Origin of the sequence: Gemmatimonas sp. (genome assembly GCF_044344655.1) — a bacterium.
Classification (GTDB): Bacteria; Gemmatimonadota; Gemmatimonadetes; order Gemmatimonadales; family Gemmatimonadaceae; genus Gemmatimonas.
Window position 1 is genome coordinate 55,730 of sequence record NZ_JBIJCN010000001.1, and the last position, 112,531, is coordinate 168,260.

General features: G+C 67.1%; 112 protein-coding genes, 1 tRNA gene and 1 riboswitch (2 of these 114 cut by a window edge). Of the genes, 76 read left to right on the forward strand and 37 right to left on the reverse strand.

What is annotated here, in order from left to right; genetic code table 11:
- The 33 genes from flgC to ACIQ51_RS00425 form a co-directional block, all read left to right on the forward strand.
- Window positions 1–268: the final stretch of a flagellar basal body rod protein FlgC gene (gene flgC / locus ACIQ51_RS00265; protein WP_396202986.1), read on the forward strand. It extends 287 nt beyond the left edge of the window; only the last 268 of its 555 coding nucleotides appear in the window; its start codon lies off the left edge, out of view; the stop codon is at window positions 266–268.
- Between the two features lie 52 nt (window positions 269–320).
- The gene (locus tag ACIQ51_RS00270) at window positions 321–629 is read left to right on the forward strand and encodes a hypothetical protein (RefSeq protein ID WP_396202987.1); all 309 of its coding nucleotides are present in this window, start codon (window positions 321–323) and stop codon (window positions 627–629) included.
- Window positions 630–653: 24 nt separating this feature from the next.
- Complete coding sequence (gene fliE / locus ACIQ51_RS00275) at window positions 654–977, forward strand: flagellar hook-basal body complex protein FliE (protein WP_396202988.1); 324 nt, start codon at window positions 654–656, stop codon at window positions 975–977.
- A 34-nt stretch (window positions 978–1,011) separates the two neighbouring features.
- Entirely contained in the window at window positions 1,012–2,619 is a 1,608-nt protein-coding gene (gene fliF, locus ACIQ51_RS00280; RefSeq protein ID WP_396202989.1) for a flagellar basal-body MS-ring/collar protein FliF, read from the forward strand.
- Window positions 2,620–2,634: 15 nt separating this feature from the next.
- Window positions 2,635–3,678: a flagellar motor switch protein FliG gene (fliG, locus tag ACIQ51_RS00285; protein ID WP_396202990.1), complete on the forward strand. Its 1,044-nt coding sequence runs from the start codon at window positions 2,635–2,637 to the stop codon at window positions 3,676–3,678.
- The gene (locus ACIQ51_RS00290) at window positions 3,665–4,333 is read left to right on the forward strand and encodes a FliH/SctL family protein (protein WP_396202991.1); all 669 of its coding nucleotides are present in this window, start codon (window positions 3,665–3,667) and stop codon (window positions 4,331–4,333) included. The genes fliG and ACIQ51_RS00290 overlap by 14 nt, the downstream gene beginning before the upstream one ends.
- 62 nt (window positions 4,334–4,395) lie before the next feature.
- Window positions 4,396–5,721, forward strand: a complete 1,326-nt coding sequence (locus tag ACIQ51_RS00295; RefSeq protein ID WP_396202992.1) for a FliI/YscN family ATPase — start codon at window positions 4,396–4,398, stop codon at window positions 5,719–5,721.
- Window position 5,722: 1 nt separating this feature from the next.
- On the forward strand, window positions 5,723–6,202 hold the full coding sequence (gene fliJ, locus ACIQ51_RS00300) for a flagellar export protein FliJ (RefSeq protein WP_396202993.1): 480 nt from the start codon (window positions 5,723–5,725) through the stop codon (window positions 6,200–6,202).
- A 13-nt stretch (window positions 6,203–6,215) separates the two neighbouring features.
- Window positions 6,216–6,803: a magnesium transporter MgtE N-terminal domain-containing protein gene (locus tag ACIQ51_RS00305; protein ID WP_396202994.1), complete on the forward strand. Its 588-nt coding sequence runs from the start codon at window positions 6,216–6,218 to the stop codon at window positions 6,801–6,803.
- Window positions 6,800–8,251, forward strand: coding sequence for a M15 family metallopeptidase (locus tag ACIQ51_RS00310; protein WP_396202995.1), 1,452 nt, complete (start codon window positions 6,800–6,802; stop codon window positions 8,249–8,251). Before ACIQ51_RS00305 ends, ACIQ51_RS00310 begins: the two co-directional genes overlap by 4 nt.
- Window positions 8,248–9,054 (forward strand): flagellar hook assembly protein FlgD, encoded by an 807-nt coding sequence (locus ACIQ51_RS00315; protein WP_396202996.1) that lies wholly within the window; start codon window positions 8,248–8,250, stop codon window positions 9,052–9,054. Before ACIQ51_RS00310 ends, ACIQ51_RS00315 begins: the two co-directional genes overlap by 4 nt.
- A gap of 13 nt (window positions 9,055–9,067) precedes the next feature.
- On the forward strand, window positions 9,068–10,588 hold the full coding sequence (locus tag ACIQ51_RS00320) for a flagellar hook protein FlgE (RefSeq protein ID WP_396202997.1): 1,521 nt from the start codon (window positions 9,068–9,070) through the stop codon (window positions 10,586–10,588).
- A gap of 369 nt (window positions 10,589–10,957) precedes the next feature.
- A complete protein-coding gene (gene fliL / locus ACIQ51_RS00325; protein WP_396202998.1) occupies window positions 10,958–11,410 on the forward strand; it encodes a flagellar basal body-associated protein FliL in 453 nt (150 codons plus the stop codon).
- A 27-nt stretch (window positions 11,411–11,437) separates the two neighbouring features.
- Window positions 11,438–12,388, forward strand: a complete 951-nt coding sequence (locus tag ACIQ51_RS00330; protein WP_396202999.1) for a flagellar motor switch protein FliM — start codon at window positions 11,438–11,440, stop codon at window positions 12,386–12,388.
- A gap of 89 nt (window positions 12,389–12,477) precedes the next feature.
- Window positions 12,478–12,834: a flagellar motor switch protein FliN gene (fliN, locus tag ACIQ51_RS00335; RefSeq protein ID WP_396203000.1), complete on the forward strand. Its 357-nt coding sequence runs from the start codon at window positions 12,478–12,480 to the stop codon at window positions 12,832–12,834.
- Between the two features lie 47 nt (window positions 12,835–12,881).
- On the forward strand, window positions 12,882–14,381 hold the full coding sequence (gene fliP / locus ACIQ51_RS00340) for a flagellar type III secretion system pore protein FliP (RefSeq protein WP_396203001.1): 1,500 nt from the start codon (window positions 12,882–12,884) through the stop codon (window positions 14,379–14,381).
- A gap of 232 nt (window positions 14,382–14,613) precedes the next feature.
- Entirely contained in the window at window positions 14,614–14,883 is a 270-nt protein-coding gene (gene fliQ, locus ACIQ51_RS00345) for a flagellar biosynthesis protein FliQ (RefSeq protein WP_396203002.1), read from the forward strand.
- Window positions 14,884–14,911: 28 nt separating this feature from the next.
- A complete protein-coding gene (locus ACIQ51_RS00350) occupies window positions 14,912–15,736 on the forward strand; it encodes a flagellar biosynthetic protein FliR (protein ID WP_396203003.1) in 825 nt (274 codons plus the stop codon).
- A 6-nt stretch (window positions 15,737–15,742) separates the two neighbouring features.
- The gene (locus ACIQ51_RS00355; protein WP_396203004.1) at window positions 15,743–16,840 is read left to right on the forward strand and encodes a flagellar biosynthesis protein FlhB; all 1,098 of its coding nucleotides are present in this window, start codon (window positions 15,743–15,745) and stop codon (window positions 16,838–16,840) included.
- A 10-nt stretch (window positions 16,841–16,850) separates the two neighbouring features.
- Window positions 16,851–18,947: a flagellar biosynthesis protein FlhA gene (gene flhA / locus ACIQ51_RS00360; protein WP_396203005.1), complete on the forward strand. Its 2,097-nt coding sequence runs from the start codon at window positions 16,851–16,853 to the stop codon at window positions 18,945–18,947.
- The gene (locus tag ACIQ51_RS00365; protein WP_396203006.1) at window positions 18,940–19,806 is read left to right on the forward strand and encodes a hypothetical protein; all 867 of its coding nucleotides are present in this window, start codon (window positions 18,940–18,942) and stop codon (window positions 19,804–19,806) included. Before flhA ends, ACIQ51_RS00365 begins: the two co-directional genes overlap by 8 nt.
- A 5-nt stretch (window positions 19,807–19,811) precedes the next feature.
- Complete coding sequence (locus ACIQ51_RS00370; RefSeq protein WP_396203007.1) at window positions 19,812–20,672, forward strand: MinD/ParA family protein; 861 nt, start codon at window positions 19,812–19,814, stop codon at window positions 20,670–20,672.
- A gap of 2 nt (window positions 20,673–20,674) precedes the next feature.
- Entirely contained in the window at window positions 20,675–21,466 is a 792-nt protein-coding gene (locus ACIQ51_RS00375; protein WP_396203008.1) for a sigma-70 family RNA polymerase sigma factor, read from the forward strand.
- A 5-nt stretch (window positions 21,467–21,471) separates the two neighbouring features.
- Window positions 21,472–21,774, forward strand: coding sequence for a hypothetical protein (locus ACIQ51_RS00380; RefSeq protein WP_396203009.1), 303 nt, complete (start codon window positions 21,472–21,474; stop codon window positions 21,772–21,774).
- A 214-nt stretch (window positions 21,775–21,988) separates the two neighbouring features.
- Window positions 21,989–22,693, forward strand: coding sequence for a flagellar hook-basal body protein (locus ACIQ51_RS00385; protein WP_396203010.1), 705 nt, complete (start codon window positions 21,989–21,991; stop codon window positions 22,691–22,693).
- A 19-nt stretch (window positions 22,694–22,712) separates the two neighbouring features.
- The gene (flgG, locus tag ACIQ51_RS00390; RefSeq protein ID WP_396203011.1) at window positions 22,713–23,501 is read left to right on the forward strand and encodes a flagellar basal-body rod protein FlgG; all 789 of its coding nucleotides are present in this window, start codon (window positions 22,713–22,715) and stop codon (window positions 23,499–23,501) included.
- A 10-nt stretch (window positions 23,502–23,511) separates the two neighbouring features.
- Window positions 23,512–24,000, forward strand: coding sequence for a flagellar basal body P-ring formation chaperone FlgA (flgA, locus tag ACIQ51_RS00395; RefSeq protein WP_396203012.1), 489 nt, complete (start codon window positions 23,512–23,514; stop codon window positions 23,998–24,000).
- A gap of 7 nt (window positions 24,001–24,007) precedes the next feature.
- The gene (locus tag ACIQ51_RS00400) at window positions 24,008–24,631 is read left to right on the forward strand and encodes a flagellar basal body L-ring protein FlgH (protein WP_396203013.1); all 624 of its coding nucleotides are present in this window, start codon (window positions 24,008–24,010) and stop codon (window positions 24,629–24,631) included.
- The gene (locus ACIQ51_RS00405; RefSeq protein ID WP_396203014.1) at window positions 24,628–25,674 is read left to right on the forward strand and encodes a flagellar basal body P-ring protein FlgI; all 1,047 of its coding nucleotides are present in this window, start codon (window positions 24,628–24,630) and stop codon (window positions 25,672–25,674) included. Before ACIQ51_RS00400 ends, ACIQ51_RS00405 begins: the two co-directional genes overlap by 4 nt.
- Window positions 25,671–26,030 carry a rod-binding protein gene (locus ACIQ51_RS00410; RefSeq protein ID WP_396203015.1) on the forward strand — a complete coding sequence of 120 codons (360 nt, stop codon included), beginning with the start codon at window positions 25,671–25,673 and terminating at the stop codon, window positions 26,028–26,030. Before ACIQ51_RS00405 ends, ACIQ51_RS00410 begins: the two co-directional genes overlap by 4 nt.
- The gene (flgN, locus tag ACIQ51_RS00415; protein WP_396203016.1) at window positions 26,030–26,575 is read left to right on the forward strand and encodes a flagellar export chaperone FlgN; all 546 of its coding nucleotides are present in this window, start codon (window positions 26,030–26,032) and stop codon (window positions 26,573–26,575) included. Before ACIQ51_RS00410 ends, flgN begins: the two co-directional genes overlap by 1 nt.
- A 2-nt stretch (window positions 26,576–26,577) precedes the next feature.
- Window positions 26,578–28,026 carry a flagellar hook-associated protein FlgK gene (gene flgK, locus ACIQ51_RS00420; RefSeq protein WP_396203017.1) on the forward strand — a complete coding sequence of 483 codons (1,449 nt, stop codon included), beginning with the start codon at window positions 26,578–26,580 and terminating at the stop codon, window positions 28,024–28,026.
- Window positions 28,027–28,028: 2 nt separating this feature from the next.
- The gene (locus ACIQ51_RS00425) at window positions 28,029–28,295 is read left to right on the forward strand and encodes a carbon storage regulator (RefSeq protein WP_396203018.1); all 267 of its coding nucleotides are present in this window, start codon (window positions 28,029–28,031) and stop codon (window positions 28,293–28,295) included.
- A 2-nt stretch (window positions 28,296–28,297) separates the two neighbouring features.
- Here the strand turns inward: ACIQ51_RS00425 and ACIQ51_RS00430 are convergent, their stop codons facing one another.
- Window positions 28,298–28,948, reverse strand: a complete 651-nt coding sequence (locus ACIQ51_RS00430) for a hypothetical protein (RefSeq protein WP_396203019.1) — start codon at window positions 28,946–28,948, stop codon at window positions 28,298–28,300.
- Between the two features lie 21 nt (window positions 28,949–28,969).
- Between ACIQ51_RS00430 and motA the strand changes: the two genes are divergently transcribed.
- The 6 genes from motA (at window position 28,970) to ACIQ51_RS00460 (ending at window position 35,062) form a co-directional block, all read left to right on the forward strand.
- Window positions 28,970–29,827, forward strand: a complete 858-nt coding sequence (gene motA, locus ACIQ51_RS00435; RefSeq protein ID WP_396203020.1) for a flagellar motor stator protein MotA — start codon at window positions 28,970–28,972, stop codon at window positions 29,825–29,827.
- A gap of 3 nt (window positions 29,828–29,830) precedes the next feature.
- A complete protein-coding gene (locus ACIQ51_RS00440) occupies window positions 29,831–30,700 on the forward strand; it encodes a flagellar motor protein MotB (RefSeq protein ID WP_396203021.1) in 870 nt (289 codons plus the stop codon).
- A gap of 522 nt (window positions 30,701–31,222) precedes the next feature.
- A complete protein-coding gene (locus ACIQ51_RS00445) occupies window positions 31,223–31,798 on the forward strand; it encodes a hypothetical protein (RefSeq protein WP_396203022.1) in 576 nt (191 codons plus the stop codon).
- Window positions 31,799–31,818: 20 nt separating this feature from the next.
- Window positions 31,819–32,556, forward strand: a complete 738-nt coding sequence (locus ACIQ51_RS00450; RefSeq protein ID WP_396203023.1) for an ABC transporter ATP-binding protein — start codon at window positions 31,819–31,821, stop codon at window positions 32,554–32,556.
- A 67-nt stretch (window positions 32,557–32,623) separates the two neighbouring features.
- Window positions 32,624–34,336: a putative ABC exporter domain-containing protein gene (locus ACIQ51_RS00455; RefSeq protein WP_396203024.1), complete on the forward strand. Its 1,713-nt coding sequence runs from the start codon at window positions 32,624–32,626 to the stop codon at window positions 34,334–34,336.
- Between the two features lie 102 nt (window positions 34,337–34,438).
- Entirely contained in the window at window positions 34,439–35,062 is a 624-nt protein-coding gene (locus ACIQ51_RS00460) for a hypothetical protein (RefSeq protein ID WP_396203025.1), read from the forward strand.
- A 6-nt stretch (window positions 35,063–35,068) separates the two neighbouring features.
- Here the strand turns inward: ACIQ51_RS00460 and ACIQ51_RS00465 are convergent, their stop codons facing one another.
- Genes ACIQ51_RS00465 through ACIQ51_RS00475 form a run of 3 tightly spaced genes read right to left on the reverse strand, consistent with a single transcriptional unit; the run spans window position 35,069 to window position 38,976 of the window.
- Window positions 35,069–36,250 carry a DNA recombination protein RmuC gene (locus ACIQ51_RS00465; RefSeq protein ID WP_396203026.1) on the reverse strand — a complete coding sequence of 394 codons (1,182 nt, stop codon included), beginning with the start codon at window positions 36,248–36,250 and terminating at the stop codon, window positions 35,069–35,071.
- 9 nt (window positions 36,251–36,259) lie between these two features.
- Window positions 36,260–36,862: a class I SAM-dependent DNA methyltransferase gene (locus tag ACIQ51_RS00470; protein ID WP_396203027.1), complete on the reverse strand. Its 603-nt coding sequence runs from the start codon at window positions 36,860–36,862 to the stop codon at window positions 36,260–36,262.
- Between the two features lie 11 nt (window positions 36,863–36,873).
- Window positions 36,874–38,976, reverse strand: a complete 2,103-nt coding sequence (locus ACIQ51_RS00475) for a hypothetical protein (RefSeq protein ID WP_396203028.1) — start codon at window positions 38,974–38,976, stop codon at window positions 36,874–36,876.
- 285 nt (window positions 38,977–39,261) lie between these two features.
- Between ACIQ51_RS00475 and nhaA the strand changes: the two genes are divergently transcribed.
- Window positions 39,262–40,434, forward strand: coding sequence for a Na+/H+ antiporter NhaA (nhaA, locus tag ACIQ51_RS00480; protein ID WP_396203029.1), 1,173 nt, complete (start codon window positions 39,262–39,264; stop codon window positions 40,432–40,434).
- Window positions 40,435–40,566: 132 nt separating this feature from the next.
- Here nhaA and ACIQ51_RS00485 read toward each other — a convergent pair.
- A tRNA-Cys gene (locus tag ACIQ51_RS00485) sits at window positions 40,567–40,637 on the reverse strand.
- Window positions 40,638–40,751: 114 nt separating this feature from the next.
- Here ACIQ51_RS00485 and ACIQ51_RS00490 point away from each other — a divergent pair.
- The 3 genes from ACIQ51_RS00490 to ACIQ51_RS00500 all read left to right on the forward strand — a co-directional run bounded on the left by ACIQ51_RS00490 (window position 40,752) and on the right by ACIQ51_RS00500 (window position 42,604).
- Window positions 40,752–41,222: a MarR family winged helix-turn-helix transcriptional regulator gene (locus tag ACIQ51_RS00490; protein ID WP_396203030.1), complete on the forward strand. Its 471-nt coding sequence runs from the start codon at window positions 40,752–40,754 to the stop codon at window positions 41,220–41,222.
- Between the two features lie 81 nt (window positions 41,223–41,303).
- Window positions 41,304–41,966, forward strand: a complete 663-nt coding sequence (locus tag ACIQ51_RS00495; RefSeq protein ID WP_396203031.1) for a nitroreductase family protein — start codon at window positions 41,304–41,306, stop codon at window positions 41,964–41,966.
- Window positions 41,966–42,604, forward strand: coding sequence for an LON peptidase substrate-binding domain-containing protein (locus ACIQ51_RS00500; protein WP_396203032.1), 639 nt, complete (start codon window positions 41,966–41,968; stop codon window positions 42,602–42,604). Before ACIQ51_RS00495 ends, ACIQ51_RS00500 begins: the two co-directional genes overlap by 1 nt.
- Before the next feature lie 15 nt (window positions 42,605–42,619).
- Here the strand turns inward: ACIQ51_RS00500 and ACIQ51_RS00505 are convergent, their stop codons facing one another.
- The 4 genes from ACIQ51_RS00505 to ACIQ51_RS00520 are packed head-to-tail and all read right to left on the reverse strand — an operon-like array spanning window position 42,620 to window position 46,228.
- Complete coding sequence (locus ACIQ51_RS00505; RefSeq protein ID WP_396203033.1) at window positions 42,620–43,423, reverse strand: ABC transporter permease subunit; 804 nt, start codon at window positions 43,421–43,423, stop codon at window positions 42,620–42,622.
- Window positions 43,424–43,425: 2 nt separating this feature from the next.
- Window positions 43,426–44,388: an ABC transporter ATP-binding protein gene (locus ACIQ51_RS00510; RefSeq protein ID WP_396203034.1), complete on the reverse strand. Its 963-nt coding sequence runs from the start codon at window positions 44,386–44,388 to the stop codon at window positions 43,426–43,428.
- Window positions 44,385–45,293 carry a hypothetical protein gene (locus tag ACIQ51_RS00515; RefSeq protein WP_396203035.1) on the reverse strand — a complete coding sequence of 303 codons (909 nt, stop codon included), beginning with the start codon at window positions 45,291–45,293 and terminating at the stop codon, window positions 44,385–44,387. The genes ACIQ51_RS00510 and ACIQ51_RS00515 overlap by 4 nt, the downstream gene beginning before the upstream one ends.
- Entirely contained in the window at window positions 45,290–46,228 is a 939-nt protein-coding gene (locus ACIQ51_RS00520) for an ABC transporter ATP-binding protein (RefSeq protein ID WP_396203036.1), read from the reverse strand. The genes ACIQ51_RS00515 and ACIQ51_RS00520 overlap by 4 nt, the downstream gene beginning before the upstream one ends.
- Window positions 46,229–46,354: 126 nt before the next feature.
- Window positions 46,355–46,451, forward strand: a riboswitch (TPP riboswitch).
- 53 nt (window positions 46,452–46,504) lie between these two features.
- Here ACIQ51_RS00520 and thiM point away from each other — a divergent pair.
- From thiM to ACIQ51_RS00545, 5 genes are all read left to right on the forward strand, one after another.
- A complete protein-coding gene (thiM, locus tag ACIQ51_RS00525; RefSeq protein WP_396203037.1) occupies window positions 46,505–47,305 on the forward strand; it encodes a hydroxyethylthiazole kinase in 801 nt (266 codons plus the stop codon).
- Complete coding sequence (gene thiE / locus ACIQ51_RS00530; RefSeq protein WP_396203038.1) at window positions 47,296–47,973, forward strand: thiamine phosphate synthase; 678 nt, start codon at window positions 47,296–47,298, stop codon at window positions 47,971–47,973. The genes thiM and thiE overlap by 10 nt, the downstream gene beginning before the upstream one ends.
- Entirely contained in the window at window positions 47,970–48,788 is an 819-nt protein-coding gene (thiD, locus tag ACIQ51_RS00535) for a bifunctional hydroxymethylpyrimidine kinase/phosphomethylpyrimidine kinase (RefSeq protein ID WP_396203039.1), read from the forward strand. Before thiE ends, thiD begins: the two co-directional genes overlap by 4 nt.
- 1 nt (window position 48,789) lies before the next feature.
- A complete protein-coding gene (locus ACIQ51_RS00540; RefSeq protein WP_396203040.1) occupies window positions 48,790–49,554 on the forward strand; it encodes a 3-oxoacyl-ACP reductase in 765 nt (254 codons plus the stop codon).
- A 98-nt stretch (window positions 49,555–49,652) separates the two neighbouring features.
- Complete coding sequence (locus tag ACIQ51_RS00545; protein WP_396203041.1) at window positions 49,653–51,200, forward strand: murein L,D-transpeptidase; 1,548 nt, start codon at window positions 49,653–49,655, stop codon at window positions 51,198–51,200.
- Here ACIQ51_RS00545 and ACIQ51_RS00550 read toward each other — a convergent pair.
- The gene (locus ACIQ51_RS00550; RefSeq protein ID WP_396203042.1) at window positions 51,197–51,739 is read right to left on the reverse strand and encodes a DUF4256 domain-containing protein; all 543 of its coding nucleotides are present in this window, start codon (window positions 51,737–51,739) and stop codon (window positions 51,197–51,199) included. The two genes, ACIQ51_RS00545 and ACIQ51_RS00550, sit on opposite strands and share 4 nt — an antisense overlap.
- Window positions 51,736–52,224, reverse strand: a complete 489-nt coding sequence (locus ACIQ51_RS00555; RefSeq protein ID WP_396203043.1) for a hypothetical protein — start codon at window positions 52,222–52,224, stop codon at window positions 51,736–51,738. The genes ACIQ51_RS00550 and ACIQ51_RS00555 overlap by 4 nt, the downstream gene beginning before the upstream one ends.
- A 166-nt stretch (window positions 52,225–52,390) precedes the next feature.
- On the opposite strand from ACIQ51_RS00555, the gene ACIQ51_RS00560 reads away from it, so the two are divergent.
- Window positions 52,391–53,644, forward strand: coding sequence for an EAL and HDOD domain-containing protein (locus ACIQ51_RS00560; protein ID WP_396203044.1), 1,254 nt, complete (start codon window positions 52,391–52,393; stop codon window positions 53,642–53,644).
- On the opposite strand, the gene ACIQ51_RS00565 is transcribed toward ACIQ51_RS00560, so the two are convergent.
- Both ACIQ51_RS00565 and ACIQ51_RS00570 read right to left on the reverse strand, forming a co-directional pair.
- Window positions 53,589–54,233, reverse strand: coding sequence for a hypothetical protein (locus ACIQ51_RS00565; protein ID WP_396203045.1), 645 nt, complete (start codon window positions 54,231–54,233; stop codon window positions 53,589–53,591). The two genes, ACIQ51_RS00560 and ACIQ51_RS00565, sit on opposite strands and share 56 nt — an antisense overlap.
- Window positions 54,230–54,772, reverse strand: coding sequence for a hypothetical protein (locus ACIQ51_RS00570; protein ID WP_396203046.1), 543 nt, complete (start codon window positions 54,770–54,772; stop codon window positions 54,230–54,232). Before ACIQ51_RS00570 ends, ACIQ51_RS00565 begins: the two co-directional genes overlap by 4 nt.
- 273 nt (window positions 54,773–55,045) lie before the next feature.
- On the opposite strand from ACIQ51_RS00570, the gene ACIQ51_RS00575 reads away from it, so the two are divergent.
- Window positions 55,046–57,268, forward strand: a complete 2,223-nt coding sequence (locus ACIQ51_RS00575; RefSeq protein WP_396203047.1) for a glutamine synthetase III — start codon at window positions 55,046–55,048, stop codon at window positions 57,266–57,268.
- Between the two features lie 93 nt (window positions 57,269–57,361).
- On the opposite strand, the gene ACIQ51_RS00580 is transcribed toward ACIQ51_RS00575, so the two are convergent.
- The gene (locus tag ACIQ51_RS00580) at window positions 57,362–58,027 is read right to left on the reverse strand and encodes a hypothetical protein (protein WP_396203048.1); all 666 of its coding nucleotides are present in this window, start codon (window positions 58,025–58,027) and stop codon (window positions 57,362–57,364) included.
- A gap of 55 nt (window positions 58,028–58,082) precedes the next feature.
- Here ACIQ51_RS00580 and ACIQ51_RS00585 point away from each other — a divergent pair, with 55 nt between their 5' ends.
- Window positions 58,083–59,306 (forward strand): amidohydrolase, encoded by a 1,224-nt coding sequence (locus ACIQ51_RS00585; RefSeq protein WP_396203049.1) that lies wholly within the window; start codon window positions 58,083–58,085, stop codon window positions 59,304–59,306.
- A 17-nt stretch (window positions 59,307–59,323) separates the two neighbouring features.
- Here the strand turns inward: ACIQ51_RS00585 and ACIQ51_RS00590 are convergent, their stop codons facing one another.
- From ACIQ51_RS00590 to ACIQ51_RS00630, 9 genes are all read right to left on the reverse strand, one after another.
- Window positions 59,324–59,731: a hypothetical protein gene (locus ACIQ51_RS00590; RefSeq protein WP_396203050.1), complete on the reverse strand. Its 408-nt coding sequence runs from the start codon at window positions 59,729–59,731 to the stop codon at window positions 59,324–59,326.
- 123 nt (window positions 59,732–59,854) lie between these two features.
- Window positions 59,855–60,214, reverse strand: a complete 360-nt coding sequence (locus ACIQ51_RS00595; RefSeq protein WP_396203051.1) for a hypothetical protein — start codon at window positions 60,212–60,214, stop codon at window positions 59,855–59,857.
- Between the two features lie 45 nt (window positions 60,215–60,259).
- Entirely contained in the window at window positions 60,260–61,870 is a 1,611-nt protein-coding gene (locus ACIQ51_RS00600; RefSeq protein WP_396203052.1) for an amidase, read from the reverse strand.
- Between the two features lie 16 nt (window positions 61,871–61,886).
- Window positions 61,887–63,041: a cystathionine gamma-lyase gene (locus ACIQ51_RS00605; protein ID WP_396203053.1), complete on the reverse strand. Its 1,155-nt coding sequence runs from the start codon at window positions 63,039–63,041 to the stop codon at window positions 61,887–61,889.
- A gap of 14 nt (window positions 63,042–63,055) precedes the next feature.
- Window positions 63,056–63,253: a Trm112 family protein gene (locus ACIQ51_RS00610; RefSeq protein ID WP_396203054.1), complete on the reverse strand. Its 198-nt coding sequence runs from the start codon at window positions 63,251–63,253 to the stop codon at window positions 63,056–63,058.
- A gap of 34 nt (window positions 63,254–63,287) precedes the next feature.
- Entirely contained in the window at window positions 63,288–63,815 is a 528-nt protein-coding gene (gene mog / locus ACIQ51_RS00615; RefSeq protein ID WP_396203055.1) for a molybdopterin adenylyltransferase, read from the reverse strand.
- A 9-nt stretch (window positions 63,816–63,824) separates the two neighbouring features.
- On the reverse strand, window positions 63,825–64,577 hold the full coding sequence (locus ACIQ51_RS00620; RefSeq protein ID WP_396203056.1) for a FecR family protein: 753 nt from the start codon (window positions 64,575–64,577) through the stop codon (window positions 63,825–63,827).
- Between the two features lie 10 nt (window positions 64,578–64,587).
- Window positions 64,588–65,187, reverse strand: coding sequence for a phosphoglycerate mutase family protein (locus tag ACIQ51_RS00625; protein ID WP_396203057.1), 600 nt, complete (start codon window positions 65,185–65,187; stop codon window positions 64,588–64,590).
- Window positions 65,188–65,349: 162 nt separating this feature from the next.
- Entirely contained in the window at window positions 65,350–66,231 is an 882-nt protein-coding gene (locus tag ACIQ51_RS00630; protein WP_396203058.1) for a methylated-DNA--[protein]-cysteine S-methyltransferase, read from the reverse strand.
- A gap of 159 nt (window positions 66,232–66,390) precedes the next feature.
- On the opposite strand from ACIQ51_RS00630, the gene ACIQ51_RS00635 reads away from it, so the two are divergent.
- Together ACIQ51_RS00635 and ACIQ51_RS00640 are read left to right on the forward strand one after the other, a co-directional pair.
- On the forward strand, window positions 66,391–67,500 hold the full coding sequence (locus ACIQ51_RS00635; RefSeq protein ID WP_396203059.1) for a saccharopine dehydrogenase family protein: 1,110 nt from the start codon (window positions 66,391–66,393) through the stop codon (window positions 67,498–67,500).
- A gap of 45 nt (window positions 67,501–67,545) precedes the next feature.
- A complete protein-coding gene (locus ACIQ51_RS00640; RefSeq protein WP_396203060.1) occupies window positions 67,546–69,171 on the forward strand; it encodes a serine hydrolase domain-containing protein in 1,626 nt (541 codons plus the stop codon).
- Between the two features lie 15 nt (window positions 69,172–69,186).
- On the opposite strand, the gene ACIQ51_RS00645 is transcribed toward ACIQ51_RS00640, so the two are convergent.
- From ACIQ51_RS00645 to ACIQ51_RS00675, 7 genes are all read right to left on the reverse strand, one after another.
- Window positions 69,187–69,639 carry a GyrI-like domain-containing protein gene (locus tag ACIQ51_RS00645; protein ID WP_396203061.1) on the reverse strand — a complete coding sequence of 151 codons (453 nt, stop codon included), beginning with the start codon at window positions 69,637–69,639 and terminating at the stop codon, window positions 69,187–69,189.
- Between the two features lie 47 nt (window positions 69,640–69,686).
- A complete protein-coding gene (locus tag ACIQ51_RS00650; RefSeq protein WP_396203062.1) occupies window positions 69,687–70,832 on the reverse strand; it encodes an ADP-ribosylglycohydrolase family protein in 1,146 nt (381 codons plus the stop codon).
- Window positions 70,833–70,910: 78 nt separating this feature from the next.
- Window positions 70,911–71,159 carry a DUF1289 domain-containing protein gene (locus ACIQ51_RS00655; RefSeq protein WP_396203063.1) on the reverse strand — a complete coding sequence of 83 codons (249 nt, stop codon included), beginning with the start codon at window positions 71,157–71,159 and terminating at the stop codon, window positions 70,911–70,913.
- 69 nt (window positions 71,160–71,228) lie between these two features.
- Window positions 71,229–72,134: a hypothetical protein gene (locus tag ACIQ51_RS00660; RefSeq protein WP_396203064.1), complete on the reverse strand. Its 906-nt coding sequence runs from the start codon at window positions 72,132–72,134 to the stop codon at window positions 71,229–71,231.
- A 393-nt stretch (window positions 72,135–72,527) separates the two neighbouring features.
- Window positions 72,528–74,501, reverse strand: coding sequence for an LVIVD repeat-containing protein (locus ACIQ51_RS00665; RefSeq protein ID WP_396203065.1), 1,974 nt, complete (start codon window positions 74,499–74,501; stop codon window positions 72,528–72,530).
- Between the two features lie 31 nt (window positions 74,502–74,532).
- A complete protein-coding gene (locus tag ACIQ51_RS00670) occupies window positions 74,533–75,264 on the reverse strand; it encodes a DUF305 domain-containing protein (protein WP_396203066.1) in 732 nt (243 codons plus the stop codon).
- 79 nt (window positions 75,265–75,343) lie between these two features.
- A complete protein-coding gene (locus ACIQ51_RS00675; RefSeq protein ID WP_396203067.1) occupies window positions 75,344–75,610 on the reverse strand; it encodes a hypothetical protein in 267 nt (88 codons plus the stop codon).
- Between the two features lie 66 nt (window positions 75,611–75,676).
- Here ACIQ51_RS00675 and ACIQ51_RS00680 point away from each other — a divergent pair, with 66 nt between their 5' ends.
- Genes ACIQ51_RS00680 through ACIQ51_RS00690 form a run of 3 tightly spaced genes read left to right on the forward strand, consistent with a single transcriptional unit; the run spans window position 75,677 to window position 77,758 of the window.
- Window positions 75,677–76,042: a TIGR04076 family protein gene (locus tag ACIQ51_RS00680; RefSeq protein WP_396203068.1), complete on the forward strand. Its 366-nt coding sequence runs from the start codon at window positions 75,677–75,679 to the stop codon at window positions 76,040–76,042.
- Window positions 76,039–77,130 carry an aldo/keto reductase gene (locus tag ACIQ51_RS00685; RefSeq protein WP_396203069.1) on the forward strand — a complete coding sequence of 364 codons (1,092 nt, stop codon included), beginning with the start codon at window positions 76,039–76,041 and terminating at the stop codon, window positions 77,128–77,130. Before ACIQ51_RS00680 ends, ACIQ51_RS00685 begins: the two co-directional genes overlap by 4 nt.
- Before the next feature lie 49 nt (window positions 77,131–77,179).
- The gene (locus ACIQ51_RS00690; RefSeq protein ID WP_396203070.1) at window positions 77,180–77,758 is read left to right on the forward strand and encodes a hypothetical protein; all 579 of its coding nucleotides are present in this window, start codon (window positions 77,180–77,182) and stop codon (window positions 77,756–77,758) included.
- A 26-nt stretch (window positions 77,759–77,784) separates the two neighbouring features.
- Here ACIQ51_RS00690 and ACIQ51_RS00695 read toward each other — a convergent pair whose 3' ends face one another.
- The 4 genes from ACIQ51_RS00695 to glnA all read right to left on the reverse strand — a co-directional run bounded on the left by ACIQ51_RS00695 (window position 77,785) and on the right by glnA (window position 81,930).
- Complete coding sequence (locus ACIQ51_RS00695) at window positions 77,785–78,363, reverse strand: hypothetical protein (protein ID WP_396203071.1); 579 nt, start codon at window positions 78,361–78,363, stop codon at window positions 77,785–77,787.
- Window positions 78,364–78,429: 66 nt separating this feature from the next.
- Window positions 78,430–79,701, reverse strand: a complete 1,272-nt coding sequence (locus ACIQ51_RS00700; RefSeq protein ID WP_396203072.1) for a glycosyltransferase — start codon at window positions 79,699–79,701, stop codon at window positions 78,430–78,432.
- Between the two features lie 48 nt (window positions 79,702–79,749).
- Window positions 79,750–80,406 carry a superoxide dismutase gene (locus tag ACIQ51_RS00705; protein WP_396203146.1) on the reverse strand — a complete coding sequence of 219 codons (657 nt, stop codon included), beginning with the start codon at window positions 80,404–80,406 and terminating at the stop codon, window positions 79,750–79,752.
- Between the two features lie 156 nt (window positions 80,407–80,562).
- Entirely contained in the window at window positions 80,563–81,930 is a 1,368-nt protein-coding gene (gene glnA / locus ACIQ51_RS00710; protein ID WP_396203073.1) for a type I glutamate--ammonia ligase, read from the reverse strand.
- A gap of 27 nt (window positions 81,931–81,957) precedes the next feature.
- Between glnA and ACIQ51_RS00715 the strand changes: the two genes are divergently transcribed.
- The 14 genes from ACIQ51_RS00715 (at window position 81,958) to ACIQ51_RS00780 (ending at window position 100,098) form a co-directional block, all read left to right on the forward strand.
- Window positions 81,958–82,734 carry a zinc-ribbon domain-containing protein gene (locus ACIQ51_RS00715; RefSeq protein WP_396203074.1) on the forward strand — a complete coding sequence of 259 codons (777 nt, stop codon included), beginning with the start codon at window positions 81,958–81,960 and terminating at the stop codon, window positions 82,732–82,734.
- Between the two features lie 9 nt (window positions 82,735–82,743).
- Complete coding sequence (locus tag ACIQ51_RS00720) at window positions 82,744–84,111, forward strand: ATP-binding protein (RefSeq protein ID WP_396203075.1); 1,368 nt, start codon at window positions 82,744–82,746, stop codon at window positions 84,109–84,111.
- A gap of 14 nt (window positions 84,112–84,125) precedes the next feature.
- Entirely contained in the window at window positions 84,126–85,238 is a 1,113-nt protein-coding gene (locus ACIQ51_RS00725) for an HD domain-containing phosphohydrolase (protein WP_396203076.1), read from the forward strand.
- A gap of 119 nt (window positions 85,239–85,357) precedes the next feature.
- Window positions 85,358–86,200, forward strand: a complete 843-nt coding sequence (locus tag ACIQ51_RS00730; protein WP_396203077.1) for a hypothetical protein — start codon at window positions 85,358–85,360, stop codon at window positions 86,198–86,200.
- Window positions 86,201–86,219: 19 nt separating this feature from the next.
- Window positions 86,220–87,740: an ATP-binding protein gene (locus tag ACIQ51_RS00735; RefSeq protein WP_396203078.1), complete on the forward strand. Its 1,521-nt coding sequence runs from the start codon at window positions 86,220–86,222 to the stop codon at window positions 87,738–87,740.
- Entirely contained in the window at window positions 87,740–89,071 is a 1,332-nt protein-coding gene (locus ACIQ51_RS00740; RefSeq protein ID WP_396203079.1) for a sigma-54-dependent transcriptional regulator, read from the forward strand. Before ACIQ51_RS00735 ends, ACIQ51_RS00740 begins: the two co-directional genes overlap by 1 nt.
- A gap of 233 nt (window positions 89,072–89,304) precedes the next feature.
- Window positions 89,305–89,712, forward strand: coding sequence for a response regulator (locus ACIQ51_RS00745; protein WP_396203080.1), 408 nt, complete (start codon window positions 89,305–89,307; stop codon window positions 89,710–89,712).
- Between the two features lie 352 nt (window positions 89,713–90,064).
- On the forward strand, window positions 90,065–90,595 hold the full coding sequence (locus ACIQ51_RS00750; protein WP_396203081.1) for a MerR family transcriptional regulator: 531 nt from the start codon (window positions 90,065–90,067) through the stop codon (window positions 90,593–90,595).
- A 215-nt stretch (window positions 90,596–90,810) separates the two neighbouring features.
- Window positions 90,811–92,412, forward strand: a complete 1,602-nt coding sequence (gene serA, locus ACIQ51_RS00755; RefSeq protein ID WP_396203082.1) for a phosphoglycerate dehydrogenase — start codon at window positions 90,811–90,813, stop codon at window positions 92,410–92,412.
- 51 nt (window positions 92,413–92,463) lie between these two features.
- Window positions 92,464–93,843: an FAD-binding oxidoreductase gene (locus ACIQ51_RS00760; RefSeq protein WP_396203083.1), complete on the forward strand. Its 1,380-nt coding sequence runs from the start codon at window positions 92,464–92,466 to the stop codon at window positions 93,841–93,843.
- A gap of 124 nt (window positions 93,844–93,967) precedes the next feature.
- Entirely contained in the window at window positions 93,968–94,672 is a 705-nt protein-coding gene (locus tag ACIQ51_RS00765) for an HAD family hydrolase (RefSeq protein ID WP_396203084.1), read from the forward strand.
- A gap of 56 nt (window positions 94,673–94,728) precedes the next feature.
- A complete protein-coding gene (locus ACIQ51_RS00770) occupies window positions 94,729–95,829 on the forward strand; it encodes a pyridoxal-phosphate-dependent aminotransferase family protein (protein ID WP_396203085.1) in 1,101 nt (366 codons plus the stop codon).
- A gap of 73 nt (window positions 95,830–95,902) precedes the next feature.
- Window positions 95,903–96,967, forward strand: coding sequence for an ADP-ribosylglycohydrolase family protein (locus ACIQ51_RS00775; RefSeq protein WP_396203086.1), 1,065 nt, complete (start codon window positions 95,903–95,905; stop codon window positions 96,965–96,967).
- Between the two features lie 113 nt (window positions 96,968–97,080).
- Window positions 97,081–100,098, forward strand: a complete 3,018-nt coding sequence (locus ACIQ51_RS00780) for an ATP-binding protein (RefSeq protein ID WP_396203087.1) — start codon at window positions 97,081–97,083, stop codon at window positions 100,096–100,098.
- Between the two features lie 27 nt (window positions 100,099–100,125).
- Here ACIQ51_RS00780 and ACIQ51_RS00785 read toward each other — a convergent pair whose 3' ends face one another.
- Window positions 100,126–102,063, reverse strand: coding sequence for a CocE/NonD family hydrolase (locus ACIQ51_RS00785; RefSeq protein ID WP_396203088.1), 1,938 nt, complete (start codon window positions 102,061–102,063; stop codon window positions 100,126–100,128).
- An 82-nt stretch (window positions 102,064–102,145) separates the two neighbouring features.
- Here ACIQ51_RS00785 and ACIQ51_RS00790 point away from each other — a divergent pair, with 82 nt between their 5' ends.
- A complete protein-coding gene (locus tag ACIQ51_RS00790; protein ID WP_396203089.1) occupies window positions 102,146–102,634 on the forward strand; it encodes a RidA family protein in 489 nt (162 codons plus the stop codon).
- Here the strand turns inward: ACIQ51_RS00790 and ACIQ51_RS00795 are convergent.
- Together ACIQ51_RS00795 and ACIQ51_RS00800 are read right to left on the reverse strand one after the other, a co-directional pair.
- The gene (locus tag ACIQ51_RS00795) at window positions 102,631–104,169 is read right to left on the reverse strand and encodes an amidohydrolase family protein (RefSeq protein ID WP_396203090.1); all 1,539 of its coding nucleotides are present in this window, start codon (window positions 104,167–104,169) and stop codon (window positions 102,631–102,633) included. The two genes, ACIQ51_RS00790 and ACIQ51_RS00795, sit on opposite strands and share 4 nt — an antisense overlap.
- Window positions 104,170–104,180: 11 nt before the next feature.
- Window positions 104,181–107,465 (reverse strand): WD40/YVTN/BNR-like repeat-containing protein, encoded by a 3,285-nt coding sequence (locus ACIQ51_RS00800; protein WP_396203091.1) that lies wholly within the window; start codon window positions 107,463–107,465, stop codon window positions 104,181–104,183.
- Between the two features lie 375 nt (window positions 107,466–107,840).
- Here ACIQ51_RS00800 and ACIQ51_RS00805 point away from each other — a divergent pair, with 375 nt between their 5' ends.
- The 5 genes from ACIQ51_RS00805 to ACIQ51_RS00825 form a co-directional block, all read left to right on the forward strand.
- Window positions 107,841–108,635, forward strand: coding sequence for an SEC-C metal-binding domain-containing protein (locus ACIQ51_RS00805; RefSeq protein WP_396203092.1), 795 nt, complete (start codon window positions 107,841–107,843; stop codon window positions 108,633–108,635).
- Window positions 108,622–109,449: a Type 1 glutamine amidotransferase-like domain-containing protein gene (locus tag ACIQ51_RS00810; RefSeq protein WP_396203093.1), complete on the forward strand. Its 828-nt coding sequence runs from the start codon at window positions 108,622–108,624 to the stop codon at window positions 109,447–109,449. Before ACIQ51_RS00805 ends, ACIQ51_RS00810 begins: the two co-directional genes overlap by 14 nt.
- A 47-nt stretch (window positions 109,450–109,496) precedes the next feature.
- On the forward strand, window positions 109,497–110,357 hold the full coding sequence (locus ACIQ51_RS00815) for a replication initiator protein A (protein ID WP_396203094.1): 861 nt from the start codon (window positions 109,497–109,499) through the stop codon (window positions 110,355–110,357).
- Between the two features lie 115 nt (window positions 110,358–110,472).
- Window positions 110,473–112,086, forward strand: a complete 1,614-nt coding sequence (locus tag ACIQ51_RS00820) for a S41 family peptidase (protein WP_396203095.1) — start codon at window positions 110,473–110,475, stop codon at window positions 112,084–112,086.
- A 62-nt stretch (window positions 112,087–112,148) separates the two neighbouring features.
- Window positions 112,149–112,531 carry the 5' end (the start) of a TolB family protein gene (locus ACIQ51_RS00825; protein ID WP_396203096.1) on the forward strand. 697 nt of this gene lie beyond the right edge of the window, so 383 of the gene's 1,080 nt are visible here — the first part of the coding sequence; its start codon is at window positions 112,149–112,151; the stop codon falls past the right edge of the window.

Genomic DNA, 112,531 nt, shown 5'->3' on the forward strand with positions numbered 1-112,531 from the left:
GGTGCTCCCCACTCAGCGCGGCAAAAACGGTCCGAGGGGTGGCGAGTACGGCGTGCGCGTGTCCGGCATTGCGGAAGATCAGGGTGAAGGCCGGCTTGTGTACGAGCCGGGCCACCCCGACGCAAACGCTGAGGGCTACGTGCGCTACCCCGACGTCGACACCACCCAGGAACTGGTCAAGCTGCTCGACGCGAAGCGCATATACGAAGCCAACGCTGCGGTCTTTACCGCTGCCAAGTCGATGCTGCGCGCCGCCCTCGATATCTGATGTACGCGACCACGCATTCATTCCGTCCCTCTTTTTGGCAGTCATCGATTCCATGAACATCAACGGCATTGATCGCACCGCGATTGCCACATACAACGCGCATAATGCCGACACGCCGGCCGTTACGAAGGTCCTGAAACCGCAGGCACCCATCACCCACCCCGACAGCACGCAGAGTACCGTGCCGGCTGATGCGCCGGCCGGCACCGACGCCATGCTCTGGAGCGTGCTCACAACGGAAGAGCGGAGCTTCTTCGCGAAAGGTGCTGCCCTTGGCCCGCTCACATACAGCCGCATCAAGGAGGCCAGCAAGGCTACCCCACCGGTGGCGCGTGGCGTGCGCCTCGACGTGCGCGCATAAGCCACCCCGACCGGACTTCACCGCATGCAGACCCGTCTCGATCTCTATTCGCGCAACCTGGGCACCCTCGGAGGCATCGGCCAAGATCGCACACCCGGTGCGCAGCTACCTGTCGTGGGCGCGAGCGACACCAGCTTCGGGGACGCGCTCACCAAGGCGATCAGCGAAGTCTCCGACACGCGCGACCGAGCCAGCGACCTCGTGCAACGCTTTGCCGCAGGCGAGAACGTTGAACTGCACGAAGTGATGGCGGCAAGCGAGGAGGCGGGCCTTGCACTCGACCTCATGATCGAACTGCGCAACAAGGTCGTTGAGGCGTATCGCAGCGTCATCGCGATGCAGTCCTGAGCATCCATACGCGACACGGCGCCTTCCCCTCCACATGCAATCCTTTTTCGATTCCCTAACGGGACGCCTCGGCGGTGGACGCCAGCTCGCAATCATCGCGATCGGCGTTGTCGTAACCGCCGTGGTGTTCGGCGTGTCCCGTTGGGCCACTGCGCCGACCATGGTACCGCTCTACGCCGATCTACCCGTCGAGAACGTGAAGGCAATGACCGATCAGCTCACCGAATCGGGGATCACGTATACCCTCGATCGCACTGGTACCACGATTCTGGTTCCGAGCGAGGATCTCGCACGCGCACGCGTGGATCTCGCCGCTGGGGATGTGCCCAACGCCGGCCGACCGGGACTCGAGCTGTTCGATAAGCCCACGTGGGGTATGACGGACTTTACGCAGAAGGTGAACTATCGCCGTGCGCTCGAAGGAGAGCTCGAGCGCACCATTAGCAAGATGAAGAACGTAGAAGCAGTGAAAGTCCATCTGGCCCTCGAAGACGAGAAGATCTTCAAACCGAGCGAGCGACCCAGCAAGGCCAGCGTGACGCTGACGATGCACGACGGTAACACGCCGGCCCCCGGAACGGTGCAAGGGGTCGCGCAACTGGTCGCGAGCAGCGTGGGTGGGCTCGAACCCGAGCACGTGACGGTTGTCGATGCGCGTGGCCACGCACTCACCATGCATGACGAAGGCTCGCTTGCCGGTCTTTCCAGTCGTCAGCTGCTGGTACAAAAGGAAGTGGAGTCGTACCTGGAGGAGAAAGCCAGCCGGCTACTCTCGAGTCTTGTTGGCAGCGACAATGTGCGCGTACAGGTGGCCGCGTCGATCAATTTTTCCAAGGTCGAGCGCACGGTGCAGGCCGTAGACCCTGAGCGCCAGGCACTCACCACCGAACAAAAGGCTGAAGTCACGCCGAGCACGCCGCAGCAGGGCGCCGGCTATAGCACATCGGCCACGTCGTACGAGAACACCAAGAGCGTGGAAAACTTCAGCGGCGCCATCGGCAACGTGACAAAACTCACGGTGGCGGTACTGGTGGCCGACAAAGTTGTCAGGGTGGCACCCGATACCACGGCCACCGCTCCGGCGCCGGCCAGCGCCATGCCGCGCACCGCCGAAGAGCTCGCGCGCATCGAGGCGCTGGTGCGCAACGCCCTTGGCGTGGATTCCACGCGCGGCGACATGATCAGTGTAGTGAGCGCTCCGTTTGACATCGCGCAACCCGAGGTGACTGCGAGTGATTCGATCGCCTCTCCGACAGATATCATCGCGCGCATTCAGGAGAACTCGAAGCCGATTGTGGCGATTGCCGCACTCCTTGTGCTGCTGATCGTCGCCCTATTCTCGGTGTTCGTGCTACGCCCGAGGAAGACCCAATCGCCACTGCCTGCCGCCCCGCAGAGTGGCGCTTTGCAAACGTCGGGACACGCTGAGCTGCCTGCGAGCACGCAGATGCAACTGGGGATGCAGGGCGCCCCCGCCGACCAGGGGAACGGCGTCGGGGCGACGGAGGGGCTGGAATCGCGCCGCACGCCCATCAAGCTCCCGCCGATGTCCACGACGCCGGAACGCGAGCAGGCGATTGCCACGGTTGAACAGCGTCCCGACGCGGCGCTCCGCGTAACCCGCCACTGGCTCCGCCAGTAAGCGTCGAGGCTGCCAATGATTGCTCCCCCTGCGAAGATCGGAACTGACCGCTGGGCCCCCGATCGGCTAACCGGTCGCCAGAAGGCCGCCATCGTCTGCATGGCGATGGGGTCGGAGGCGGCATCGAAGCTCACCGCCACGCTGCACCCCGAAGAGGCCGAGATCGTGGCCCTCGAAATGGCCCAGCTGGATAACGTACCGCCCACCACGATCGACTCCGTGCTCGCAGAATGGCTCGAGACCACGCTCGGCGTAGACTCGATCAGCACGGGCGGCATTGATTTCGCGACGGATGTACTGGAGAGGGCTTTCGGTCCGATCAAGGCGCAGCAGATCCTCATGCGCATCCACGAACAGCTGGCTGGTACCGATCGTTTCGGTCGCCTACGCGGGACCGATCCGCAGCAGTTGAGCAGTGCACTGAGAGGTGAACATCCACAAACGATCGCACTGATCCTCGCGCACCTCGATCCCAATCACGTCGCCGGGATCATCCGCGAGCTCGATCCCACCCTCGGAGGCGATGTGATGTTCCGCATCGCCACGATGACGAAGGTCTCCCCCGAGATGATCTCACTGGTCGAACGGGTCATCGGGACTGCGGCCGACCTGACCCTCGCGGCGCGTATGAGCACGATTGGCGGACCTAGTACGGTGGCCGCTGTCCTCAATCTCGTCAGCGCGTCCCTCGAGAAGCAGGTACTGGATCTTGTTGCCGAAAGAGATCCGCACCTCAGCGACCAGATCAGGAACCTCATGTTCGTCTTCGAGGATCTCTCGGCACTCGACGACAAGTCCTTGCAGCGCCTGCTGCGCGAGGTAGACATCAAGCAGCTCGCACTCGCCCTCAAGGCCGTAAGCCCCGACCTGAAGGCAAAGATCATGGGGACCATGTCACAGCGCGCCGTCACGGGTCTCAAGGAGGAGATGGAGTTCCTCGGTCCGGTCAAGATGCGTGATGTTGAAGCGGCGCAAACCGATATCATATCGAAGGTCCGCGCACTGGAAGAGGCGGGCGAGATCGTTCTGAGCAGTGGCGCCGACGATGTCATCGTTTGAAGATCATCGCAGGCACGCGATGCGCTGGTCCCTCGACGAATTTGCCGCGGCCGACGTGTTCTCGTCGGATGTACTGGCGCCGGTGGACGCCCCTGAGGCGCCGGCAGCTGACGATGCCACCATCGCGGCGGAGTTCGCGAGGCGGCTCAACCTGGAGCGCGCGCGCGTCGAGACTGATGCCTATGATCGTGGACGGGCCGATGGGGAACACGCCGAGCGCGCGCGCCTTGAGGCACAGCTGTCGGTAGCGCTCTCGGCCCTCCATGCAGTGTCCCAGTCGTTGGCGAGGCACGAGGCCCTTTGGGCGAGCACCGTCGAGGAGAATATGGCGGCGCTCGCGGTATCGATTGCACGACACATCGTCCAGCGAGAGATCGTAGCCGATCCGTCTCTTGTGGCTCAGTTGGTGGCCTCCGCGCTTGCACGGTACCCGGCGGATCAGGAAGTCACCATTCGCCTCGCGCCCGACGACATGGCACTGTGCCGTCCAATTCTCGAGGCAGCGCCTTATGGCGAGCGTACGCTACGCTGGATTGCGGACGCCAGCATCAATCGCGGCGGCTGCCTGACCGAAGGGCGCGAGCGAATCATCGAGGGTCGTATCGACACCGCCCTTGAGCGCATCTACCGTGCGTTGGCCGGAGTGCAGATCTGATGGGTGCCGTTCCGGCTACACCGGCATCCGGTACGCACGATCGTGGGTTGCACCTTCCGGCCATGGACATTTTCCACGAGCGCCTACGGCAGTGCCATCGTTTTGTTGAGTATGGTCGCGTCACCCGCGTCGTGGGGCTTGTGGTGGAAGCCACCGGCATCGACGTCGGGCTGGGCTCTCTCTGCCGAATCACCAGCCACTCGCGTCAGCACAGTGTGCTGACCGAAGTGGTAGGGTTCAACGAGCGTACGGTGCTGCTCATGCCGCTCGGTGACCTCGATGGCCTACATGCCGGCGCCAGCGTCCAGCCGCTCGGCCGCACCTTCGGTGTGGACGTGGGCCCTGCGCTGCTTGGCCGCGTGCTCAATGGCCTTGGCCATCCGATCGACGGGAAGGGCAAGGTGGCGACCGTCGAGCGGGTACCCCTATCGGCTGAGCCGCCTAATCCATTGGCGCGTGAGACGATCGAGCGGCCGATCGAGACGGGTGTGCGTGCGATCGATGGCGTGCTCACGATCGGCCGCGGTCAGCGCATGGGTATCTTCGCCGGCTCAGGCGTCGGCAAGTCCACGCTGCTCGGCATGATTGCACGGCATACACAAGCCGACGTGAACGTGATCGCGCTCCTCGGTGAGCGCGGACGCGAAGTCCGGGAGTTCCTGGAGAACTCGCTCGGCGAGAAGGGATTGGCGCGCAGCGTGGTGATTGTTGCGACGGGCGACCAAGCCGCGCTCGTGCGTGCCCGCGGCGCGTTGGTAGCCACCGCGATCGCCGAGTATTTCCGCGATCAGGGGAAACAGGTACTGCTGATGGTAGACTCCGTGACGCGCGTGGCGATGGCCTGGCGCGAGATCGGGTTAGCCACTGGCGAACCCCCCACCACGAAGGGATATCCGCCATCGGTCTTCGCCAACCTGCCGCGGCTCCTCGAACGAGCTGGCAATGGCGAACGTGGCGGCATCACCGGCATCTACACCGTGTTGGTCGACGGTGATGATTTTAATGAGCCGGTGGCAGACGCCACCCGTTCCATCCTCGATGGTCATGTCGTGCTGAGTCGCCGTCTCGCCGCGCAAGGTCACTTTCCGGCGATCGACGTGCTGCATTCAAAGAGTCGTGTGAAGGAGCACATCACGAGCGAAGCTCAGCGTCGTGCAGGGAACGCTATGCTCCGCCTCGAAGCCGCCTACCGCGAGAAGGAGGATCTGATCATGGTCGGCGCGTACCAGAAGGGGAGCGATCCATATCTGGACGCGGCCATAGCGTACCGCTACAGGATACTTGAGTTCCTCCAGCAGCGGCCGGAGGAGATCTCACATTTCGGCGACACGTATACCGAGTTGATGCAGATTGCGGAAGTGATCGAGACGTCGGTGCGGCACCGCTGACATGAGCTTCACATTCCACCTGCAGCAGCTCCTCGATCTGCGGGAGCAGCACACGCAAGCGAGGGCCAGAGAGCTGGCCTTGGCGCAGCAGGTTGCGACAGCCGCGGCCCGCGCGGAGGAGATGCTGGCTGCAGTGCGCGCAAACTCCTACACGGCGATGCAGTCTGTCGCCGGGACTGGGCCTCGCGTGGGCGAGCTACATCAGCGTGGCACAGTTCTGGCACTGCTTGATGAGCGATTGATCGAGGCCGGCAATGTTTGCAGGGTGGCTGACGTCGAGGTGCACAAGGCGCAGGCATTGCTCGCAGCCGCAGCACGCGATCGACGGGTGCTCGATCGACTGAGAGATCATCACGCAGGCGCGTGGCTTTTGGCCGAGGCGGCGAAAGATCGGCTGCAGATGGACGAGGCGGCACTCTTGCAGTTTGCGCGGAAACAAGAACATGAACGCGGCGGGGTTTGCCGGTTGGCTCCTCCATGACCCGAATGATGCAATGAAGGCAACGATTATCCCTATTGCGATCGGACTGTTGGCTGGCCTGGGCGGCGGGTCGGGCTATGCGTACATGCGGATAGCCTCCAAGTACACGGCCGACTCTACGCGCATGGCAGACAGTCTCGCGAGCCGCGTCACGCCTTCGCTGCCTGACAGCACGGTGCATGATCGTACGGTGCCCGACAGCACCCCGCACGACAGCATGCCGGTGGCCGCACAGGCGCTTGTGACGGCTCCAGACAGCGTTCGCGCCGTGGGGCGGGCGCAGTCCAGCGGGGTGTTGCTGGCGGCGCCGGTGAGCGAGCCGGCGGCCACGACGCGGGGAGTCACACAGAACAGCAATGGGGCGCGCGATCAGTCGAGCCAGACTGCGATTCCGGAACGGCGTCTCGCCAAGATCTTCGGCGCTATGGCCGCCAAGGATGCGACGAAAGTGCTCGATCAGATGTCGGACAGTGACATTCGTGCGATTCTCGCGATGATGGGAGACCGGCAGGCAGCCGCCATCCTCGCCGCCTTCCCGGCGGCGCGCGCTGCGGCCATCAGCAAGAATGCGGAGAAGACACCGGGAGGTCGTGCACCATGAGAGCGATGCATGTGATGAGCCCGGGCTCGAAGGCTCTACGCCGTCCACAGGGCGTTGCATTCGACGAACGTGGCATCGCCGATTCGCGTGACAGCAAGCGTTCACGAGGCACTACGGCGGAGTTCTCCGCTCTACTCGCCTTGCTCGCGGGGCAGAGCAGCGAGGGACGTGCGAGTGTGCGCGGGCAGCTCCCCGAAGAGCCTGAGCTTGTGGCTGCCCTCGACCCAACCCCACCCGATAAAGGTCTCCAGGCCGTCGCGCCAGCGCTTCGCCATCGCGTAGAGCGCGTGATCGAGCGTATGAAGACGGAGTACGGCCACGAGGTCACGATCGTGGAAACGACTCGCTCCCAGGACCGGCAGGACTGGCTATTCGAGCAGGGGCGTACCCGTGGTGGCCCAGTCGTCACATGGACGCGCGACTCAGCGCACACGCGTGGTGCGGCCGTGGATGTGATGATCGACAGCACATGGGACAACCCAGCAGGCTACGCGCGCCTGCAGCGCATTGCGCGTGAGGAGGGACTGCGCACGCTTGGCATGAGGGACCCCGGACACCTCGAGCTCGTCTCGCGGGGCACCGTGCCCGGCGTCGTCACCACCAAGGGGGGAACGTCGCAGGCGTGGGCACGCGCGGATGGTACAGGCGTGGCCCCCTCCACAGGAGTGACACGGGAGACCGGTGTGGCGCGGGTAGCCAGCGTAGCCAGCGTGGCCAGCGTGGCCAGCGTGGCCGGCGTGGCCGGCGTGGCCGGCGGCGTGGTCGGCAAGGAGACCCAGACTGACCGTCGTCAGGATCTCGGGACAGATCCGTCACCGCAGCATGCCATCCGGGATGGCGATGACCGCAGGAGCGGCGCGCTCGGTCGCGATGCACACGATGATTGGGGAAGGACCCTCGACCGCGGCGGCAAGCCGACCCACGAGCATCATGATGCGGCCCCTGCCGGTGATTCCACGGCCAACGCGTATGGCGCGGTAAACGGCGACCGCAGCGCTGCCAAGGTGACCGGTGTCGCGCAGACGGCGCCAGCGAGTGCGGCCACCGCGAGTAAGCCGGCCCAGCGCATTGCCGACATCCAGCAAAGGCGCGCCGATGCCCCGGCCACGCCCCTCAACCGCATGACACTCCGCATAGACGGCGCGGCCGGCACACCCGAACAGATTATCGTGGACCTCCGCGGCCAGGCAGTGCACACGCAAATCACCACCGATACCGCCACGGCTGACCGCATGCGCCTGCGCACCGCAGACCTGCAGGAAGCACTTGGCCGCCACGGCCTCGAAAGCGAGGGCGTGCGCATCACGGGCACCATACCGCAGAACGGGTCAACTGCCGATGGGCACGGCGACTACACCTCACGCTCACGCGACCCGCGCGACCCGCGCGATCCGCAAAGACAGCAGGAGCGTGCCCGCCGTACTCCCTTCTTCTTGGGACCCGAATGATGATCGCTACGCGTGGCATCGCGTTACCACCGTTGGCGTTCGGCCCCGCCGCCACGTCGAGCATGACCATGGACCCCAGCCGAGTTGCCGAACCGCCCGCTGGTGCCGCCGAGCCATCGGCACCGCGCACCCTGCCGCAAAACACCCGGGCGATGGGGCGCGACGAGTTCCTCAAGATGCTTGTTGCACAACTCAAACATCAGGATCCGCTCAATCCAATGGACGGCAAGGACATGGCAGCACAGCTCGCCCAGTTCTCCACCGTCGAACAGCTGATCCAGATGAACAAGACGCTCGAGGCGCAGCAGGGCCGCGAGGGCGAAATCATCGATGCCATCACAGCACTCGGAGAGACGCAGTCGTCGCGCACCGATGAACTCGCGCGGCTCATCGAAGGGCAGATGGCCGTGGGAACCGTCGGCAAGATCGGCGTCACGCTCGGCAACAGCACGTTTGTCGATCGCCACGGCAACGGCCCCGTGGTCGTGGACACCGGGAGCCGCAGCGGGGCCGGACGGTTGACCATCACCAACGCCAAGGGCGAGAGCCGCACGGTAACCGTAGGACCGGTCAAGGCGGGGCAGCAGTCGTTTGAGCTCGATGACTATTTCGAGCCGAAGCTACCCGCCGGGAAGTACACCTACACGTTCGAGGTCGCAACGGATGGCGGCCAGTACCAGGCAGTGAAGACGTACACCGCCGGTCGCATCACCGGCATCAAGTACGACAATGGCAATCCCATCCTGATCATCGGCGACGTGTTGACCGTGCCGATGTCGCAACTTACGCAACTCCGCGCCTGAGGACCAACCGCACATGCTTCGCTCTCTTTATGCCGGCGTTTCCGGCCTGCGCAACAACCAGGTGCGCATGGACGTCATCGGTAACAACATCGCCAACGTGAACACGGTCGCCTTCAAGGCTGGTCGCGTGACTTTCAAGGAAGGCTTTGCGCAGCTACTTCAGGGTGCGAGCCGTCCTCCCGGCGACCAGGGTGGTATCAACCCGGTACAGATCGGCCTCGGCATGCAGATCGGCTCCATCGACCAGATCTTCAGTCAGGGCAACCTCGAAACGACGGGCCTCAATACGGACGTCGCAATTCAGGGTGACTCGTTCTTCGTCGTGCGCAAGGGAAACCAGAGCTTCTACACGCGCGCCGGCAACTTCCAGGTGGATGCGGACGGCCAGCTGGTCAGCCCGGCCAATGGCTTCATCGTGCAGGGCCGCATGTACGACAACGGCCTGCCGCTCGATGGCATCAAGGACATCAAGCTGCCGTTCGGGCAGAAGGTCTCGGCCAAGCCGACGGCGCAGGCCACGCTCGCGGGCAACCTCAACGCCTCGGCCCCGGTGTTCCAGGGCGACTTCGACGATCCGCTCGTGCGCGCCAATCCGATCAACGCGAAGGCGTGGACCGAAACGCAGATCGGCGTGTTCGACTCGCAGGGAACGAAGCACAATGTGAAGCTGCAGATGTGGAAGACGGGCCCGAACACGTGGGACTGGAAGATCGACCCGATTGCGTCGGCGCAGACCTTCGAGATCGAGACGGACGGGGACTCACCGCCGAGTGCGGTGCCGCTGCCTGTCCCGCCATCGGGATACGAGATTCTGGCGGCCAACGTGCGCCTCTACAGCGCAGCGGGCATGGAGTACGTGTCGCCCGATGACTTCGGCTTTACGGCTGGTCCGCCACCGGAAGTCACATTCACAGCGTCCATGCCGTCGAATACGAAGATCAAGGTGAGCTACTTCATGAGCCCCACCGCGGAGACGGCAAGCGAGAACAGCGGAACGTTCACCTTCGACCAGGCCGGGCTCCTCAATACCGACGTGACGGCCTCACTGAACTTTGCGGTTCCGGGCGCCAACCCGGTGCGCATCGAGCTCGAACTCGGCGGCGGCGTGAACGGCATCACGCAGTTCGCCTCGACGGCGTCAACCGCAGTGCTGCGCGACCAGAACGGCTACACCGCCGGCACGCTGCAGAACTTCTCGATCGACCGCTTCGGCGTAATCACGGGCTTCTTCACGAACGGCACGACGAACCCGCTCGCTCGCATCGTACTGGCGGACTTCAATAACCCAAGCGGTCTGCTCCGCATCGGCGACAACATGTACCAGGAGTCGGCCAATTCTGGCTCGGGGGTGATGGGCTTCGCGCTCGAAGGCTCGCAGTCGCAGCTCACCAGTGGTGCCCTCGAAATGTCGAACGTGGACCTGGCCCAGGAATTCACGAACATGATCGTGGCCCAGCGCGGCTTTCAGGCGAACGGCAAGGTGGTCTCCACCAGCGACGAACTCCTGCAGGAGCTGATGCAGATCAAGCGGTAACGGGTAACGCCGACGCCCTGCCGCCCACAGACGTGGGCGGCAATTTCTGCCGCCAGGATCGCAGCCAGCGTGTTTTGCCGAGTGTGATCGCCCCGTCCGCACAGCCGATCACATTGGACGGTGCACCCGTAAGGCCATTCAGAACAGCGTGTTACAGATCTCGAACAAGACGCCGTAACCGTTGGCACGGACACTGCTTTCGAGGGGCTCGGCAGTTCACCCTCCGTCCGTCCCCTCCATATGGCGAATGATCCAGTTTCGGCGCCGGAAGCCGCCGCTCCCGTACTCCCAAAACGCCCGCTGCTCATCGGCTTGGCTGCCGTTGGCCTGTTGGTGGGAGGCGCCTCCGGTGCCGTCTTCGTTGGCCCCATGGTCGCGAAGAAGATGGGGAAGGCCACCCCGGTCTTGATGGCAGCGGGAGCGCACAATCCCGACGGGGAGGCGGACGGCGGAGGCGCTGCGGCCGATGCAGAGCATGCGCCGGGTGAAGGGCAGCAGCAGGAGAGTGAGCGCGCTGAATCGGCGGCTGTGCACCTCCTTGAGAATCTCGTCCTGAATCCCGCGGGAAGCGGAGGTGGCCGCTTCCTACTGCTGTCGGTCGCCATCGACGTGGGAAATGCGAAGGCCGGCGAAGCCTTCAAAAATCGCGACGCTGAACTGCGCGACATCATCCTCACGGCGCTCGGAACGAAGTCGGTCGACGAGCTCACTGAGATCTCTCGGCGCGATCAGTACAAACAGGAACTGCTGGACGCCGTCAACGCGCGCTTCGGAAAGCAAGCGGTGAAGCGTCTTTACTTCCCGCAGTTCGTCGTGCAATAGGCGGCACGCGCCCTTCACGTACTGGCAATGATCTCAGAAACCCTGCCTCCTGCACACGTGGGCGTGCCGCACGCGAGTGCGGCTCTCAACGCGCAGGCGTACGACTTCCGGCGACCGCACCGCGTGTCAACGGAGCGTCTCTGCGCGCTGGAGGCCATGTACGAACGGCTCGCGAAGGCGCTCGAAGGTTGGCTCACTTCGCGTATCCGCGGCCAGATCGATGTTCGCCTCGCGAGCGTCGAGCAGTTTGCGTTTGGGGAGTTCACACGGTCGCTCCCGATGCCCTGCGCCTCCTTCATCTTTGACGTCACGGGCACAGGGCAGAAGGGGGTGATCGACGTGAGCCCGAATCTTTGCACCTTCATCATCGACCGGCTTTTCGGTGGGGAAGGAACGGGCGCGCCCCTCACGCGCATTCTTACGCCCATCGAGCGTATGGCGGTGCGCGGCGTGGCCGACAAGGTCACCAGCCTCCTGCAGGAGATCTGGCAGGACCACCTTCCAATGGAGTGCACTATCACCGGCTTCGAGAGCACGCCCGATGTCCTTCAGGTGGCGAACCGTGAGGATCCGGTACTCGTGGCCAACGTGGAGTGCCGTAGTGGCACGACGACGAGCCCGTTGCTGATCTGCATGCCCCTCTCGGTACTCGATACCTTCTTCCGATCGAGCGGTCAGCAGCCAATGGCGCTACTCGCCGCCAACGAAGAGGAGCGCGAGCGTACCCGGCAGCGCAGCGAAGCCGCGTTGCGCAGCACACGCGTTCCGCTCACCGCCCGCCTGCCCGACTTCCAGCTGTCCCTGCGCGATCTCGCGCAGGTCACGGAGGGAAGCATCCTCCGCACCGGAATCCCCAAAGACGCTCGTGTGATCGTGCGTGCCGGCAGCCAGGAATGCTTCATCGGTCTCGCGGGACGCGTGAATGGCAATCTCGCAGTCCGTATCGTGGACGCGCTCCCCAACGTTTCGCACACCTGACCGTGGCAACCATGAACACCGCGGACCTCGATACCCCTTCAGTGAATGGCTCATCGGCAGATGCCACCGACCAATCCATTTCCTCGCCCATGGACGACACCACGACCCCGCCCATCGACACCGTGGCTGCACAGGCGCCGCAGCTCACCGATTTCGAGCAGACGACGCTTGGCAACGCCGAAGTGCCGATCGGCATGCTCCTCGATCTCACATTGCCCGTCGCCATCGAACTCGGTCGTACCAGCATGACGGTGGAGGAGATCCTGCGCCTTGGTCGCGGCTCGGTGATGCAGCTCGACCGCCTCGCCGGTGAGCCGATCGACATCTACGTGGGGGACCGGCGCTTTGCCGAGGGCGAGGTGGTGGTGCTCGGGGAGCACTTCGGAGTGCGGCTCACGCGCGTGCTGTCAAACCAGTCGGCCAGTAATGCCGCGCACGTGGCCTGAGTGACCAGGAACGGAGAGCGTGCCCCCCACTACCTGATCCACTACCGATGCTGATCGCTGGACTGGGCGTCATTGCTGCACTTGGCTGTGTACTGGGGCTCGGCGCCATATGCCTTTGGGTCCTCAAGCGCTGGGGCGCAGGGGCACTTGGGACGAAGCCGTGCGTCCCGGTCGAGGTGGTCCAGCGCGTGCCGCTGGGACCAAAGACCGGACTCGCCGTCGTGCGTGTGGGCGAGAAGGTAATGGCGCTGTCAGTTGGTGAGGGCGGTGTCTGGCCGCTATTCGAGCTCGACGACGCGGATCGGCAGCGCGTGATCGCATCGAGCATGCTCCCGGTGCCCTTCGTCCCGAGTGCCGGAGCCGACGAAGTCCCTCGCTTTCTCACCCCGCTCCTCACCACAAGCCGCGGGACGCCAGTCACATACGCGCCGGCTACTGCAGCGCCGGCTGTAGCGCCGGCTGTAGCCTCGGCGGCGGGCTCACCGACCACGTCGAACACGGTGTCGGGTGACCTCGACTTCCGCGCGATGCTCAGCATGTCGCTGAGTCAGGCCACGCGGCTGGCCGTGCTGGCCGGACTCGTCATGTTGGGCAGCGGGGCGCAGCTCCGCGCACAGGGGGCGCCACAAGCGCCACCACCGTCACCAGCGTCACCAGCGTCACTAGCGCCACCCGCGAAACTCGTCCCTGCCGTGCCGCCCGTGCCGCCCGTGCCGCGCCCCGGCAACGGAGCGCAGCTCACGAAGCAGGCCGCCGCGGCGCGCCGACCCGTAAACGACGTGATGCTGGACTCCACGCCAAATGAACCGCGGCAGGCTCAAGCGGCAACACCAGCTCCCATCGCGGCTGATGATGCCATCATGCGCATGATGCCGCAGATGGATATGCAAATCGGCGGCGACGGCGAATCAGGTGGCCTCCGCCTCAATGGCACCGTGGGCATCGTGGTGATGATGGGACTGCTCACACTCCTGCCCACGCTGCTTCTGATGATGACGGGGTTTACCCGCATCCTTATCGTCCTGCATTTCCTCAAACAGGCGATGGGCACGCAGAGCGCGCCGCCCGCACACCTACTTGGGGCAATGGCGCTACTTCTCACAGGGTTCGTGATGGGCCCCACGTTGACTGAGGTGAACCGCACCGCGATCACCCCGTGGCTAGACGGGCAAATGAGCCAGGTCGACATGATGAGGACAGGCGTGAAGCCCATGCGCGACTTCATGCTCAAGCAGACGCGGGAATCCGACCTCAAGACGTTCGTGGAGCTGAGCCGGATACCGGGGCCCGCGACGATCGATGACGTTCCGCTGCACGTACTCATGTCGGCCTTCGTGGCGAGTGAGCTGCGCACCGCGTTCCAGATTGGGTTCGCCATCTACCTGCCGTTCATCATCATCGACGCCGTGGTGGCCAGTGTGCTCATGAGCATGGGCATGTTTATGCTCCCGCCGGCGATGATCTCCTTGCCCTTCAAGTTATTGCTCTTCGTCCTCGTGGACGGCTGGAGCCTGACCATCACGAGTCTCGTACAGAGCTTCAAATAGCGCGCGGGCAGCAATTTCCGCCCCGCCCCTTCGGTGACGCGCGCCGGCAGGTTACACCCGGCAACTCCTGCCGGATCCCTCCGATTCACGGTCGCGGTTCAATCATCGACTGCCAGCCAAACCGTTGTCTGGCAACGCCATGGAGATGTTTATGCCACGATCCCCTACGTGGCATCAACCCTGCTTCTGCACGGTCTCGGCAGCTCCTCCCCCTTTCTGACGCCGACCGACCGTGTCCCATCAACTCGTCATCGATCTTTCCCGCGACGCGATCATGACTGCCCTCATGATCAGCGCGCCCCTGTTGCTGATTGCGCTGGGCGTGGGGTTGGTCATCGCGATCATCCAGTCGGTCACCCAGATCCAGGAGCAGACGCTCACTTTCGTCCCCAAGCTCGTGCTGGTAGGAGGCGCGTTCATCGTCGGCATGCCATGGCTGCTGCAGATCCTGATCAGGTTCACCACCCAGATCATCCGCGGCATTCCCGCGATGGTCGCCTGAGCCACCGGCTCCATACCGGTTCGCTCGCGTGAACGCGCCCGCCTTCGGTTTCCCCGACTTCTTGGCTCCCGGTATTCCGCAGGCCTTCGTACTGACGGCGCTCCGTGTGGGCGGACTGGTGCTCGTGGCGCCCGCGTGGTCGGCCAGAACGGTTCCCATGAAGCTCCGTACCTCGCTGCTCGTGATCTTCGCGGTCCTGCTCCTTCCCAGTGCGCTCGATACCGCTGATCCCGGCACGCTCGCGATCACCCCGGCCACTTTTCTGGCCGAAACCGTCGTCGGCTTCGCCCTGGGCTTCGCGGCCGCCCTCACCGTAGCGGGCGCGGAATTCGCCGGCGAACTCGCCACCACCACGATTGGTTTGTCGGGCGCGGCGATTTTCGATCCCGTCAACAACACGCAGGTCGCCATCCTCGCGTCCTTCATGCAGATCATGACGGTGACCCTGCTGCTTATTGCGGGTGGCCACATCGTGATGCTGCAGGCGGTCGCGCGCAGCTTCGTCGCCATGCCCCTCGGTGCACCGGTCGCAATGGACCGCGGCCTCCTGTCGCTCGTGAAGGCCAGCGCCACCATCTTCGGCAGCGGGCTGCAGTTTGCCGCCCCCGTAATTGCGGCGATCCTGCTCACGAACCTCGCGCTCGCGATCCTCGGCCGTGCTGCCCCGCAGCTCCAGATCATGAGCCTCGCCTTCCCGTTACAAATCGGGATCGGGCTGCTCGCCTTTGCCGGCGCGTTGGGCCTCGTCGTGCAGGCACTCGGTGGATGGTCGGAGCAGTACGGCACCACCATGGACGGGTTTGTGCGGGCGGCCCATGTGGCCCCGGCGCCGGCGACGGAGGCGCTGCGATAACGCCCCATGGCCGATAACGACTCCGGCGAAAAGACCGAAGACCCAACAGGCAAGAAACTCGAGGATGCCCGCGAAGAAGGACAGATCGCGAAAAGCCCCGAGTTCGTCACGGCCGCGCTTCTTCTCGGATCGCTGGCGGTCTTCTCGGTCACAGGCCCCATCCTGTGGCGCTTCCTGCTCGAGACCATGCGCGGCACCCTCGCCACGGCCTCCGATGCATCCCACGACGGCACCGGAATGATCAGCTATCTCCAAGTCATGGGCTTTCGCATGCTCATCGCGATGATCGGCATGGTGTGCGCGATGGCCGTGATTTCCATGGGAGTGCAGGCGGCGCAGACGGGCGGGTTGCTCACGAGCAAGCCGCTCATGCCCAAGTTCTCCCGCCTGAATCCGCTCAACAACGTCAAGCGCATCATCGGCGTGCAGGGGTGGATCGAGCTGGGGAAGGGACTGCTCAAGATGGGGATCGTGAGCTACGCGGTGTACGTCACGCTCGCTGATGCCTGGCCCGACATCCAGGAACTGGCACTCAATTCGTCGCCCGTCGCGCTTATGGAGCTCGTGGACCAGTATAGCTACGCGCTCCTCAAGAACACCGGCGTAATGTTCCTCGTCCTCGCTGCGGCCGACTACGGCTGGATGCGCTGGAAGACGTTCGCGGACCTCAAGATGACCAAGCAGGAAGTGAAGGAGGAGATGAAGTCGCAGGAAGGCAACGCCGAGGTGAAGGGCCGCCGACGTCAGATCAGCCGGGAGCGCATCCGCCGCGCGATGTTCGCCAACGTGAACACCGCCGATGTGGTGCTCGTCAACCCCACCCACATCGCGATTGCTATCAAGTATGACCCGGCTGTCGCCGCCGCGCCGTACATCGTTGCGCTCGGGGAACGCAAGGTGGCAGAGCGCATCAAGGCGCTCGCCTTCGCCCACGGCGTTCCTGTGATCGAGAATCGGCCCCTCGCCCGTGCCCTCATCAAGGTCGCCAAGGTGGGAACGCTGATTCCGGTCGAGATGTATCTCGCCGTCGCCGAGGTGCTCGCCTTCGTACTGCGTCAGCGTGAGAAGTACGGCAATGCCTGGCGCGGAACCGTCGCGGCGTGAGTCTCCATCCATGACGAGCGCCGCACTCTCCGTGGGGTCGGACACCGCCAAGCCACGTATCGCCGACATTGCCATCGCGCTTGTGGTGGTGGTGATCCTCGCGCTCATCATCGTGCCACTGCCGCCGGTGATGCTCGACCTCTTCCTCGCGGCCAGCATCGGCTCGTCCCTCGTGGTGCTGCTCGTCGCACTTTACACCACGAATCCGCTCGAATTCAGCAGCTTCCCAGCGCTGATCCTGCTTCTCACCCTCTTCCGTATCGGGCTCAACGTCTCCTCGACACGCCTAATCCTCACCGAAGCGCATGCAGGCGCGGTCATTGAGGCGTTTGGCCAGTTCGTCATCGGAGGCAATTACGTCGTTGGCGTGGTCATCTTCCTGATCCTGATCGGCATCAACTTCATCGTCATTACCAAGGGGGCAGGACGTATCGCGGAAGTCGCGGCGCGCTTCACACTCGATGCGATGCCCGGCAAGCAGATGGCGATCGATGCCGACCTGTCGGCAGGCCTGATCGACGAAAAGGAAGCCCGCGTGCGACGTGACGAGATTGCGCGCACCGCCGACTTCTACGGCGCCATGGACGGTGCGTCCAAGTACGTGAAGGGTGACGCAATCCTCGGCATTCTGGTGGTGGTGATCAACATCGTTGGTGGCGTCTTCATCGGCGTCATCCAGCGCGGCATGGACATCGGCAAGGCGGCGAGTACGTACACGATCCTCACCGTCGGCGACGGCATCGTGTCGCAAGTGCCGGCGCTCATCATCTCGACTGCCGCCGGCATCATGGTTACCGCGGCCACCAGCACCGACAAGATCGGCACGGTACTGAGCCGCCAGCTCGGCAGCCAGCCCCGGGTCATGTGGATTGCCTCCGGGGTACTCGGCGCATTTGCACTCGTGCCCGGCATCCCGATGTTCCCCTTCCTGACCATGGCAGTCGGCGCGGCAGCGGTCGCACGCCTTGCCGATCGCGCGGAGCGGGAACGTGAGGCGCTGGCGCTGATCATGTCGCCCGCGGCGAGCGGCAGTGTGACGGATACCCCAGCGATCGCCGATTCGATGCAGGACCTGCTGCAGATCGATCCAATCGAGCTCGAAGTTGGCTACGCGCTCATTCCGCTCATTGACGAGAGTCAAGGCGGCGACCTCCTCGAACGCATCTCGTTGCTGCGCAAGCAAGCCGCGCTCGAACTCGGCATTCTTGTGCCGCCCATCCGCATTCGCGACGATATCCGCCTCCCCGCCAACGAGTATGTCATCAAGCTGCGCGGCGCTGAAGTTGCGCACGCCGAAGTGCTGCCTCGCTTTCTCATGGCGCTCAATACCGGCGGCGTCGTGGCGGAGATCGATGGCATGGAAACGATCGACCCATCGTTTGGGATGCCTGCCAAGTGGGTGGCTGTCGCGCGCCGCTCCGAGGCCGAGGCACTCGGTTACGTGGTGGTAGAACCCACGACGGTCGTGGCGACGCACCTTCTCGAAACCCTCAAGGGCAGTGCCGCCGAACTACTCGGTCGCCAGGAAGTGCAGGAGATGGTGGAGCGACTCAAGAGGTCGCATCCGGCCCTGGTGGAGGAAATTCTCCCTGGCAAGGTGTCGCTCAGTGTGTTGCATCGCGTGCTGCAACGCCTGCTGCGCGAGCGGATTCCCATCCGGGACCTCGTCACGATCCTCGAGGCGATCGGCGATGGCGCAGAAACCACCAAGGATCCCGAAGCGCTCACCGAAGTCGTGCGCAAGTCGCTCACCAACGTGATTGCGCGACTGTTCGCCGACCAGACGGGCACAGTGCGAGGCATCACCATCGGGGCGCGTCTCGAAGGGGCACTGCTGGGCCTCTTTTCGCCGCGCAGCGCTCAGCCGAATGTCCCGATACTCTCGCCGGAGTTGCTCGCGGCGATGCTGCGCGACCTCAACACCCTGGCCACGACGTTCGCGGTGGATGGCCGGCCACTGCCGCTCATCACACCCCCGTCGCTGCGGGTGGGCGTACGCCGTTTGATCGAGCCTGTGCTGCCCAGCCTCCCGGTGGTCTCACTCGCCGAGCTCCCCGCGCAGGTCACGCTGAGCAGCGTTACGACCTGGGAGATGCCGCATGATTGACCATGGCGCCCCCGTGCGTGCCGTGCGGCTCCGCGGCGCTGATCTGTCACACGTGGCCGACCGTGCCCGTTCGACGCTTGGCGACGACGTGATGATCCTACACACGCGCGTCGTGCGCAACGGCACCGGCTCGATGGTCGAAGTACTGGCTGCCCCAAGTGACGCCATAGACAGAGCGCGGGCCCGCCTGCAACCCGAGCCACTGCCCACCCCACTGCGCCATGCCAATGGCCGGCCGTATTGCATCGCACTCGTGGGGCCCACCGGCGCTGGCAAAACGACCACCGCCGCGAAGCTGGCAGTGCGGCGCGGCATGTTTGGTGGTGCGCGCGCCGGGCTGCTGACCATCGATACGTATCGCGTGGGCGGTATGGAGCAACTGGCCACGTACGCCGAACTTGCTGATGTACCGTTCGAGGTCGTCTACGACGCTCGTGAAATCGACGGCGCCCGGAGGCGACTTGCGCAAACGTGCGACGTGATCATCGTCGACACCCCGGGACGTAGCCCCGCGAGCGCGGAGCTCGCCGATCGATGGCGTTCGCTGCTCGATGCAATCGCCCCGGACGAAGTGCACCTCGTGCTCCCGGCGTCACTTCGGGCGGATCTTGCGGTGGACGTTGGCCGCGCCTATGCGGCTTCACGCACGCACGGCGGTGCCACGCACTTGCTTGTCTCGAAGCTGGATGAGGTCCCGCGTGAACGCGGCGTCACCGATCTGGCGCTGTCGCTCGATATGCCGACCCGCTGGATCACCGACGGCCAGGATGTACCGGCCGATATCAAGCCCGGCGTGCCGCGGCTGCTCCGCACATGTGGCCTCGCCGCCGATGCCGACCCCGATTGGATGCCGGCCTGATGCCCATGCTCGCACCATCTGCGCCCAGCACACCCACGCGCTCTCAAGCCGACGCGCTACGCGTAGGACGTGACCGGTCCGGCAGTGAAAGCACGGGCCCTGCCACGCTGCTGATGGCCAGTGGCCGCGGTGGCAGCGGCACCACGCTGGTGTCCACGCTGCTTGCCGTGTCCGCCGCTGGTAACGGGGTGCGGGTACTCCTTATCGATGCCGATGATTTGGTGGGTCCACTCGCCCTCACCCTCGGGGTGACGCCGCGCGCCAGCTGGACCGATCTGCGCGGTGGGCGCACTGCACCCGCAGACGTGGTCACGCCGGTCAGCACCACGCTCACGTTCGTTGCCGGTGGCGCCCCCTTGCGGGGCGGTGAGGCGATGACGATGAATGCGCCGGAGCGGAAAGCCTGTATGCGCCGTCTCAGTGTGCTCGCCGACGATGCCGACCTAGTAGTTGTGGACTGCGGCGCGCGGTTCGACAGTCTCCTTGCCGCGATTGCGCCACACGCGAATGAACGACTCGTAGCGATCTCCTCGGGCAGCGACCCGATCGGACTCGCCGCGACCTACGCGCTGTGCAAGGCGGTGGGGCAGCGACACAGCGCCTTCCCCGTTGACGTACTCGTCAATCATCACGATGTGCGGGAGGCCACTCGCTGCTTCGACGCGATCGACGCCGGTGCCCGTCAGTTCCTCGGACGTCCACTACGCCTGGCTGGCGCTGTTCCGACCGACTCCACGCTCGACGCTGCACTTCGCGCCGGGATGCCATTCCTCGATGCAGCCGCCGGATCGCCAGCGGCGGTTGCCGCTCACGAAATCGTGATGCGCATGCTGGCGAACCGTCCCCTCCCACGTTCCGGTGTTTGACAATGTCTTCTGCAATCATTGCTGGCGAAGGATCCGTTGCCACGAATGCGAAGCTCTGGCTGTCCTATCAAGCGGGCAATCAGACCGCCCGCGATCGGCTCCTCGAGGAGCATCTCGGGTTGGTACATCATGTCGCTCGGCAGGTGTCACGCACATTGGCGGTACGCGCCGACTTCGATGAACTCGTGAGTGCGGGTACAATCGGACTCATGGCGGCGCTTGAGGGCTTCGACGCCTCGCGTGGCCTGGCCTTCAGCACGTTCGCGGCGCCACGCATCCGGGGGGCAATTCTCGACGACCTGCGCAAGCAGGATCATGTGCCCCGCTCGATCCGCCGCAAGACGCGCGAGATTTCCGCAGCCCGTGAGTCGTACCAGCGTCGACACGGATGTGCGCCGGAAGATCGCGAGCTCGCCGAGCAGCTGGGGGTAGATCTTGAGACGTTGTGGCGTTGGCAGGCCGATACGGAGGGCGCGCACCACGTGCCGCTCGATCGCGCCGCAGGCGACCAGGATCACACGACGCCAGCGCCGGCCGAGGTGCTCACGCGCGAAACCGACAATGGCGTGGAAGAGGCCCTCACGCATGAGCAGGAAGTAGCACACCTCACGCAGGCGATTCTACGCCTCAAGGAGCAGGAGCGCGTGGTGTTGTCGCTCTACTACTTCGAAGAGCTCAAACTGCACGAAATCGCCAAGGTACTCGAGCTTACCGAGAGTCGCGTCTCGCAAATTCGGAGCAAGGCGCTCAGCCGGCTGCGCGTGGTACTCGCGCCGCTCCGCGAGCAAGACTGAGTCACGTGGCGGCGAAGGTGGGATCGAAGCAGCGCAAGGAACGCCTGCATCTCGCGGCACGTGGGATCGGTGCGACGCTCCTCGGCGTGATCATGGGGGCGTTTCTCCTGTCCCCGGCTGTGTCGCTCACGCTGCGCGTGATCGCACTGGTGGCACTCGGTGGGGTCGCGGTGCTGCGCCATTGGCTCACACCACCGAAGACCGTACGAGCCCTAGCCGCCGCCGGCGCGCCGCGGACGGAGATCGCCTGGAAAACACGGCTCCCCGTGGACGCGGTGAACATGCTGCTCGACATCGGGACGCGGTAAACCGCTCCCGACACGGCAATCCCGTCCGCTGGCCCCGCGCACCGGCATGAATTGCCGCGCCACGAGCCCGAGGGGGCCACGGGGTAGCACGCCGCGAGCGCTACGCAAAGACATGCACAGCAAGGGCTTGCATTGATGCACCCGATCGGGCCGCCGTTGGCCCGACCGTTGCTATTCCCGTGGTGAATACCTGTCTCCCTTTCCCGGCCACGACATGCCTGATCCCGTTCAGACCAACGGAATGAGCAGTGCCGCCTCAGCGCTCCAGATGCTGGAGCGCAGACAGGCCGTGCTCGCGAACAACCTCGCCAACGCCTCCACCAAGGGCTTCAAGGCTGAAATGGCCTTCTCGCGAATGATGGGTAGCGCGCTCGCTGCCACCGATACCGCGATCGATCTCACCCCCGGCACGCTCACGCAGACGCACAACCCCTTCGACGTCGCCGTCGATGGACGGGGCTTCTTCGTGGTGCAGACGCCCAACGGCGAGCGGTTCGTACGTGCCGGCAGTTTCCGCCTCGACGATCAGCGTCGCCTCGTCGACGGCAAGGGAAACGCTGTGCTGGGCGACACCGGACCGATCACGATCCCGCGAGGACAGGTCGAGATCGATGCCACCGGCATGATCGCGGTCAACGGTAAGCCACTTGCACGACTTCGCCTCGAGGGCGTCACCGACGGCACTGAGTTGCAGCATGAGGGGGGTACCATGTTCGTCCCCGATGCCACGCGCACCGCCATCGCGCTCGAGCAGCGCCAGGTGCGACAAGGGTTCCTCGAGGAATCCAACGTAAACTCGCTCATCGCCATGACGGACATGCTGAGCATCCTGCACCGCTATCAGGCTGCCCAGAAGACGCTGTCCACCCTCGACGCGGTGCGGGGCATCGCGGTGACCGATCTCGCCAAGCCCGTCTAACCGATCCCAGGTACCGACCATGAATCCCGCACTCCGCGCTGCCGCCACAGGCATGATGGCGCAGCAGACCCGCACCGAAGTCATCGCCAATAACCTTGCCAACGTGAACACCGCCGGCTTCAAGCGGAGCCGTGCGCAGTTCGAGGACTTGCTCTACCAGACCATTCAGGGGACGCAGGTGGTTGGTAATGCGGAGGCGGACACCCTCCCGGCCATTCAGGTGGGGCGCGGCACTCGACTCTCCGGGGTCCAGCGCCTGCACGAGCAGGGCCCGATCGAGCAGACCGGCCGGAACCTCGATGTTGCCATCGAGGGAGACGGATTCTTTCAGGTGCAGCTACCCAACGGCGACGCGGGATACTCACGCGATGGCAGCTTCCAGATCAGCGATCAGGGTGTGCTGGTCACCAGTGCCGGCTACACCGTGCAACCGCCCATCCGCGTGCCCGTCGACAGCGCGGAACTCACCATCTCCAGCGCGGGCGTGGTCACCGTGCGTCGCGGCAACGACATCATACCGCAGGAGATCGGCCGCCTCGAATTGGCGCGCTTCGCGAACCCCAGCGGCCTGCTGAACCTTGGCCAGAACATGCTCGCGCCCACCACGGCGAGCGGACAACCGGTCCTCGGCTTCCCCAACGACGAAGGCATGGGTCGCCTGCAACAAGGAAGCCTGGAAGGCTCCAACGTGCAGATCGTGCAGGAGATGGTGGAGATGATCGCGGCGCAGCGCGCCTACGAAATCAATTCCAAGACCATCAAGACCGCCGACGAGATGGGGCAGATCGCCAACAACATCGTGACCTGAGCCCATCGCCATGTTCAGCACGGCCCTGCACTCCCTTATGGTCGGCACCATACTGGCCTACAGCCCCGCCGTGCTGTCGGCGCAAGACGAACCGACCCCGCCGCGCAGCGACCAGCGTCGCGTGTCGCTCACCGTCGCCACCCGTGCGCTCGCCAGAGGCGACGTGCTGCAGGCCGGTGATATCGCTCAGGTGGACACGGTCATCATCTGGCGCTGGAACGGGTTCGCGCCCGACACCGTGCCCGCGCTCCCCGGTTGGGTCGCGCGTCGCTCTATTGCCGCCGGCGAAGCACTGCGCGCACCGGCCGTTTCGCCGCCGCCCCTGATCAAGAGCGGTACCAGCGTCACGGCCATCTGGCAGGACGGTCCCCTTAGGCTCGTGCTCAGTGGTGTAGCCACGAATACCGCGATCGCCGGCGCCCCCGTTGGCGTACGCATCAATCGCTCCCGCCGCCTTGATGGCGTTGCCGTCGCGCCGCACACCGTTCGCCTCCGCTGAGACAAGAATGTCACGTCAGCGTCTTCCCCTTCTCGTCGCCTCGACGCTCTTTCTGGCGCCAATCATCGTTGGCGCGCAGGCCATCACCACGGCCACGCCGCCCGCGGTCGCCCCGACTACCCCCACCGCCCCGACCCGCAGTCCGTGGGTCGCTGATCGACGTCAGTTTGGCGTCGGGGACATCATCACCGTGCTGATCGACGACTACACGATCTCCACGGCGGTCAAAGAGCATGTGGCCCAGGATACGCGCAATCGAGGCTTCGGCCTGAACGCGCGGCTTCCCAACACGTCGAAGAACGTGAACATCGATGCGCGCAGCGCTGCCGACCAAACGCAGCGGGGTCAGGCGCGGCGTGAGAACCGCTTCCAGAACGAGATGAGCGTACGCGTCGTCTCGGTGGGTGCCAATGGCCTGCTCCAGGTGAAGGGCACGAAGAAGATCGACGTGGACAAGCAGATGCAGGACATCCTCTTCACCGGCTGGGTGCGCGCGCAGGACGTGTCGGCCACCAACGCCATTGAGTCGAGTCGCGTAGCCGACCTGCAGCTGGGCTACACCTCGCCGGGCAACCTCGGCAAACCCAAGCAGGGAATCGCCAGCAAGTTGCTTGGCGTGTTGTGGCCATGACCACGTTCCGAATGGCCGCCGCCAACATCGTGTGGTTGCTGCTCATGCCCGCGGTCGCGTTCGCGCAGAACGACGTGAGAATCCGCGACGTTACCTCCACCGAGGGCGCGCTCCCGGTGCGCCTCGTGGGCTACGGCCTTGCCGTAGGGCTCGACAACACGGGCGACCGCGCGATCGGCGGACAGACCGGCGGCCCCACCGTACAAAGCGTCATCAACATCCTGCGCCGTTTCAACGTGGAAGTGCCGGCGGACCTCATGCGCATGCGCAATGTGGCGGCCGTGCTGGTGACGGCCGAAGTCTCGCCGTTTCTCCGTGCCGGTGGTCGCTTCGAGGTACAGGTCTCCAGTATGGGCGACGCGCGCTCGCTTCGCGGCGGCACGCTCTTCATGACGCCGCTCGTTGCTGATCCCGCTGGCCCGCCACTTGCCTCGGCGCAGGGCTCGCTGCTCGTGAGCCAAGGCGGCGCGACCACCCGATTCCAACCCACCCACGAAACCGCGGCGCGCATTCCCACAGGCGGCGTGCTCGAGGTCGATCTACCCCGTCCCACCATCGCCGCCACGTCGCGCCTCCTGCTCCGTGAACCCGATCTTGGCACCGCCACGAAGATCGCCACTGCCATCAACGGCACGATGGGTGACAAGACGGCGACCGTCGAGGACGAGGGGTCGGTGATCGTGATGTTTGCCGACTCAGTACAGAAGCCCGTGGCGATGGCCAAGATTCGTGAGCTGCCCATCACCGCCGAGGTGCGTCCGCGCATCATCATTGACGGTCGCGATGGGACCGTGGTGGCCGGGGGTGACCTGGTTGTGGGGGCCGCCACGGTGAGTCATGGCGCCATCACGCTCGCCATTGGCAACGTCGCCCCAAACGATACGGCCACCGTGCCGGGCAGCGTGCGCCTGCCGGCCGGCATCCCGGTGCAGCGCGTGGCCTCGGCGCTGCATGCGGTCCAGACGCCGGCCGTCGAGATCGCCGCGATCTTCGCCGCCCTGCGCGACGTGGGCGCTGTCACCGCGGAGATCATCGTCCGATGATCGACCCCATCGCCGCCCGGGGCGCGCTGGTGGCCACCGGTACGGTGCCGGTGACGGGGTCGATGCCGCCCCTAGATGCGGACGCCAACCACAAGCTCCGCGATGCGGCCCGGCAGCTCGAGGGGGTGTTCGTCCAGCAGCTGTTCAAAGCCCTGCGTGACAGCGTACCACAGCAGGACGGCATTGTTTCAGCAAACGCCGGCGAAGAGATGTTCACCGGACTACTGGATCAGCACCTCGCTGCCGAGACTCCCCTCCAATGGAATGGCGGCCTCGCCGAGGCGATCTACCGGCAGATGCGAGATCGCGCTGCGACTGAGCCGCCCCAGTCGTTCGCCAGACTCACCACCCGCTGATGCCGCCCACGTCTCTCTACGCACCCGAACCGGCCCACCGCATCGGACCGCAGTCCACGGCGCTCCTCAGTGCGCTGCAAGATGCCGTGGTCAGCGAGCACCGACTGCTGGATGACCTGATCGACCAGATGCGCCGCCAACGCGAGGCCGTCAGCCGTGATGACATCCAAGGCGTCGACGACAGCACCTTTGCCACCCACCGCATCCTCGCGACGCTGAGCCAAGCGCGCCAGCGGCGCCGGCAGCTCAACGTGCTGCTCAACGGCAGCGAAGAGATGACACTCCGCGAGATCGAACACCTGCTTGGTGACCTCGTCGACCTCCGCTTCCGCGAAGCCCGCCAGGGCCTGGAACAGGCCGTCGACGTGCTCACGCGCGAGGTGGGACGAAATCGCATGATGCTACGCGAAGCACTCACCAAAACAGACCAGCACGTACGCACGCTGGCTGGCGCGTCGATGGCACCGACCACCTACGCCACCGAAGGCCACGCAACGCCCCCGCCCGACAACCTCCGCGGCGTGCTCCTGAACCGCACGGTCTGACCATGAGCTCCGGCCTGTTCAACATTGCGCGCTCGGCGCTCCTCACGCACCAGACGGCCCTCCAAACGATTTCGCAAAACGTCGCGAACGCGGAGACACCCGGCTATTCGCGTCAGGAAGCCGTCGTATTGGCCAGCACGCCGGTGCGTCTTCCCTTCGGCAGCGTCGGCACCGGCGTCAGCGTCAGCACAATCATCCGCAAACGGGACGCCCTCCTCGACGACTCGTTCCGGTCAGCCAACACCCTTTCTGGTGATGCGACCCTGCGTCGTGATCTACTCAGCCAGATCGAGGCGGTCTTCGGTGAGCCGAGCGAATTAGGGCTGGCAAACGCGCTCGATCAATTCTGGAACTCGTGGAGTGACCTGTCCGCGTCCCCCGACGGCCTTGCGGCACGGGCCGTCGTGCAGCAGCGCGGCCGGCAGCTTGGCCAGCTGTTCAACGCGTACGACACGCAACTCACGACCATCCGTAGCCAGACCCTTGAGCGCCTCGACAACACCGTCGAGCGCATCAACGCGTTGGCGCTACAGCTGGCGGAACTCAACGTGCGCATCGTGAGCGCAGAGTCGGGCGGCAACACCGCCAACGACCTACGCGACCTGCGCGACCTTAGGCTCGACGAGCTTGCAAAGGTGGCGGGTACCCGCGTCATGGCGCAGCCTGATGGCAGTGTATCAGTCCTGATCGGCAACTCAACGCTGATCCACGGCGACACCGCCACGCCGTTGTCAGTGTGGCGGGAAACGCCCAACCCGCTCCCTGCCACCCCGCTCACAGATGTGCCAGTGCGCATCCAGCTCGGTACCGCTTCGGATCGCCTCGCGCCGATCGCCGGTGAGCTGTCAGCGATGGTCGACGTGATCAACACGGAGCTCCCCGGCACACGTGGTCGCCTCGACGCGATGGCGGTGGCGGTGGTGAACGACGTGAACACGCTCCACCGCGGTGGCTTCACGTTCTCCGGGGCCACCATTCCCGGCACGACCGCGGGGAACTTCTTCGATCCCGGAACGGTCACGGCTCCGGTCCGTGCTGCGAGCATGACGCTGCAGGCGGCCATCGTGAATGACCTCTCGAAGATTGCGGCCTCCGGCAACGTGAATGGGCCGACGGACAACGCCATCGCACAACGCATATCGTCGTTGCGATCACTTGAGGATACCGTGTCGTGGACGGCGCCGAACGGCTCGACTGAGACGGGGTCATTCTCTGGATTCTTCCGCGGTCTGGTCACGCGGCTGGGCATCCAGACAGCAACCGTCTCCGACCAAGCAACGGTGGCGGAGGGGCTCGTGACGCAAGCTGACTTCAGACGGCAGTCAGCCAGCGGCGTCAATACGGACGAAGAACTCGTGCACATGCTGCGGGTGCAGCAGTCGTATCAGGCGGCCGCAAAGATCATCAAGGTCGCGGAAGACATGCTCGACACGCTGATCAGTCTGGCCTGACGATGCTCATTCTCGGGCGTCGGGAGGGCGATTCGATTCTCGTTGGCGATGGCGTACGCATCGTGGTCGTCTCGTGCGACCGCAGCGGCGTACGCATCGGGATTGAAGCGCCCAGCTCCCTGAAGATCCTGCGCGGCGAGATCGCCGAGCAGGTGGCGAAGGAGAACCAGCGAGCGGCCTCCACGCCGCTCGGCAGCGAATGGCTCGCGGCACTCGGCACACCCGCTGCGCCGGTATTTCCGCCAACGGCGCCTGGCACCTCGGCCTGATGTCATACCATGTGCCGACGCGCAGCCTGCAGCGTGAGCAGCTGGAACGCGCAGGCATCCGGATCCGGATGCACACGCCCGTTGCTCGGTGCGACCAGCCAATCGATGGCGTGCAGATCGTCGTCTACGTCGACGTTGGCCTGCCGATACTCGGGGCGCGCCTTGAGCTCCACGTGGTCACCGTCCACACGCAGCGTCACAACGATGGCGCCGTCACCGAGGCGTGCTGCGGCGAGCAGCGCCACCGTCGAGGCGTGCGCCACCGCGCTGGGTTCAGCGCGTACCGGAAGCACGTCGCCCTGGAGTTCCAGAACGATCGAGCGGCCACGCATGGCCGGATGTTCCTCGGCCAGCCGCCGTGCCTGCTCCACCGCATCAGTGAGCAGCATAGGCTCGAGCGCCGCACCGGCACGTCGGGGCAGCTGTCGGAGCAGCTGCAGCAGTCCCTCCAGCCGGTCGGTATCGCTGCGGATGCCGTCGATGAATCGGGGATTCGGCGCGACCCGCGCGTCGAGCTCCTCCGCAGCGGCCGCGAACGTCGCCATGCGATTGCTGATCGCATGAGCCAAACCGCGCAGCAGTTCGTCATGAATGGTCAGCCATCGCTCTGCCCCAATCGGGTGCAGCGGCTCGCCGGTCCCTGAAGTTCTCACTCGAACCACGGAACGCCTCGCGTGTTCGTCATTATCGGACTCGTCATCGTGTTCGGCTCGGTCATTGGTGGCTATGTCATGCATCATGGCAAGATTGCCGTGCTTTGGCAGCCGACGGAGTTCATCATTATCGGCGGTGCCGGCCTCGGCGCACTCATCATCGGCAACCCCCCAGCGGTGCTGAAGGGGTGCATGCAGCAACTGCTGGGGCTCCTGAAGCCAAATCCGTACGGGGCCAAGGCCTATGCGGAATTGCTGCAGGTACTCTACGAGGTGTTCCAGAAGGCCCGCAAGGATGGCCTCGTAGGGCTCGAGTCGCACATCGAGGAACCCGAGAAGAGCGACATCTTCCAAAAGTCCCCGTCGTTCACCGACAATCACCATGCAGTTGCGCTCCTCTGCGATACGCTCAAGGTGCTGCTTACCGGAACGGTCGAAGACCACAATCTCGCCGACATTCTCGATGTGGACCTCGAGAAGCACCACCATGAGCAGATGCTCGTGCCGCACGCCGTCACCACCGTGGGTGATGCGATGCCGGGCTTCGGCATCGTGGCCGCTGTGCTGGGTGTGATCATCACCATGGGCTCAATCGGTGGTGCGGCCTCCGAAATCGGCGAGAAGGTGGCCGCAGCCCTTGTTGGCACGTTCATCGGCATCCTGCTGGCCTACGGCGTCTTCGGCCCGATCGCCAAGGCCATGGAGTCACGTATCCACGCCGAGCACGATTACATGCTCTGCATCCGCACCGCGCTGCTGTCCTTCGCCCGCGGTGACGCGCCGATGACGGCCGTGGAGTTCTCGCGTCGCAATATCGAACCACACGAGCGCCCGAGCTTCAGCGAACTCGAAGCGCTCACGCGGAAAAAGGCCGCGTGAGCCATGGCAGTCCGCGGCGGAAAGAAGATCGTGATCGTCAAACGGAAGATCGCGCGGAGCAGTGGACACCACGGCGGCTCGTGGAAGGTCGCCTATGCCGACTTCGTGACCGCCATGATGGCCTTTTTCATGGTGATGTGGATCCTCGGCATGGACGACAGGACAAAACAGGCCATTGAGGGCTATTTCGCCAACCCTGTGGGCTACAAGAGAGGGTTCGGTGCGGGCGCGAGCCCGCTTAGCACCGGCAGTGCACCCAGTCCGATCCAGAAGACGCCGCTGCGCATGATCGTGCGCAGCACCGAACAGCGTCAGTTCGAGACACTGCGCAAGGCGATCCTTGCGAAGCTCGCAGCCAGCGATTCCCTCAGGCGCCTGAAGGCCGAAGTCGACGTGCAGGTCACGCGCGAGGGACTGCGCATCGAACTCGTCGAATCGGGACGCGGCGATGTGTACTTCCCGCTTGGATCGTCGCGCATGAACGTGGCGACCATGCTCACCCTGCAGCTCGTGGGAGCGGAGCTTGCCACGATCGACCATCCGGTCGCGCTCGAGGGGCACACCGATGGGGCCAAGTTTGGCCAGGACGCGGCCTACACCAACTGGGAGCTGTCTACTGATCGCGCCAATGCCGCGCGACGCGTGCTGCAGTCCGCTGGCGTAGCGCCTGGCCGTGTGGCCGAGGTGCGCGGCTACGCCGACACCAAGCCGCGGGTGCTCGGCAATCCGCTCGCGCCGGCCAATCGCCGCATCTCCATTCTGCTCCCGTTCTCCGACACGCCGGAGCGCGCGGGTAACGCCGAGGCGCTGGCGACCTCGAAGCGCGATTCCCTGGTTTCCAACATCGCGCAGCCGCTTCGCAAGGCGTACTGAGCTACCTTGCCCACAGGCGCAACCGATCGGAACTCGCAGTAACCTGCACCCAGGGCAGACGGGGGGCGGGAACGCGGGACCAACTCCGGCGTACAGTTCAGAGCGCGGCTCCCGTCGGCAACCATGATGAGAGGCCGCTTTCGGCGTCTCGTCCGTTCCATGAAGCAACTTGCCCGCAGGGGTGCCCTGTCCATGTACGAAACTCGCTTGCCGCCCCGTCGCCGATGGTTAGTGCTATGGCCTGCCCTCTGCCTGTCGGCGGCGGGGCTGTTGACCGGCTGCGGAGGCGCTGAGGAGCGGGGGCGTACGGACCGCGAAGCCGCACGTGCCGTCGATTCGGCGCGGTCGCGCGACCTCATGCGCGCGGCATCGGCGACGCCCCAGGTCGCGATCGGCGACACGGCCCTGACCACCCCCATGGCATCATCGCCTGAGCCACCACGCCAGGCGCCTCCACGGGCTCGGCCCATGCGTCCCCCAGTGCCGGCGCCGACAACCCAACCCGCTGCCGGCGCACCGGCGGTGACCGCGCAATCCCCCGCGCCGGCGGCTGCTCCGGTAGCAACGGGCACGCCGTCCGATGTGCGGCCGCGCGGACTCGCCGCCGGTGTACAGCTCACCGGACCCACCAATGCGCCGATCTGCAACATCGCCAACCGACCCGGTGACCGGTTCGTCGTGGCGCTCGGACAGACCGTGACCGGCGCCGACGGGGTCGCGCTCCCGGCGGGCACACCGGTGCTGGTGGAGCTCGCTCAGGCACCCGCCGAGGGGGACTTCGCCTTCCGCCTGCGGGGGGTCCAGATCGAGGGCCAATTCGTCCCAGCCGACGGCACCGTGCGCATCTCCGAGGGACCGATCACCGAACGCAGGGTGTCGAAGGGCGGCAGTGATCAGGGCAAGGTCATTGCTGGTGCGGTCATCGGCGGCCTTCTGGGGCGGGTCATCGGGGGCGGTACCCGGGGCGCCGTGATCGGGGCCGCGGGAGGCGCGGCGGCCGGCACCGTGGCCGCGGCCCGCAACACCACCACCGAGCGCTGTCTCGCCGCCGGTGCCATCTTGTCCACCCCACTGACGGCGCCACTCGTCTTTCCCTGAACCTCCCTGACCCGGTCCACGTGATCGACGTTTCCGGTTACACCAAGATGTACGGCGACATGGTCGCGGTCCGATCGCTCTCCTTTCACGTCGCACCGGGCGATGTGCTGGGGCTCGTGGGCCCAAATGGCGCGGGCAAGACCACCACGCTGCGCGCGCTCGCCGGAATCCTCCAGCCCACGTCGGGCAGTATCCGCATTGCCGGTGTGGACCTGCAACAGGATCCGGTGGCGGCCAAGGCACGCCTCGCCTTCATCCCCGACGAACCACAGCTGTTCGACTACCTCACGGTCACCGAGCATCTCCGGTTCGTGGCGCGCCTGTATGGGGTACCCGATGCCGCTCCGCGCATTCCGGCGCTCCTCGACGAACTCGAACTCACCGCCAAGAAGGACGCGCTCCCCACAGAGCTGTCGCGTGGCATGAAGCAGAAGCTGGCGATCGCCTGCGGGCTGCTGCATCGGCCGGCAGCCGTCCTGCTCGACGAGCCCCTGACCGGACTCGATCCGGTGGGCATCCGGCGCATGAAGGAGACGATTGCCGCCCGCGCCCGGGAAGGCACGGCGGTGATCCTCAGCTCGCACCTGCTGCATCTGGTCGAAGAGCTGTGCACACGCCTGCTGGTGATCCGTCGTGGAGAAATGATGGCGTTCGGCACGATCGAGGAGATCGTATCGTCACGACCGGCACTGGCCGGCCGTACCCTTGAGGAAGTATTCATCGCACTGACCGGCGACGATGTCCTCGATGGCGCCTGAGCTGTCGCCCGGGGCGCTATCGGTCCCAGAACCGGGGAACGCACGCCGCCCAGCCCCTGCGCGCGCCATGCTGTACCTGTATTGGCACGCCTTCATCAACCGGCTGCGCTCGCAGGCGCTGCGCGCGCGTAGCCCGCGCTACATCGTCGCCGTGCTCCTCGGCGCGTTGTACCTCTGGTGGGCGCTCTTCCGCAATACGCGGGGGGGAAGCGCGCCTCTCAATTCGCTGCTCCTTTCCGATGTCACGCGAATTGTCGGGAGCGCGGTGCTCCTGCTCTTGTCAGCGCGCTGGTGGATTTTCGGTGCGGACCGCAGTGCACTCGCCTTCACGCCGGCCGAGGTGCAGTTCCTGTTCAGCGCCCCCATCACGCGGCGCGGCCTGGTGCACACCAAGCTGTTGCGCATGCAGCTCGCGATCTTCGTGAATACGATCGTGTTCAGCGTCATCTTCCGCGGTGACGCCACAGAGCTCTCCACGTGGGAGCGCGCGGTGGGATGGTGGATGCTCTTCTCCACCCTGTCCATGCACCGGGTGGGCGCGTCGATCGTGCGCTCCAGTGCGATCGAGCACGGGACCGCCGGACGGCGCCGCGCGATCATCCCCGTCGCCGTCTTCTGTGCGCTCGTTGCCGCGGTGGCGTACGGTGTCGCCGCGGACTGGACAGCGCTCCGCATCGCCAGCGTGAGTGGCATCAAGACGCTTGTTACGGCCGTTGCCGCCGCGCTGCAGGCCCCCGTGCCGGCGGCCGCGTTGCGACCGGTGCAGATGATCCTCGATCCCATCGTGACCGCCGGCACCCCGGCCTGGGCGATGAGCCTTGCCTGGGCGCTCGCAGTGGTCCTCGTCCACTATCTGTGGATCATCCGGCTCGATCACGCCTTCGAGGAAGCCGCCGTCGAGGCGACTGCCTACCGCGCCGAGGTGCTGCAGCGCTTCCGCGCCTCGCAAATGGGACAGGCGCGCTCGAAGAAAGGCACGCTGGTGAAGGTGCCGTCGCTCTCGCTGCAGGGACGTCCGGAAGTGGCCATCGCCTGGAAGAACGTGGTGGCCGCGCTGCGTGGGGGATCGTGGAAGACGCAGGTGATCTCGTTTGTGGTAGGCCTCGCCGTACTCGCCTTCGCGACACGGGCAGCGTCGACGAAGGCCGCCGATGCGTTCGTGGGCGTGACCGTCGGTTGGGGCGCGATGCTGTTGTTTATCGGTCCGCTGTGGATGCGCTTCGACCTGCGACTGGATCTGCCGCGCCTCACGGTACTCAAGACCTATCCGCTCTCGGGTTGGCGGATCGTGACCGCCGAGATCGCTGCCGTCACGCTGCTGCACTCCATTACGGTGTGGTCGCTCATGACGGTGCCCATCGCGATGTTCGTACAGGACCCGCAAGCGTATCTGGAGACGGGCGTGACGATCCCCATACTGGCCTCAGTGGTGGTGGGGGTTCCCGCGTTCAATGCGCTCATGTTCACCATCCAGAACGGCACGGCTCTGCTCTTCCCCGCGTGGGTGCGGCTGGGCACCGAGACCCGTGGTTTCGAGACGATGGGGCAGAATCTGCTGACCACTGGCGCCACCACGCTCGTGGCCGCGGTGGCGCTGGTCTTTCCCGTTGGGGTTGGAGGGTTGGTGCTCTGGTTGACCAATGACTGGGGCGGGTGGTCGGTGCTGCTGGCCACGGTCCTCGCGAGTACCATCATCGTGCTGGAACTCTGGCCGGTCCTGCATTGGCTGGGGACGGTCTTTGAGCAAACCGACGTGACCGAGGTAGGAAGTCCGTCCTGAGCGGGCTCCGATCCGAGCCGCCCGTCCCCTTCCGGGGCGACGCTCCGGTGCCTAACCTGCCAAGGTCACCGCTGTCCTGATCGCCTCCAGTGAGCCCTGCCGATGTCCGCCGACGAATTCGATCCCACTGACGACGACGCCTCTCAGGACGACGGCGACCAAGCCCGCCCGGCGATCTTCGTCACCACACGGGAACCCGTAGCGGTGCGTATCGCCCATCTGGATGAACCGCGTGCGCCGGACTCCTCAGCGCTCGCGGCCTACATCGATGGGCGCATGGTCGCGCGCAGTGCCATGCCCGCCGAGGCGATCGCTCGTCTCATGGATCTGCATCTCTTCGATGAACCCGTGCCGCTTGGGCTCTTTGCCTACGAAGAGGATCCGGGGCTGCAGTGCCGTCTGTTTGCGCTCGTACCGCGCGCGCTGCTGGAGTCGGACGCGCACGACGCCGAGCCGTGGAAAGAGAGCATCCCGAGCTACGAATCGGTCCTCGATGCGGACGACGACGAAGACGAAGACGACGACGATGACGAGGATGGGGACGAGGAGGAGGCGCCTTTCGAGACGATCCTGCTCGGGCACATCGTGCGCTTCGCCAAAGATCGCCGCCACCCGGATGATCTGGCGGCCGAAGCGGTCGACATCCTGCAGCGCATCATCCACGGCGCCGAGCCGCTGGAAGACGCAGACCGGAAAGCCATCGACGATCTGCTTGGCTCGCTCTAGAGTGCGCTATTGGTGCGCAGCATCGATCGCACCAGCGTCGATCGCAGCAGCGTCGACGCCGCGCACAGCCGCCTCCAGCGCGGGCACCTCGGCCAGCTCACCCGCCGCGCCGCTCATCGTCCCGAGTTTCCTCGCACTCACCAGCACCCGCGATTCGAGGCTCCCGACCGCACGGTTGTAGGCGATGACCGCGCGCTGCAGTCCGCGCCCCAGTTCCGTGAGCTGCTCGTCGAACACGGTCAGCCGCTCGTGCAACTCGCGCCCCAATGCGGCCACCTGCGCCGCTTCATCGGCGACGCGCTCCTGACGCCAGCCATAGGCCGCCGCCTTGAGCAGCGCGATCAGCGTCGTGGGCGTGGCCAGCAACACGCGCTCCCCCAGCGCCGCCTCGAGGAGCGAGGGGTCTGCGTCGAGCGCCGCGGCGAAGAACGCCTCACCCGGAAGAAACAACACCACAAAATCCGGCGCATCCGCAAACTGCGCCCAGTATCTCTTGGCGCTCAACTTCTGCACGTGTGCGCGCACCTGCGCCGCATGCTCCGCCATTCGCGCACTGCGCGTGCGTTCGTCTGGTGCGGCCATCGACTCGAGATACGCCGCCAGCGGGGCCTTGGCATCCACCACCAGCTGGCGGTCCCCGGGTAACCGCACAACCAGATCCGGGCGCTGCACGCCCTCGTCGCTCCGTACCGTGACCTGCGGCTCGAAGTCACAGTACGCGAGCATCCCCGCCAGCTCGCACACGCGGCGCAGCTGCAGTTCCCCCCACTGCCCACGCACGCTGGGGGACCGCAGGGCCTGTGACAGCTGCTGGGTCTCACGACGGAGGGACTCACCCGACAGGACCACCGCGTCGAGCCGCTCACCGATTTGCCCTGCCACCTGCGCCTGGGCCCGGCCCAGCTGCGCCAGTACCTCGTCGTAACGCGCGAGCGTATCGCGAATGGGCGCCAAGAGCTCGGCCACATTGCCATGCCGCATCGTGAGCGCACGCTCCGCCTCGTGCCGGGCAAGTTGCTCGCGCAGGACCGTTTCCGTCGCGCGAGCGCGCGCCTCGCCTTCGGCCACGGTCACACTCACAGCGCGCGCCGTCTCCGAGGTCGCGAGGCGCCGAAACACCAGAAAGGTCACGGCCGCGCCAGCGAGCGCGCCCCCCAGAAACCACAGAATCGAATAGTCGAGGCTCATGTCACGAACCTACACCCGCTCCAGCGCCGAGACGCGCGAGGTGGCCTCACGCGTCACGTAGCACTGCATCCCGATCGGGCACAGTCCCGCCTTCTGCATCAGACCTCGATACCAACGCGCCGGCTTCGGCGTCGGCCAGTTGGTATCGCCCTCGAACGCATCCTCACTGGTGAATAGTTCGAGATACGCCATGCCCCCCGTGAAGCGCGCCACCTGCGCCACACCACGGGCGAGCTGCGATGGAGTGAGATAGTTCAGCATCCCACAGCACACCACCAGATCGTACTCGGCACGGAGCGGCAGCGTTTCCAGAGACTCGATGCCGCCAAGGTGAAGATTGCGGGTCCGGCCATAACGCTCGACCGCATACGCGCTCGGATCCACGCCGGTGTAATGAAGACGCGGCCGATGGGCACGTAACGCAGCGCGCCACTGTCCTTCGCCACACCCCACATCGAGCACACTCTGCACCGGGCGCCCCAGCACGAACTCGGCGGTGGACAGTACGAACGCCACCTGCCGAGCGAGCTCCACCGGCGACTTCACGCGATGCTGCGGATGGCGATACCACTTGTCGAAGTACGCCTTGTCATACGGCTTGGCGGTGGCCAACGGCGGGCGGCTCAGAGAATCCCCCAGAACGAACGGTCGATGTCGATCGAGAATCGCCAGGCACCGTTACGAAGGCCGCGCCCCACGTCGGCGCGGACGAGGTCATAGAAGAACAACACACCGAGTCCCGCCGACGGATAGACGCCGGCCACGGTGGGTCGCTCGGCAACACCCGATGCCGTGGCCATCGCCTGCAGGTAGGGCGCCAGCGTCACATGTGGCGGTGACGTGCCGAACCGCCCGAGCGGGAGGGACGGGCCGCGCACCGGCGTGCGCAGCTCCACGCGCTGCGACAGGAGGGCGCGCGAGCCAAAGCGATGCCAGTCGTATCCGGGCGCCGACCACGGTCCGCCGGCAAATACCAACCACTGCGGCGGCAGATCACGCCCACCCGCAAGGCCGGCAATCGAGTGCACCACGAGCGCACGGTCGCGACCGAGCGGTTGCGTGAGCTGCCACTGCGCCTGCGCGCGCGCCACCAATGGACGCACCGCACGCGTCGCCTGTCCGTCGTAGGCTCCGACACTCGCCGACAGCATCCACGTGGAGCGGCGCGCCATGGCGTCGCGTGGCACCGTACCACCGGCCCCGCTGACCTCAAGGCGCGCGCCCTCGAGCGCCCACGCATCGAGGGTAGGAGCGAAGGTGCGCTGCCACCCGGAACCCGTCACGCGTGTGGGCGCATCACGTTCGGCCGCGACACGCCAGGTGAAGGCACTGACGGGCGACCGCTTGTAGAGCAGGCCGACCGCGCGCGTATCCACTTGCGTGGTGTAGTCACTCGAGAAGAGCATCGAGGCGAGGGAGTTGGTGACCCCTGCACGCTCGGCCACACCGAGATCGCGATAGTCACGCTCGACGAACAGCTGCAATGTGGGCAACCGACCGAAAGCCGGTGCCCGACCGATTGCTACATGCCCCTTGAACTGCTCGTCAGCCAAGCCGTAGCGGGCGCGCGCCATGACCATGAATCCCGTGCTGCTCTTGTGCGCACCGCCCAGCCCCAGCGCCAACCCCTCGGCACGGGTGAACCGCGCCAAATCACTGATGCCACGCCCCGTTACACTCGCCGTGGCGGGACGCGCCAGCATCGATGCGCGGACCGCCGCCTCGGCCTGCACGCGCGCACGCACCACATCCTCGCTGCTCGCAATCTGAATCTCCGGCGGAAGCGCGTCGATGATGCGCCCGGCGAAGGGATGCGCGCGCAGTGAGTCACGGGGCGCACTGCTCCACCGCGGCAAGAGCATCGTGGCCGGCGGAATGCGCTCGTTCACGTCGTAGCCGGAGATCTCCCACTTGCCGCGCACGATCCCGCGCGCTGGGATGTCGAACCAGGTGCTGCCACGCGACACTTCCACTTCCTGCCGTCGCGGCAACCAGTAGCGCTCCCGTACCAATCCGTTCTCCAGCGTCACCACGAGCGTTTCGATCCGCTTGTCGATGATCGCCGCACGCGTGAAGGTCATGGAAAGACGCACCACGGCCGCCGTCTCGCGGTCGAGATACACCGACCCGATGGCCGACGGCATGCTGCCGTTACGCGGACGGAACTTCACTTCGTCCACCAGGATCTCACGACCGGGGATACGGATCGTCAGGGGGCTGCCCATGGTGTACTCGTACAGTCCGAGAGCGCCCGCGGCCAGCGGGTGTGGGACGTCCCGCACATCCTGTCCGTCACCCAGCCGGATCCGATCCGGAAGATTGTCCAGCACCACGCCGTAGCGGTCACGATAGTACCCCACATCGGCGGGCAGCAGCGTGGTGTCGCGCCGCCCGATGAGGCGCTGTGCACTGCGCCCCGGCTGCCACCACGCGATCGACAGCGCGAGCTCCTCGCTCTGCACCACCTTGGGCGGAATGATCACGCCCTCCCCCAGCTGCGCCAGGAAGGCAAGAAAGCCGTGGGCGGTGGCGCGGTAGCTGAGCAGCGAACTGTCGGCGAGCTGCAGGCCTCGGCGCTCGATCGCTCGGGTCACGAGCGTGGTGGCCTGTGCATCGCGCCAACCGCTGGCTGTGGGTTTGGGCTCCTGCGCGACGAGATCGCGCGAGGCCAGCAGCGAGGCCAGCAGCGACGCCAGCGACAACACCCCCATCGCCAGCAGGGGCATCGGGAGCAGAGGGGCAGACCAGCGCGATCGATGAGACACGACAGGGGGGCCGGACATGAGTTCGATGCGAGTGAGAACCAAACGCGTCACGGGCGAACCATCCGCTACCATCCATGCGATCAGACGGCAGTATGTCCCACGTTGGCCGGGACAGTCGCAAGATACGCCCTGCCGTCGCGCCAGCTGGAGGCCGGGGGCACCGTCCGAGGACCGGGACCTCCGGAAACCGGCCAGCACCGGTGGACCCCACAGAAAATCGCCCTGCCGCCCGGGTACATTGCCGGTATGTCCGACAGAATCGTGGAAGAGGGCTACGTCTCCGAACAGGCGCCGCCGCCGAGCCAGGCGCTCAGCGGCCTCCTATTGTTGGCGTGCGCCGCGTTGGCGCTCGCGTGGGCCAACAGCCCATGGCAGAACAGTTACACGGGCGTGCTGCACGCCGAGGTGGGCGGCTGGTCGCTGTTGCATGCGATCAATGACGGCCTCATGGCGGTCTTCTTCCTGCTGATCGGGCTCGAAATCAAGTATGAGATCCAGGACGGCGCGCTCGCGTCGGTTCGCAAGTCGGCGCTGCCCATCGTCGGTGCACTCGGCGGGATGGTGATGCCGGCGTTGGTGTACACGGCGGTCGCCGCGGGCACCCCAGCGGTACCGGGGTGGGGGATCCCCATGGCCACCGACATCGCCTTCGCCCTCGGCATCGTAGCCCTGCTCGGCGATCGCGTCCCGCCGGGACTGCGCGTGTTCCTCGCCGCGCTGGCCATTGCCGACGACATCGGCGCGGTGATCGTGATCGCCGTGTTCTATACCCCGAGCGTGGTCACCGTCGCACTGGCCGCCACGATCGCGCTCATGGGCGCCCTCCTCTTGCTCAACAGACGGGGGGTGAATGCCGTGGCGCCGTATCTGTGCCTGGGTGCGCTGTTGTGGGTGGCGGTGTACCAGTCGGGCGTGCATGCCAGCATTGCCGGCGTCCTGCTGGCCTTCACGGTTCCATCGCGCGGATCGCACAGCGTGCAGGCGCGCATCGAAGCGGCCCTCGCACGTCCGGTGAACTTCGGCATCGTCCCGCTCTTCGCTCTCGCCAACGCCGGCGTGACACTACCGGCCGATGTGGCCAGCTTTGCCACGCAGCCGGCCGTGCTGGCGACCGCCCTTGGCCTCGTGATTGGCAAGCCGATCGGCATCTTCAGTGCGGCGTGGATTGCGGTGCGACTGCGCGTCGCCGAACTCCCTGCGCAGTGCACCTGGGCCGGTCTGTTCGGTGTGGCCATCCTCGGGGGCATCGGTTTCACGATGGCGCTGTTCATCGCCGGCCTCGCCTTCTCCGATGCGGCCCAGCTGGACGCAGCCAAGGTCGGCGTGCTGAGCGGTTCAATACTCACCGGATCACTCGGGGCGCTCTATCTCATGCGGCAGGCGGCCCCGCGACGCGATGCGGGGCGGGCGGGAGCCTGACCGCGCACGCCGCGCGACAGATCTGACGCTGGTAGGCCCGGGTCCCCCCCAAACGAAGCCCGAGGAGATGCCCCCGGGAAACACGACAGCCCGCCCCCAGAGATGGGAGCGGGCTGTTCGAACGGGTCCGAGAGGCGCCGGTCGGAATCGAACCGACGGTGGGAGATTTGCAGTCTCCTGCCTTACCACTTGGCGACGGCGCCAGTCCGCGCTGACCGCACGCGGGAGTGCAATGTATGCCGCCTGCTGCCCCTTTGGTAGCGGCCGACATCGTGTTCCTTGACAATACTCGTTGCAACGATAGATTAAGCGGTGAGATGAATTCCACCCCCAATGAGCTCGCCACGAGCACCTCCGCGGCTTGCGTGGCCAGCACGGTGTACGCGCTTCGCGCCGCCGCGGCGCACGTCGAGCGGTCCCTGTCACGGGCCCTGGAACCGTTCGGGCTCACCGCGGCGCAGTTCGAACTGCTCGTGGTGATCGACCGTCTGTCAGGGTCGGGGGCCGGCTGCAGCGAGCTTGGGCGACATTTGGCCGCACCTGGTCCGGATGTCACCAGAATGCTCGACAGGCTTGATTCTGCCGCGTTGGTGTCTCGAAACAGAGACGAAAAGGACCGTCGAGTGGTCCACACGGCGCTCACCGAGAAGGGGCGTCACCTGCTGGCGGATGTCGCGCCCCACGTGGCCCAAGCCGAGGGGGCCATGTTCGAAGGGCTGGCCGACGAGGAGCGCCGCCACCTCACGGCGCTGCTCCAGGGAATCAAGAAGAAGTGCCCGAGCCGCTAACCCAACCGCAAGCGTGGAACGCTTCCGCTCGGTTGAAGCTTGTTTTGACAAACACCAGTATCACAACAGGACATAACTAAGATGCTACAGAACGAAACGCCCGCCGCGTCCCTGCCCACAGCCGAGGACGGCGCCCAGGCTCCCCGACTCAGCGCTGCCGATGCGGCCCTCCTGCGCCATTCTGTCCGCCGCTACCGCGACACGCCCGTCACCGATGACGAGGTCCGCACCCTCCTCACCCTGACCGGTCGGGCCCCCTCGGCGTTCAACCTCCAGCCGTGGCGCTTCGTGGTGGTCCGCGATCAGGGCACCAAGGACCAGCTCCGCGACGCGGCCTATGGACAGGCGCAGGTGAGCGGAGCCCCAGTCCTGATCGTGTTGTATGCCGACATGGAAGACACCATGTCGCATCTCGATGAGGTGGTGCATCCCGACCTCCCGGCCGACAAGAAGGCCGCCACCGTGGCCATGCTCGAAAACACCTTCGGCGGCATGCCCCCGGAGGCGCGTGCCGTGTGGGCCAATGCGCAGGCCAACATCGCCCTCGGGTATCTGCTGTTGATCGCCAAGAGTGAAGGCTTCGACACCTCGCCGATGCTCGGCTTTCAGGCCGATCAGGTGAAGGCACTGCTCAGCATCCCCGCGCATGCCACCATCACGGCCCTGATTGCCGTCGGTCGTGGCGATGTCGACGGGTTCCGCTCTCACCGGCACGCCGTGGATCGCGTCGCCACCTTTCGGTGATGGCCGACCTTCGTCTTCCGATCTTTCCGTTGGGCGTCGTGCTCTACCCGGGCACGACGCTGCCATTGCACCTCTTTGAACCGCGCTATCGGCAATTACTCGCCGACGTGCGCGCCGGCGATTCACGCTTCGGCATTCTTACCGGGATCAGCGGCGTGCCGGAGCGTGCGATCCCTGCCGGGCGCATGGGGTGCGTGGCGGAGGTGACCGAGGTGGAGATGTTGCCGGACGGTCGCGCCAACATTCTCGTCACGGGGCGTGAGCGTGTCGCCCTCGAGGCCTTCGTAGACGACGCGGCGCCGTACCACGTGGCCGAGGTGTCGTTCGTAAACGATACACCACGCGGCAGCCCCGTCGCCCTCGCCGTGGCGGCCGACGACGTGGCCCAGCACTTCAAGCGGGTGGTGAAGGCAGTGCACACCCTCAATGGCACCAGCGGTCCGTTGCCATCGTTACCCGACGACCCCGCGCAACTTGCCTGGTCGATCGCCTCGATGATCGATCTCGAGCTCGAGCCACGCTATCAGCTGCTGGTCGAGCGCAATCCTGCCGACCGACTCACCCGCGTGGACGCGGTACTCCGGAAGGTGCTGCCTGATCTGGAGCTGCGTGCGGCGATGGCAAGCACCACCCGCTGAGCGCGCTGCGTCCGCTTACGTCCCGATGCGGGATATGCGCGGGCGGTGCAGGCGGCGGCCGCCGAGGTACACCGTAACGCTCACCAGCACGAGGGCGGCCACGAGCGCAAAGGGGAGCGAGGGCCCCACGCGGTCACTCCCCGACGGCGTGAGCGATTCCGCCACCGCCGCCATCCACTTGCGGATGCTGAGATACTGCAAGCCCTGAAAGGTCTGGCTCAGGGCGTCCTCCCAGAAGAGGACGTACACCAACCCCGATACCAGCGCGCGACGCGTGACGAGCGCCAGCATGGTGAACAACGCGGCATAGGTCACCCCGCCGTAGAACACGGCGATGGTGTACGCGCTCACCACCTGCTCGGGATTACTCGTGCTTACCGCAATCAGCCCGGTGCCGAGCACCGCAACGGCGGAGAGGAGGCCGGTCAGCACCGAGGCAAACAGCACGCGCGACGCGACGATCCACCACCGCGGTGTGGTGGTGGTGACGAGATACAACAGCGTCCCGTCGTCTGTCTCCGCACTGAAGGCGCTGGTACCGAGGAGCAGCGCAATCAGCGGAGTGGCGAGCCCTGCCACCAGGCTGTCGTAGCGCCCCATCAGGAAATCCACCGGATCACCCGACAACGCGCCGCGACTGGCGAACACGAGCCCGAACACCATGGGAAGCAACAGGAGCGCGGCGATCCCCAACACCAGCACCGGCGACCCGGTGCGCGCCCACGCCAGTCGAATGAGCACCCGCGCGGTCTGCACGAACGAGACCGGACCGAAGGCGGAGACGGCCCGGTTACCTGTAGGCGCCATATTCGCGGCCATCGTCAACGCTCCACCAGATAGGCGAACACGTGCTCCAGCGATTCGTCGGTGGGCTGTACATCGTACAGCGTGACCGGCGCCTCGCCGCCCTCTCCGTGCGCGGCGCGTACCAGTAACCGCGAAAACGCCGTGTAGTCCGTGGTGCGAACCACGAGGGCGTCGGTGCTCTCCACCTCGACGCCCATCACCGATGGCTGCGCGACCAGACGTGCCGCCAGCACGCGCACGTTGCTCGCGCGGAGGCGCACCGTGTGTGGTCGGTCAGTCATCATGCGACGCAGCGTGCGATGATCGCCGCTGGCTGCCAACCGTCCGGAGAGCATGACCAGAATGCGCGAGGCCACCCCCTCGATCTCCTCGAGAATATGACTGGACAGCAGCACTGCCGTACCGTCTGCCGCCCGCGTCTCCAACAGGTGCATCATGTGCAGCCGCTGACGCGGGTCGAGTCCGTTGAACGGCTCGTCCAGGAGCACCAGCCGCGGTTCATGCACCAGCGCCGCCGCCAGCTTGGTGCGCTGACGCATCCCCTTGGAGATTCCGTGCACCCGCCGGTCCGCCACGGTGTCCATCTCCACCAGCTCCAGCGCGCGCTGTGCCGCACCCTTCACATCACGCATGCCCAACAGCGTGGCGCGCGCCTCCACGAACGCACGCGCGGAAAGCATCCCCGGCAGCGCCTCACGCTCCGGCACCAGCGCCACGTGCCGGAAGATCTCCGGCTTCTCCACCGGCGACTCGCCGAATACGCGCACCTCGCCCCCACTCGGGGGCATCAACCCGGCCGCCAGCTGCAGCAGCGTGGTCTTCCCCGCGCCGTTGGGACCGAGCAGGCCGGTGATACCTGCCTCCACCGCCGCGGTGATGTTGTTCACCGCCACCACATCGCCGTACCAGTGCGAGACGTTTTCGAACACCAGCGGCGTGGCACCCACCGCTGCGCGTGCGCTGGAGGGTGCACTCATACCGTGACCCGGCGCATCCGCCACACCAACACCGTGGTGGCACCTGCAGCAATGATGACGAACACCGCGATGAACGCCGCAACCGGCGGTGGCGGATTGAGCTCCATGCCACGCGTGGTTTCACCAAAGAGCACCATGGCCAGCGTGCCAAGTGCACGCAGCGGGTCGATCAACTCGTTCACTTCGTTCGGCACCCCCGCCAGATCACGCAGGCCAAGCGCGATCGCTGTCGACACGAGGAACAGGCCGATGATCGAGGCCGTCGCGTACGCGCGGCGCGGCGTGCAACTGGCCAGCGCCGCACTCACCGTGGAATACACCATGGCCGCGAGCGTGGCCATGAGCAGCACGGGCCCGATCTTGCCGCCCATGTCTGCGAAGGTTTCCGACGGCACCTTCGCCACCCCGATCTCCCCGAGGTACAACACCAGCAGCGGCGCCAGGCACACGAGAAACATCGCCGTAAACATCGCGGCCAGGCGCGCCAGCGCATAGCTCGTGCGCGTCACGTTGCGCGTGAGGATGAGCGGCAGCACCCGATGCTGCTGGTCGCGACTGAGCATCTCCGGTGCCTGCGCGGCACTGAACAGCAGGAACAGCACGAGCTGCGCGGCATACACGCCCGCATACTGCAGCGGGATCTGCCCCTGTGACGCACCCACGGCCACCACCGACGCCAGCGACGGCAACATGCTCACGACGACCACGAACACCGGCACGGCCTTGGACTTCCACGGACGCCCCACCCCGAACATGGTGCGGAACCCTTGCCAGAAGAGCGTACGGAACGCGCCGCGCGCGCCGTCGCGCGGGCCGTCGTAACGGCGGTATCCGAGATCGTGGATGGTACTCGCGGCACCCCCGCGCATCACGGAGTCGCGCGTCATGCTGGCCGGCTTACTCATGACGCAGCCGCCGCAAAGAGATCGGCAAGATGACCGCGGCGACGTTCGAGCCGCAGCAACCCCACATCCGCGGCATGCGCCGCATCGCGCACGGCATCGTACACGTCACGCACCGCGTCGGCGTTCGACCCGTCGGGAATTTCCACCAGCACCCGCTGCCGCTCCACCTGCACCAGCAATCCGCGGGCGCTCAGGCGCGCGGTGAAGGCATTGACCGCGAAGGCCTCGGCGTCCAGCTCGATCACGATGGTGCCCGTTTCGCTGGTGAGCGCCCCCACCTGTGCCTCGCGCAACAGGCGCCCCTGCTCGATCAGCACGATGCGATCACACACACGCTCGAGTTCACCGAGCAGATGCGAGGAGACCAGCACCGAGATGCCGAACTCACGCCCCGTCCGTAAGATGAGCGCCAGCATCTCGTCGCGCCCCGCGGGATCGAGCCCGTTGGTGGGCTCGTCGAGAATGAGGAGGCGCGGATCGTGCACGAGCGCCTGTGCGAGCTTCACGCGCTGCGCCATGCCCGTGCTGTAGCCCCCCATGGGACGATACCGCTCCTCGAATAGCCCGACGTGTCGCAGCACTTCCGCGGCGCGCTCCCGCGCCGCCGTGGCCGGCAGCCCGCTGCACCGAGCCATGAAGCTCACGAACTCCGTGGCGCTCATGTCTGGAGGCAGGCAATCATGCTCGGGCATGTATCCCACCAGCGCGCGAATCTCCTCGCGTTCCGTCACCACATGGCGCCCCATCACCTCGGCGCTCCCACCGCTGGGCTCGACAATCCCCAGCAGAATCTTCACGAAGGTGCTCTTGCCCGCACCGTTCGCGCCGACCAGACCGGTGATGCCCGGAGCGATCGTCACGGTCAGCGCATCGAGTGCCGTGACGGCCCCGTAGCGGCGGGTGAGGGAATGCGCAGAGATCAGGGAGTCGGTCATGCTCGAGGATGGAACGGAAGCGCGCACCGGTGACCACTGGGAATGTGCAGACGTGGGCGTCCCAACGGCAGCGTGGGGCAGCGAGTTTCGTGGGGCCCCCTTTTCGGCTGCCGCACACTAAATTGCCGCCAACGACAGGGGCGTCCCGCTGCGGCGGGGCTGAGAAGCACCCTTTGAACCTGACCCAGATCATGCTGGCGTAGGGAGTCGCGGCCGTTCGTCGGGCTCCCAGTCCGAAGATCCTGTCGACTCCCGCTGCGCCTGGCGGAGGAGCTCATGACGCGACCGGCCGCATCACCGGCAGAGGCACTCACCAGCCTCCGGGCCGCCGCACCGCTTACGCAGTGCATCACCAACTACGTGGCAATGAACATTGCCGCCAACACCCTGTTGGCTGCAGGCGCCGCGCCGGCCATGGTGCACACCGCCGAAGAAAGCGGAGACTTCGCGCGCATCGCGCGCGCCGTGACCATCAACATCGGCACGCTGTCGCCGGCGTGGGCCGCGGGAATGCTGTCCGCTGTGCAAGCTGCCAATGCGGTGGGCACGCCCTGGGTACTCGACCCGGTGGCGCACTTCGCCTCGTCGTACCGCGCCGGCGTCACACGCGACCTGCTGGCACATCGCCCCACGATCCTGCGTGGCAACGCCAGTGAGATTCTCGCGCTCGCCGGCGGCGATACCACCGCCCGTGGCGTCGATGCCGCAGACCCCGTGATGGCCGCTGAACCGGCGGCACGACAGCTGGCCCGCGACACGGGTGGCGTCGTGGCCGTCACCGGCACCGTCGATCTGGTCACCGACGGGACGCGCCTCGCCACGATCCGTGGTGGCTCACCGCTCATGCCGCGCGTGACCGCACTGGGCTGCTCCCTCACCTGCCTTATGGGATCATTCGCCGCCGTGGCTGCCCCCATGGATGCGGCCATCGCCGCGCTGGTGCTGTTCGCCGAGGCGGGGGAACGCGCCGAACGCGAGGCAGAAGGCCCCGGATCGTTCGGCTGGCGCTTCCTCGACGCACTCGCCGCCGTCACACCGGACGACCTCACGCGTACGCCGCGTGTGACATGGAGCTGATCCGCGAGCAGCTGCGACTGTACCTCGTCACCGACCCCGACCTCTGTGCGGCAGCCGGCGTGCTCGACACCGTGCACGCCGCCGTGCAGGGAGGCGTGACGATGGTGCAGCTGCGCGACAAGCTTGTCACCACCGCCGCGCGCATCGAGATGGGACGCGCGCTACTCCAGCTGCTCGACGGCAGCGGCGTGCCGCTCATCGTGAACGACGACATCGACGCGGCGATGGCCATCGGAGCGCACGGCGTGCACGTGGGCCAGTCGGATATGCGCCCCCACGAGGTGCGCGCGCGCGTAGGCCCCACGATGATCGTGGGCTGGTCCTGTGAGACCGTCGCCCACGCGGCTGCCGCAGATCCGCACGTGGTGGACTATGTGGGGCTGGGACCGGTCTTCCCCACGACGACCAAGCCCGATCACGCCGAAGCGCTTGGCCTGCACGGCCTCGCGGCGGCGCGTACCGCCACCACGCTGCCGTCGGTCGCGATCGGCGGCGTCCAACTCGCCAACGGCGCCGACGTGCTCGCGTCGGGCGTCGATGGCCTCGCCGTGATTTCGGCGATCTGCGGTCAACCGCATCCAGGACGGGCGGCTCGGACCCTCGCGGACCTGGTCATGCGTACGCGCACGCAGTCATCCTCTCCTCGTACCACGTGGCGACCCACATGACGACACCGTCGCACATTCCCAATGTGTTGGCCATCGCCGGATCGGATCCCTCTGGCGGCGCCGGCATCCAGGCCGATCTCAAGGCCTTCAGCGCCCGCCGCGCGTACGGCATGGCCGCCATCACCGCCCTCACCGCCCAGAACACCTGCGGGGTATCGGCCGTGCATCTCGTACCGCCGGACCTTGTGCATCAGCAGCTCACCACGCTCTTCGACGATGTGCGCGTAGATGCCGTGAAGATCGGCATGATCGCCACGGCAGACATTGCGATGGCGGTCGCCGATGCCCTCTCGGCCCGAAACCAGGCGCCCGTCGTACTCGACCCCGTCATGGTCGCCAAGGGTGGTGCCTCACTCCTGCACGACGATGCCGTGAACGCCGTGCGCGAACGGCTGCTGCCATTGGCCACGCTCGTCACGCCCAATCTGCCGGAGGCGGCGAGACTGCTCGACCTGCCGGTGGCCGGAACCCGCGACGACATGCTGGCACAGGCCACTGCCCTGCAGCGTCTCGGGCCGTTGGCCGTGCTGATCAAGGGCGGCCATCTGGCGGATGAGGCAAGCCCCGACTGTCTCGTCATGGCAGACGGCGTGCACTGGTTCGAGACGGCGCGCATCGCGACGACCAACACCCACGGCACGGGCTGCACACTGTCGGCCGCCATCGCCGCCGAACTGGCCCACGGCCACACGATCGATCACGCGGTACGCGCTGCCAAGCAGTACGTGACCGGCGCGATCGCCGCCGCCCACCGCCTGACCGTCGGCCATGGCCACGGTCCTACGCATCACTTCCATGAACTCTGGCACGCCTGACATGACCCGTCCTCTCTCCGAACAGATCGTCCTCGTCTCCGGCGCCGGGCGCGGCCTCGGCGCGGCCATCGCCGTGGCGTTTGCGCGCGAAGGTGCACAGGTGGTCGTCAACTATCGGGCCAGCCGCGAGCAGGCCGAGTTGCTCGCGGCACAGCTGGGGCCGCGCGCCGTCGCCATTCAGGCCGACGTGCGCGACGCGGACCAGGTGCAGCGCATGTTCGAAGTAGTACGCCGCACCATGGGACCGGTGACCACGCTCGTACACAATGCCCTCACCGATTATCGCTTTAACGGCGACGCCCGCGACACCATTGCCACGCTGACCCCCGAGCGCCTGCGTGGCCAGACCGACACCGCCTGCGTGGGTGCATTACTGCTGCTCCAACAGGCCGTGCCAGACATGACCGCCCAGGGATTTGGTCGTGTGGTCACGATCGGTAGCAACCTGGTGCAGAACCCTGTCGTGCCCTATCACGATTACACTGCGGCCAAGTCGGCGCTGCTCGCGCTCACACGAACGGCGGCAGCGGAGCTCGGCCCGCAGGGCATCACGGTGAACATGGTATCCGGTGGATTGCTCCGCACCACCGACGCCAGTGCGGCGACGCCGGATGCCGTCTTTGACCTCATCGCCGCCAACACGCCGCTCCGGCGCGTTACCACCCCTGAGGAACTCGCGGATACGGTCGTCTTCTTCGCAAGTCCGTGGGCGCGCGCCGTAACCGGGCAAAACCTGATCGTGGACGGCGGATTGGTGTTCGGGTAAGGGCGGAGCCTACAGCTCGGCTCCCTCTCAGGGAAACGACGACACACCGGGAGGGAAACCGCAACAGCAGGCGGCACGGGCACCCGTACATTTCCACCATGGACCTCCGTACTGGTGCCCGCACCAGGTTGATGGCAAGCGCGTTGTGCATAACGCTCGGTGCGCTGCCGCCGCCCGTCGAGAACGACATCGACATCGCCCTGCGTGCGCTCACGGCGCGCGTACACAGTGATCACGATGCGCAACTCGTCCGCGGGGTGCGGCGCTTCTACGCCAACCGCGGACTCGCACCCGCGTGGACGGATTCAGCAGGGTGGAGCGGCCGTGGCCTGCAACTGCAGCGGGCAATCGCGGGAGCGGCGACCGACGGGCTGGACACCGGCATGTACCGCGCGCCGACCATCGAGGCGCGCGCGTCGTCACGCACGAACGCAGCGCATGCCCACGCCGACGTGTGGCTGTCGTTCATCGCGCTGCGATTTGCCGAAGATCTTGGCTGGGGGCTCACCGTACCGGGGCAGGTACAGCGCAGCAGCGCGTATCCACGTCGGCCCTTCCCCGCCGATTCACTCCTGACGGCGTGGAGCCGCGCCGCAGATGCCGGGCAGGCGCTGCTCGAGGTGACGCCGACCGGAGTCGGCTACGTACGGCTTCGCGAAGCGCTCGCGATGCTTCGTCGGATCTCGCGGACCACACCGTGGGAAAACGTGACGCACGGCCCCACGCTGCGGGTAGGCGCCACGGGCGAACGCGTGGCGCTACTCCGAGCGAGCCTCACGCAACGTGGCGATCTCGCGTCGGCTTTCGGCGACACCTCGGCATTCGACCAGCGCCTCGCCACCGCCGTAGCGCGTTTCCAGGAACGCCATGGGTTGATGGCCGACTCCGTGTTCGGTCCGGTCACGCGTGCGGCGATGAACGTGCCGATCACGACCCGCATACGGCAGGTGGAGCTGGGGATGGAGCGGGTCCGATGGCTGCCGCCGATCGATACGGGATGGTGGATCACGGTAAACCTGGCCGATCAACGGGCCTTCGTGCTGAACGCCGGTCGGACGATCTTCTCGACACGCGTGGTCATCGGGACGGCCACCCACAAGACCCCGATGTTTACCGGCACGCTCACGCACCTCGTGCTCAATCCCGCGTGGAATGTGCCCCCGAGCATCGCGGCGAAGGAGATCTGGCCCGCAGTTCAGCGTGATGCGTCGTATCTGGAACGGAATCACATGGTGCGCGTGGCCGACGGCATCCAGCAGCGGCCAGGGCCCTGGAATGCCCTTGGCCAGATCGCCTTCATGTTTCCGAATCGGTTCAACGTGTACATGCACGACACGCCGGCCAAGGCACTGTTCGACCGACCTGACCGGGCCTACTCGCACGGCTGCATCCGCGTGCAACGTCCACACGAGATGGCTGAACTGCTGTTGGCTCGCCAGCGGTGGTCACGGGCGGCGCTCGACTCCGCCATTGCAACGGGAGAGCGCTCGGTCGTGATGCTGCACGACCCGATCCCCGTCCGCATTACCTACGCCACGGCCTTCATGGACGATGACGGCACGCTGCAGTTCCGGCCAGACATATACAACCGCGATGCGACGCTCGACGCACACTTGCAGCGCCGTCGTGCACCCCTGGCACCCTAAACGCGCACCAGCACCCGAAATCCACGCACGGCATAGTACGACTGCACGCCGTTGTGGTACGTGAAGACGCGCCCGTAGCGTCGGTCGCCAAACAGGGCACCGCCACGCGCACGCACATCGGCCGGCGTCTGGAGCCAACTGGACGTCTTGAGATCGAACGCGCCAACGCTCTGCAGCAGCGCATAGTCCGCCTCCGTCAACAGCTCGCCGCCGATGTCCTGCGCCATCTCCATCGCACTGCCGGCCGGCTTGGCTTCCTTGCGCGCATCGAGCGCCTCGCGGTCATAACACAGGCTGCGGCGCCCGGCCGGACTTTCCGCCGCACAGTCGCAGAATAGGACGGCGCCATTCGCGTCGGTGCCGATCACATCGGGTTCGCCGCCGGTCTCCTCCATCTTCTTCAAGGCAGCGAGCGCGGCGGGCTTCGCCTCGAGGGTCGCCTGCACATCGGCCCAGCTTATGTCCTGGTGCCGGGTCATGTGCGCCGCAAAGCGGGCGGCCAGAGTGGCCAGCAACGCCGTGCGCTCCGCCGCCTTCACGCGGGCGCCTGCTCCACGGCGGCGGCCGACACCCCAGCGGCCCCCTCGAGCACCGGCAACGTCACCCCCGCTTTGGCCGCGCGCCGCTCCAGCGTCTCCCGATCCGTCAGCCCCCGGATCATCTCGTCGGCTTCACGGTTCTGCAGGTATTTGCCCTTCTCCCAACCGTCCACGATCCCCTTGGGGGTGCCGTAGATCAGGTCGGCAAACTGTGCCACCGTCAGCCCCAGGCTCTCGCGGAGCTGCTTGATGGCTTTCGGAGCCAGCAGGTCGTGCTCGGCGCGGATCTGTTCTGTCGCCGCCTTTTCGGCGGTATCCCGCTGCTCGATCGTGCGCTGCTCGTGGCCGCACTTCTCGCACCGGTAGAACTCACGGGTTACCTCGGCCGCCATGCCGCTCAAGCGCATGGTGACCGTTTCCGTGTTGAGGGCATACCGGCCCCCGCACCCGCGGTGCAGGGATCCGTCGAGGGTCGAAAGACTCATCTCGGGAGAATCGAAGACGATACTACAATGACGGGGCAGTCCTGCGCGGCGAGCGCTCACCGCGTACGCCGTGCCCCGGGTGGTGTCCGGCTCGATTGAAGCTCGTCAGGACGTGCCGGTCTGCGCCACCCCTTGCATCCCGTTGCACCACGTTATCGCCCGATCCATGTCCGACTTCGCGCTCGTCCGCCAACCCGTCTTCGGTGGAACCGGCTCGCTCATCGGTTACGAAATCCGGTTTCGTGACAGCGACGGACCCGGTTCCTTCACGCAGAGCGTCCTGAGTGGGACCTTCGACCTGATCCGCAATCGCATGCCGGCCTTCGTCGCCGCCACGCGCGAACAGATCCTGTCCGACGCCTTTCTGGTCGGAGAACCGGGAGCGGTCATCATCATGCTTCCCCCCTCGCTCACCAAGGACGACGCCACCAGCGAGGCGGTGCAGCGGCTGGCGGAGGCCGGCGCGAGTCTCGCGCTCGACGACGTGGGAGCCGACCCGGTACCAGCCGAGGTCTGGCTGCCACAGTGTACCTGGGTGCGCGTGGACGCGCGCAGCGGTGACGCCGCCGCGATCAACACGATGTGCGACCGCCTCACGCGCGGCGCCGGCAAGGACGGCCCGAGGCTCGTGGCGGCGCACGTCGAAGAGCTCGAGCAGTACGAGGCCACCCTCGAACGTGGGTTCGACGGATTTCAGGGCACGTTCTTCAGTCGCCCCGAGCCGCTCCCCGCGGCCGACCTCCCGCAGAGCACCGTCGCCGCCATTCGGCTCATGGGGCTCGCGCGCGACCCGACGATTACCGATGGCCAGCTCGAAGACGTGATCGCCACGGACCCAGGGCTCACCTTCCAGCTGCTTCGCCTCGTCAACGCGGCGGCTTTCGGCGGACGCGGTGTGGCATCGATCGGCCAGGCACTCCGGATCATCGGCCGCCAGACCTTCCTGCGCTGGCTCGCCGTGGCCATCGCAGCCGCGCGCAAGAGCACGAACGGCATGGACTACGAGCTGGTGCGTCAGGCGGTCGAACGTGGTCGCCTGTGCGAGCAGCTCACGGGCGCCGGGCGCGAGGCGGGCACGCTGTTTCTCGTGGGGCTCTTCTCGCTCCTCGATGCGGTGTTCCGCATGCCGCTCAGCGAAATCCTCGAGCGCGCGGCGCTCAGTCCCGAGGCCAGCGACGCGCTACGGCACCGCACCGGTCCCTATGCCGACGCGATCAACGTCGCTGAGTCGTACGAGCTGGGGCTGTTCGAGAACGCACAGGAGATCGCGAAGGACATGGGGGTGGATCCCGCCAGGCTTGGCGAGTACTACACCAACGCCATCACGTGGACGGCGGACGCCCTTGGCGCCACGGCGGAGCACTCTACCGGCCCCGCCACCCCTGCACCGCCCTCGCCATCGCCGTCGCGCCGGTCGTAATGCCGGCGCGGGTGAGCAGGAACCGCCGCCCCTTCGGCGCGCGCGACCGCTCGGGGCGCCACGCCAGACTGAGTGCGGTGGCCCCCACGATCGCCCCCAGCTGCGGCACGTGCACCCGGCGGTCACCGGCCGCGTTCTGCGCGACGAACGTACGGACCACGCCACAGCGTGCCGCCGCCAGGCTCCGAGCTCCCCAGGCGCGGGTGGGTTCGGCGCCGACACAGGGTCCGGTGAGGTCACGCCAGGGCACGACCGCGTGCAGGCCCGCCCGCAGCGACTCTTCCGCTACTGCGAAGCCGGCCTGATCGCCCAGCCGCGCGCCGTAGCCGCGCCACGTGCGCGGCCACTCGTGGGGCATGCCGAGGAGCTGCGTCCACGTGGCCGCCCGCCAGGCGCCGACCGCCCGCACCGGCAGATGCTTCGGTAGGTGCAACACCTGCGCAGGCCGCACACTGTCCGCCGGCGCTGCCCGCATCGTGTCCTGCACCGTACCCTGCGCCGTGCTCTGCGCGCCCAGCGCCCGGACGGCTGGCACGGCACCGGTGCTCGTCGCCAGACACCAGAGCACCACGCGGAAGAAACGACTCACCGCACGGTGGCCGGGGGCAGAACCTGCGGCTGCGCACTGTAGGGCTGCGGGGCGCCCGCGGTGAGGGCCAACCGCACGCGTTCCGCCTGCGCCGCGTTCACCTCGAACAGCACCGCAATCATGTTGGCGGTCCGGATTGCCTCGAACGGCGCCGTCGGCCACTTCCCAATCGTGTCACCGGGGGGCGTGAGCCGCAGCTTGTCGAGCGTCCCGGTCGCGTTCGCGCCGGCCAGCGAATCGGCGAAGTAGAACGTCACCAGCTTCGCGGTCTTGCCGATACGGTAGCGCGTGCCCGTCGCTTCGAAGTACGGGACGGTGATCGTGTCGAGCACCTTAATCCCCATCCCCGCCTTGTTGATGCGATCCTCGAGATGACAGGCGCGCCAGAGGCCATCACGCGGACAGGCCGAGTCGCTCGGCGTGGGCGGCCGCGGGACGGGGGGGCGGTAGGCGACGGGCGCCTTCTCCGGGGGCGGGGCGTCGCTGCAGGCGGCAATCAACAGCACCGGCAGCAGCAGGGAGAGCAATCGACGTGGCATGCCGGAGAATAGCACCACACGGTGCCGCCGGTCACACCAGCCGCGGCAGAGGAGCGACGACCGGGTCCTGTTATTTCTTCGGTATTTCTTCGGTATTTTTCTGATTTTTTGCCAGTGCGCTCGGTTTTCTGCTTGCCATGCACGCCTGCGGCCCGAAAACACCCCAAATGGGTTGGTAAAGAGGCCAGTCGCAACAATATTTCTGCATCATTTGCAGAATACCGGCAGCACTCGGATCACCTGGGCTGCCTGAACTCTCTTCGAGCCCCGTCCATGGCCAACAACAACAACTCGCGCATCCTGGCGATCCGCGAGATCTCGCACCGCGCGCCGCGTCACACCTCGCGCCCCGAGGAGAACGGCGTCCAGCTCCCGACGAGCGCGTGGTTCGGCTGCAACACGTTCGGCATCCGCCAGATGCGCGCGAAGCTGCCGAAGGATGTGTACAAGAAGCTCGCGGCCTCCATCCGCCTCGGAAAGAAGCTCGACTCCGACATCGCGCCCGTCGTGGCGCAGGTCATCAAGGAGTGGGCGATCTCCCGCGGCGTGACGCACTTCACGCACTGGTTCCAGCCGCAGACGGGACTGACCGCCGAAAAGCACGACGCCTTCCTCACCTTCGACGAGAACGGGCTCGCGATCGAGACGTTCACGGGTGAGCAGCTCATTCAGTCCGAACCCGACGCCTCGTCGTTCCCCTCGGGCGGCCTCCGTGCCACCTGGGAAGCGCGTGGCTACACCGCGTGGAACCCGGCCTCGCCGGTGTTCATCAGCGAAACGGGTGGCGTGAAGTACCTCTGCATCCCGTCGGTGTTCATCGGCTACAACGGGGAAGCGCTCGACGAGATGACCCCGCTCCTGCGCAGCTGCGACGTCCTGTCGACGCGCGCCACCGAGCTGCTCAGCCTCATCGGCGACACCGGTGTACTGCGCGTGATCACCACGCTTGGCGTGGAGCAGGAATTCTTCATGATCGACCGCAGCCACTTCGCGCTGCGCCCCGACCTCGTGATGGCCGGCCGCACGCTCGTGGGCGCGGCGCCGCCGCGCGGCCAGCAGCTCGAAGACCACTACTTCGGTGGTATCCCCGAGCGCGTGCAGGCGTGCATCAGCGAAGTGGAGCAGGAGCTCTACAAGCTCGGCGTGCCGATCACCACGCGTCACAACGAAGTCGCGCCCTCGCAGTTCGAAATGGCGCCGTACTTCGAGGACAGCGAAGTCGCCGTCGACCACAACCACCTGGTCATGGCGATTCTCCGCAAGGTCTCGCTGCGCCACGGCCTGCAGGCGCTCGTGCACGAGAAGCCGTTCGCCGGCATCAACGGCTCGGGCAAGCACTGCAACTGGTCCATGGCCATCGTCGCCGACAACGCGCTCGACGGCACCAACCTGCTGAAGCCGGGCAAGACGCCGCACCAGAACATCCGCTTCCTCCTCTTCCTCGCCGCGGTGCTGAAGGGCGTGCACAAGCACGCCGGCCTGCTGCGCGCGGGGATCGCCGTCACGGGCAATGAGCACCGCCTCGGCGCCAACGAAGCGCCGCCCGCCATCATCTCGGCCTTCCTCGGCAGTGGCCTCACGCAGGTGGTCGAAGACATTGCCGCCGGCAAGACGTCGCCGACCAACGCCGAACAGGCGATGCTCAAGCTGGGTGTGGCCAAGCTGCCCGAAGTCGAGCAGGACAACACCGACCGCAACCGCACGTCGCCGTTCGCCTTCACCGGTGCCAAGTTCGAGTTCCGGGCCGTGGGGGCTTCGCAGAGCATCGCGTTCCCGGTGATGCTGCTGCAGGCCGCCGTCGCGGAAGCGATCGGCGAGATCACCGAAGAGCTGAAGAAGGAGATCACGACGGCCAAGAGCACCGACGACGCGGCGTTCACCGTCGTGCGCAAGGCGTTCAAGGAAACGGCAGCCGTGCGCTTCGAAGGCAACAACTACTCCGACGAGTGGGTGGTCGAAGCCAACAAGCGCGGTCTACTCAACCTGCGGCGCACCCCCGAGGCGCTCGCGCAGCTGCTCGGCGGGTCGGCCAAGACACTCTTCGAGAACACCGGCATCCTCACGCAGGTCGAGCTCGAGAGCCGCTACCACGTGCGTCTCGAGCGCTACGTGAAGGACATCCTCATCGAACTGCACACGCTGCAGCAGATCGTGGATACGCAGGTGCTGCCCGCCTCGTACGCCTACATGGGTCAGCTCGCGGGCGCTGCCGGGCAGGGCGCCACGGCCGGGATCAACATGCAGCCGATCGTCGATGCGGCCAACGCCGTGTCGAAGCTGATCGCCACGCTGCAGAAGAAGCGCGCCGAACTCGCGAAAGTCACGGCGAAGGCCGAGCACATGCACGACGACCTCGCGGCGCAGGGTGTGTACCTCACCAGCACGGCGTGCGACACGATGGCCGACGTCCGCGACGCGAGCGACGCGCTGGAACTCGCGATTGCCGACGATCAGTGGCCGTTGCCGCGCTACCGCGAGATGCTGTTCCCGGTGTGATCGCGTAGACCGGCACATCCGGACCTCACGTACCCGAGGTCCGACACTCCCCGCGGCGCACGAGAGATTCGTGCCCCGCGGGGAGTGTGGCATTCACGAAGCGGCTCCGCTCCCGCTGCCGATCCGCGCCCCGTCCTTCTCCTTCGCCGCCATCAGTTGCGTGACGAAGCGCTGCCCCTCGCTGATGCGCTCGACCTCCACCGCCACGGCATCGATCGCCTGCTCCATCCGCTCCATGCGGCGTGTGGCCTCGAGCAGCTCCGGCGTGATCTTCGGCTGACGCGCCCGCATGAGCATCGCCCGCGCGGCCGCCAACGCGAGCGGCATCGCAACGGCGAGGGTCCCCACAATGGAGATCGCGGTAAGCTGTCCGGACGAAAACACCCCGTAGCGCACAGCCTCCTGCGCGGCTTCCTCCGAGGCCAGTTCGAGCGGCGCCGCCGCGAGGGCCCGCCCGTTTTCGGCGATGTCCCGCTCCAGCTGTACGATCCGCTCGTCCAGCACACGCAGTCGCTGCTCCAGCCCCACACGCCCCGCCCCGTCGGCACGCCGTAAATCGCGCACCACATCCTCACGGCGGCTCTGCGCACTCGAAATCTGGCGGGACAGCTCCGCACGCTTGGCCTTCAGTGCGTCCACGTCGGCCGCCGTCATCGGGCGGGCGAGGCTAATTGGCTGGCCCGTGCCCACGTCGGCGGCGACGGCGGGCCCGGGTGGGGCGGGCGAGGCGGGTGGCGTGGGGGGCTGTCTCAGAGGCATACTGCAACGTACGCGGAAGATGGCATCCCGGTTACACCCGTTCCGGTCGGTTCGCATGGCCACGTCGCAGGACACCCCGCTTTCCCCATCGCCGCTCGATACGGCGAGTGTGCTCGAGGCCGCGGCCTCCCTCGCGCCCCAGGTCGTGGCCTGGCGCCGCCACCTGCACCGCCACCCCGAGGTGGCCTTCGAGGAAGTCGCCACGTCGCAGTTCATCGTCGACACGCTGCGCGCGATCGACGGACTGCAGGTCTCCCGCCCCACCGCCACGAGCGTCATGGCAATCCTCGTGGGCGCCTCCCCCGGCCCGACGATCGCCGTCCGCGCCGACATCGACGCCCTTCCCATTCTCGAGGAGAACGACGTCGACTACCGGAGCACGCGTGAAGGGGCCATGCACGCCTGCGGACATGACGGGCACACCGCGATCGTGCTGGGGCTGGCCACGCTCCTCGCGGCGCATCGGGATCGACTCGGCGGGACGGTGCGCTTCATCTTCCAGCACGCCGAGGAGCAGCTGCCAGGTGGCGCGGAAGAACTGGTGCAGCGTGGGGTGATGGATGGGGTGGCCCACGTGATCGGGCTCCATCTCTGGGCACCCATGCCCTTCGGCCGCATCGGCATCGTCAGCGGTCCGGCCATGGCGTCACCGGACACCTTTCAGTGCCAGATCATCGGTCGCGGTGGACATGCCGCGGCACCGCATGAAACGATCGACCCCATCGCTATTGGGGCGCAGATCGTGACCGCGCTGCAGCAGGTGGTCTCCCGCGGCGTGGATCCGCTCGACCCTGTCGTACTCTCAGTCACGCAGTTCATCGCCGGCACCACCAACAACGTCATCCCCAGCACCGCATTCATCGGTGGCACCGTGCGCACCTTCGATGCGGACCTCCGGCGCTCGGTGCCCGCGCAGATGGAACGCGTCATTCAGGGAATCACCGCCGCCTTCGGCGCGAGCTACGCGTTCAGCTACGAACTGGGCTACCGTCCCGTGGTCAACGACCCCTCGCTCGCCGCACGCCTCTCGCAGGTCGTCGAGCGCACCTTCGACCAGGACACCCTCATCCCGCTTCGTCCCACCATGGGCGGCGAGGATTTCTCGGCCTACCAGCAGAAGGCGCCAGGCGTCTTCGCCTTCGTCGGGGCGGGCAACGAGTCGGCGGGCATCACCTTCCCCCATCATCACCCGCGCTTCCAGATCGACGAGCGCTCGCTCGACGTGGGCCTTCGCTATCTCACCGCAGCCACCCTCGAACTGCTCGACACACCCGTCTGAGCCAGGCGCGACCAGCGTCAGGCTTCCGCGCGCGGGAAACCCCGGGTATCGCTCACGACCTCGGCCACACACACGCGATAGCCGTCGGGATCCTCCAGCTCGAACTCCACCTGGCCATACGGCATGAGTTCGGGACCTCGGACCAGCGGGGTGCGCTTACGCGCCCGGTCGAGCAAGGTCACCAGCTCGTCACCGGCGAGCCGGATGTACACGTCCCAGTCGTAGGAGCGCCGGGAACGCACCACCGGCTCCGCACAACGGCGCAGCATCAGTTCGGTCGCATCCCGGCGTAGGATGCAGAATTCGTAGGGAGGTACGGCGGGAAACGGGTCGGATGCGAAGCCGAGGATCTCGCGATACCACACGATGCTGCGCTCCACATCGGTCACCCGCAGCACGGGCACGATGGCGACAAACTGTGACATGCGAGAACAACGCCAGTGACGTGCCCGGAGTTGCATCCGCTTTGTCCCACCGCGGCGGGCCCGGTCCCACGTACCAGCCGCCTAGGCGACCTCGGGCCGTGCGGAGCGTGGCCAGCGCCTGCGTCACCGCAGCCCGCGCGGCATCTCCTGGCCATTGAGCTCACGCGCATTGGGCAGTTCGTTCGGGACCGACTGCGCGCGCAGATCGCCGCACCGATCAAAGGCATCCTTCGAACCGGCATCGATGGTGTCGGGGAGCAGTGCACGGTCCACCCGCATGGTATCCATGCGATCACGTGCCTGTGCATAGAAGCCCTCACACAGCACGCGCATCGTGTCGAGGCGGGCGAGACGCTCCACGCCCTTGTCAGCCGCCTTTCCGAACCAGTACCACGCCGCCACGCCGATCACCGCGGCAAACAGCACGCTGCCGATCGCCGCCGGCGGCGGGCCACCGCGTGATTCGGACTCGTTCTCAGCCATCGGTATCCCTGTGTTGCAAAATGAAGGGCGGAACGACGTGAGGCATCAGGCGATCGTACGCAACAGGCGCGGCGCACGTCGTGCCTTGGTCTTCTGTTCGAACGCGTAACCAAGTCCCAGCAACTGAGCCTCCGTGTACGCCGTCCCGATGAACGAAAGCCCCAGCGGCAACTCGCTCACGAACGCCATCGGCACCGTGAGCGACGGATAGCCGGCCACGGCCGCCACGCTGGAATTGCCGCCGCTGTAGCGATCGCCGTTCACCCAGTCGATCGGCCACGAGGGGCCATTGGAAGGGGCCACCACGGCATCGAGCCGATGGTCGCGGAAGAGCGCATCGAGTCCCTCGGTGCGCGACAGCGTGCGGCAGCGCGCCAACGCCTCGGTATACGCCGCGTCTGTCAGGGCCCCCTTGGCCTGCGCCTGCTCGAAAAGCTCCTGCGCAAACCACGGCATCTCGGTGACGGCGTTGGCCGTGTTGTATGCGATGAGCTCATCGAGCGTGCGGTACATCACACTGTCCCCGCGCGACGCGAGATACGCATTGAGCCCGTCCTTGAACTCGTACAGCAGCACCGTGAGTTCGTCCGCATCGTACTTCCCCACCGTGGGCACGTTGCACGGATCGATCACCGTGGCCCCCGCGGCGCGCAGCACGTCGACGGCGCGATCGAAGGCAGCGTCGACGGCGGGATGAAACCCCGCCATGTTGCGGGCAACGCCGATGCGCGCCCCCTCGAGCGCCTGCGGGCGAAGCGCTGCGAGATAGTCGTCGACCTGGCCGGTGGCGTTCGCCGTGACGGGATCGCGCGGATCACTGCCGCGAATGACCTGCAGCAGGAGCGCGGCGTCGGCCACGGTCCGCGTCATCGGGCCGGCGGTATCCTGCGTGGCGGAGATGGGAATGATCCCCGCGCGGCTCACCAATCCCACGGTGGGCTTGAGCCCCACCAGCCCGCAGATGCTGCTCGGGCAGATGATCGACCCATCGGTTTCCGTGCCGATCCCCAGGACCGCGAGGTTCGCGGAGATCGCCGTGCCCGTCCCGCTGCTCGAGCCGCAGGGATTGCGATCGGTCACGTAGGGATGGCGCGTCTGTCCGCCGCGGCCGCTCCATCCGCTGGTGGAGCGCGTGCTGCGGAAGTTGGCCCACTCGCTGAGATTGGTCTTGCCGAGGAGCACCGCCCCCGCGTCGCGCAACTTGGTCACCACCGTAGCGTCGCGCAGGGCCGGCTTCCCCACCAGCGCCAGCGACCCCGCCGTGGTCTGCATGCGGTCGGCGGTGTCGAGGTTGTCCTTCACCAGCACCGGGATGCCGTGCAACGGCCCGCGAATGGTGCCGGCGCGCCGTTCGCGATCGCGCTCGGCCGCGATGGCCAGTGCATCGGGGTTCACCTCGATCACCGACCGCAGCCGCGGCCCTGCGGCGTCGATGGCCGCGATGCGCGCGAGATAGGCCGCCGTGAGCGCGCGCGAGGTGAGGGTGCCCGCCCGCATCCGCCGCGTGAGATCGGCGACCGTGGCCTCTTCGAATGCGAAGGGCGCGATCGGCGGCGGTGTTGCGGGTGCACCGGGCGCGGCGACGACCTCCGCCGGCGTGAGCATCGTGCCGGCGGCCGCCGTTCCGGCCACACTCAGAAAGTTGCGACGATCCATGCTGCTCCCCACAGGCTCAGGTGAGTGCCGCGGCAATGTCGGCCATGAGGTCGTCCACGTCCTCGAGGCCGATGCTCATGCGCACGAAGCCTTCCGGTACCACGTCACCACCCCATCGGGCGCGTCGCTCGGCACTCGTGTGCACGCCACCGAACGAGGTGGCCTCGTAGATCAGCTGCGACTTCGCGAAGAAACGTTCGACTGCCGCCGCCGATGCGAGCTCGAAGCTCAACACGCCGCCGTACGCGCGCATCTGCTTCGTGGCGACGGCATGCGACGGATCGCCGGGCAGGCCGGGATACCGAACCCCGCGCACGCCATCGCACTGCGCCAGAAACTCCGCCACCGCCATCGCCGAGCGACACTGCTGCATGAGCCGCACATGCAACGTGGCGAGCGACCGGTGCGCGAGCCATGCCTCCATCGGTCCCGCGATTACCCCCATCCGCGTACGCCAGAGACGCAGGCGTTCGATCAGCGCCGGATCGCGTGCCGCCACATGACCGAGCACCAGATCGGCGTGTCCCGTCATGGCTTTCGTGTCGGACACCACGCACAGGTCGGCCCCGAGCGCGAGTGGCTGCTGCAACAGCGGCGTGACGGTGGTGTTGTCGACGGCCACGAGCGCCCCGATCTCATGCGCGCGCGCGCTGAGCTGGGCGATGTCGCACACATCGAGCGCCGGATTGGTCGGCGACTCCAGCCAGAGCAGCGACACCCCACGATCGGCATGCTCGTCGAGCGCGCGCAGCAGCGCATCGCCACGCGACGGCGCCTGCACCACGGTGATGTGCTGCGCGGCGAACCAGGCGCCGTCGAATTCCTGCGTGGCGATCACGCGCGTGGTGTAGTACGAGTCCGACGGCATCACGACCGTGCTGCCAGGCGTTGCCATCGTGGCCAGCACCGCCGCGGTTGCGGCCATGCCGCTCGGAAAGAGTAGACACGGCCCGCCCTCGAGTTCAGCGAGCGCCGCTTCGTAATGGGTCCACGAGGGATTGTGGAAGCGCCCGTACGTGTACGCCGACAGCGACGGATCACCGGGCGCGTGATACGGCGCGGCAAAGACGGGGCCGGGGAGATACGGCGTGCCGGCCTGCTTATCGGGAAGACCGGCACGTACCACACGGGTGGCGCCGTGCCACAGATCGTTGGCGGAGTGGCTGCTCATCGCGTATCGCCCACTCAGGCGGCGGGAGGATACAGGGCGTCGTCGAGCGGCTCCGCTTCCTCGATCAGCATCACGGGGATGCCGTCCTGGACCTTGTACACGAGGCGGCTCTCGCGACAGACGAGCACTTCCGGCGGCCCCGCGTGGTACTCGAGTGGCGCCTTGCTCTTGGGGCAAACGAGGATCTTCAGCAGTTCGGGGGCGAGGCTCATGGGCAACTCGACGAAACGAGGGGAGAAAACACGCTCAGGTGGACTGCGGCCGATGCGACCGCGGCGCCGCATCGGTGAACTGCAGGCGCGGCCCACCCAGCAGCTCCACACAGTATGGCACCGCCGGCCAGACGGCGCGCAGACACTCTTCGATGGCGCCGGGCTTCCCCGGCAGATTGATGATCAGCGAGGCGCCGCGGGTCCCCGCGATCTGTCGTGACAGGATCGCGGTGGGGACCGACTTGAGGCTCTCGGCGCGCATCGCCTCGCCGAATCCCGGTAACAGCCGGTCGCACACCGCCACCGTGGCCTCCGGTGTCACGTCGCGCGGCGCGGGACCGGTACCACCGGTGGTCACGATCAGCGAACAGCGCACCTCGTCGGCCAGTTCGCGCAGCGCCGCTTCGATCGCCGGCTGCTCGTCGGGCACGAGGCGATACGCGTCGGTCCAGGGCGTGGCCAACCAGCGCGAGCACACGTCGCGGATCGCGGGCCCGGATCGGTCGTCGTACACCCCGCTCGAGGCGCGGTCGGAGATGGTCACGATTCCAAGGGTGAGCATCCCGATAAGCTACCGCATCAACGCCCTCGATACGAACCAGCGGCCATCGCGGAACTCCACACGCGCCCCCGTCATCGCCGCCAGTTGGTCCACGATCTCGTCGGGCGTGCCGGATTCGAAGGCCGCGGTCAGCCGACGCGTTGCCAGATCGGCATCCACAACGATTGTCCGCCCGGTCCAGCGCTCCAGCCGTTCCACGACCGCGGTGAGCGGTTCCTCGTGAAAGAGCAGGGCACCGCTGGTCCAGGCAAGGCTACCACGTGCGTCGGTCGCCGACAGCCGCTCTACCTGCCCAGTGCTGTCCACGAGCTGGGCTTCCCCCTCATGCAGCACCGTTCGGGCACGGCTGACCTGCACCATTCCCTGCGTGACGGAGACGAGCAGCCGACCGGCGACCGTTCGAAGCACGAACGCCGTGCCCAGGTCCTCCACGTCCACCCCGTTGCCGTGGACGATGAATGGCGCCGTGCCGGGCGCGTCGGCGGCGGCCACCGTAAACAGCGCTTCCCCCGTCAGCTCCAACTCCCGCGAATCCGCCCCGAAGGCACCGCGACTACGGAGCCGACTCCCGGGGGCCAGCACCACTTCGGAGCCATCGGACAACACCACGGTGCGCATCCCCTGCCCCGCCGGTACGGCCTGATCCACCTTCGCGGCGTCGGCTGAGGCATCACCCCACAGGTGCGGGCGCTCGGTCCAGAGCACGATGCCCGACACCGCCAACAGACCCGCCCCGGCGACCGTCCACCCCCGACGCTGCATGCGCACTCTCTCAGCGCGGGGTCATGCCCGCGCACCGATCGGCACCCACGGCATCGGGCGCGCCGTAGTGCGCCTTCACCACCTGCGTCTTGCTGCCCGACGTGCCGGGCGTCACCAGGAACATCGTGGCGTAGCTGGCGTCACAGAGGTCGGGGAGCGTCGTGCCCGCCAACGCGTTCACGATGGCCGGAATGGTGTTGGAGTGCCCCACCACCAGTACCACCCCCTTGGCCTGCATGATCGCCGCCGCAGCGTTCTTCACGTGCTGGGCATCGAGGCCGATCACCGTGGGCGTCACGCCAGTGCGCTGCTGCACCACCGCCGCCGTCTCCACCGTGCGCTTGCGCACACTCACCACGATCGTGGACGGCGTGCTGTGCGCCAACGCGGCATCGAGCGCGTTGGCGCGTGCCACCCCCGCCTCGCTCAGCGACGGGTCGTCAGCCGGCGCCGGCTGCTTTTCGCCATGACGCACAAGCACCACCAGCGATGGCTGCGCCGATGCCATCCGCGGCGCCAGCGCACCACCCAGAAGCATCGTGCCCACCAGAATGAGGCGCATTGCGCTCGGCAGGCGGCGCGGCAGGGCAAACGCAGGGATACGGGGCATCGATGACTCCTGAACGGGCTGCGGCACGCGCTGGTGCCCCCGCACCACGTGGGCGCGTGGTGACCGGACCCTCCTGCGCGGCCGCCATGTATTGGCGCCGGCATCTGCGCCGGCAACGAGCACCTGCAATCTAGCCCCCGGCCAGCACCCGCAATACGCCCACTACCCGTTGTGCACTCCGACCGGCGACCCGTCACCGCGCTCCCATGCCAACAACATCCGTTTGCGCTCGAGCCCCCAGCGGTAGCCGCCGAGTGAGCCATCGGCGCGCAGCGCACGATGACAGGGAATGAGCACGGCGATACGGTTGGCCCCGCATGCCGTCCCCACGGCCCGCACCGCGTCAGGGTGACCGATCGCAGCCGCGATCTCGCCGTAACTCACCACCGTGCCCGACTTCACGCTCAGCAGAAAGCGCCACACCTTGATCTGAAATGCGGTCCCCCGGATGTCGAGCGGTAACTCGGGGCGCGGCGCCCGCTGCACCACGTGCGCATCGAGCGCGTCCATCCAGGCATCGAGCGGCTCCCGCGCGCTCTCCGTGGCGGGCACAATCAGCGCCCTGGGGAAAGTGTCGTACAGGCGGGCCACGAGCACATCGCCGTCGTCACCGAACTCCACCTGACAAACGCCGCGCGCCGTCGCCGCCAGCAGCAGCTGCCCGAAGGCCGTCCCACGCACGGCATACGTGATCTGCTCTCCCGCGCCGCCTGCGCGGTAGGCCGACGGTGTCATGCCCAGCGTCTCGGCCACGTGCTCGTACATGCGGCTGGTGGACCCATAGCCCGCCTCGAACGTTGCCGAGAGGACGGCATCGCCCTCGCGCAGCCGCGCCTTGAACTGTTCGAGCCGACGCGCCGCCTGATATTGCCGAGGACTCACGCCCACCACCGCGGTGAAGGTGCGCTGGAAGTGGTGCGCGCTCATCGCCGCTTCGTCTGCCAGCGCGGCGAGCGGGAGTGGCCGGTCGGCGTTGGCGTCGATATAGGCCGCCATGCGCTGCATACGATCGATGAGCTCGGCGGATGGTGCGCGTGTGGGCATGCGGAAAGCGACGAATGGACCAACGGCAACACATGGGAACGAGCGTATGGAACGCGACTGCGGCAACCACGCTGGGTGCCTGCCTATACGCAACAGCGAGGACCCCACGTTCACACTCCGAATCGTGCGCAATTGGCGGAATCTCGCATATTGGTCCGTATGCTGCTCATCTATGGCGCCAACGGCTACACGGGACGACTGGTCGTGGAGGAGTGCGTGCGACGCGGCATCCGGCCCATTCTGGCCGGCCGGCAGCGCGCGGTCCTCGAGCCGCTCGCCCTCGCCTACGGCCTCGACGTCCGCGTGTCCGCCCTGACCGCTGCACACTCGGCCGGGCCGCGACCCACACCCCACGGCACCCTTCCCGCGTCACCCTCGGCAGAGCTGCTGGCGATCCTCGAGGGAATTACCGTGGTGCTGCACTGCGCCGGCCCGTTCGTGCACACGAGTGCCATCATGGTGCAGGCCTGCCTTGCCGCCGGCGCGCACTACCTCGATATCACCGGCGAGATCAGCGTGTTCGAGGCCTGCCGGCAACAGGACCTGGCCGCCCGCCAACGGGGAACGGTGGTACTGCCGGGCGTGGGATTCGACGTGGTGCCCACCGACTGCCTGGCCATGCGACTCGCGGAAGCGCTGCCCGGCGGATCGTTGCTGGAGCTCGCATTCGCCGGCGGTGGCGGTGTCAGTCGCGGCACACTCAAGACGATGCTGCTCAACGGAAGCGGCGGAGCGATCCGACGGGAGGGGACGATCGTCCCGGTGCCCACGGCGTGGCGCACCCGCACCATTCCCTTCCACGATCGGCCGCGCACCGCCGTCACCATCCCATGGGGCGACGTGAGCACGGCGCAGTGGTCCACGCGCATTCCCACCATTCATACCTACATCGCGCTGCCCACCGCCGCCCGCATCGGCATGCGGCTACAATCGGTGGCACAGCCGCTGCTCCACCTGCCCGGCCTACGCCGCTTCCTCGAACGGCAGATCGACCGGCGGGTAGCCGGCCCCGATGCCGTCGCCCGTTCGCGTGCGACGATGCAGCTCTGGGGACGCGTCACGCACCCCGATGGACGATGCATCGAAGGCACCGCCGTTACCCCCGAGGGTTACCGCTTCACCGCCCTCGCCGCCGTCGAAAGTGCCCGCCGTCTGCTCAGTACGCCCCCCGCGCCCGGCTACCACACCCCGGCCACGGCGTTTGGCTCGCACTTTCTCGAAAGTCTGCCCGAATGCCGCGTCACCCTGGGCCCCATCGCCCGCGGATGATCGCCCACGAGTTGACGCGCCGCGACCGACGGTGCAGTTCATGACATGCCCAATGCCACCCTGCCCGCACCGCGACCAGCGCCTGCGATCCGCATCGCGCGGTCACTGCTGCTCGCCGCCACGACCTTGCCGTCGCTCGCGGCGGCACAGTCCAGCATTGCACCACCCCCGTCGTTCGACGATCCCGATCGCCTCGGCAAGCTGACGCGCGCCATCCCCGCGGTGGACAGCGTGATGCGCGCGTTCATGACGCGCAGCCGCGTTCCGGGAATCGCCTACGGCATCATCGTGGATGGCAGGCTGTTGCACGTGGCGGCCCACGGCATCCGTCACCTCCCCGACAGCGCCCGCGTGGACACCAGCTCGGTGTTCCGCATCGCCAGCATGACGAAGAGCTTCACGGCCCTCGCCATCCTGCAGCTGCGGGACGCGGGCACGCTGTCGCTCGACGACCCAGCCGAACGCTATGTGCCGGAGCTGCGTCAGCTGCGCTACGCGACGACCGACGCGCGGCACATCACCGTGCGCGACCTCCTCTCGCACGCCGCCGGATTCCCCGAAGACAATCCGTGGGGTGATCAGCAGCTCGATGCCAGCGACGACGATCTCGCGCGCATGATCCGGAGCGGCATCCCGTTCTCCAACACCCCGGGCGTCGCGTACGAATACAGCAACTTCGGTTTCGCCATCCTCGGACGCATCATCGTGAACGTGAGCGGCATGCCCTATGCGCGCTATATCCGCGAGAAGGTGCTGCTGCCACTCGGCATGACCAGCACCACGATGGAGGCGCGCACCGTGCCGCCCACGCGACTCGCCCATGGGTACCGGCTGCAGGATGGTCGGTGGCTCGAGGAACCACCACTCGCTGACGGATCGTTCGGCGCCATGGGCGGCATGCTCACCAGCAGCGCCGACCTCAGTCGTTGGGTGGGGCTCATGCTGAGTGCGTGGCCAGCACGCGACGGCGCCGAGTCACCGGTGCTCAAGCGATCGTCGCTGCGCGAGATGCAGCAGATCTGGCGCTTCGCCGGCGCCACGGCGTCGCAGAGCACCGCGGGGACGCTGTCCCTCAATGCCGGCGGCTATGCCTATGGGTTACGGGTGGCGCAGACCTGTCTGTTCAATCAGATCGTCTCTCACAGCGGCGGCCTGCCGGGCTTCGGCTCGCAGATGCGGTGGCTCCCCGAGCAGGGCGTGGGGATCATCGCGCTTGGCAACCTCACGTATACCGGCTGGGGTGCCCCCCTCGACGCCGCCTTCGACGTGCTGGCGAAGAGCGGTGGGCTCACCGCTCGCACGGTGCGCCCGTCGCCGGTGCTGACGGCCATGCAAGGCAAGGTCACGCGCTTGGTGACGGATGGTTGGGCGCAGCCACTCGCCGATAGCATCGCCGCGATGAATCTGTTCCGCGACGAAAGCGGCGTGCGCCGCGGCGCGGCGATCGCGCGGCTCGTGCAGGCCGCCGGCGGCAACTGCCGCCCCGATGGGGCGCTCTGGGCCGAGAATGCGCTGCGCGGTGAGTGGAAGCTGGCGTGCAGCACGGGCGCACTGCGGGTGCGCATCACGCTTGCACCGACCGAACCCGCGCGCGTTCAGGAGTTCGGCGTGTTCCCGATGCCTGCGGATGCCCGCGTGGGCGCCGCACCGGTGTGCCGACAGCCGTCCTGAACCGGACGGCCGAACTCACCCCTGCACGCGCGACTCCCGCACCGGCAGCCAGATCTCGCACTGCATCCGTTCGTCGTAGCGCTCGAAGTTGGGCATATGCGCATCTTCCCACCGACCGTTGCTCGCGAGCCAGTGCATTGCCCGTCCCCACGTGGCAGGGATGTCATGCGGCGGGCCCACGTGGGGGAATACGGCGCATAGCATGTCAGGAACCCGCAGACGCCCCGTGCCCTCGGGTACCTCATCGAACGACGACACCTCCACCGCGCACATGTACTCCAGGCGCTGCGTGGCGGCGTCGAAGGAGCAGGTCACGCCGTAGGTTACCGCCTGCGTCTGGCGCAGCGGCGTGGCGTGGAACGCCTCCCACTGCGCAGGGACCTGCTGTGGTGCCGCCTGTAGATCGTGATGACAGCGAAGCCCCGCCAGCAGCATCGCGGAGCACGGTTCGAAGCGGGGGTCAGTCATCCGCTCAAGTTACCGGTGACCCGCGCGACGCGGGAGTCGCCACGATGTCAGACGGGCGGATGCAACGCCTTCCATTCTGTCCCGTCCTGATGCTCGATGGCCACGTCTTCGGCCATGCGAGTGATCACCTCGCGGAGCTCGAGTTGCTCGAGCCACCGGGGCGGGATGATCTCGTGACCGTGGATGAGCCCCAGCAGCTGCCCGGTCAGAGCCCCCACCGTGTCGCTATCCCCGCTGTGGTTCACGGCCAGACAGACGGCCGCCTCGAACGCGTCGGCTGTGGGCTCCGGATGACACATCGCACAGAAGAGCCCGAGCGCCAGCGCCTCGTGCACCATGCGCCCCGAACCAATCTGCTCCACGTCGTACCACGACGGCGTCACCCCGGCATAGCGGACCTCGTCGGCACGTTTGACCGCCAACCACACCCACTCACACACCTGGCGCTGGCCAAGGACGGGTTGCGCGCGCGCCGTGGCCACCGTGATGGCGTCACGGATGGACACGCCACCCATGAGATTGAAAACGATTTCCGCCAACACGCCGGCCGCGACATAGCTGGTGGGATGGCCGTGCGTGATCGCGGCAACCTCCGACCCCAGACGGAAGGGGCTGTCGTTGGTGAGCATACCCGCCGGAGTGGCTCGCACCAGGCACATACTGCTGCGCGAGTCGTTGATGCGGTCCTCCGGCGTGCCGAGCGCCCGCTTTTTGAGGGCGGTCAGCACCGTACGGTCCGGGGAGCGCTCCACCCACAGCTCCGGCACATCCAGCAGCCAGCCGCGCGCCGTTTCGAGATGCGCCGGCAGCGGACCGATATGTCGCTGCGTGAGTAACCACCGCCGGTACGCGTTGCGGATGATCAGCGGTGGATAGCTCTGGCGATAGTTGTGGCTCTGCACCCGCACGCGAAGCAGCGCTTCGGCGGTGAACAGGGTCAGCTGCGTATCGTCGGTGATGGCGCCGAGCGTGCCGTGCAGCGGAATGAAGTCGTGGAGGCCATCCGCACCGAACTCGGCGGTAATCTCCTTCCGCGTACGGAATTCGAGCGGGCCACCGAGCGCATCACCCACGGCTCCGCCGAGGAACGCACCGAGCACCCGGCTACGACGCGAGACCACGCTGGGCGGCACATCAAGTGGCTTGCGCGGGCCATACTCGTGCGCCGCGAAAGGCTGGTCGTACAATGACATCAATGCACTCTCAGTAACGGTTGAGCAATACACGGCGAGGGAGGGGAATCCTGCGAGGGGAACCCTGCCGTGGTGATCTCACCGATTGTCGCCGTGACCGCGAAAATTCAGACGCCGATTCACCGCTCGCCGTTCGTCGGCGGTCATGGTTGACCACCTCGCCACCTCGTGGCGCGTTCGCCCACAGCCGTGACAGCGATCGTGCAGATCGAGCTGACACACCTTGATGCAGGGCGAGGTGGTGGGAAATGCGTGAAGCGGCGGTTGTGATGCTGAATGATCGGACACCAACGACACTCCGGTTGGAACGACATCGGGAGACTCCACCCCATTATGCGTCGCCCGTCAAGAGCGAATTCACGCACGCACGACGAAGAGTAGCGCCGGAGCGACCAATCAGGAGGAGGCGGACGTCATGGGATGTGCGGCGCTGGCCGGTCTCGCGCGCGACAGCTCACGGAGCGCCCGAATGCAATCGGCTCCGAGCTCACGTCCATGTGCGGCGGCGGCCGCAATGAGTGTATCCGTGTGCGAAAGCCGTGGCCGCCACGGCGCTTTCATTTCGGGGGCGATCACGCCCAGTCCGTCTTCACGCGACACCGGAATGACCCTGACCGCATGCGACCATTCGGGCCCGGCATCGGGCGTTGCACCGCCGCGTTCGGCGATATGCCAGATCAGCTCGTTTGACAGTCCCGTGCGTTGACGTAGCCCGTCCAGGGGAACCGGTGCACCGCCCCATGGCTGCACCGCACGTCCGCGGCGAGCGGCAAGGTAGAGCATCGAATGGATCCACTCGAGCATCGTCGGACCATGACCCAGTACCGCCTGCGGCACGCTCCACGGCGGGAGGTGCAGGTCCAACTCTTCGCAGTAGGCCATGAGCACGGTCACGATCGGCGCCGCGGTCATCACCGGAAGCGACGGCAGCAGGTCAGCGACCCCCTGCAGCGCCGACGCACTTGCCCGCAGCGCTCCCCAGTTGGTCTGGCTCAGGTTGAATGGGGGCAGCAACAGGTCGCGCGCGCGCACCTTGTAGCACGACGAGGGCGGATCACTGAACCGCTGGACCGTGATGGGAATGCCGATCGAGCGCAACCCTTTTTTGTCGTGCTCGAACTTTCGGCCGGCCGATCGCGTAGGCTCGCCCACACGGGTACTGGTGGTGTAGCCAGCCACCCGCCGAAGCGCTTCGGCGGCAGTAATGCCCCGATGCATCGACACCATCTGATACGTGAGCTGCAGCATGCGGAGCGCGCGATCCACGGCGCGGGTCACCGGGACGGTAATCGCCGTGCTCATCGGTTACCCGCACGGCGCGGTTCCGAGACGTTGTCGCGCACCGCAACGCACACGGCAACGCATACAGCAACGCATACAGCAATGCGCAGGCCCACACACGAAGGTGTGCCCAAGGTGGCGAGCGCCGAGGCGTCCGCGTGATGTCGAAAAGGGATCAGCATTGCTGAGTGCGCATGCTAACCTCGCACTCTGACAATCTTTTTCTTTTCTTCATCTTCGACTCAACACCTGCCGAGTCGCATTGACGTCACGTTTACCACGTGTCGTCACAATCCAATTTCCGAAACGCATGGTTGTGGAGACAGCGGCGCCCGCATCCCATGATGCAAAACGGCGGGGCGCATTCGCATGCGCCCCGCCGTCATTCGCACCGCCACAACCGACCGCAGCGAATTACATCGCCGGCAGCTGAAGATCCTGCAGCGCCTTCTTGAGCAAGTCGGTCTTCTGGCCGTCGCAGCCACGCGCCCCCTCCGCCGCCTGCACCGCCGACGTGAGCGCCGCGTTGCGCGCCGCACCGCTGGCCTTCTCGGCCGCGGCGATCTGCGCACGGATTGCAGTCACCGCCGGCGCCGCGCAGCCCTTGCGCTCGAGCTGGTCCGTGAAGGCCTTCGCCAGCGGGAAGCTGGGTGGCCACGAGATCTTCGGCTGCCCCTGCGCGTTCAGCTGGTCCCACTTCACCGTGTTCGCCGCGTCGATCTCGTTCTGCGAGATGTACTGGCTGGGCACGAGCTGGGCCACGTCCATGCCGCGCGCGATCTCCGAGCTGACGATGTTGCCGTTGTACCAGTACACCGACCACGAGCCACCCTGCACCATGCGCGACCCGTCAATCGGACCACGATCGAAGCTGGCGATTTCCTTCGGGTTCTTCGTGTCGGTCCAATCGAACACCGAGATGCCGCCCTGGTACCACGATTGCACCATCACGTCGCGTCCCGGAATCGGGATGAGCGACCCGTTGTGCGCCACGCAGTTCTCGTTCGACGTCTGGTACGTGGGAATCTTGTAGTAGCTGCGGAACTGCAGCTTCTTCTTTCCCGTCGACGGATCGTTCACGATGTCGAAGATCGCGTTGGCGCCCCACTCCGGCTTGTCGCCTTCGCGGCACTTCGGCGCGCCGCCACCGCCCCACTCGTCGCTGAACAGCATCGCCGTGCCGTCGTTGTTGAACGTCGCCGAGTGCCAGTACGCGAAGTTCGAGTCGGCCGCGGCATCGAGACGCACCGGGTTCACCGGGTTGCTGATGTCGAGCAGCAGGCCATGGCCTTCGCACGCGCCGCCGGCCAGGCCGAGCGACGGATACACGGTGATGTCATGGCACTGCGAGCCTTCCGCGCCACGGCGGCCACCCGGCGCCGCGCTGGCGAACATCTGGTTCACCGCCGCCTGCACCCCGGTGCGCACCGACGCGCTGTCCGCCGCGCTCACCGCGGTGGCGCCACGCGCCTTCGCCGCCTGATCGAGCAGACCACGCACCAGCTGCGCCGGTGCGACCATCTCGGCACCCGACTGCGGGTTCTTCACGATGAACGCCCCGGCCGCACGCTGCTCCGCGATCTGGCGCGCCGCGGCGGCCTTGTCGGCATCCGAGAGGCCATGGCTCGGCGGAGCGCTCAGACCGGCGAAGATGTTGGCACGGCCGACGACCGCCGCCTTGGCGGGATCAGCGAGCGGCACCTTGATGATTTCGATACGCAGACGCGAGGAGTTCGGATCGCTCGCGGCGAGATCACCAGCGCACCCTTCGAGCTCGGTGCTCGGACGGATTCCCGATGAACCCGACACGTAGATGTAGACGTTCTCGCGATCCTTCGGATCTTCGAGCACCGTGTGGGTATGCGACCCGCGGCACGTCTGCACGTTGGCGACGAGCTTCGGCTCCTTGATGTTGCTGATATCGAAGATGCGCACGCCACGCATGCGCTCCTTGCTCACCGCCTCGCGCACGCCGCCGGGCTTGCAGTCGATGCGGCCGTTCTGCGCCTCGGCCGACATGAACATGAGGTTCTTGTACACCGACACGTCGTTCTGCGACGCGGGGCACTCGTACGCCACCACGAGCTTGGGGCTCGACGGGTTGCTGATGTCCCACACCACGGGGCCGTTGTAATTGCCCTGAATGACGTAGTTCCCGGTGAACGCGAGGTCCGAGTTGGTGATGCCGAGGAAACCGTTCGGCGAAACGGCCTTGCCGACCACCTTCAAGTTGGACTGGAACTCGCCGGCGTCGAAGAGGCCGGCCTTCAGCGAGTTACGCGGATCGGCTGCCGGATTGGGCGCCGTGGACGGCTGCTTGGCCGGCGAGCACGCGGCGAGCACAAGGGCGGCACCGGCCAGGGCGACGCGAGTGGGAGAGGGCATCATGCGGTAGGGAGGTTGGTGGGAAGGTTGGAGCTCACTGCGGCGGAATCCAGCCACGTTCCAGCATCATGGTCATCATGCGCTTGATTTCGGTGCTCTGGTCCACCTCGACATCGTTGGCGAACTTGAACACCGTTTCGTCCTGCCCGGCGCCATCCTGCGAGAACAGCTGTTTCACCATGGTCACGGCACCACGGTGGTGCAGGATCATGAAGGTGAGGAAGAGCCGGTCGAAATCGGGGCCGCGCGCCGCATCGAGCTCCTTGAGCTGGGCGTCGGTCAACATGCCGGGCATGACCATACCGGGCATCGCCATCCCGCCGCCCATGTCGTGACCCATGTGCGCGTGCATGTCGTGCCCACCGGCGGCGCCCGGCATCGTCACCGCGCCGGTGCTGTCCACGATGGGCACCGGCTGGAGGCGATCCTTGAGCCACGTCTGCATGAGGGTGATCTCGTCGGTCTGCGCATTGATGATGCGCGCCGTGAGCCGCTGCACGGCCGCATCGGCCCCGTGCGACGGAGCCCAGCGCGAAATCACGATCGCCTGCGCATGGTGGTGGATCATCCCGGCCATGAAATCGATGTCGCCCTTCGTGTACGGATAGCGAAGGCTGTCGGCACGGGCCCGCGCGATGGCGCCGGCGTCGCCCATCTGGAAGCGGGGACCGGACGCCACGGATGACGTGGCGCTCGCACACCCCTGCAGGAGGGCCGAGCAGAGCAGGCCGGAGGCCAGAACCAGTGTACGGGAGGGGACGGACATGAGTCGAATGGCCAGATGGGGCGGGAACGGAAACGGCGGTTCGCGTCCCCGTGATTCAACGCACTGTGGTGCCGGAATGCTAGCGGTTTCGCGCCGCGGCCGCCTCACGGCGACGGCGCTCACTGCCGCAGGTGATGGCTTTCGAGAAGCGGGAGCGGGGCTTGAGGATGTACCCGTCCGCCAGCTGGCTGTCGCCCGGCGTCTGGGCCAGGCCATAGCGCGGGGGGCAGGGCGCCCAGAGGGCGTCGTCCATGGCGGTCGTGACCGGCTCGGGAACCCCCCGAAACAGCCACCATACGGTAACCATGGCAATCGCCAAGAAGAGCCCGCTGACCAGCCGCGTCATGGCACGAAGGAAGTGGGGCGCACGAAGGGCTGGACCATAACGCCCGTAACCTACACGTTGCTGCACATGACCACGCCCCCCCGCGACGACCTGTTCACCCTCTTCGACCTGCGGGTCGAGACGATTGCCACCGACCGGCCCATGGTGTGCAATCACCCTGCCGGCAGCGGGTTCACCCTGCGCGGGGAAAACCTCGAGTTCCCCCCGGGGCAGACGTTTCCGCTGTACCCGCTGGCGGCGCTGCTGCCCCTGCTGCCAGCCAAGCAGCGCCCCACGCACCCCAACGACTGGATGACCACCGACGCCGAGATTGCCTGCCCCGATCCGTTCTGCGGGGGGCGTTTCCGGATTACCCGCATCGGCACCACCACGTTCCGCCACGCCGACGTGACACTCGTGCCGCTGCCCCCCGAACCGGTCGAGACCACGTGACGCCCCCGACCGCGATGCCCACGGTGCCTCGGCGGGTCTTGGCCCCGGGCTATGACGTGCCGCGACTTATCAAGGGAGGTTGGCAGCTGGCCGGCGGCCACGGGGAGATCGAGCACGATGCCGCCATCGCCGACATGATGGCCTTCGCGCGGGCGGGCATCACCGCCTTCGACTGCGCCGACATCTACACGGGCGTGGAAGCCCTGATCGGGGACTTTCTCCGCGAATGGCGGCACAGCACGCCCCCCGACGGCACCGCACCGACGGTGCGCGTGCACACCAAGTGTGTCCCCGACCGGAGTGCGCTCCCCAGCCTCTCCCGCGCCGATATCGAAAGGCTCGTGGATCGTTCGCTGCAGCGACTCGGGGTGGAGCAGCTGGACCTCGTGCAGTTCCATTGGTGGGACTACACCGTACCCGGGTGGCTGGAGGCGGCAGTGCACCTCGGTGATCTCGCGCGCGCCGGCAAGATCCGCCATGTGGGGCTCACCAACTTCGACACCCCCCGCGTGGCCGCGATCGTGCAGGCCGGTGTCCCGGTGCTCACGCATCAGGTCCAACTGTCGCTTCTCGACCGTCGCCCGCTGGGGAGCATGGCCTCGCTCTGTGCCCAGCACGGGATCGGCCTGCTCACCTACGGGGCCCTCGCCGGTGGCTTCTTCCACGAGCGATGGCTCGGCGCCCCCGAACCACAGACACCGCTCGAGAACCGATCGCTGGTCAAGTACAAGCTGATCATCGACGAATTCGGCGGCTGGGCGGCATTCCAGTCACTGCTGCACACACTCGCCGGCATTGCCCGCGCCCACGGCGCCACGATTGGCGCGATTGCCCTGCGTGCCGTGCTCGACGAACCGGCGGTCTCCTCCGTCATCGTTGGCGCCCGCCACGCCCACCACCTGCCTGCCACCCTCGACGCGATACGCATCACGCTGACGCCCGAGGACCGGCGGGCGATCGATGCCCACCTCGCGGACGCGCCCGGACCGCGGGGTGATGTGTACACGCTCGAACGGGATCCGGCCGGTCCGCATGCCGGCATCATGCGCTACAACCTCAACACCACGGCGGGCCCCGCGGGGCACTGAAGCGGTCGAGTCCGGCGACGTGCTGGCACCTTCATCTGCCCTTCGGCGTATGACTGTGGCACCGGTCGAGGCAGGGCCGATCACCACACGAGGGGGCGTGATGCAACAGGGACGCGGACAATTCTGCCGGACGCTCGGGGTGCTCACCCTCCTCGTCCCCTCAGTGCTTGCCGCACAGGGCACGCGCGGACCGACCGTGCCCGAACGACTCCCCGCCTATCGCCTGCTCGATCAGTTCAACCGGTTGGTCACCGATTCGGCGCTCGTCCGCCGCGCCTCGGTGATCATCGTGGCCGGCCGCACGGGAGCCGAAGCGGCCGAACGGTGGACCCAGCGCATCCGCGCGGCGCTCACCCCCAGCGGACCCAGCGTCATTCCCGTGGCCGATCTCGCCGGTGCCCCGCGACTCCTGCGTGGGTTGATCCGTGGCATGTTTCCGCGCGACTCCAGTGCGGCGGTCGCGCTCGATTGGGAGGGGGTCATTGGTCGCCCCATCCGCGGAGACCGGGCCCCGCTTATTGCCGCGGTCTACGGCGCCGATGGTCGGCTTCGCGCATGGATGACGCTGTCGACCAAGACCGAGGACCAGGTCACTCTGCAGCGGATCGTCGCGCTCGCCAACCTCTGACGAGGGGCCGGCCGGCGACGGGCGCTTCACCGCCGGTCCACCTCGTCCTGTCGTGCCCGCGCCAGCGCCCAGTCCACCACCGGCGCCACATCCCGGTCGGGCAGCGCCAGCGATGCCAGGGCACGCGCGATCACCGGCGCCCCGAGATCGGGCGGCAGCGCCTCGCCGAAGGCCAGCTCCGCACGCCGGCACAGGCGCTCCTCACGCGCCATGTCGCGGTCGCCGTCCGGCGCGCCCTGCCGCACCCGCTCACGAAAGGCGTGCACGCGCGCATGCACCCCCTCGTGCAGGATACTCGACGCCACCGGTGCGGCCGAGATATCGCGGCGCGCGAGGAAGGTGAGCTCGGTGAGGATCACCCGCTCCGCCGGCAGGAAGGCGCCCCGCGTAGGAAAGCGCTCGACCCGGATCCCGCGGATGTCGCGGACCAGATGACGAAACCGATGCGGCTGATACGTCATCGCCAGCGTCAGCGCTTCGTCGAGGCGCTGCAGCACGGCAGACGAGTCGATGTCAGCTCGGCTGCTGCGCAGCTCCACGGGGATGCCGTGCAGCTGCAGCGGCGTGGGACGCGCCGTTCGGATCCATCGATCGAGCCAGGACATGTCGGCAAAGATATGCCGCGCCGCCGGTCGGATGGCGTGACCCGCCGGTACGCGGTTGAGGCACCCTCACCCCGGTGTCAGCAAGGCGGCCTCGATCACATCGCAGGCCAGCGGCAGACCGGGATCCTGCGCCACCTGCGCGGCAACCTCGCCCGCACGGGCGGCGTAGCGCGGATCGGCCAGCAACTGCTCGAGCTCGCGCGCCACACGCGCCGCCTTGTAGGCCCCGGGGTAGACCGTCCGCGCGAGCCCCAGGCGCGTGAGTCGCCACGCGTTGTCGGGCTGATCGTTGGCGTGCGGCACGGCTAGCATCGGTCGCCCGGCGCGTAATGCCGTGCCGGTCGTGCCGATCCCGCAGGCATGCACCACAGCGGCGGCGTGCGGAAAGAGCAGCGTGTGCGGTGCCCCGTCCACCGCCAGCACCGTGGGCGGCAGCACACCCGTCAGCCGTTCGGTGGCCTTTCCCGCCAACAGAATCGCGCGCGCGCCGAGCCGCGAGACCGCTGCCGCGCTCTCGTCCCAGAAGGTCCCGTCGAGCTGGACCGCTGCCGAGCCAAGCGTGAATACGATCGGTGCGGGCCCCTCGCGGAGAAAGGCCGCAACCGCCGGGTCGAGCACCTGCCCGTAGTGCGCATCGTACGGCAGTTGCCCGGTGATGGTCACATTGGGCGGATAGTCGGGATACGGCCCCCCGAACACCCTGGAATACAGCGCCAGCACGCCGGCGGGCGCGTGCTGCCCGTCGAACATGGGGTTGTCGCTGCGCCCCAACCCCAGGGAGGCGCGGAAGGCCTGCACCGGCTCCATCCAGCGCGAGGCCACCTGCCGCCCGCCGGCCGCCACCCAGTCGGCCAATCGCACGTGCCACGCCCAGGGCAGATGACGAAGCCACGGCGTCATCGGCGGAAGGATCGGATCGTAGGCCGACATGAAGTTGAGCGGCGCCAAGACCGTGGAGATCCACCGGATCCCCGTCTGCTCCGCCACGATCGGTGCCGCGAGCGCCGCCGGATGGCTCACCAGCAGATCGGCGCCCTGCACGGCGGCCATGAGTCGCGCGTGCGCATCGGGGAGCGCCGGAATGAGCACCTCGCGAAAGATCGTTTCGGCACCGCGCCGCGGGTGCATACACTGGACCACCAGATCACGATCGAGATCCGGGTCGGCATCGGGGGCCGCCGGCGCGAAGCCCAGCCCCGCCGCGCGGATGATCCCTGCGTAGAACTCTGGCATGCACAGCACCACGTCGTGGCCGCGCGCACGCAGTCCCGCGCCCAGCGCCAGGTACGGATTGAGGTCGCCGTGCGAGCCCCACGTGGTGATGACGATGCGAGACATCGGGGTGGTGCGTGAACCGGTGAGGAGAACGGGGCCGCGGCTGGCGGCTCACTCCACCTGGGCGCCGGCCACGTCCCAGTTGATGCGCGTGAGCATCGCGTCCACGTAGTCGGCGCGCCGGTTCTGGTACTTGAGGTAGTACGCGTGCTCCCACACGTCGATCCCCACGATCGGCAACTCCCCCTCGAGCAGCGGCGAATCCTGATTGGGGAGACCGCGCACGGCAAGACGACTGGTGGCTGTCTTCACGAGCCACGACCAGCCGCTACCGAACTGCCCCACCGCCGCCGTCTTGAGCGCGGCATTGAGCGCGGCGAGCGAGCCGAAGTCGCGCGTGATCATGTCGGCCAGCTTCCCCGTGGGCGCGGCCGCCGAGGCGGCACCCGGGGCCAGCAGGTTCCAGAACAGCGCGTGGTTGGCGTGGCCTCCGCCGTTGTTGCGGATGGCCGTCTGCACCGCGGCGGGCCAGCGACGCAGCCCCATGAGCAGCTCACCGAGCGTGTACTGGTGCAGCGTGGCCTGCGTTTCGAGCGCCTTATTGAGATTCGTCACGTACGCCGCGTGATGACGGTCGTGATGAATCCCCATGGTCTGCGCATCAACCGCCGGTTCCACCGCGTTGGTCGCATACGGCAGTGGCGGCAGCGTGAACGGGTACTTCTGATTGAGCACCGCGTCGGGCGCGACGGGCAGCCCCCCGTTCATCGACGCCGCCGATGCGATCCCGGCGGGGATGACGCTCGACACGGCCACTCCCGCCACCACCCCGGCGCTCTGCTGCAGGAAACCACGACGGTCCATCGTCACTCCGAGATCAAAAAGAGCGGGAAATGCGCAACTGAGGGAACGACCGAGCCGGGCTCAATACCGCGCGAGATAGCGATCGAGCTCCCACTCCGTCACACGCTGGTTGTACTCGCTCCACTCCGCACGCTTGGCGGCGAGGAACTGCTGCGTGATGTGATCACCGAGCGCACCGCAGATCACATCATCCTTCTCGAGTTCATCACACGCCTCCGCCAGAGACGTGGGCAGGTCATCGATGCGCAGGCGGCGACGCTCGCGAAACGACAGTTCCCAGATGTTCGTGTTCACGGGCTCTCGCCAATCGGCCTGCGTGGACACCCCATCGAGACCGGCGGCCAGCATCACGGTCAGTGCGAGGTAGGGGTTGGCGGCCGGATCGGGCGTACGCAGTTCGAGCCGCGTACCCGCGCCGCGCCGCTCCGGCACGCGAATCATCGGCGACCGGTTCCGCATACTCCACGCGACGTTGACCGGCGCCTCGAAACCGGGCACCAGGCGCTTGTAGCTGTTCACGAGCGGGTTCGTCACCGCCGTCATCGCGCGCGCATGCCGGAGCAGCCCGCCGATGTAGTGCAACGCCGTCAGGCTCAGCGACCACTCGCGCGAGGGGTCCCAGAACGCGTTCTGGTGATTGCGGAAGAGACTCTGGTGCGTATGCATGCCGCTGCCATTCTGCCCGAACACCGGCTTGGGCATGAAGCTCGCGATCAGCCCGAACTGCCGCGCCACCTGCTTCACCACGAACCGGAAGGTCGCGATGTTGTCGGCGGTGCGCAGGGCGTCGGCGTAGCGGAAATCGATCTCGTGCTGGCCGTGTGCCACCTCGTGATGCGAGGCTTCCACCTCGAACCCCATCTGCTCCAGCGCATCCACGATCGCGCGCCGCGCGTCCTCGCCCAGATCCATCGGCGCGAGATCGAAATACCCCCCCACATCATGCGTGTGCGTGGCGGGGCGGCCATCGGCCGTGGGCTTGAAGAGGAAGAACTCCGCCTCCATCCCCGCGTTCATCACGAATCCCTGCGCCGCCGCCGTGGCCACCTGCCGCTTGAGCGCCCCGCGCGGATCCCCGCTGAACGGCGTACCATCGGGCATGGTGATGTCACAGATCAGGCGCCCCACCCGCGCCGCCGGATCCCCCCACGGAAAGATCTGGAAGGTCGCGAGGTCGGGCGCGAGCAGCATGTCCGATTCCTCCACCCGCACGAAGCCGGCGATGCTGGACCCATCGAACATGAGGTCGCCGTGTAGCGCCTTCCTGAATTGCGAACTCGGGATCTCGACGTTCTTGATGACGCCCAGAATGTCGGTGAACTGCAGGCGCAGGAACCGGACCTGCTGGGCTTCCGCGAGCTCGAGGATGTCGGCGGCAGTGGCACCGGACAGGTTGCCCGGAACGAGGGAACGGCTTGGCGTGGCCATGCCCAATAGTACTAACTTTCCGTGCTCATGACTTCTCCGAACAGCTCCGCCGGCGCCGGGTTCTGCGCCGCCTGTGGCGCGGCCCTCTCCGGCAGCGCCCGCTTCTGTCACCGTTGCGGCACCCCCGTGGGACAGGGGCTCCCCTTAACCCGTGGCACCGCCCCCGCTGGCGGCGCGGCGGCCGTGCTCCCCTGGGGCGTGGCCTTCGTCGCCCTGCTTGCCCTCGTCGCCATGGTGGCCGGCAAGAACTTCGGCGGGGCCAAGGGATCGGCACTCGACGGCTCGGCGAACTCGCTCCCCACCCAGGCGCTCGACGGACAGGCCGCTGCCGCCGATCAGAGCGGCGCGCCATTCGCCGGGGGAGCGGGCGGACCCGCCCCCAACATCGCCAATCTTTCCCCCAGCGAGCGCGCCAACCGGCTCTACACGCGCATCATGGAGTACGTCGAAGCGGGCAAGGTCGACTCGGTCGCCTTCTTCGCCCCGATGGCCCTCGCCTCGCACGAGATGCTCGACGGCCCCACCGCCGACGAGCGCTACCACTTCGGCCGCATCGCTGAAGTCACCAACAATGCCGCGGTCGCTAGAGCGCAAGCCGACACGATCCTGCAGCAGACCCCCGATAACTTGCTGGGCCTGCTTCTCGCCGCGCGCGCAGCCCGCATGACCAACGAGCTGAGCGCCGCCAAGGGCTTCGACCAGCGACTGCTCAAGGCGCTCGAGCCACAGCTCGCGACGAACCTGCCGGACTACCAGATGCACCGAGCCGAAATCGATCGCGCCGTGAGCGACGCGAAGCAGTAAGCTTGAGGGGTGTCCGAGCCCCTGCCTCCCCTCGGCCGAACTGCAGGCCGGATCGACAGCGCACGCGGTGCCGAGCGCTCTGCCGAGCCCTGTGCTGATCGATGTGCTGATCACTGTGCTGAGCGCCTCACCCTCCTCGCCCACGCGCAGGAGCTGCTCGCGCAGCCTGCCAGTGAGACCGGTGTCTTCTCCGCCATCGCGGAAGCGGTGCAGCGTGTGGTGCCCAGTGCCGCCTGCGACATTTTCGTCACCGGCGACAACGAGTGGCAGTGCGCCGTGCATCTGGTCCAGGGGCACCGGGTCAGCAGTGCGCGCTTGCCGCTCGCCGATCTCTCGCTCGCGCGTCTCACCGCCGCAACCGGCGTGTCGCGTCTGGCATCGCATCGCTACGACGGCATCGGTGTGCCGCGCGGCACCACCGAGTTGTGTGCCGCCGTGCGCTTCGGCCAACACAGCACTGGGGTGATTCGGCTGCTGTCGGCACCAGCGGCGCCGTTCGATGCGCAGGATCTCGACCTGCTCACGATCATCGCCCGCCATGCCGGCACCGCCGTCGCAAGGGCGCAACTCGTCTCGCGACAGGACCAGCAACGGCAGCAACGGCAGCAACGGCAGCAGCGCGACACCATCATTGCCCCCGTGGCCGCGAGCGGGACGATCGCGGAGCAGCTACCCACCATCGAGAAAATGGTCGCCCTCGGTGAACTCGTGGGCGGGGTGGCGCACGACATCAACAATCCCCTCACCGGAATTTCGGCGTTCGCACAACTGCTGCTCGAAGAAGAGCTCAGTGCGACGCAGCGCGAATCGGTTCAGCTCATCAAGCAGGAGAGCGACCGGGCCACGCAGGTGATCAGGGACCTGCTGCACTTTGCCCGCACGAGCGAGCGCGAAACCGGACCCGTGAGCGTGAATGCGGTGCTGGAGCAGACCGTTCGCCTCCGCGCGTACCCGCTGCGCGTCGCCAATGTGCACGTGCAGCTCGATCTTGATGCGCGAGCCCCCGCCGTGAACGGCAATCCGCAGAAGCTGCAGCAGGTGCTGCTCAACGTGATGAGCAACGCTGAGTACGCCATGCAGGATCGCCATGAACGCGTGCTCAGGCTGCAAACACGGCTGGATGGCGATTCCGTGTGTATCATGGCCCATGACACTGGCCACGGCATGTCACCGGAGGTGCAACGGCACATCTTCGAGCCGTTCTTCAGCACCAAACCGGCGGGCGCGGGAACGGGGCTCGGCATGAGTGTGAGTCACGGCATCATTCTGGCACACGGCGGCACGATCGGCGTAGCATCAGAGGCCGGCGTGGGTACCACGGTGACCATCCGTCTGCCAGCGCTGTCCGCGTCACCTGCAGGGCACGCCTCGCCTTAGCCCGTCAGCCTGTCATGTCCACGATCCCGGCCATTGATCCCGTTGGCGCCATCGAGGCCGCTGTGGCGGCCACCGTGGACGACGCGCTACGTCGCATTCTCGTCGTGGACGACGAGACCAGCATCCGCCTCGCGCTGAGCCGTTTCCTGCGGACCCGCGGGTTCGAGGTCGAGATGGCGGATTCAGGGGCGGCCGCGATCAGCGCGCTCAAGCGCCAGCGCTGTGCCCTGATGCTGTGTGACCTGCGGATGCCGGGCATGACCGGCCTCGAGGTGGTACCGCACGCGCTGGCGGTCGACCAGGACCTGGGCATCATCATGCTCACCGCGGTGAACGACGCCACCAGCGCCACCGAGGCGCTCACGAAGGGGGCATTCGACTACCTGACCAAGCCGGTGGAGCTGCCCGACCTGGAGGCCGCCGTGGAGCGCGCCCTCGCTCGGCGCATGCGCACGATGGAGCGGCGCGCGGTGGATCACCTGATCCGCGAGGAGGTGTCGCTGCGTACGCTGCAGCTCGAACGCGAAAAGGGCGCCCTGCGCGAACTCACGGTCAGTGTGGCGGAAACGCTGATCAACGCGATGGAAGCGAAGGACGTCTACCTGCGCGGCCACTCCGTGCGCGTGGCGGAACTTGGCGCCGCGATCGCCGTGGAGCTCGACCTGCCCGACCACGTGGTGGAGCAGGTGCACACCGCCGGCCGCCTGCACGACGTGGGCAAGATCGGCATCCGCGAGTCGGTCCTGAACAAGAACGGCCCGCTCACCGCCGAGGAATTCGCCCACGTGAAGGACCACGTGAGGATCGGCCTCGAGATCCTGCACCCCCTCAGCCACCTCGGCGAGTCGCTGCATTTCATCCGGGATCATCACGAGCACTGGGACGGCAGCGGCTATCCCTTTGGCCGCGCCGCCTTCGACATCACGATCGGCGGGCGTGTGCTCACCGCCGCCGACGCATTCGACGCCCTCACCAGCAAGCGCGCCTACCGCGACCCCATGAGCGCGGTGGCCACGTTGGACTTCCTGCAGGCGCAGGCGGGCGCGCTGCTGGAGCCGCGCGTTTACGAGGCGCTCAGGGTGGTGGTGACGGCGGGCGCGGTCGAGGGCATTCCGCGGATCGGCTGACAGGCCGCCCCGCTCGGAGCCCTTGACTCCACGCCTCCGTCTTAGTACTAGGAGCAAGTGAAATCCGCGCACATTCCGTGCGCGCTCACCGATCCTTCAAGTGTGCAAGAGGAGGCGTCATGCCGCGTGGCGACGAGTTGGAGAAGCTCCGTCTGATCGACGATGATCTGGATGATCTGGGGGGCTACGGACGCTCGTCCTACGACGATGATGACGACGATGGCTACGGCCTGCCGTCGGAAGACGGTGACTCCCTCTGGGACAGCGCCGAGGACGATGACGACGAGGACGAGGACGAGGACGACATCGACAGCTTCGAGGACGACGGGATAATCGATGACGAGGACGACGAGGACGATCTCTTCGGCCGTCCGATGGTCCGTCGTGGTCCCGGCCGGCCGCCCAAGAACCCGGGCGCCCCGAAGCCTGCCCCCAAGCCCAAGGCCCCGAAGGCGGAACCGAAGGCGGAGGTGAAGGCGGAACCGAAGATCGACGCCCCGGCACCGGCGCCGGTGGTCAAGGCCCCCGTCGCGGAAGCTCCAGCCAAGGCTCCGGCCAAGGCTCCGGCCAAGGCTCCGGCCAAGGCGCCGGCCAAGGCGCCGGCCAAGGCTCCAGCCAAGGCGCCGGCCAAGGCGCCGGCCAAGGCGCCGGCCAAGGCTCCGGCTAAGGCGGCCCCGAAGAAGGCCGCCCCAAAGAAGGCCGCCCCGAAGAAGGCGGCCCCGAAGAAGGCGGCGCCCAAGAAGGCCGCGCCCAAGAAGGCCGCCCCGAAGAAGGCGGCCCCCAAGAAGGCGGCCCCGAAGAAGGCCGCGCCCAAGAAGGCGGCCCCGAAGAAGGCCGCGCCCAAGAAGGCGGCCCCGAAGAAGGCGGCACCCAAGAAGGCCGCTCCGAAGAAGGCCGCTCCGAAGAAGGCCGCGCCCAAGAAGGCCGTGAAGGCCGCCAAGAGGGGCGCCAAGCGCCGGTGAGCGCACGCATGATCACCTCATGGTGACCATCACCACCGGGCAGCCGCCGTTCGCGCGGCGGTTGCTCGACGCGCTCCCGTTCACGATCTGGTCGGTCGATCTCGAAGGGCGCATCACCGCGACCAACAACGCGTGGTCGCGCTTTGCCGAAGACAACGGAGCACCCGGGATCGCGCCGGAATCGGCCGTGATCGGGTGCTCGGTGTTTTCCAGCGTCGCCGACGACGCCTCGCGCGAGCAGATCGAGCGTGCGATGCTGCTGCTCCGCGAGCGCCTCACGCCCATCGTGCGCTGGGAATTCCCCTGCAGCTCCCCCGATGAGGAGCGCGTCTTCCTCATGCAGGTCACCGCGCTCGAGGAGAACGACGAGGTCACGGGGTTTGTCTTCGCCACTGTCGACATCACGCCCAGCCACCGCTCGCGCGAGGCGCTGATCAACACGGGCATCGCGCTCGCCGAAGCGATCGCGCTCGACCGGGTGTACGAAGAGGTGGCCTTGCAGCTCAAACGCGCCATCCCGTCCACTGGCTTCGTGATTGCCCTCGCCGACGACGAGTCGGGGAAGTTCATCATCGCCCACCGGCAGGGGTACGCCGCCTACAGCCCCGAGGAGATCGAGCTTCGCCTCACCCGGGATTGGCTCGATGCGCTGGCCACCGGCAACGTGGTGCACGAGTCCACCCCCAACGGCCTCGAAATCACCGCGCCGCTGGTGAGCGCCGAAGGGGTCTTGGGCGCGCTCACGCTGTATGCCGAGCCGCTCGAGTCGGAGTCGGCGATCGAGGAGACGGAGCGGGTGCTCGCCGTCATCGCCGCCCAGACCGCCGTGGCCATCGAGCGCGCCTGGCTGGTGCGGCGCGTGGAATCCAAGCGCCGACTCGAGGCGATCGGCGAGGTGGCCGCAGGCGTGGCCCACGAACTTCGCAACCCGCTCTTCGGCATCTCCTCCGCGGCCCAATTGCTCCGCTTTCGCGCCCGCGAAGATCCGGTGGTGGAGAAAAACGTGGGGCGAATCCTCCGCGAGGTGGAGCGCCTCAACAAGATGGTCACGTCGCTCCTCGAATTCGGACGCCCCAACGCCGTGCATCTCCAGCCGGCCGACCCGGAAACGGTGTGGGACGACATCCTGGAAGGGGAACGCGCGCGGCTCGACACCCACCGCATCACGGTGCGTCGGTCGCGCCCGAACCAACCCGTGCGCTGCCTGTTGGACGCGGAGCAGCTCGGCCAGGTGTTCCGCAACATCCTGGTCAACGCCTGTGATGCGGCGCCGGAAGGGTCGGAGCTGCAGCTGGTCAGCCAGCTGTCGCCGCTCGGCGGGTGGCGCTGCCGCCTGACCAATGGCGGTCCGGCCATTCCGCCCGAGGTGCTGCCGCACGTCTTCGAGTTCTTCTACAGCACCAAAGCAGGCGGCACCGGCATCGGCTTGGCGCTCTGCCAACGCATCATGGACGAGCACCACGGCACCATCTCGATCGACAGCCAACCGGAGCAGGGTACCACGCTCACGCTCACGTTGCCTGCCACGGCGGCCACGTAATGCGCTCCATCCTGATCATCGACGACGACGACACGGTCCGCGCGACCCTCGTCGAGTTCTTCGAGACCTTCGGACACACCGCCCGTGGGGCCGCAACGGCATCGCAGGGGCGGCAGCTGGCGGCCGAACACGCGCCGGACGTGGTGCTGCTGGATCTGCGCCTCCCGGATGCCAGCGGGATCGTCGCGCTCGACGCGCTGCTCGCCGACGATCCGGAGCTGGCGGTGATCGTGCTGACCGGTTTCGCCGACGTGACCACGGCGGTCCAGGCGATGCAGCACGGAGCAGCCGACCTGCTGGAGAAGCCGGTGGACCTCGAGGCCCTCGAGGCGGCCGTGGCCCGCGCGGCCCAGCGCGGACGGCTCCGGCAAGAGGTGCAGGTGCTTCGCGCCCACGCGCGGGCCGATGAGCCGGTCGCGGCGTCGCTCGCGCCCACGCTCGAGGAACTGATCGTGCTGGCCGCCAACAACGCCGACGCCCCCGTCCTGCTGCAAGGAGAAACCGGGACCGGCAAGGGGTTCGTGGCGCGGCAGATTCACGATCGGTCGCCCCGGAACCAATTGCCGTTCGTGGAGATCAACTGCGCGTCGCTCTCCACGACCTTTTTCGAGAGTGAGCTCTTCGGTCACGAGCGGGGCGCGTTCACCGACGCCCGTCAGGCCAAGCGCGGCCTGCTGGAGGTCGCGGCGGACGGCACGGTCTTCCTCGACGAAATCGCCGAACTCGGACAGGAGGTGCAGCCGCGCCTCCTGAAGGTGCTCGAGGAACGCAGCTTCCGGCGACTGGGGGGAACGACCACCCTGCGGAGCAACGCGCGGGTGATCGGGGCCACGCATCAGCCGCTCGCCGACGCGGTGGCCGATCGCCGCTTCCGCGCCGACCTCTATTACCGGCTCCAGGTGCTCACCCTGACCCTGCCGCCACTCCGCGCCCACCCCGACGAAATCCTGCCACTCGCCCAGCGCTTCCTGCCGAAGGGGGCAGCACTGACCCGGGCCGCTCAGGATGCCCTGCGTGCCTATCGCTGGCCGGGAAACATCCGCGAACTCAAGAACACCCTCTGGCGCGCCGCCATCCTGGCCCGCACCACCCCGATCGACGTGGTGCACCTCGGCCTTCCCGGCGACCCGTCCGTCGTGCCGACCAGCCGGCCGGCATCTCAGGTCCGTACGCTGGACGAAGCCGAACGGGAAGCGATCCGCGTAGCGCTGGCCGCAGTGGACGGAAATCGGTCAGCGGCGGCCAGATCGTTGGGAATCGCGCGCTCCACGCTGCTCGAGAAGCTGAAAAAGTACGGCCTCGAGGCCGCCGCCGCGGTCGCAGAGCGATAAAACGCCGGCGTTTGGCTCCCAAAGGAGAAGGCCGCGGCGTTGGATTGGCACGAACCCGTCGCCAGATCGACAGATCCGCGCGTCCGGATTTCGGTCACATACGCCAAGGTGTCCGGATTTCGGCCATCTCCAAACCACCAGGTTTGTGACGCGCTGAACGCCAAACCATCATCTCAACAACGACTTAGCAGACGCGTGCCATTTGTGGCCCGATCCTCGCTCTTGTAGCAGGCATGAAAACGGATGCTGTAACCAAGTCGGTGTTGGTCGTCGAAGATGAGCAGAGTATTCGCGACATCCTCGTCGAGCTGTTCGAAGTGGAAGGGAACTCGGTCACGGCGGCGGAGCTTCTTCCAGAAGCGCTCGACAAGCTGCGCACGCAGCGATTCGACCTGATCGTGACGGACCTTCGGCTGGGCGGGAAGCGTGATGGCGGGCTGCAGGTCATGGCCCTGTCCGGCATGCTGTCCCCTGACGCCATGGTCCTCGTGCTCACGGCCTATCCCGACGACTCCAATCGTCAGGCCTCGTTTCGGCTGGGGGCACTGCACTTCCTCGAAAAGCCCGTGGATCTCGCCACGATCGCCCAGTATGCGGCGACGGTGGACGTGAAGACGGCCTTCGCGATGGCGAGGGACTGAGTTCCAAACAGCGGTGGTTCGCGGTCGCGAACCATGCACAATCAGAGCAGGACCGTCCCTTCGGGGGCGGGCACGATCGCGCGATCGTGCCGACACAATCGTCTGGTCGTTCCGGTGGGTGGTGGGTGATACTGGGGAGTGTCACACGGGCGGCCAGGCGAGTCGGCACAGATCAGCGCGATTCGTGCGTTCAGGACCGGCATGGAACGGCCCATACCGAGTCATGCAGCGACCGCGCGTCGGTCCGGCGCGCGCGGCAGGCATTCGTGGAGACGACGAAGGCGCACGTGGTCTGACGGCGCGCGCGTCGCGCCAACCGCACCCCCGCCGCAATCACGGTATATTCCCGGCCATGGCCGAGTCTCCAGTTCATCTCCTCCGCGTTCACGCGCGCCATGCCCCGTGGAACGCCCGCGGCCTCGCAGCGCATGCCGCGTCGCTTGTCGATTCCGCGGGGGTCAAGCCCACCAATGCCTCCGCGCGGGCCACGCCGTCGGCGCGAGCCGTGCGCTTCTACGTGGCCAACGGACTGCTCGACCGTCCCGAAGGCGCCGGCACCGCCGCCACCTACGGGTACCGGCACCTGCTGCAGCTGCTCGCCATCAAGATTCGCCAGCGCGAAGGCCAGACGCTCGACGCCATCAAGGTGGAGATGAAGGAGACCACCGGCGACGCCCTCGAGCGCCGCGTGGCCGCGTCCCTCGCCCCGGCCCTCGCCCTCCAGCTCGACCCGGTGCAGCAGCACGCCAATCCCGTCGCCGCGTGGCGCCGCATCAGCATTGCCGACGGCATCGAGCTGCACGTACGCGACGATTCCCCGGCAGCAGAAGACGGGACCCTTGTGGGGCTGCGAGACGTTCTCCGTAGACAGCTCGGGGTGTAACCCCAACGGCGAATGACGCCAACTGCGAACGGCAGCAGCGGAGATCCGCGGGAGCGGATCCCACCGAAGCCGGACGACGGGAGCCGTTGAATCGCGACAGCAAGGTCGCGCATTCGCGGCTCCCGTTGCATTCGCTCCCGTGGTTCGCGGTCCCGGTGTCACCCGCTTCCGCCGTTCGCTTGTCATCGTGGCCTGCCCCCTTACTGATCTCGCCCATGTTCCGCGTTCTCGTCACCGATGATGTCGATCAGGAGGGGCTCGCCCTCCTCGCTGCCGAACCGCAGCTGCAGGTCGACGAGGTTCCCACGCTGCCCAAGGACGAGCTCCTGGCGCGCATCGGTGACTACGACGCCATCGTGGGACGCAGCGCCACGCGCATTTCCGCGGAACTGCTCAAGGCAGCCACGAAACTCAAAGTCGTCGGCCGCGCGGGCGTCGGGATCGACAACATCGCCCTCGATGTCGCCACATCGCTTGGCGTGGCCGTCATCAATGCACCCGCCGGCAACACCGTGGCCGTCGCGGAACTCTTCTACGGCACCGTGATCGGCCTGCTCCGGCAGATCCCGCGCGCCGCCGACGTCATGACCAACGGTCGCTGGGATCGCGCGTCCTTCATGGGGCGTGAACTCAAGGGCAAGACGCTCGGCATCGTGGGGCTCGGCCGCATCGGCAGTGAAGTCGCCGCCCGCGCCCATGCCTTCGGCATGAGCGTGGTGGCGTACGATCCCTACATCGCCGACGAACGGTTCGCCGCCCTGCGCGTACGGCGCGCGGCATCGCTCGATGCCCTGCTCGCTGAGACCAACATCCTCACGCTGCATGTGCCGCTCACCGACGAGACCAAGGGCATGATCGGCAAGCGTGAGCTCACGCGCCTCCCCAACCGCTCCGTCGTGGTGAACCTCGCACGCGGGGGCATCGTCGACGAAGTGGCGCTGTTCGCCGCCCTCGAGGCCGATCAGCTGCGCGGGGCAGTGCTCGACGTGTTTGCCGCCGAACCGCTCGCCGCCGACTCGCCGCTCCGCCAGGCGCCCAACCTGCTGCTCACGCCGCACCTCGGTGCCAACACCGTAGAGGCGCAGCGGAACGTGTCCCGCGACGTGTGCCTCGCCGTGCGCGACGCCCTGCTCCGCAACGATCTCTCCAAGAGCATCAATGTGGCCGGCGGCGCCGGTGAGTGGGGCGATCTGCAGCCCGCCATGCTCGTGACACGACGTGCCGCCGCCGTGGCCCGCGCCGTGCTCGCCGACCAGGGGATGCGCGCCGTGCGGCGCGTGGCGCTGCGCGTGAGCCCCGATCTCGCACACGGGACGGGCGCGCTGCTCGCAGCGGTCGCCGCGGGCGTGCTCGAAGGAGTGATCGAAACGGATCGCCTGAATCTCATCAACGCTCGCTCGCTCGCAGAGGCCCGCGGCCTCGAACTCAGCGTGGGCGAGTCGAACGAGCTCGGTGCGCGCACCGTCGAAGTGGCCCTCGCGGGCGGCATGCAGCAACTCGCCGTGACCGGAGTGGCCCCCGAAGGCAGCACCCCGCGTCTCACGCAGATCGGCTCGTTCCATATCGACGTGAATCCGCGTCAGACCCTGCTCATTCTCACCAACCACGACGTGCCCGGGGTCATCGGTCGCGTGGGAACGCTGCTCGGCGAGCAACACGTGAACATCGCCGAGTATCATCAGGCGCGCCTGGCACAGGGAGGCGATGCCCTCGCAGCCGTGAGCGTGGACGGCACCGTGAGCGAGGCCACGCGGAAGGCGCTGCTCGACCTTCCCGACGTCGTGACCGCCAGCGTCGTGCACTTCCGCGACGAATAGCCGTTTCCTGCTGCCTGCCTCCTGCGCCTTGCCACCGGCTCCCTGACCACGATGTCCCACACGCGATCCACTGATCAGGATGTGCGGTTCGCCCACAGCCACGACGCCTCCGGTCTCGAACTGATTCCGGAGTCCGTCGCGCGCCCCACGAGTGTGGACGCAGTAGCGGAGCTGTTGCGCGAAGCCACGGCAAATCGTACGCACGTCACCCCAGCCGGCCTGCAAAGCAGCACGACTGGCGCGAGCATCACCGACACGGGCATCCTGCTCTCGCTGCGCAACCTTTCGCACATCGGTGCGGTGAACACCGTGGAGCGCACCATTCGCGTGGGGGCCGGTGCGGTGGTGGCCGACGTGCGGCGTGCCGCCGAAGCGGCGGGGCTGCTGTTCACGCCCGATCCCACCAGCGAGGAAGAGAGCACCGTGGGCGGGGCCATCGCCTGCAATGCAAGTGGGGCCCGTTCGCTGCGCTACGGGGCCACCGGGCCGCACGTGCGCGCCCTGACCGTGCTGCTGGCCAGCGGCGAGACCCTCGAGCTGCGCCGGCCGCAGCTCGAGAAGAATACCGTGGGCTATCCGATCGCGCACGATCCGGTGCAGTGGTTCGTGGGGAGCGAAGGCACGCTCGGCGTGGTCGTGGAGGCAGAGTTCGCGCTGCATCCGCTGCCCCATCAGGTGCTGGGGCTCATGGTGCCCTTCGAACACGAGACCGACGCCCTCGCCTTCGTGGTGAGTGCCCGTCGCAGCACGGCCGTGCATCCGCGCTGCCTCGAGTACTTCGATCAGGGCGCCATGGATATCGCGCGCATCGCCGAAGGCAGCAGCAGCTGGGCCACCACGGCCACCGCCATGGTGTACGTGGAGGAGACCGGCGCCAATGAAGCCGGCGACGACGACCTGCCGCTCGATGCATGGCTCGCCCTCGCCGAAGCGCACAAGGCGCTCGCTGAAGACATCCGGGTGTACGACTCCCCCACCGCGCAGCACGACGCGCGTCGCATGCGACACGCCGTGCCCGCCACGATGAACGAGCGCGGGGCGGCGCGGCGGCCATTCGGCGGCCGCAAGGTGAGCACCGATTGGGCGGTCCCCTATCCACGGCTCGCCGAAGCCCTTGGCCTCGCGCGGAAGTTCGCCGATGACGCCGGCATACCGCGTGGCATCGCCTATGGCCACGCCGGCAACGGTCACCCGCACCAGAACTTCATCGCGAGCGATGCCGCCGAGCTGCATCGCATCGAGCAGGTGGTGTATGCCACGCTGCGCGAGGTGATTGCCATGGGCGGCACGGTGGCCGCCGAACATGGGATCGGAAAACTCAAGCGGCGCTGGCTGCCGCTCCAGGCGAACGAGGCACAGCAGCGGGTGATGCGGGCCCTGAAGCACGAATTCGATCCGTATGGGTTGCTGGCCCCGGGCAACGTGCTCTAACGGCAGTTTTCAACACCGTCTCCACATGGGGTTGGACCATCGAGTCTGATGCGCGTTCGCGGTCCATCCCACAGATTGACCGGACAGGCGCGACGCCTCGGCCTTTCCCGAACCAACACGCCCCATGCTTACGACGCGCCGCGACGATGGTGATCGCGCCGGCAAGCCGCTGTTCAAGACCGTCGTCTTCGACGTGGACAGCACGCTCGCCGACATCGAAGGCATCGACTGGCTCGCCACCCTGCGGGACCCGGAGATCGCGCGCGAGAGCGAGGAGCTCACCACGCGCGCCATGGCGGGGGAAATGCCGATCGAGGCCGTCTACACCCGTCGCCTGTCGCGCATCCGCCCGACGGCCGAGGAGTTGGTGGCATTGGCCGACGCGTATCAGCAGACGCTGCAGGCCGGCGCCAAGTGCCTCATCGGCGCGCTGCACGGCGCGGGGGTGCAGGTGCATCTCCTCAGCGGGGGGCTGCGCGCGTCGATCCTCCCGCTGGCCGTGGAACTGGGGGTGCGCGCCGAACGGGTGCACGCGGTCTCGCTCGTCCTCGATCCCGCCGACCACACCTTCAGCCTCCTCGACGGCGACCAGCCGCTGGCCACGCAGCAGGGGAAGCCGCTCACCGTGCAGCGACTGCAGCTGCCGCGCCCCATTGCCATGGTGGGTGATGGCAGCACCGACGCCGCCGTGCGCGGGGTGGTGGACCACTTCTTCGCCTACACCGGGGTGGCCCGGCGCGAGAAGGTCGTCGCGGTGGCCGACGCCGAAGCGAACAGCTTCGACGCCCTGTACGACTTATTATTCGCGTCGCACCCGTCGCGCGTGTAAAGGCATGACGGGCGGGTGCGCACTCGACCTCGCACCCGCAGCGGACAGGGCCCTCCATGGCGTTCGGCACGTTCTTCCTTCCCGGCCCCACCGAAGTGCGGGCCGACGTGTTGCAGAGCCTCACGCAGCCCATGCTGCCTCATCGGGGGGCGCAGTTCGAAGCGCTCTTCGCCGACGTGCAAGCGGGGCTCAAGCCGATCTTCCGCACGCAGCGCCCCGTCTACGTGAGCAGCTCGAGCGCCACGGGGCTCATGGAAGCCGCCATTCGGTGCGCGCGCCCCGGTCCCGTGCTCTGCCTCGTCAACGGCGCGTTCAGCGAACGCTTCGCCAATATCGCGCAGTCGTGTGGGCGCGACGCCACGGTGGTGGGTGGTGACTGGAACCGCCCCGTACCCCTCGACGTGGTCGAGCACGCACTGCGCACGCGCGCCTACAGCGCGCTCACCGTGGTGCACAGCGAGACCAGCACCGGCGTGCTCACCGACATCCACGCGCTCACGCAGCTCGCCCATCGCTACGACTGCGCCGTGCTCGTGGACAGCGTGACCGGCCTCGCCGGCGTCCCGGTGGAAACCGACGCCTGGGAGCTCGACTTCGTGCTCACCGGCTCGCAGAAGGCGCTCGCCCTGCCGCCGGGGCTCGCGTTCGGCGTAGCGAGCGAGCGGTTCATCGCCAACGCGAAGCAGGCCAGCGCACGCGGTCTGTACTTCGATCTCGTGGAGTTCGAGCAGTACATCCACAAGAACCAGACCCCCAACACGCCGGCGGTGAGCCTGCTGTATGCTACCGCACGGCAGGGCGCGCACATTCGCCGTGAAACGATCGAGCGGCGCTGGGAGCGTCATCAGGCGATGGCCGAACACACGCACAGCTGGGTCCACGAACTACGGCAGCGCGTGGGTGCATCGTTCGGCGTGTACGCCCCCGACGACGCCCGCAGTCACACCGTGACCGCCGTGACCGTGCCCGAGGGCGTGAACCCCGACGCCATCGTGAAAGCCGTCGCCTCCCGCGGCTACGTGATCGGTGGCGGCTACGGAAAGCTCAAGGCCAGCACCTTCCGGATCGGCCATATGGGCGATCACACCATGGAAGGCCTCGAGAACGTGCTGGAAGCATGCGCCGAAAGCATCGAGGAGCTCTTGGGGTCGAAGTAGCCGGCCGCTCACGACGTTCACCGACCGCGGAAGACGCCCCGCCATTCCCCGCTCCCGTTTCCCTCGCGTTTCCATGCCTGTCCGCCTCGACCACGCCCGACTCGCCGTCCTCCCTCCCGTGCCGCCCGCCGAGCCAGCGGGCCTCGCGGATCGTGTACGCGGCATGCTGCTCGGCGTGGCCATCGGTGATGCCCTCGGCAATCGCACCGAAAGCATGCTACCCCACGAGCGCGAAGCGCAGTACGGGCGCATCACCGGCTACTTGCCAAGCCGCTATGCCAACGGGCAGCCAGCCGGCACGCCCAGCGACGACACGCAGCTCACCTTCCGGGCGATCGAGCAGCTGCTGGCCGATGGCGCACTCGATCCCGACGAACTCGCATTCCGGATTGCCAATGACCGCATCTTCGGCATCGGCAGGGCCACGCGGCAGTTCTGCGACACACTGCGCACCGGGGTCCCGTGGCAGGAAGCCACCCAGGCGAGCGCCGGCAACGGCGCGCTGATGCGCATCGCGCCCACGTTGCTCCCCCATCTGCGCGAAGGTGGCGCCGGGCTCTGGGCCGATGCCGCCCTCAGCACCGCGGTCACGCACAACGATCCCCTCGCCATTGCCAGCAGTGTGGCGTGGGTGGCGTTGCTCTGGCGGCTGCTCAACGGCGACGTCCCCGAGACGCCAGCCGAGTGGCTGGAGACGTACACCGAAGTGCTCCGAGTGCTGGACGGCGGGCAGGAGTACGAGACACGGGTGCCCAGCGGGCCGCTGCATCAGTGGCGCGGCAGTCTGGGGGAGCTGCTCGACAGCGAAGTGCGTCCCGCGGTGGCACGCGGGCAGTCGGTGCGTGAGGCGGGCCATCGGTGGCACAGCGGCGCCTATCTGATGGAAACGGTGCCGTGCGTCATGCACATCGTGGCGCAGTGCGGCCACGACCCGCGCGAGGCGATGCTCGTGGCCGTGAACGACACCCGGGACAACGACACCATCGCCGCCATCGTGGGCGGTGCCATGGGCGCGGCCCACGGCACCGCATGGATTCCCACCGAATGGCGTGAGCAGTTGCTCGGGCGGGTGAACGGCGACGACGACGGCAAGGTGTTCACGCTGATCGACGAGGCGGTGGCCAAGTTCGTGGGGTGAGCACCTCCCCAAATCCGTGAAGGGCTGAAATAATGAGGCCAGCCGTATTTGGGCCACATCCAACCGTGCAGCTAACGCCGGTTTGACGTGGCGAGGACACCATAGTCTCATTGATGAATATGCCGTCACTCTCGACAGCCCCCGAAACGGCTGTCACCCTCACATTGCTTGGCGCCTTCGGGCTCACCCGGAGCGACGGAACGATTGTGCTCCCCCCGGGCAAGCCGCTTGCGTTGCTCGCGTACCTGGTCTGCTCCCGCAACCGGCGCGCGTCGCGCAGCGTGGTGGCCGAGCTGTTGTGGGGAGACTCCGCCGAGGCGCCGCGGCGCGCGTCGCTGCGCCAAGCGCTGTTCGCCGTGCGTAACGCCCTCGGGGCATCGGGGGTCGTCTCCGACGGCGAATGGCTCGAGGCCGGTGCTCACATCGTCACCGATGTGGATACCTTCGTGCTGGCCATTGAAGCCAAGCAGTACGCCGCGGCGGTTCAGGCATATGCGGGGGAGTTCGTGCCGAGCTTCGCGTCGCCGGGCGCCGCCGAATTCGAGCGGTGGGCCGACACTGAGCGCCGGCGCCTGCTCGGTGCCTTTCTCGCCGCTGCCGTGCAGCAGCTGCGCGACCTGATCCAACAGGGGAACACCGGGCAGGCACTGCCGCTGACCGCACGGCTTGTGGAGGTCGCTCCGGACGACGACGAGATGTGGCGGCGCCGATTCGACGTCCTCTCGCTCGCTGGTGAAGGCGGGCAGATGCTGCTGGAGATCGCCTCGCTCCGCGCCACGCGTGCCGACGAGGGCGTCGCCCTCGATCCGTCGCTCGAACGACATCTCGGACGCCTCGTCGGCGCGCTGGCCCGCCATGCATCTGAAACTGAGCAGGGGCGTGATACGGGCGGCGTTCCTGCCGTGCCCGAATTCCAGGGGCGCATCGCGGAGTTCACCGCGCTGCTCGCGGCGTGGGCGGCCGCCACCGGAGGCGTGCCGCAGCGATGTCTGGTGATCGGGGCACCGGGGATGGGCAAGTCGCGTCTCCTGCGGGAACTCACGACGCGGGTGAAACAGCGCCGTGTACAGGTGGTGCTCGTCGCGGCGCAGCAGCGTGAGCGCGATGATGCGTACGCCGTCCTGGCGGAACTCGTATCGCAGTTGGTAGGCCTACCTGGTGCGGCTGGCATGGCGCCCTCCTCGGCTGCGGTGTTGGCCGTCCTCGTGCCGCGCATTGCTGAAGCGTTCGCTGTGGCGGCGGAGCACGCACCCGCCGGCACGGATCTCCTGCTCCGCCGCCTGCGGGCGCTGGCTGATTTGATCGGCGCGGTGTCGGAAGAAGATCCGCTGCTCATTCTGCTCGACGACATGCACTGGGCCGATGCCGCGTCGATCAAGACCATCGACTTTGCCCTTCGGCGCGTGACCGCGGCGTCGGTGCTGCTCGTGGGAGCCTCACGTCATGACGTCCCCGAGCTTGGGTGCGGCGGGGCGGAAATCGTGCTGCGTCCGCTCGACCAGAGTGAGGTGCAGGCACTCATCGTTTCGATCGCCGAAGTGGCCGGCGATGCGTCGTCGCGTGCGCTGGTGGAGTTCATTCATCCGGCAGCGCACGGTTCGCCGTTTGAGGTGCTGCAGCTCCTGCGTACCGCCGTAAGCCGTGACATCCTGCGCATCGTCGATCGGACATGGGTGGTGGTGAGCGAACAGGCGCTGGACGACCTCTGTCACGAGGCACGATCGCCGCAGGTCCGTCTCGGCGACATAAGTGATGCCGAGCGCGAAGTGCTGTCACTGCTGGCGGCGCTCGATGCGCCGATGGACGAGTCGCTGTTGCTGGGGCTTCTCGATGATACCTCCGGCCGCGCCACCATCACGCTGGGCAACCTCGAACGTGACGGACTTGCAGCGCGCGACACCCGCCGCCGGTGGTCGATTGCGCACGCACTCATCGCCGACGATATCCGAGCCACGACTCCGCTCGGTCAACCGCAGCAGAGCGCGCAGCGCCTCGGGGCCGCGCTGCTCATCGGCGCGCGCGCGTTACCGGACGTTCGCCGTGCCGTGCGCCTGCTGCTCGAGGGACGCGACCCGGAGGCGGCCCTGAAAGGGGCCGTGCGGTGGTACGCGGCGCAGGGCACGGCGGCGCCATCGGTCGAGGAGTTTGTTCTGGCCTTGCGCGGCTCGCAGCAGCATGTGGAGTTCGAGCAGGCGCTGCGTCGCCAGCTCCGCTGGCGACGCGCCTGGTGGCGTCAGCCCACGGTCGTGGCAATGGCCTCCGTCGTGGCGACGCTGGCGGTCACGATATGGTACCTCACCACTCCCGCGCGGCTGGTGCTCTCGGGCGAGATGAACCCGGCGGCCATGATTGATGCTGAGGTACCGTTCGAGGTACCGCCGCGCGTGGAGGTGCACAACCGACTGGGGCGGATCTCTCGTGCGCGGGACGGCGATACCCTGCGCATCGTGACCGACAGCGGCAGCAAGCTATGGGGCCGGACGACGGCGGTATTGCGCGATGGTGTGGCGGAGTTCGATTCCCTCTATCCGCCGCTGCTGGGAGTAAGCGGGACCATGCGCGTGCAGCTCCCCGGACTGAGACCGCTCATCCTCCCGACTCCGCCGTCGCGCGAGGAACTGCGCGTGATGGATTTCCTACTCAACGGCAAGCTGGTACGCAGCGCTGTGGGCACGGTACAGGTACAGCCGGGTGACTCGATCACCGGCAACGTGCGACTGCGCTACACCACCCGGGGGCGATCACTGCTCTACGTGCTGGCGCAAACCACCAGCTGGGGTGTACCCAGCGCCGACACGACGACCGTGCGCTCCCTGCTGGCCGGTGTGGTCGGCGCACGCGCAGTGGTCCCCATCGCGTTGGTCGCCCCCGAGCGTGAGGGTACCTACTGGATCCTCTTTGCCCAGAACGCGGAGCCGGCGGCCGTGTGGCTGCTGAGCGGTACCAACTGGCGCTGCCAGCAGCCACGGTGGGACGATGGGAACGACATCGCCGCGCAGCCGGAGGCCACGTTGTTGCGTAGTGTGGTGCGTGGCGAGATCCCGCTGTCCTTCGAGTACTGCGATGAGTCGCGATACCGCGAGGTGCGCCCCATCCCGCTGGCGGGCATCAGGGTGGAGGTGCGGCGGTAACGCTGGGGCCGAGCCGGCGCGCGCGACTCACGGCCGCCGCACCGGCACCAGCGGCAGCACGATGTGTGATGGATAGGTGGCGCTGTGGTGTACCGTGATGTCGCTCGTCACCATGCGCTGATGCTTGCCGATCGGCTCACCGGTGTTGGGGTTCACATCGAAGCGCGGGAAGTTGCTGCTCGACACGTCCACCCGAATGCGGTGCCCCTTCTTGAACACGTTGGCGGTGGGGAAGGGCTCGAGAGTGAACGCGTACACCTGCCCCGGCGTGAGGAGCTCGGCGTGGTCACGGGTGGCGCGGTAGCGCGCGCGCACGATCGCATCGGTCAGGTTGAGATCGAAACCGCCAGGCCAGTCGAGACTGGAGGGGTAGACGTCGAGCAGCTTCACCGTGAGATCGGTGTCCACCGTACTCGCTGAGGCGTGCAGCACCACCGTGATCGGGCCCACCACCGTCATGTCTTCGGCAAGCGGCTCGCTCTGGAACACCACAACGTCGGGGCGCGCGCGTAACGGCCGCCACGGCGCCGCACTCGGCGGAAACCGCGGGTTCTCGCGCTGATCGTACGCGCCGTCCTTCAGGCGTGCCGAGGAGCCTCCCCCGATCGTGGGGACCGGATGGCGCGGATCGAATGTGTACGTGGTGCTCGATGTCGGCGACGACGGGCGCGTGGCCGAGAGCGTGCCATTCTCGTGGAAGTACCACGGCTCGAAGCGTGTGTTGGGGAGTGGCCACGTGGCCGCCTCATGCCAGAAGCCGCCGTGCAACAGCCGGCCGTTCTTGTCCTTGCGACCGGTGCCCGTGCCCATCACGAACAGCTTCACCGGCGCCGCCTTGTCCACCCCGTTCGCCTTGCCCTTGAGCGCAAAGTCGAACCACTGCATGTGGAAGTCGGTGAGGAAGTCGGGAATGGCCGCCGAGTCGCCGAACGCCACGTCGCCCGCGTAGGGGCGGTTGTTGCCGCTGTGCGTCCACGGCCCCACCACGATGCGCTGCGTCGCGCGCTTGAGTCGACGCAGCTCGCTGAAGTTCTTGAATGTGCCGGCGAGAAAAATGTCGTACCATCCGCCCACGTGCAGCATCGGGATGTCGCTTGTCGCGGGGTAATGCTCGTCCCACGCCATCATGGGGTCTTTCCAGAAGGCGTCGTAGTCGGCGCGCTCCCAGAAGTCGAAGAACCACCCCTCGTACTGGCTCGACACCGCCAGCGGATTGCGCCCGCGCCTCCACGTGGCGCCATACCAATCTTCCACTTTCTCCTTGGTCAGCAGCGCGCGGACGTCGTCGCTGCGCGCGTCGGCGAGTAGCTGTCCCCAGGCCCAGGTGAGCTGCCGTCCGTACTCGTAGGTCCCGCGGTAGCGCACACCGTGATCCCAGCCGTTGGCGAGGCCACCCATGTTGAGCAGCAGCGCACTCAGCGCTGGAGGGTGGTAGACCGCTGCCCCCGCCTGCATGTGCGCCCCGAACGACGAGCCCCACATCCCCACCTTGCCGGTGGTGTACGGCAGTTTCGACAGCCACTGCACCACATCGTACCCGTCGGTCCCGTCCAGCGGCTGCACCTTGCTGAACAGCCCTTCGCTCTTGTAGCGCCCCCGGGTGTCCTGCAGCGCCACCACGTACCCGCGCTCAGCATAGAACACCGCCTGCTCGTGGAGCGACTGCTTGTTGTACGGCGTGCGATTGAGCAGCACCGGGAAGCGCCCCTCCACCGGCTTGCCGTTGCGCGCCGGTCGGTAGAGATCCGTGGCCATGCGCGCGCCATCGCGCGTGGGGATCATCACATCGCGTTCCGCGAGCAGCGCCTCGTACTGGGCCGGTGAGTGTTTCCAGTCCGCCGGCGGCATGCGGCTGGCCTCCTGGCCACGGGCAGGTTGTGCGGCGATCGTCGCCACAAGCAGGAGCGTAAACAGGCAGGCCAGCGGGAAGCGAAGCACGGTCGGCAGGGCGAGAGAAGAGCGCACGGCGTGAGCGCAGAAGTTGCGCCATGAACGGCGGGGACGCCAATTGTCGGGGAGTACGATTTCCCCTTTTGAGGAGCTCCCCGTGCACCACCATCTCCGCCGCTCGATTGCCATCACTGCTGCGCTTGCGAGCGGTATGGTCGCCACCCCTGTCATCGCCCAGAGTGTCGGAGGCGCAAACGGTCGGGAAGTCCTGAACCCACCCGGGCTCGCGCCGCTGGTGCCCGCCTACTCGGTGGCCATCCGGGACGGCGACTGGGTGTTCGTGTCGGGGATGACCGGCATCGCGCCCGGTACGCAGGACATCATTGCCGGCGGCATCGCGGCGCAGACGCGCCAGACGATGGAGAACATCCGCACCGCCTTTCAGTCCGGCGGCGCGACGATGGCCGATGTGGCTGAGTGCACCGTGTATCTGAAGGACATGGGCGACTATGCCGCGATGAACGCCGAGTACATGAAGTTCTTTCCGGTGAATCCACCGGCACGCGCCACGCTGGCGGTCACCGCACTGCCGCGACCGGCGGCGCTGGTGGAGGTGAAGTGCAGTGCGCGGCGGCGGCAACGCTAAGCCCCGAACCACCCCTCTGCCCGCAGCTGCGCCCAGATCTGCTTCACGACACCGCCGCCGCGTGACGCGATGCGTGCCACGTCGTCGACCACGAGCTGTCCATCGAAGAGCTGCACGTGCCCCTGCGTGATCACGTGGCGCACATTGAGGCCACTCGCGTAGAGGAGATGATTGAGCGGCTCGGGACCCACGGCACCGCCACCCACCAGCAGCCCGCTCACGTCGATGGTACAGAGGTCGGCCTTGGCGCCGACTTCGATGCGCCCCAGATCGGGGCGCCGGAGGCCGTCGGCAGCGATGTGGGTGGCGCCGTAGACGGCCTCGCGCATGCCGGGCATGGGGAGTGGTGTGCTGCCTGGGCGCGAGGCATTGAGCAGACGCGCCCGGGCCCGCCCGCAGATCACCGCCAGCTTGAGGTTCTCCAGATAGTCGTTGGAGTGGGTGTCGATCCCCACGTTCACGCGCACACCCTCGGCGAGCGCCTCGGGATACGGCTGCGTCCCGCTCGAATTGCCGGCCCCCCCGCCGCTTGGGCAATGGGCATAGACGCCCCCGTGCTTCTTCAGGATGGCCCACTCGGCGGCCGTGGCGCCGGTCATGTGTGCCCCGAAGAACGGGCCATCGAACACCCCGAACGATTCGAGCCATTCGGCGGGGGACCGCCCGTGAAGCCGCTGCACCGTCCGCACTTCACCCGCACCCTGCGCGAGATGCGTATGAATGCCGTTCCCCAGCTCACGCGCCGCCGCCACGAGTGCGCGCATGGTGTCTGCCGTGTGCGTGTCGGCCGCGTGCGGCGTCATCATGGGGCGGATCAGTCCATCCTCCGCGCCATTGACCGAGAGCGCAAACAGCCGATTGGCCTCGATCTCCGCGAGCGTGTCGGGCACGCTCTGCGTGAGGACCGTATCGGTGCTGCGCCGCCAGATCGGGAAGAGACGCGCGGTCCCCGGCACCATCCCGCCCGGGTACCCGCGCACGTGCCAGCGCCGCGCCACACGCACGTAGCTCTGCGCCTGCTTGAGACTGAGGCTCATTTCCACGTGCGTGGTGCACCCCGAGCGCAGCAGTTCGGCGATGTTGTACGCTGTGATGTCATCGAGCAGATCATCGGGGAGCGCTTCGACCAGCTCGATGGGGCGCTGGTATGAGCGCCCCTCCTCGATGATGCCGCGCGTGGGAGTACCGCTCGCGGCGTGCGTGTGCCCCGAGATGAACCCCGGCAGCAGCAGCTGCCCCTGCGCGTTGATGCGCGCCGCCGCACCGGCGATGCGCCCCTCGCGCACCTCCACGATGTCGTTACCGCGTACGCGGACCGAGCAGTCGCCGATCAGCTGCGGCGCGCCGTTGCGCCAGATCAGCGCAGCACTCGCCTCGATGATATAGTCCCGAGTGCGCGGCGGGCGCACGGCCCGCGGCGGCGGCGCGCCCTCCAGTGAAGCGGGCAGGCCCAGCAGCGGGAGGGCACTGACGGCGCTGCGGGTGAGCAGGTCGCGGCGGCTCAGAGGCTCGTCGTTCGAGCGATGGGCGTTCACGAGGCCACCCCTCAGAACATCACCGGCGTCACCAACCCCAGCTTCGCCGCCTTCGCGGCGAACGCCGCCAGGTCGCCGGCCACGAACTGCGAGAACTGGGTCTTGAGCCCGTTGAGCTGCGTACGCAGCATGCCGTACACCTCGGCCTGCTGATCGGTGGGACGGAAATCAGCGCTCGACGCGGCGACGTCGCTGCCCACGCTGGCCAGCTTCTCGTACAGCTGGTTGGGGGTACGGAAGGCGTCCTCGCGCGCACCGGTGAGGGCAATGTCATACAGCTTCCCCTCGATCGCGATCACGCGCTTCTCCACCGCATCGATTTCCTTGAGGAACGCCTCGGCATCCGGCACCTTGAGCGCGGGGCCCGGGCTGGCCCCGTACTCCTTCGCATCACGGATCTTCTCGCGGAGCGTGGTGCGCATCTGCTCGAAGCCGCGGCGCTGCCACTCGCTCTCGTCAATCAGCGCCACCGTTTCGTTCATCGCATCGCGGATGCGCAGCGCCAGCGCTACCTGCGCGGCGATGTCGGCGTCGGTGCCGTCGCTGTTGGGGTCGCGGCGTACCTCCACCTGCTGCTTCAGGGTGTCGCGCCCCCACACCATCGCCACCGTGTAGCGCCCGGGCGCCACCAGTGGGCCCACCTGTCCGCCCACGAGGTCGAGGTCCCACGGCACCAGCGGGCGTGAATCGAGGACACGCAGTGAGGTGTTGCCCGGCGGGGCGGTGCGCAGCTTGGCTTTGCGCGGCCCTTCGTGTCGGAGGTCCCACAGCGCCCGGTTGAGTCCACGCTTTGCCGGCGCCGAGGCGAACTTGCGAATGAGGGCACCACCGGCATCGTAAACCATGAAGCGCACGGAGTCGCGAGGCAGCGAATCCGCGGAGGCCTTGCCGATCGTGTAGTTGATCGTGGCGGCTAGCGGGGGATCGTTGCCACCCACGAGGGAGTTGGTGGCGGCGAGCGGTGTGGCAATCTTGCGGAACCGATATGCCGCACGCACGGGCAGCAGCGTGGCTGGCTTGGCAGCGAGCGAATCCGCCATCGCGCGCAGGTACGAGATATCGTCGGCAATCCAGAAGCCGCGGCCGTACGTGGACACCACGAGATCGTGGAAGTGCCCCTGAATCTGCAGCCAGCTCACCGGCGCATGCGGCAGTCCGCCGCCGGTCGCCTCATTGAACTCCACCCACTGCTTGCCGTCATCGAGCGATACGTATAGCGCATTCTCGGTCCCTGCGTACAGGAGCCCTTTTCGCACCGGATCTTCACGCACCACGTGCACGTAGCTGAACACACTGCGCGGAATGCCGGCGTCGAGCCGCGTGAAGGTGCGGCCGTAATCGGTGGTCTTGTAGATGTACGGATCACGATCGTTGATCAGATGCGCGTCTACCGCCACGTAGGCCGTGCCGGCGTCGTACTTGCTCGGTTCGATGCCGGAGATGGTGCTCCACTTGGGAAGCCCCGGCAGATTGGCGGTGATGTTCGTCCACGTCTTGCCGCCGTCGCGGGTGACGTGCATCAAGCCATCCATCGTGCCCGCCCAGATGAGATCCTTCTGAAGCGGCGACTCGGCGATCGCAAATAGCACCGTGACGTTCTCGACAAACAGATTGTCGATCACGAAACCACCCGACGATTGCTGCTTGGTGGTGTCGTTGGTGGACAGGTCGGGCGAGATCAGCGTCCAGCTCTGGCCGCCGTTGGTGGTCTTGTGCACATACTGCGAGCCCACGTACACGGTGTTGTGGTCGTGCGCGGAGATGTGGATGGGGAACGTCCACTGGAAGCGGTACTTGAGATCCTTGGGCGCCACACCGTACCCCGCTTCGGGCCACGGCTCCACCGCCCGCGCCATCTTCGTCTGCAGGTCGAAGCGTTCGAGCCCGGCGTCGTAGCAGCCGCTCCACACCGTGCGGCCGTCAATCGTGTCGGGAACCGCCCAGCCGCTTTCGCAGCCACCCACCGCACTCCAGACGCCGATCGATCGCGAGCCGCGCGAGTTGCTCGGGCCGCCGTACGAGTATCCGTCCTGCCGGTTACCGTAGAGATTGTACGGGATCTTCGTGTCGGTAGCCACGTGGTACATCTGCGCGTTAGGGAGCGCGATGCGCGTGAAACTCTTGCCACCGTCGATGGTGATCCCCACCCCGCCGTCGTCGCCCACCACGAAGCGGTCGGGATCCTTCACATCCCACCAGATGTCATGCAGGTCGCCGCCGGCACGCGGCGGTTGCGGCATCTTGGTGAGCCCACCGTCGAGCGTGCCCACAAAGCGCACGCCCACGAAGTACACGTTGTCGGCGTTCGCCGGATTCACACCGAATCGCGTGTAGTACTGCGGGCGCTCCAGTAGGTCATGGTCGCGATTCACCGCGCGCCACGAGCGGCCGCCATCGTCGCTGCGATAGAATGCCGGCTCCTTCATTTCGATGAGCGCGTACACGCGCTGTGGATCGTTGCGCGCCACACCGAGTCCGATCTTCCCCATCGTACCAGTGCGCGGCAGACCGCGCCCCCACCCCTGACCGTTCGCGCCGCCGTCGAGTCTGATCCAGCTGTCGCCGCCATCGCGCGACATCCAGATGCCGCTGCCGGCACCACCGGAATTTTTGTCCCACGGCACGATGTACTGCTGCCAGCTGGCGGCGAACAGCACGCGGGGGTTGGTGGGGTCCATCGCCACGTCGATGATGCCCGTGCTGTCGTTCACGAACAGCACCTTCTTCCACTGCTTGCCGCCGTCGGTGGTACGCCACAGGCCCCGCTCCTGTTGCGGCCCGTAGCCATGCCCCTGCGCGGCGGCGTACACAACATCCGGATCGGTGGGGTGGATGATCACGCGGCCGATGCGCCCCGTATTCTCGAGCCCCATGCGCTGCCAATGCCCGCCCGCGTCGGTGCTGCGGTAGATGCCGTCGCCAATGGACACGTTGCTGCGCAGAAACGTCTCCCCCGTGCCGAACCACACCACATTCGGATCACTCGGTGCCACCGCGATGGCGCTCACACTGCTCACGCGCAGGGAATCGGTCACCGGCATCCAGCGGATGCCGCCGTTGGTGCTCTTGAACAGCCCACCGCTTGCCGCGCCCGCGTAGTAGGTCTTGTACTCGCCCGGTACACCGGCCACCGCGATCACGCGATTGCCGTCAGGCCCCACGAAGCGCCAGGTGGGGACCTTCACGAAGGCGGTGTCGAGCAGGGGGGCGGAAGGGGCGGGTCTCGGTACGGCGCGCTGCGCAGCAAGCAGGCCGGGGGTTATGCCGAGGGCGAGAAGGAGTTGGCGGAAACGCATGGCACCGGGGGAGGAGGGGATTGCAATACCCGGAACATGCGTCGCGGTGCGACGATCGGCGAGCCGTGCGCTCCGTAAATCCACGTCGCGCGCGTGCTCGACACGCTCGTGGGCGAGGCCTACAATCAGCCCGGGGCGCCGCGTGATTGACGAACGCCCGAGCGGGGTATAGTTCACGTCTCCACGCGGCAACGCGACATCGCTGGAACGCAGCGCGCCGTCGTTCAGGGCGTGGGTCGATCACATGTGCCAACTCCTATGCTACGCGTACCAACGTCACAGGCGCCTCGGGTGTGCTGTTGGTCCGTGTGCGCTCCGTGACCGATGAGCTCCTCTCCGTAGGACTGTTCCCCACCTTGCACGTATGCTGAGCGAGTGAACCGAAACGACCCCTGCCCCTGCGGCTCCGGCACGAAGTACAAGAAGTGTCATGGCGGTGCGGTGCCACCCGAGGCAGCCACGCTGCCAGCGGCGGTGCGCACCAGCGTGCTCCGCGCCGAGGCGGCGATGCAGCGCAACCGACGCATCACGCAGGAAATCCTCGACTGGGCCGATCGCCGGCTCGGCCCCGAATGGATGGACGCGGCATACACCGCATGGGGGCTGGGCGAAGAAGAGGAGCTCGCACCCGAAGAGGGCGACCTCTTCACCACGTGGGCGGTGTACCACCACGTGGCGAACGAGAATGGGACGGCCGCCGCGCAGTGGCTCGCCGCGCAGCGTGCACGGTTCGGCGCGCGCATGGACACCGACACCGTGGCGCTGCTCGAGGCGCACCGCAGCGCGTGGCTCGATGTGTGGGAGGTGACCGACCCCGAACCCGGCGTGGGCGTGAACCTGCGTCGTCGCGTCGCACTCGACGGCGGCGAACCCGCCGAGCCGTACGTGTACGAAACCGACGCCAGCCACGATTTGGTGCCGCCCTACGCGGTGCTCGCCTACGTGATGCACGTGGACGACGTGCACGTGTTCGGTGGCCTGCACGATGTCCCGCTTGAACCGCCCGAACTCGACGCGCTGCTACTGCAGGCCCAGTCGACCGACACGCTCCCCGTCATCCGCGCCCACTGGTGGCGTGCCTGCGAGCGCTACTTTGACCGGCTCGACGCCGCTGACGCCGACGAGGAGCGACTCCCTGAGACCCGTGAGGACGACCGTGAACCGACGTGACTTCGTGACCACCACCTCACTCGCGGCGGCGGCGGTGGCACTCCCGGCCGCCGCGCATGCCGACACCATGACCACGCCCCCTGCCGCGACCAACCCGATGACCACCACGACCACCGACCTGCCCCGCGCCACCCGCAAGATCCTCATCGCCGGCGGCGGCTTCCGCACCAAGTTCATCGGCTACATGGCGCAGCTCACCGGCAAGACCCGGCCGCGCGTCTGCTTCCTCCCCACCGCGAGCGCCGACAGTACGGAGGCGTCGCTCGCCTTCTATGCCTCGTGCGCCCCGCTCAACGTGGTACCGTTCGTCCAGAACAGCTTCATCGAAAGCCTCTCGCAAACGCAGGGCTGGGACGAAGTCCTGCTGAGCATGGACGCGATCGTGGTGAGCGGCGGCAACACGCTCAACCAGCAGGCCATCTGGAAGGCGCAGGGGATCGACGTGGTGCTCCGCGAGGCCTGGAACCGCGGCATCGTGCTCGGCGGCGCCAGCGCAGGCTCCCTCTGCTGGTTCGAGGAGGGCACCACCGACTCGCGCCCCAAGGCGCTGTCGATCGTGAAGTGCATGGGCTTCCTCAAGGGCAGCCACTCGCCGCACTACGACGCCGAAGCGGGGCGGCGCCCGCTGTATCACAAGCTGATCGGCCGCGGCGAGATGCAGCCGGGATACGCCTGTGACAACGACGCGGGGATCTACTTCGAAGACAACGACGTGAAGCGGGTGGTGGCCACGCGCGCTGGCGCCAAGTGCTACTACGTAAGTCAGACCGCGGGGAACGTCACGGAGCGGGTGCTGGAACCGGAGATGCTCTGAGCACTCGGGGTAGCGTAACTGCCCGTGCTCATTCATGTTGAACCGCGATGACCCTCGCCGCCCGCAGACGGCCGGCCGCGCGTGGAGTAGTTCTCGACAAGTCCCTCGAGGAACTCCCGCTCTTCCGGCTGAGCGATTCCGCTGACGACGCGCCCGTCTCGTTTACTACCGAGAACGGCGGGCGCTGGCGTGTCATCCCCGCTCCCGGCGATCGGTTGCCTGGCACGTTCGACCAGGACGTGTACGTGGAGATCCTGCACCGCTACCACGAGGCCGGCGCCCCCGCCGACGGGGCGGTCACCTTCACGCTGCACTCCTTCCTGCGCTCCATGGGGCGCCGCGCCGACGGACGCACCTACGAACAGCTGCGCGCCGCCCTCACCCGCCTCGAGCGCACGACCCTCGAAAGCACCGAGGGCGCCTACTGGTCCGCGCAGTCAGGCCCAGCCGACATCAGCTTCACCGTGCTCAGTACCGTCTCGGTGCAGCGCCGGCGCGTGGCCGACCGCGAACAGCTGCACCTCTTCGGCAACCTCGCCGCCGGTGAACCGGGCGATGCCCGCGTAACGCTCAGCGCCACCCTGCGCGCCAACCTCGGCGCCCGACACGTCATCACCCTGTCGGCCGCCCGCTACCACGCGCTGTCGAGCCCCGTCGCTCGCCGCCTGTACCGGATCCTCGAGGTGGCCCGCGCCGACGGCCGCCTGTCCTGGCGCATCCCCCTCGAGCGCCTGGCCGAGCAGCTGCCGCTCACGCAGCGGTATCCGTCGCACCTCTCACGCGTCCTCCAACCAGCGCACGAGATGCTCCTCAGCGCCGGCCTGGTCCGGGACATTGCGATCCGCCAGTACGAGCGGCAGTGGCACGTGGATTACGTGCTGGGGTCGCGGCCGCGGGAAGAGACGTAACGGCGCAGCCGGCAGGGGCCCTTCCCCAGCCTTTCGGGCCGTTGCACGGAACGCTGGCGCCCCCCGTGCGTATGTTGAGGAGTAGCTTTTCCGGTCCCTTCTTCGCGAGACCCGCATGACCCGTAATCGCAAGGCCGTCCTGGCCAGCCTCGTGCTCGTTCCCCTGCTCGCGTCGGGCTTTGCCCTGCAGGCGCGCGCCACGCGGGGCGGGGCCCAACTCCTGGACCAGGTGCTGACCTTCGTCGCGCTCCGGTACGTCGACACGCTCGACGCGCAGGAGCTGTACGAAAAGGCCGCGCGCGGGCTCGTGAAGGAACTCAACGACCCCTACACCGAGCTCTTCACCCCGAAGCAGCTCGCCGAGTTCTCGCGCAACACCAATGGCCGCTACGCCGGCGTGGGCATGGAGATCTCCAAGATCGGCGACTATGTGACCGTGAACAAAGTCTTCCCCAACTCCCCCGCCGAGGGCGGCGGCGTGCAGGAAGGCGACAAGATCATGATCATCGACACCGTCAACGCGCGCGGCTTCAACACGCAGCAGGTCCAGAACTACCTGCTTGGCCCGATCGGCTCGCCGGTGAGTGTCACCTTCGGTCGCATCGGTGTACCGCAGCCGATCAAGATGAACTTCAAGCGCGCACAGATTCAGGTGCCCGCGGTGCCCTACAGCATGATGCTCGACGAGCGCACCGGCTACGTGCCGCTGACCCGCTTCTCCGAGCAGACCACCGCGGACATCGCCAATTCGGTGATGGCGCTGCGCGAGCGTGGCGCGAAGGGCGTCATCATCGACCTGCGCGGCAACCCCGGCGGCATCCTCGAGGAAGCGTTCAGCATGTCGAACCTCTTCCTCCCCAAGGACAAGGAGCTGCTGTCGGTGCGCGGCCGCGGGGAGTTCCAGCGCTTCGTGAGCCAAGAGGAGCCGCTCGCGCCCGACGTGCCGCTGGTCGTGCTCGTAGACGGCGGCTCGGCCTCGGCCAGCGAGATCGTGGCCGGGGCCCTGCAGGACTACGACCGCGCGCTGGTGCTGGGCACCACGAGCTTCGGGAAGGGCCTCGTGCAGTCGGTGTACAACCTCGACGGCGGCTACGCGCTCAAGATCACGACCGGCAAGTGGTACACCCCGTCGGGTCGCTCCATCCAGAAGGAGCGCAAGATCAATGCGAATGGTGAGTACGCGGAGGTGATGCCCGACAGCATGGAGACCGATTCCGTGCGGAAGGTGCGCCCCGTGTTCAAGAGCGTGGGCGGCCGCACAGTCTACGGCGGCGGCGCCATCACCCCTGATGTGATCGTGCAGCCCGATACGCTGTCAAGCCAGGAGCAGGCGCTGCGCCGGGCCCTCGCCCCGTACGGGCAGAAGTACTTCGGCTACGTGGCTGCCGTGGCCGAGCTGCAGAAGGGGAAGGTGAAGCCCGACTTCGTGGTGGACCCGTCGTGGCGTGACGAAGTGTACAAGCGGCTCCTTGCCGACACGGCCAAGATCGACAAGGCCGTGTGGGACGCGGGCGCGACCGACGTGGACCGCGCGATCGAGGAGCGCGTGGCCAAGATCGCCTTCGGCGACACGCTGGTGCGCCGCCGCAGCCTCAAGGACGACAACCAGCTGCGCCGCGCGATGGAGTTGATGCGCAAGGGCGCCACGCAGAAGGATCTGTTTACCGCGGCCGCGGCCATGCCGCAAAACACCAAGCCCGGCGTGGCGCGAGGGCGGGCGGGGAGGTAAAGCGAGGCACTGAGGACACGTCCGTATTGCCGCCCGGGCGGAAGAGGGATACGGTTCGCCTCATGCCTCGTACCCCTCTTTTCCGGGTGGCCGCGGCCGCCCTGTCGGCGGCGGCGCTGTCCGCCTGCAGCAGCACCACGCCCGCCGGCGCCCCCAGCGCCCGGCCGCTCCGTCGCGCGATCGCCTCCGACACAGGCGAAGCGCACCTCGCCAACCTGCTGCAGCTCACCGATGGTGGGGAGAACGCCGAGGCGTATTTCAGCGCCGACGGCAAGTACATCACCTTCCAGAGCACGCGCGATGGCCGGAGCTGCGACCAGCAGTACGTGATGCGCGCGGATGGCTCGCAGCTCACCAAGGTATCGCGCGGCGGCAAGACCACCTGTGGCTGGTTCCTGCCGGGGAGCAAGCAGGTCTTCTTTGGCGCCACGCATCATGCCGACAG

Excerpts from the sequence above, each read along its gene's own strand:
- ACIQ51_RS00505 (WP_396203033.1), bottom strand. The coding sequence starts at position 43,423 with ATGGCCGCGAATATGGCGCCTACAGGTAACCGGGCCGTCTCCGCCTTC.
- ACIQ51_RS00425 (WP_396203018.1), top strand. The coding sequence starts at position 28,029 with ATGCTCATTCTCGGGCGTCGGGAGGGCGATTCGATTCTCGTTGGCGAT.
- ACIQ51_RS00410 (WP_396203015.1), top strand. The coding sequence starts at position 25,671 with ATGATCGACCCCATCGCCGCCCGGGGCGCGCTGGTGGCCACCGGTACG.
- ACIQ51_RS00590 (WP_396203050.1), bottom strand. The coding sequence starts at position 59,731 with ATGTCACAGTTTGTCGCCATCGTGCCCGTGCTGCGGGTGACCGATGTG.
- ACIQ51_RS00540 (WP_396203040.1), top strand. The coding sequence starts at position 48,790 with ATGACCCGTCCTCTCTCCGAACAGATCGTCCTCGTCTCCGGCGCCGGG.
- ACIQ51_RS00310 (WP_396202995.1), top strand. The coding sequence starts at position 6,800 with ATGAGAGCGATGCATGTGATGAGCCCGGGCTCGAAGGCTCTACGCCGT.
- ACIQ51_RS00670 (WP_396203066.1), bottom strand. The coding sequence starts at position 75,264 with ATGTCCGTCCCCTCCCGTACACTGGTTCTGGCCTCCGGCCTGCTCTGC.
- ACIQ51_RS00660 (WP_396203064.1), bottom strand. The coding sequence starts at position 72,134 with ATGAGCACGGCGATTACCGTCCCGGTGACCCGCGCCGTGGATCGCGCG.
- flgA (WP_396203012.1), top strand. The coding sequence starts at position 23,512 with ATGTTCAGCACGGCCCTGCACTCCCTTATGGTCGGCACCATACTGGCC.
- ACIQ51_RS00635 (WP_396203059.1), top strand. The coding sequence starts at position 66,391 with ATGCTGCTCATCTATGGCGCCAACGGCTACACGGGACGACTGGTCGTG.
- ACIQ51_RS00570 (WP_396203046.1), bottom strand. The coding sequence starts at position 54,772 with ATGCCACGTCGATTGCTCTCCCTGCTGCTGCCGGTGCTGTTGATTGCC.
- ACIQ51_RS00330 (WP_396202999.1), top strand. The coding sequence starts at position 11,438 with ATGATCTCAGAAACCCTGCCTCCTGCACACGTGGGCGTGCCGCACGCG.
- ACIQ51_RS00320 (WP_396202997.1), top strand. The coding sequence starts at position 9,068 with ATGCTTCGCTCTCTTTATGCCGGCGTTTCCGGCCTGCGCAACAACCAG.
- ACIQ51_RS00650 (WP_396203062.1), bottom strand. The coding sequence starts at position 70,832 with ATGTCATTGTACGACCAGCCTTTCGCGGCGCACGAGTATGGCCCGCGC.
- mog (WP_396203055.1), bottom strand. The coding sequence starts at position 63,815 with ATGCTCACCCTTGGAATCGTGACCATCTCCGACCGCGCCTCGAGCGGG.
- flgG (WP_396203011.1), top strand. The coding sequence starts at position 22,713 with ATGAATCCCGCACTCCGCGCTGCCGCCACAGGCATGATGGCGCAGCAG.
- ACIQ51_RS00600 (WP_396203052.1), bottom strand. The coding sequence starts at position 61,870 with ATGGATCGTCGCAACTTTCTGAGTGTGGCCGGAACGGCGGCCGCCGGC.
- ACIQ51_RS00620 (WP_396203056.1), bottom strand. The coding sequence starts at position 64,577 with ATGCAGCGTCGGGGGTGGACGGTCGCCGGGGCGGGTCTGTTGGCGGTG.
- ACIQ51_RS00575 (WP_396203047.1), top strand. The coding sequence starts at position 55,046 with ATGGCCAACAACAACAACTCGCGCATCCTGGCGATCCGCGAGATCTCG.
- ACIQ51_RS00580 (WP_396203048.1), bottom strand. The coding sequence starts at position 58,027 with ATGCCTCTGAGACAGCCCCCCACGCCACCCGCCTCGCCCGCCCCACCC.
- ACIQ51_RS00500 (WP_396203032.1), top strand. The coding sequence starts at position 41,966 with ATGGCCGACCTTCGTCTTCCGATCTTTCCGTTGGGCGTCGTGCTCTAC.
- ACIQ51_RS00750 (WP_396203081.1), top strand. The coding sequence starts at position 90,065 with ATGGCCGAGTCTCCAGTTCATCTCCTCCGCGTTCACGCGCGCCATGCC.
- ACIQ51_RS00665 (WP_396203065.1), bottom strand. The coding sequence starts at position 74,501 with ATGATGCCCTCTCCCACTCGCGTCGCCCTGGCCGGTGCCGCCCTTGTG.
- ACIQ51_RS00775 (WP_396203086.1), top strand. The coding sequence starts at position 95,903 with ATGCCTGTCCGCCTCGACCACGCCCGACTCGCCGTCCTCCCTCCCGTG.
- ACIQ51_RS00735 (WP_396203078.1), top strand. The coding sequence starts at position 86,220 with ATGGTGACCATCACCACCGGGCAGCCGCCGTTCGCGCGGCGGTTGCTC.
- fliE (WP_396202988.1), top strand. The coding sequence starts at position 654 with ATGCAGACCCGTCTCGATCTCTATTCGCGCAACCTGGGCACCCTCGGA.
- ACIQ51_RS00455 (WP_396203024.1), top strand. The coding sequence starts at position 32,624 with ATGCTGTACCTGTATTGGCACGCCTTCATCAACCGGCTGCGCTCGCAG.
- fliL (WP_396202998.1), top strand. The coding sequence starts at position 10,958 with ATGGTCGCGAAGAAGATGGGGAAGGCCACCCCGGTCTTGATGGCAGCG.
- ACIQ51_RS00510 (WP_396203034.1), bottom strand. The coding sequence starts at position 44,388 with ATGAGTGCACCCTCCAGCGCACGCGCAGCGGTGGGTGCCACGCCGCTG.
- fliF (WP_396202989.1), top strand. The coding sequence starts at position 1,012 with ATGCAATCCTTTTTCGATTCCCTAACGGGACGCCTCGGCGGTGGACGC.
- ACIQ51_RS00305 (WP_396202994.1), top strand. The coding sequence starts at position 6,216 with ATGAAGGCAACGATTATCCCTATTGCGATCGGACTGTTGGCTGGCCTG.
- fliN (WP_396203000.1), top strand. The coding sequence starts at position 12,478 with ATGGACGACACCACGACCCCGCCCATCGACACCGTGGCTGCACAGGCG.
- ACIQ51_RS00610 (WP_396203054.1), bottom strand. The coding sequence starts at position 63,253 with ATGAGCCTCGCCCCCGAACTGCTGAAGATCCTCGTTTGCCCCAAGAGC.
- ACIQ51_RS00355 (WP_396203004.1), top strand. The coding sequence starts at position 15,743 with ATGGCCGATAACGACTCCGGCGAAAAGACCGAAGACCCAACAGGCAAG.
- ACIQ51_RS00690 (WP_396203070.1), top strand. The coding sequence starts at position 77,180 with ATGACTGTGGCACCGGTCGAGGCAGGGCCGATCACCACACGAGGGGGC.
- ACIQ51_RS00645 (WP_396203061.1), bottom strand. The coding sequence starts at position 69,639 with ATGACTGACCCCCGCTTCGAACCGTGCTCCGCGATGCTGCTGGCGGGG.
- ACIQ51_RS00715 (WP_396203074.1), top strand. The coding sequence starts at position 81,958 with ATGACTTCTCCGAACAGCTCCGCCGGCGCCGGGTTCTGCGCCGCCTGT.
- fliP (WP_396203001.1), top strand. The coding sequence starts at position 12,882 with ATGCTGATCGCTGGACTGGGCGTCATTGCTGCACTTGGCTGTGTACTG.
- ACIQ51_RS00675 (WP_396203067.1), bottom strand. The coding sequence starts at position 75,610 with ATGACGCGGCTGGTCAGCGGGCTCTTCTTGGCGATTGCCATGGTTACC.
- ACIQ51_RS00625 (WP_396203057.1), bottom strand. The coding sequence starts at position 65,187 with ATGCCCCGTATCCCTGCGTTTGCCCTGCCGCGCCGCCTGCCGAGCGCA.
- ACIQ51_RS00740 (WP_396203079.1), top strand. The coding sequence starts at position 87,740 with ATGCGCTCCATCCTGATCATCGACGACGACGACACGGTCCGCGCGACC.
- nhaA (WP_396203029.1), top strand. The coding sequence starts at position 39,262 with ATGTCCGACAGAATCGTGGAAGAGGGCTACGTCTCCGAACAGGCGCCG.
- ACIQ51_RS00440 (WP_396203021.1), top strand. The coding sequence starts at position 29,831 with ATGGCAGTCCGCGGCGGAAAGAAGATCGTGATCGTCAAACGGAAGATC.
- ACIQ51_RS00640 (WP_396203060.1), top strand. The coding sequence starts at position 67,546 with ATGCCCAATGCCACCCTGCCCGCACCGCGACCAGCGCCTGCGATCCGC.
- ACIQ51_RS00545 (WP_396203041.1), top strand. The coding sequence starts at position 49,653 with ATGGACCTCCGTACTGGTGCCCGCACCAGGTTGATGGCAAGCGCGTTG.
- ACIQ51_RS00315 (WP_396202996.1), top strand. The coding sequence starts at position 8,248 with ATGATGATCGCTACGCGTGGCATCGCGTTACCACCGTTGGCGTTCGGC.
- ACIQ51_RS00400 (WP_396203013.1), top strand. The coding sequence starts at position 24,008 with ATGTCACGTCAGCGTCTTCCCCTTCTCGTCGCCTCGACGCTCTTTCTG.
- ACIQ51_RS00700 (WP_396203072.1), bottom strand. The coding sequence starts at position 79,701 with ATGTCTCGCATCGTCATCACCACGTGGGGCTCGCACGGCGACCTCAAT.
- ACIQ51_RS00295 (WP_396202992.1), top strand. The coding sequence starts at position 4,396 with ATGGACATTTTCCACGAGCGCCTACGGCAGTGCCATCGTTTTGTTGAG.
- ACIQ51_RS00365 (WP_396203006.1), top strand. The coding sequence starts at position 18,940 with ATGATTGACCATGGCGCCCCCGTGCGTGCCGTGCGGCTCCGCGGCGCT.
- ACIQ51_RS00495 (WP_396203031.1), top strand. The coding sequence starts at position 41,304 with ATGCTACAGAACGAAACGCCCGCCGCGTCCCTGCCCACAGCCGAGGAC.
- fliJ (WP_396202993.1), top strand. The coding sequence starts at position 5,723 with ATGAGCTTCACATTCCACCTGCAGCAGCTCCTCGATCTGCGGGAGCAG.
- ACIQ51_RS00475 (WP_396203028.1), bottom strand. The coding sequence starts at position 38,976 with ATGCCCCTGCTGGCGATGGGGGTGTTGTCGCTGGCGTCGCTGCTGGCC.
- ACIQ51_RS00520 (WP_396203036.1), bottom strand. The coding sequence starts at position 46,228 with ATGACCGACTCCCTGATCTCTGCGCATTCCCTCACCCGCCGCTACGGG.
- ACIQ51_RS00595 (WP_396203051.1), bottom strand. The coding sequence starts at position 60,214 with ATGGCTGAGAACGAGTCCGAATCACGCGGTGGCCCGCCGCCGGCGGCG.
- ACIQ51_RS00605 (WP_396203053.1), bottom strand. The coding sequence starts at position 63,041 with ATGAGCAGCCACTCCGCCAACGATCTGTGGCACGGCGCCACCCGTGTG.
- ACIQ51_RS00515 (WP_396203035.1), bottom strand. The coding sequence starts at position 45,293 with ATGAGTAAGCCGGCCAGCATGACGCGCGACTCCGTGATGCGCGGGGGT.
- ACIQ51_RS00630 (WP_396203058.1), bottom strand. The coding sequence starts at position 66,231 with ATGCCCACACGCGCACCATCCGCCGAGCTCATCGATCGTATGCAGCGC.
- flgN (WP_396203016.1), top strand. The coding sequence starts at position 26,030 with ATGCCGCCCACGTCTCTCTACGCACCCGAACCGGCCCACCGCATCGGA.
- ACIQ51_RS00385 (WP_396203010.1), top strand. The coding sequence starts at position 21,989 with ATGCCTGATCCCGTTCAGACCAACGGAATGAGCAGTGCCGCCTCAGCG.
- ACIQ51_RS00770 (WP_396203085.1), top strand. The coding sequence starts at position 94,729 with ATGGCGTTCGGCACGTTCTTCCTTCCCGGCCCCACCGAAGTGCGGGCC.
- thiD (WP_396203039.1), top strand. The coding sequence starts at position 47,970 with ATGACGACACCGTCGCACATTCCCAATGTGTTGGCCATCGCCGGATCG.
- ACIQ51_RS00370 (WP_396203007.1), top strand. The coding sequence starts at position 19,812 with ATGCTCGCACCATCTGCGCCCAGCACACCCACGCGCTCTCAAGCCGAC.
- ACIQ51_RS00780 (WP_396203087.1), top strand. The coding sequence starts at position 97,081 with ATGAATATGCCGTCACTCTCGACAGCCCCCGAAACGGCTGTCACCCTC.
- ACIQ51_RS00820 (WP_396203095.1), top strand. The coding sequence starts at position 110,473 with ATGACCCGTAATCGCAAGGCCGTCCTGGCCAGCCTCGTGCTCGTTCCC.
- ACIQ51_RS00680 (WP_396203068.1), top strand. The coding sequence starts at position 75,677 with ATGACCACGCCCCCCCGCGACGACCTGTTCACCCTCTTCGACCTGCGG.
- ACIQ51_RS00465 (WP_396203026.1), bottom strand. The coding sequence starts at position 36,250 with ATGAGCCTCGACTATTCGATTCTGTGGTTTCTGGGGGGCGCGCTCGCT.
- thiE (WP_396203038.1), top strand. The coding sequence starts at position 47,296 with ATGGAGCTGATCCGCGAGCAGCTGCGACTGTACCTCGTCACCGACCCC.
- ACIQ51_RS00705 (WP_396203146.1), bottom strand. The coding sequence starts at position 80,406 with ATGAACGGGGGGCTGCCCGTCGCGCCCGACGCGGTGCTCAATCAGAAG.
- ACIQ51_RS00270 (WP_396202987.1), top strand. The coding sequence starts at position 321 with ATGAACATCAACGGCATTGATCGCACCGCGATTGCCACATACAACGCG.
- fliG (WP_396202990.1), top strand. The coding sequence starts at position 2,635 with ATGATTGCTCCCCCTGCGAAGATCGGAACTGACCGCTGGGCCCCCGAT.
- ACIQ51_RS00585 (WP_396203049.1), top strand. The coding sequence starts at position 58,083 with ATGGCCACGTCGCAGGACACCCCGCTTTCCCCATCGCCGCTCGATACG.
- ACIQ51_RS00405 (WP_396203014.1), top strand. The coding sequence starts at position 24,628 with ATGACCACGTTCCGAATGGCCGCCGCCAACATCGTGTGGTTGCTGCTC.
- ACIQ51_RS00800 (WP_396203091.1), bottom strand. The coding sequence starts at position 107,465 with ATGCGTTTCCGCCAACTCCTTCTCGCCCTCGGCATAACCCCCGGCCTG.
- ACIQ51_RS00745 (WP_396203080.1), top strand. The coding sequence starts at position 89,305 with ATGAAAACGGATGCTGTAACCAAGTCGGTGTTGGTCGTCGAAGATGAG.
- ACIQ51_RS00765 (WP_396203084.1), top strand. The coding sequence starts at position 93,968 with ATGCTTACGACGCGCCGCGACGATGGTGATCGCGCCGGCAAGCCGCTG.
- flgK (WP_396203017.1), top strand. The coding sequence starts at position 26,578 with ATGAGCTCCGGCCTGTTCAACATTGCGCGCTCGGCGCTCCTCACGCAC.
- serA (WP_396203082.1), top strand. The coding sequence starts at position 90,811 with ATGTTCCGCGTTCTCGTCACCGATGATGTCGATCAGGAGGGGCTCGCC.
- ACIQ51_RS00695 (WP_396203071.1), bottom strand. The coding sequence starts at position 78,363 with ATGTCCTGGCTCGATCGATGGATCCGAACGGCGCGTCCCACGCCGCTG.
- ACIQ51_RS00725 (WP_396203076.1), top strand. The coding sequence starts at position 84,126 with ATGTCCACGATCCCGGCCATTGATCCCGTTGGCGCCATCGAGGCCGCT.
- thiM (WP_396203037.1), top strand. The coding sequence starts at position 46,505 with ATGACGCGACCGGCCGCATCACCGGCAGAGGCACTCACCAGCCTCCGG.
- glnA (WP_396203073.1), bottom strand. The coding sequence starts at position 81,930 with ATGGCCACGCCAAGCCGTTCCCTCGTTCCGGGCAACCTGTCCGGTGCC.
- ACIQ51_RS00490 (WP_396203030.1), top strand. The coding sequence starts at position 40,752 with ATGAATTCCACCCCCAATGAGCTCGCCACGAGCACCTCCGCGGCTTGC.
- flhA (WP_396203005.1), top strand. The coding sequence starts at position 16,851 with ATGACGAGCGCCGCACTCTCCGTGGGGTCGGACACCGCCAAGCCACGT.
- ACIQ51_RS00560 (WP_396203044.1), top strand. The coding sequence starts at position 52,391 with ATGTCCGACTTCGCGCTCGTCCGCCAACCCGTCTTCGGTGGAACCGGC.
- ACIQ51_RS00375 (WP_396203008.1), top strand. The coding sequence starts at position 20,675 with ATGTCTTCTGCAATCATTGCTGGCGAAGGATCCGTTGCCACGAATGCG.
- ACIQ51_RS00815 (WP_396203094.1), top strand. The coding sequence starts at position 109,497 with ATGACCCTCGCCGCCCGCAGACGGCCGGCCGCGCGTGGAGTAGTTCTC.
- ACIQ51_RS00730 (WP_396203077.1), top strand. The coding sequence starts at position 85,358 with ATGCCGCGTGGCGACGAGTTGGAGAAGCTCCGTCTGATCGACGATGAT.
- ACIQ51_RS00290 (WP_396202991.1), top strand. The coding sequence starts at position 3,665 with ATGTCATCGTTTGAAGATCATCGCAGGCACGCGATGCGCTGGTCCCTC.
- ACIQ51_RS00460 (WP_396203025.1), top strand. The coding sequence starts at position 34,439 with ATGTCCGCCGACGAATTCGATCCCACTGACGACGACGCCTCTCAGGAC.
- ACIQ51_RS00760 (WP_396203083.1), top strand. The coding sequence starts at position 92,464 with ATGTCCCACACGCGATCCACTGATCAGGATGTGCGGTTCGCCCACAGC.
- ACIQ51_RS00555 (WP_396203043.1), bottom strand. The coding sequence starts at position 52,224 with ATGAGTCTTTCGACCCTCGACGGATCCCTGCACCGCGGGTGCGGGGGC.